This is a genomic window from Streptomyces sp. NBC_01750 (assembly GCF_035918095.1).
In the GTDB taxonomy this organism is placed as follows: domain Bacteria; phylum Actinomycetota; class Actinomycetes; order Streptomycetales; family Streptomycetaceae; genus Streptomyces.
Genome location: NZ_CP109137.1, coordinates 173,015 through 286,580, shown reverse-complemented (window position 1 = coordinate 286,580; position 113,566 = coordinate 173,015). Strand labels below are relative to the sequence as shown.

Sequence of the window (113,566 nt, the reverse complement as noted above, 5' to 3'; positions counted from 1 at the left end):
TCGCCGTGGGCGGCGCGGGCGGCGGCCCACCACTTGTCGTGGACCGGGGTGAAGCGGCCTGCTGAGCGGGCCTGTTCCAACGGCGTCGAGCCCGGGAAGGCCCCGGGCTTGCGGAGCAGGGCTTCGAGGTAGTGGTCCAGGACCAGGCGGGAGCCGCCGCGACCACTGAGACGTTCGTGGCGGGCCACTTCGGTGCGGCCGTCATAGACGACCAGGTCGTTGGCGTGCAGCAGGACCCGCAGCTGGCGGCCGATGAACCGCACCGGGACGGAGTAGGCGTTGCTGCGAACGGTGACCTGCCCGAAGCGGTTGACGCGAGGAGTGAACCACCGGCCGGTCTCGAACACCTCGCGCGGCAGCGGCCGCAGCAGCGGCTGTTCCTGAGCGAAGTACTCGCCGACCGTGCGGGTGCGCGAGCGCAGCCGACGGCCCTCGTCGGCCAGGTCCCACCCATCGACCAGCTCGTTCAGCTCGGCCAGCGAGGTGACCTCGGGAACGGGGACGAAGTGGTTTCGGCGGAAGTAGCCGATCTGCCCCTCGACCCCGCCCTTCTCGTGAGCGCCCTCGATACCCGGGCGGCTAGAACGCATCGATGCCCCAGTGGGAACGGAACGCCGTCCAGCGGTCCGTCTCCACCCGGGCCCGGGAGAAGCCCAGGACCCGCTCGACCGCGGCCCGCAGGTTGTCATAACGGATCCGGCCCCGCGGGATCCCGCCCAGCACACGGAAGGCGTGCACGTGCACCTCGAAGAAGGCTTCCTGACCGCAGGAGGCGAACACCCGGTGCACTGCCTTGCCCGAATACGACAGCCGCAGCGAGAACAGATAGACCCGGGTCGGCACCCCGGCCAGCACGATGTGCACGTCCCCGAAGTCGACTTCCGCTTCCGCCCCCGGCAGATGCGTCTGCGGGACGAACATCGCCTCCGGCCCCACCCCTGCCTGCCGGCGGATCTCCTTGCGACGCTCCTTCACATAGACACGGACCATCGGATACGAGATGTCATCCGCCTCGTGTCCCTCGACCAGCCGGTCGAAGATCCGCTGAGCGGTGTGCCGCTGTTTGGCTGGCGCATCCAGGTCGGCCCGCAGCATCCCGTCGACCAAGGGCTTGTACGGATCGAGCCTGGATTCCTTGCGCCGCTGCCTCTTGCGCGGCTCCGGCCATTGACCATCCAACGCCCGCCGAACCGTTCTCCACGTCACGTTGTGCCTGCGCTGCAGCGCCCGCAGCGACATACCCAGCCGGTGATCCTGACGGATCGCGGCGTACAGATCGACCTTCGACTGCGAGTTCCCCATGAGGCCCCCAGCGGGATGAGCACACTTCACCGTCCCACCGCAAGCCTCCAACTGACGTCAAAACAAACCGACATCGCAAACTCGGTCAGATGGTGACTCCCACAGTCACTTCGAAACGACTCCCCAAGCCACGTACATAGCCAATGTGGGTGTGTATGGCGGCCGCCTACGACAATCTCCCGGAGGACTTGAGGAAGCTCATCGGCGGTCTTGACGTCCGAGCTACTGGCCTACCTGCGGTACCAGGCGCGCACTCCCGAGTACCAGGTCCGCTTCCGTTGGGAGCCCGGATCGATGGCGATCTGGGACAACTGGGCCGTACAGCACTACGCGATCAACGACTACTACCCCAACCGCTGGGTGATGGAACGGGTCGCCATCGCCGGGAACGGCTGGTTCACGGCTGCTTGACAGGACCCTGGCCGGAATGGCCTCTCCCAGAACGGGGCTCGGGCCCCGAGGCCAGGAGGCATGGCGCCGGGGACGGAGGGTCCCCGGCGCCCTATGAGTGGATGTCCCGGTGTCGGCCTCGGCAGCACGGTCGAGGTGAGCTGTGCCAACGCGGTCAGCCGCTCTGCACCGAGGCACGCAGCTCGCGCTTGACGCCGGACCTCGGTTCTTTCTGTCCGCCGCGTCGTCTCAAGGGCGGTTGCGCAGGACGGGGAGCAGTGCGTCGAGCACGGAGGCGTCCTCGATGGTCGCGGGCACCGGCTCGTCCCGGCCGTCGGCGATGCCGCGCATTGTCTTGCGGAGGACCTTGCCGGAGCGGGTCTTCGGCAGTGCCGGGACTACCGCAACGTCGCGGAAGGCCGCGACGGGGCCGACGTCGCGCCGGACGGCCGCCACGAGTTCGGTGCGCAGCTGCTCTGGGTCCGGGTCCGCGCCGGACTTGAGAACGACGAGTCCGTAAGGCACCTGTCCCTTAAGGTTGTCGGGGATGCCGATCACGGCGCATTCGGCGACCGCTGGATGGGTGGCCAGGGCGGCCTCGATGGCACCGGTCGACAGGCGGTGTCCGGCGACATTGATCACGTCGTCGGTACGGCCCATGACGAAGAGGTAGCCGTCGTCGTCGAAGTAGCCGGAGTCGCCGGTGTGGTAGTAGCCGGGGAACCGGCTGAGGTAGGACTCCACGAACCGGTCGTCGTCGTCCCACAACGACTGGAGCGCGCCCGGGGGCAGCGGCAGCCGGATCGCGATCTCGCCCTCCCGGCCGGGCAGCAGCGGTCGTCCGTCGTCGTCCAGGATCTGCACGTCCCAGCCGGGGACGGGCACTGTGGCCGAGCCCGGCTTGACGGGCATCGCCTCCAGGCCACGCGGGTTCGCCGCGATCGCCCAGCCGGTCTCGGTCTGCCACCAGTGATCGGTGACCGGGACGCCGAGAGCCTGCGAGGCCCAGTGGTAGGTCTCCGGGTCGAGACGTTCGCCGGCGAGGAACAGCGAGGTCAGGGAGGTGGTGTCGTACTTGGCGAGCTCCGCGCCGGCCGGATCGGCCTTCTTGATCGCCCGGATCGCGGTCGGCGCGGTGAAAATCGCCTGCACGCCGTACTCCTGGACCACTCGCCAGAAGGCGCCCGCGTCAGGGGTACCGACGGGCTTGCCCTCGTAGACCACAATCGTGGCGCCGACCAGCAGCGGGCCATAGACGATGTAGCTGTGGCCGACGACCCAGCCGACATCCGAGACGGTCCAGAAGACGTCGCCGGCGTGGATGTCGTAGATAGCACCCATCGACCAGGCGAGCGCGACCGCGTGCCCGCCCGCGCTGCGCAGCACGCCCTTGGGGCGGCCGGTCGTGCCGGAGGTGTAGAGGATGTAGAGCGGATCGGTGGCCGCGACCGTGACCGGCTCCACGGGCTGCGCACCGGGCACGACGTCGGCCCAGTCCACATAGCCGGCGCCCAGATCGGCCCTGAGGGTCTCGCGCTGGAGCATAAGGGTGTGCTCGGGCCGGTGGGAACTGAGCGCAAGTGCCTCGTCCAGGATCGGCTGGTAGGCCACCACGCGGTTGGGCTCCAGCCCGCAGGAGGCGGCGACGACCAGCTTGGGACGGGCGTCCTCGATCCGGGTGGCGAGCTCCTTGGGCGCGAACCCGCCGAACACCACCGAGTGCACTGCGCCGATCCGGGCGCAGGCCAGCATCGCCATCACGGCCTCGGGGACCATCGGCATGTAGATGACGACCCGGTCGCCCCTGCCGACACCCAGTCCGGTCAGGGCACCGGCGAGACGTGCCACCTCGTCACGCAGCTCGCGGTAGCTGAACGACCGCTTCCCCGGGACCATCGCCGAGTCCCAGATCAGTGCCGTGCGCTCGCCGGCTCCGTTCGCAACATGCCGGTCCAGTGCGTTGGCGCAGGTGTTCAACTCGCCGTCCGGGAACCAGCGGTAGAACGGCGCGCCACTGTTGTCGAGGGCACGCGACGGCGGCACCGTCCAGTCGACCAGCCGCGCCGCCTCCAACCAGAAGCCTTCTGGATCGGTAAGGCTCCGGTGACGGCTCTCCCTGTAGGTTCCCACTGTCGTACTCCTCTGATCTCAGCCCCGCCGCTGCACGGGGAGCGCGGACGCAGTTCGCGTTCCATGATCCCGCCGGCGCCGGACATCGATGCCGGTTTCGGTCCTTGAAGCCGGTTCTAGCTGCCCGACGCCGTGACCGCACGGTCTTCGGTCCCGTGGCGCGTCCTGTGCAGCCGGGCGCGACCGGGGGCCGCTCCGCCGGGTGACACGCAGCGCCCCGCCACCACACGCGGCAACCCCGCATGGAGTTCCGGGCAGCCGGTCACAGGGCCGCCGCGCGCCATCGGTTCAGCCGTGGGGCAGGATGACAGCGCGTCCGTTGATCCGGCCCTTGTGCAGCCGCTCGTAGACCAGGGGTGCTTCATCGATCGGGTACGTCTCCACGTGCGCCTGGACCGCTCCGGCCCGCGCCAGGTTGAGTACCTCGATCAGCTCTGAGCGCGACCCCCAGTACGGCGCGCTGACGGACACCTCGTGCGGTAGCAGGCCGAAGCCGACCGGCAGGGCTCCGCCGCCGATGCCGACAAGGCTGATCTCGCCCTCGATCGCCACGCACGCGCCCGCGGTGGCAACGGGGGGCGGGGCGCCGACGAAGTCGAAGACGGCCTCGGCACCCAGCCCGGCGGTGAGTTCGCGGACCTTGGCGGCGGCCGAGGCGTCGGAGACCACGGCCTCGTGGGCCCCGACCTCGAGAGACCAGCTCGAGCTTGGCCGGTGCCACGTCCAGGGCGATCACCCGCGCGGGGGCGCCAACGCGGACAGCGGGGTACTCCAACACCCTTGGCCGTACGGGCCGCAGGCCAGCGAGAAGCGGCCGCTGATGCGGTGGGCCGCCGCCCTGGACGAGCAGCTCAAGGCCGACAGCGCGGCCGACTACCGCGTGCGCCTGGCCGTCGACCTGGTCCGCATCGGCCACAACACGCGGATCCACCCGCCGCCCGGTTCGGTCGATCTCCCGCTCGCCACCTGGGAGATAACCACCGAGCACCACACCGACCTCGCGAGCGGGAAGTGGCCGACCGGATACGCCAGCCACACCGTCCCACCCCCAGGGTGATGCTCATGCAGTTGAGGTACGGCTTTCGTGACCCGGCGGGCCGGGAAGCGTAGGCCATCTGTATCGGGCGACCTCGAGTGCCCGGGCGGCATGGGTGGGATCCATTGCGTCCAGTGCCTCGGTTACCCTCTCTTCGCCGATCCCTGCCAGCCAGTACCAATAACGGGGTTCCTCGGGCTCGATCAGTACGATGATTTCGCCGAGATGTTCCGGTTTGATCATGCAGAACAGTTCGTTACGCCGCTTTTCGGGCATACGTTCAAAGTGCACGAACGTCCGACCCGGCGCCATCGCGTCGAGTACGTCGACGGCCCATCGGGCATCGGCAGAGTTCAAAAGTCGTTGAAGTCGGTCCCCTCCTACCGGTACTCGGGCCGCTATCTCAACCTCCATGGCTTGCAGCAGCCGTAGCGTGAAATCGTCGCTGAGTTGGTCGGGCAGTCGAACCGCGCCCCCGCGCATGAACTGCACGATCGTGGCGGCCTTCTGGACGCCCATGCGGGTAAGGAGACGGGCGACGGTAGGTTGGGCCAGTCCGGCTATGCGAGCAGCCGCAGCATCCTCGGCCATGTCCGACAGCAGCAGCAGAACCCTGTCATCGTCCATGTGCTCCATGCACTCCGCAGCAACTGGCGGCGGCATCATCACCAGAATCATTCTGGTGCGCTCTTCCTGCATCAACGCCAGACGAGTAGAAGCCGGTCTTGCCCCCAGTCCAGTGAGGATCAGGGCAGCCTGGTGCGGATCCATTGCTGTTAGTCGCTGGACGGACTGGGCCAGGGGCAGGGCAGAAATCTGCGCGGCAAGGAGAGCATCAACTGCCCTGTCATCGCCCTCTGGCATGGCAGGTGGTGTGGCCACCGGCGAAGGGTCCACGTGTCGCATGTAACGCCTGGCGTACGCGCGTTGCCAGGCGGCTCGCCAGCGGCTCAACTCATCCGTAGGGCATCCGCATACCGATGCGAACGTCAGGACAGTGTCGAGGCTGGGCAGGTGTCGACCGGAAACGGCGTTGCCAATGGTGCTGCGGGGAAGGGAAACGCCACGTTGAGCGGCTGAGGTCGCCATCAGGCGCAAGGTGGGCGCGCCGGCCGAAAGGCGCAACAAGCGCAATTGGTAACCGAGCTCCGATACGCTGGTGACCGCATCCGGGTCCGGGTGCAGATCTACCTGACTGCTGCCGTCCTCTGGCGACAGTGGAGTCAACTCCCACACCTTCCCACCGTGTCCGACGCCGTATGCATCCTGTCCCACACTGTCCCACGGCGGGCGTCGTCAAACGGATGAGACCGGACCCGTCTTCATTCCGTTGAACACTCGGTGCCACCGCCCTTTCCTGGTAGCTCGCCCTGTAAGGCGATGTCGGTTCGAGGAAAGGACTGGGGAAATGCATGGGATCCGGCTCATCTGGCTTGCATTGATGCTGCAACTCGCCGTTGTCATCGGCGTGGTCGGCGGTGCGCTGTCATGGCTCGGTGGGGCAAACCCTGCTCACGCTGTGCTCACTGGTGCTGGCGTCTTCTCGGGCGCCGTCCTGTTGTTGCTGGCCGTCGCGGGCTTCCTGGAGCGACGATGAAGCACGGTTGGTTGCGGGTGACCAGCTCCATCCGGCCGAATGAACCGTAGCTGTCGCTCACCGTCGTGCCCGAGACCGCGGCTCGCTGCAAACGGCCCACTGTCCTGACGATTCCGCGTCTGCGGAGCACACGTCACTCCTGCTGACATCGGCCACGATGCAGCTGGTTGTCGTAGACAGCGGTCACCCTTCTTCCCTCGGAAGCTGTGTCACAACCCCGTTCCGCGGGCCAGGCTGTAGGAAGCGTGGTGTTGAGCCTCCTTGCGGTCCGGGTCGGCGTCGACACGTGGGCAGCCGAACAGCAGCAGAAGCCTCAGCCGGGGCACCCCGTCCGACCCGCCTCCGTGTTGGTGACCACGACGGCCCGCCATACGGCGCCTCGCACCCGCTCGATCTGGTTCAGCGGGCGGCCGAAGGCGGCTTGAGCACGCTGGCGCTCACCGACCGGGATACCGTCACCGGCGCCGTGCGCTTCGCCAAGGCCGCGATCGAGCACGGGGTGCGTCCGGTCTTCGGCGTAGCTCTGGCCGTCGCGCCGATCGCCCCCGTCCGTACCCGGAGTCGACGCACACCCGCCCGCGGCGGCGCCCACACCCCGCCCGGCCCGCACTGCATCCCTGAGCACCCTCCGACCGCCTGTCGCGTCTGCAGACCGTGGACAGGGCTCAAGATATAGACGCGCCGTGACGGCAGAACGGGCCGGACCTGAGCTTGATTGGCGGTGGCCAGGCCCGCTCAGCGAGGTCAACTCAACAGCTGGTTCTGCAGGACGACTGTCTGGTGGAAGGGGACAGTTGGGGCGACCTCGCCCTTTCTGGCGTGGATGATCAAGGCGAGCGTGTCACCTGCCTGGATGTACGCCTGCCGGGTGTGTTCGGGCCCGAAGGGCTTCGCCTCGGTGTAGAGGGACACCAATGACTGCCCGTCGGCCCGGGTGGCCATCTCCCACTCCTCGTCGATCCCGACCTCGCCCGGCGCGGTCTTCAGCGTCGCGTCGGGCGACAGCCCGACTCCGATCTCCATGTCCTTGAACGCTTGCGCCATGCCGGCCGAGTCGAACCGGAGGAGATAGACACGCGAGGCGGTGCCGTCGGGCATGGTCCAGCCACGGGCCGCGATCTGCCGAACCGCGCAGTCGTCCAGGGCCTGCTGGATGTCGGCGTGGCGGAGATCCCCGTACTCGGAGAGGTACTGGGCGCTGCTTACCCAGTCACCGGTCAGCTTTTTGTCGACGGTGGCGCCGGCCGGCGCGGGCAGCAGAAGTTTCCTCAGGTCGGCGTGGTGGATCTCATGCCGGTTGCCGAAGGTGAAAGGGCGCGGGCTCCCCTTGGGAAGGGCAGGCAGCGAGAGGCGCGGGTAGTCCCAGCGACCGTCGCTCTCGGTGGCGAGGCCGGGCACGTCCGACCGCTCCATGGAGGTGATCCCGAACGCCGTACCGGCGCCGAGCCCGGCGCAGACGATCACGGCTGCGGTCCAGGGCGCGACGACCCGCAGGACGCGACGGTTCAGCGGTGGCTTACCGGGGGCGGCGGGCTGTGCCGTCTCAGCCTCCACGGTCGGCTCGGGTTCGGCGTTCGGCTCGCACTCCGCAGGCTGCTCGGCCTCGACAGGCTGCGCCGTCTCTGGGAGCTCCTTGGCCTTCACCGGCTGGTCCGCCTGCGTGATCTGCTCGGTCATACGTACTCTCCCGGCGAGGCGATGTGGTCCAACTGCTCCTGCACGAGGTCAGCGACAGCACCCTCGTCGATCGGCGGCACACCCTCCGCGCCGATGCTCACCAGCAGTTCAGAGTCATACGCGAAGCACTGCATCCGGTCGATCTCCTTCTCGTCCTCGCCGGCTCGGTCGCCCTTCACCTCCGGGGCGAGGAAACAGGCCGAGTTCCTGTGGCCCTTGATCTTCGGCCCCTTCGGAAGGTCCAACAGACCCCCCAGCCCCGTCTGGAGTCCGAACGCCTTCCGTACCTGGGCCTTGTTCCTCATCCGGACGATTTGGATGGTGACGATGACGTCGTTCTCGTACACGCCGCCCTCCGTGGCGTAGGAGCGAATGGCGATGCCCTGGAGACCCAGCTTTTTCACCTGCCTCTCGTAGTCGCGGCGCTCCTTGCCGGACAGACCGCGGCCCCACCCCTTCATCAGGGCGGTTGCCTGCTTGGCGCTCAGCTCGGCGTCATTGCCGTACTCGTCCACGTCGGGTCCGAGACGGTAGCCGTCCGGGACCGGCAGCAGCAGCTTGCTGAGCGGGGTGGAGGCCCGCCCCCGCCAGGCCTCCACGGCCGGGTCCTTGGCCGGCTCCTTCGCAGGCTTGGCCCACAGGGTCGCGGGGACGGTGCGGTCGGCGCCGTCGACGGTGACCGCGGTGTACGCGGCGGCGCCGCCCACCGAGCCCAGGACGAGCAGGGCCGGCAGCACCACACCGGTCAGTACGGATCTCAAGACAGACGCTCCAGCTGTCGCTCGGCCAGCGAGCGGATCTCGTTCTTGCTGATCCGCTTGGTGTCGATGATGTTGATGTCGACCATGATGTCGCCGCGTTGGAAGATGGCCTGGGCCCGGTACCGGGGCATGAACCCGGCCTTCCGCTCGACGGGGTAGAGGTAGTAGCGGCCATTGCCGCTCCCCTTGAGCGGGTCGCCGTCATCCCCCGCGGAGCCGGCGTCCAGCATGTGTCCCTGCTGAGCCTTGGCATGGTCCATGGCGGCCTTGCCGGACCGGAACTGGACGAGGCCGATGTTCGTCTCTTTGTTTTCGCCCTGCATCCAGGCCACCGCGGCGATTCGGCGCAGGTCCTCTTCAGTGAAGTGCGCGAAAGCGCCGGCAGGGCGATCGAATTGCCGCGAGTACGCTGCGGTGTCCGGCCAGCCGTCCACCGCCCCCCAGGGCACGAGGGTGCGTGCGGCCTTCGGCGTGGCCAGCAGAAGCTTTCGCAGGTCACCGTCCGTCTTGACTCCGCGGTCCTCGGCGGCACTGAGCGGCTCCGGGACCTTGTCCCCGGGCAACGGCTCGGCCGGGTAGGCAAGTCCCGGTTGGTTCAGGGCGGGCAGCGGCGTAGGCGGCCGGTCGGCCTGGACCTGGTAGCCGACGGCCGTCCCAGCGCTGACGCCGATCACCGCGGCGACGGCAAGGAGCACCGCGGTCCGCCCACGGTGGCGCGCAGACGGCCGTATCGGCGCGGCTCCATCGGCGGCCGACGCGTCCTCAATTGCCGTCGACACGACGGGCTTCGCGGCCGCCGACTCCGGTGCCGCGGGCTCTGGAGCCGGCGGCGCCTCCGGCTCACGCTGTGCTTCGTGCAGTTCCAAAAAAGTTCCTCAAGAGACCTGGAGGTCACGGATCCGTTGTCCGCGCTCATACAACTGACGGACATCCCGGGATCTTGGTTGTAGCGGCAACCATTACAGTTCGGCATAGGGCGAAGAAGCTCGTGATCAAGGTGACCGCCAGGACCGACGCCCCCGAACGAGTCCAGCCGTGTCGCCCTGTGCGCCGGCTTCTTGCGTGGGTCCGGCCAAGCGGACTCCAGGGCTTTGGTGCCCGTCTCAGCGGCTGTGGTCACCGGGCGCGAGCAGGCTGGTCACCTCGGCCGATCGCCTCCGGCGACGGCTTGAAGTAGCGGCGGACGTTCTCCGGCTTCTTCTGCCGGGACTTGGCCATCAGCATCAGCAGGCTCGCCCCGGTCTCGCCGAGGTGCGTCAGCCCGGAGTGACGGTACTCATGCCGGTCCCACCCCGTGCCCGGCCCGCGCGCGGAGCGGTGTGCTGGTCCAGCAACGCGCGGGCCTGCCAGGAGAGACGGGCCGGCTCTGTGTCCGGGCAGATATCGCGTGGGGAGTCCGGGTCGGCCATCGTGTCGAGGGTGTCTCCGGTGCCCTCACGCGGACCGCATGGGGGGCACCGGAGACTGTCAGAGCGAACGACCAGGGCCGCGCTGCTGTTGCTGTGGCCCCTGGATTCGTGGAGCGGCAGGTCGTTGAGTCGCCGCTGAGCGGCCATGGCCTGCAGCCGCTGGCGACCCACTTGTTCACTTTCTGCTGCTGCGGAGTGAGCCGGCTGCGACGCTGGATCTCCCTGGCGACGCCTCCCTGCTGCGCCGACAGGGACGTCGCCTGACGTGGTCGGGGTCGGCGATGCCGGCCAGATGACCGGCGAACCAACGCTGGAAGGAGCAGATCTGCTTGTCGACCGCGGGGAGGACGCCAGTGGCCATCAGGAGTTCCTCCAGGTGAGCCGCCGCCCGCCACGGCTGGGAGTTCGTGGAATCCTCCATGACGGCATCGTCGACATGCTGCGCTCGATTGGATGTATGGCCGGGACCTTCCGCTGTTAAGTCTGAGACCTTCGCGCGTGGCCTCACTGCGCGAGATCTGCTGGAGCGGATGGACGCCGCCGACTGATGTGTCGTCAGCGGTGGGCCACTGACAATGACTACGCGTAGTAGCGGCCTCTCGCTGGGCTCTTTCCATCCCTTCTGAGGATGTGCTGCCCGTTCTCCGTGCCGTTCCAGCCATGGCCAACTTCAGGTGCGTGGCGGTTCCAAGGTCGCGGGGGTGGGACCGTCGGGGCGGACGGTGATGCCGTACGCCGCCTTCGTGGGGGTGGAGGAGAAGGCCAGGGTGTGGACTGGCAGCAGGTGTTCGAGCAGGACCGTCGATTCGCGGAGCGCGAATTGCAGACCGAGGCAGGCGCGGGGACCGATGCCGAAGGGGAAGTAGGCGCCCGGGTGGGCAGGTCGGCCGTCCGGGGCGGTGAAGCGCCGAGGGTCGAAGTGCTCTGGGTCCGGCCACAGCTCAGGATCGCGGTGCGTGAGGTACGGGCAGATAAGGATGTCGGTGCCCGCCTCGACGATGTAACCGGCGAGGGTGTCGTCCTCGGTGGCGTGGCGGGGCAGGATCCAGGCGGACGGGTAGAGCCGGAGCGTCTCGTGGACCAGAGCCTGGATGGCCTGGCGGCGTTGCGCCGAACCTTCGTCGCCGGCGGCGAGAGCTTGTTCGCGGGCGCCAGGGTCCCGGTCGAGGAGCAGGTAGAGCCAGGTCAGGGTGGTGGCGGTGGTCTCGTGCCCAGCCACGAGCAAGGTGACCAGCTCGTCGCGGATCAGCCGGTCGGTGTACTCGGGGCGCTCGTTGGCGGCGTCGATCAGGACGTGCAGCAGGCCTGGACCGTCGGGGCCGACCGCCCCGCCGCGGGCGGCCTCGATGGCATGCCGGGCGACCGCATCGATCCGGGCGAGATCGGCGGCAACGGCGTTCTGGGCGTCGGTGACATCAGCGGGCAGCGTCGGAAGGGCGGCCGTCACGGCTGCCACGGCGGCCAGATCGCGCTCGGTCCCGTCATCGAGGGGGTGCCCGGTAAGAGAGCGCCAGATGGCGTCCAATGCGAAGCGGCGCATCTCCCGCCCGACATCGAGGGTTTGCCCGGTACGGGCGTACCCGCCCCAGCGCCCGGCGGTGGTCCGGGCAGCCTCAGTGATCCGCTGTTCGTAGCGGCGCATCCCGGTACCGGTGAACTGTGACTGCAACAAGCGGCGTTGGCTCTTCCACGCCGCACCGGTGGCGGCGAGGACTCCGTCGCCGATCAGCAGACGGGCGCGGTGGGAGCGCTTGACGTACCGCTCCGGGTGGCGGGCGAGTATGTGCTGGACCGCCTGCGGGTCGGTGACGAGAACGGTGGGGGCCGGCCCGAGGCGGAACGCGGCGATGCTGCCGAACCGCTCGCGCACCTGGGACAGCAGCTCGACCAGTTCACCGCCCCCCGAACGCCACCGCTGCACGAGTCCAAGCTCGGCTTCGGGGACCGGCCGCCCCGTTACGGGAACGTGCGAAAGGGAGCCGAGACTGGCTTCGGGGTCCATGATTCTTCTCCTGGTCAACCTCTGTGCTTGGCCGTAACAGAGCACTGGCACCACGGACTGTACGGGAGCAGGCACACCCGGTGACAGCCCGCCTGGAGTCCTGGACTCGGGAACTTCAAGGGCACTGAACAGGGCAAGCCGCCCGGCGGGATGAAGTCCGGGCAGACGCAAGCGACACCCTGGAGAAGGTGTGCAGGGCCTGGTGGCGGGACCACCGCATGAAGCGAAGCGCTCGCGTGATCTTCAGATCCCGGGAGGTGGCTCGGTGCGACGGTTACTAGGCTCCCAGGATGAGGATTCCGACTGTGGAAGAAATCCGTGCCTTGCATGACAAGCATGCGCCGACCGTTGAGGCGTTCGACCTCGTCTACACGCACTGCGAGATCGTGTGGGGCATCGCTGAGCAACTCATTGCCAGATCGGGCTGCATTCTTGATCCTGAGTTGGTGCGCGCAGGCTGTCTTCTCCACGACATCGGCGTCTACCGCCTTTACGACGAGTACGGACGCCTCGACGAAAAGAACTATGTACGACACGGGCTGCTCGGTCACGAGATCCTCGAAGAAGAGGGGTTCCCAGAGACACTGCGCCGGTTCTGCTCCTGTCACACCGGAGTCGGGCTCACGGAACACGATGTCGTCCGCCAGGACCTCCCGCTGCCTCCGGCCGATTACCTGGCAGTGACAGACGAGGAGAAGCTGGTGATGTACGCGGACAAGTTCCACAGCAAGACCACACCGCCGAAGTTCGTCTCAGCCGCCGGCTACGCCGCCTTTGTCGGCCGCTTCGGCGACGACAAGGTCGCCGCCTTCAACGCGCTGCGCGCAACATACGGCGACCCCGACCTAACCCCACTGGCCGCCGCCCATCAGCACGCACTCGCCTAGGAACCCCCAAGCCCCACCAATGAATGCGAGGGCGCAGCAGCACCAACTGCGCGTGGCGGCAGGGCGCTCCGTGCCCGTGCTGCACGACGGTACGAGCCGCTCCGCGGTTGTGATGGAGCTGGCACCGGGCGCGAGGCTTTCGGTGGGTTCGTGGCGTGTGCTGTTCGGGGAGGGGCTGTCGGGTCCGGTGGCCCATCCTGTCCATGTAGCCCGCGTCGGGGCCCCTCTACAGGTGTGCTGCAATCAACCGGTTGCGAACGGGCAGGGCCTGGCAGGCGGCCATGGCTCGCTCGATGCGGCCAGTGGTGTCGGCGCTAGTGTCGCCGTGCTCGTGGGCGAACCAGGCGGGGCTGGTCCCGCACATGGTGGGGGAGTCGCTGCGGGGGAAGGGAATTTCGCGGATCGGCCTCGATGTGAGTGGTCATGCGGCACGCCCCAGGGAGTGAGTGCCCGGACGCCCTGCCCGGCGTCCGTTGATTGACGGCACCGCCTTGTGCCGGACCGCGGCGAGCACGGCATGGCCGAAGTGCTTGCCGTCGTACAGTGCTGCGTCGGCCGCCCTTTGGAGCAGCGACAGGTCGGTGGTGCCGAGGATATCGGGGGAGGCGGCGCCGACGGACGCGGCGACATTGACCGACTCGCCATCAGCGTTGACCGGTTCTGCAAGCATCCGGACCAGCTGCGCCAGACGCACCTGGCGGCGACTTCGGCCGATGCGGACCACGACGGCGAACTCGTCTTCTCCGAGCTTGTCGACCACGCCGAGGCTGCCCGCCCATGCGGTGAGCCGCTTTGCGGTCGCGGTCAGCACGGCGTCGCCGGCGGCGTCAGCGATGCGGCTGTTGCTGCTACGCGTGTGGTCCGTCACCATCCGAGATCGTGTGATGCCTCCTCAAGAGAGCGGACCCTCGGCGGTAGTGCGGGCCAGCAGTGCGCGGGCATCCTGGATGCGGGGGTGGGCCGGGTGCAGGAACTGCTCGCAGGCGGCCAACGCCTGACGGGCTGCGGCTTCCGCCTCGCCGCGGCGGCCCAGGCCGTGCAAAGCTGTGGCCGTGGCCATGCCCAGAGCCCCGCTTCCGGAGCGGACCCAAAGCGGCGTGAGCCGACGTGTTTCGGCCAAAGCCTCCTCGTGACGGCCCTGCCCGTTCAGGCTGCGCACCAGGACACAGTGCAGGGCGGCAGCCGTGTGCCCCTCCGCGCGGGGCAGATTCCCACGGGCGATGGCCTCCGCCTCTTCGTAACGGCCCTGCCCGCACAAAGCACTTGCCAGGCTTTTCAAGCAGGACAGCTCGACCCTCCACACCTCGGTGAGGTGCGCGAGACGGGCCGCGGCGCGCAGTATGTCCTGCGCCTCGGCCTCCGCCTCCGTATACCGCCCCTGGCCGACGAGGACCGCCACACGGTTCCCCCGGACCACCAGCAGCAGCGCCCGCTCGGCACCAACCGTCCGCTCCAGCACGGCGATCAAAGTCTCCAGCTCGGCCAGCACCTCCGTCCCGCGCCCGTGAGCGCCGGCCGCCGCCGTGGCTATGGCCTTGGCCAGCCACACCACTATCGGGCTCCGGCCCCAGACACGCCTTGGGGCGGCCGCAAGAGCTCTCGCCCCGGCCTCGGCCTCCTCGTACTCCCCCACCTCGAACAGGTCTAGGAGGCGGTCGAGGACCAGCTCCTGCGAACGGGGCACCCCGCCCCCGGCCCACCTGCGCCGCGAGCGGCCGGACGTCGATCGTATGAACATCACAAGCCGCGACGTTACGTGAACCAGGGCAGTCGGCGTCCCCGCGGTTCCAAGGTCCCGCAGGTTCCCCACCACGTACAGCTGCCAGTTGCCGGCCTTGATCGCGACGACGGCCACGGCAGCGTGACCGGTACGGCGGCCGCGTCAGCACGATGGTCCGGGCGCGGGCGGGAAGTGCCAGGGGTGGTGACTCTCCTTCGGGATGCGCGTTGATCAGGCGGCCAGCAGGTGCTTGGCCGGGGGCGCGATGTAGCTGCTCGGGTCCGCCGGGGTGCCGTCGTGGCACTCCAGGCAGCTCCCCGGGGTCTTGAGCGGCATTGGCGGAGAGCACTTGTTGTGCGGCTGTCGTATGCCCGGATCTCTGGAGGCGGCTCGCGGTCGTCCCCGCTGAAGGCGGAAACTTGCTGGTCGACTGGCGATGGCTTGGGGGATGCTGCACGGGTGATCGAGCGAGCTGTCGCACTCCGAACCGTCGAAGAACAGCTAGAACGCGACTATCGGCAGGGCCTGGCATCGGGCGCAGAACCGATGCGTCTCGCGGTGTCGCATGTCGAGAAACATGAGCTGGTCTGGATCGTCATCTGGGATTCTGAGGAGTACGTACGAACACGCGATCGCAGGTTCATGCTGGCCGGTAACGGGCCGTACCTGGTCGATCGGGTCGACGGAGGGCTCCATCAGATCGGAGTGGTATCCGCGGTGACCGATGCCTGGGAAACCGACTACCGCGTTCGCATCCGGGGACTGGCTGTACGTACCGCAGTGGACGATCTGCACGAAGAGATACGGGCAGTGGCGGCCGAGCGTGGACGTATCTATGCCATGCACATCCTCCGCCAGCGGGTACCAGCGCTGTCTCATGCTGAGGTCATCGACTACGTGGGCGCTCTGCAGAACGGCGCTGCGCCGGCTCACCTCGTGGCCATCTCCACCCGAGTTCTCGTGGAACCTCTCGACCCAATTCTCCGCGTGACGACCATCCGCAGGGGGAAAGGGCGCTCAAGACCGCTGCTGTTCCTCGACGTAGACGGGCCACTCAACCCCTATGCAGCGCAGCCGGAGAGGCGACCCGAGGGCTACACAACGCTCAGGGTGCCCCACGGGAGCGGGACGACTGGCGGACTCTTGAGCAGGAGACGGTCCTTGCGGGTCTGGCTCAACCCGGAGCATGGGCAAGCACTGCTCCGGCTTGACTACGAGCTGTGCTGGGCCACGACTTGGATGGACGATGCCAACCGGTGGATCGGCCCGGTACTCGGCCTTCCTGATCTCCCTTTCGTCGAATTCGGCGACGCTCTGTTCCAGGAGCGCCCTGACGGCGTGCACTGGAAGACCTGCCCGCTGGTGGACTACGCAGGCGGTCGTCCCTTCGCCTGGGTGGACGACGAGCAGAGCGATCTCGACCATGCGTACGTGACCGCCCACCACCACGGGCCTGGACTTCTGCACCACGTCAATCCGCGGATCGGGCTACGCGAGGCCGACTTTCTAGCCCTCGCCGACTTCGCCAGATCCCTTGAGACCTCACGTTCCACTGGCTGACGTCGTGACGAGAGATCTCAGATGACTGCCCTCCCGCGACGACCGGGGCGGCTGACGTACGTCGTGGCCCGGCGGCGGTCCAGAGTGCCCTGAAGTATCGGCAGAGACCAGGTTCTGCGGTTGCTGTGTCCTCTCAGGACAACTGTCGGCACGCAATCCCGGCCGCGCGCCGCTGTCTCGCCGCCCTGGACCCCGCTGACCTCAGCGAGTGATGAAGCAGCACTCCGGCCACGACGTCGGACGCCCCTGGCCGGAACCGCCGCCGCTGGGCGGTATCGGGAAGAACGTAGTCCCACAGTCAGTGCTCGAAGCACCCCACCGGCCGGAAGCACCCCCGGAAGCCGGTGAGATCCGAGCCGTCGACCATGGGCGTGAAGAGGTAGCTCGCCTCGTCGTAACTGTCGGCGACCTCGACCAGCTGAGGCGTGCCGCCCGGGACCGACACCTCGAGGGTGTCCCCGATGTGTGCGTGTCCTTGCCGGCGCAGCCCCGTCCGTGGCATCCGAGCACGGGCGGCGCGCCGGAAGAAGCCTCCTCCGCGGGCTCTTTGGCCCCCGACGCGGGCAGGGTGACCAGGCACACCGCCGCGACCGCGACCCCGGCCGCCACGTACGAGCTGGGCTTCCAGCGCCACAGCGGCACGATCTCCTGGCCGAAGAAGCGGTGGGGCAGGAGCAGGCCGCCCAGGCCGTTGCTGCCCGTCCAGGCCGAGGTCGGCGAGCCGGGCCTCGCTCAGGCGCCGCAGGTGCGGCTCCAGGCGGTAGAGGCTGTCGGCGAACACGACCTGGTTGAAGTCCTCCGTGGTCAGGCCCGGGTGGGAGTGGACCATCGCCTTGTGCTGGGCGCGGACCGTGTCTTCGGGCACCGTCCGGTTGGCCGGGCGGCTGTAGCCGGTAGGTCATACGCTGCTCGGCTTCGAAGTGTTGAGTCTGTTGATGAGCTGACGGTTGGCGGACCGTGCGGTCTGAAGTTCCTCGTCTCGTTCTTCGAGCTGGCCTACGTTCGTCGCGTCTGCGCGCGCCAGCGCCCCGAGGGCGCGGCATGATGGCAGCCATGCTGATCGCTCATGAGGGTTGTTCGCCGACGGTCCACCCCACGGCCTATGTTGCTCCGACCGCCACGCTGTGCGGGGACGTGCGAGTCGGGGCCGGGTGCCGGGTGCTGTTCGGTGCAGTGCTCACCGCCGAGGGCGGGCCAGTGGAGCTGGGCGAGGGCAGCATCGTGATGGAGAACGCGGTCCTGCGTGGTACCCGACGGGATCCGCTGATTCTGGGACGGCAGGTCCTCGTGGGCCCCACCTCCTACCTGACCGGCTGCCGGGTCGAGGACGAGGTCTTCCTGGCCACCGGCAGCCGCGTCTTCAACGGAGCACGGATCGGGACCCGCTCCGAGGTGCGGATCAACGGAATCGTGCATCTGCGCACCGTGCTGCCCGCCGACTCAATGGTGCCGATCGGCTGGGTCGCCGTCGGCGACCCGGTGCGCATCCTTCCGCCGGAGGACCACGACGGGATCTGGGCGGTGCAGAAGAACCTGGACTTCCCCGGCTACGTCTTCGGCCTGGACCGCCCAGCCGACGGCGAGAGCCTGATGCCGGCCATCTCCGAACGCTTCGGCCGCGGCCTCGGCCGCCACAGCAACGACCAACAGATCTGAGCCCCGCCGGAGGACCTCGGTCTTGCCATCCACCGCTCGGCTCCACCACTCGCGCCCGGCAGGCTACCCCAATCAAACCAGCCCTTTACTGCTCGCCGACCGGGGTTGACGGGCCAGGAACTCGGCGAACGCCTCCGACTGCTTCGGGTCCATACACCCCTGCCGCCCGCTGCGCGCCCAGTCCTCCAGCCACTCGAGCCACCCGGCACGGCGCAACTCGGCCACCACCACCCGGCCCTGGGTGAACGTCACACGCTCACCGTCCGCGTGCACGTACCGCGTGTACGGGCCGTGCTGCGCCGGTCCGGGCGGCCGTTCCTCGGCCGTGTCCGGCAGGTATCAGGGCGCCGTATGCCCGCTGCGCCCAGTGCTCCAGCTCGGCCAGCTCGGCCGCCGGAAGTAGCACGCTCGCCGGCTGGCCGTCCTCGGTCAGGGTCACGCGCTCGCCGGTCTCCTCCACAAGAGCGACCAGGCCGAAGTCCTCGACGGCGTCGCCTCGCCATGGTGACGCTCCTTCACCTGCTCGTACGGCCCGAAGCGCGCGACAGGCCCCTGACCAATTCGGTCATGTGCCTGTCGCGACTCGGAGGGTGGGGTGGCGACACCCTCTCCCCAGAGCAGGCGGACGCGCTGGTGGAGGACCTCCCTGACGACACCAATGCCGCCCTCCGCATGATCCGGAAACGGTCCATTCCCAGCCGTGTGACCAGCGCGTGGCGCCTCACCCAGGCCCAGCGTGACTTCGAGGAGGTCGCGGAAGTGCTGGCGATGGCGACCTGGGTGCCCTCGGACAAGAGGAAGCTGCTGTACCGGATCGCCGGGGAACTGGACGGGGCCAGGGCGGTGGAAACCATCCCCGAACCGGACCGTGGGCACGAGAGGCTTCTGGCCCTCGCGGTCGACGGCAACTACCGCGACTACTCCTACGAGCGGAACACCTTCCAGGTGCTGTTCGACCCGGAGACCTTCGCGTTCCGGGGCTTCCGGCTCGTGGCCGGGATGGGCTACTACGTCAACGGCAAGGCCTCCGGCGGCCCTTACGTGGCCAAGGGCACGGTGCTCGCCACCGCCATGCGGGTCACGACGAAGGTCGTCGACAAGGCCGGAGCGCGCACCTGAGACGTTCCCGCCCGCCCCGGCACGGGGGTCCGGGACGGGCGGGGCGATGAGGCGGGGCGAGCGACCGGGACCTGAGACCGGTTCGCCCGAATCGGCGGGGGCCGGTTAGTACTCCAGTGCGGGAGGATCTCGCCATCCCGCACGGGGTCGTGCATCAGCTCACCTTGAGATGACCACCGAGACCCGCACCCCCGGGCCGGCCCGCAGAGAGGCCGACCTGGGCCGTATTGCGAATCTGGCCTGGACGAACGGCGGTTTGACCACTGCGAAGTGGTTACCGGCCGGGTCGAGTAGGTGCGCAAAGGCTATCCCGACTGGGTTGACCTCATGGTGAAGACGGCATCCTCGGCAGCTTTCCCCCTGTCGCGAAAAGCCGCCGTGCAGCCATTCCGCGTCGCCTGTGGTGAGGATCTGGTGGCCGCACTGCTCCCCGCGCCCGCGGGGATGGTCCCCGGCTCGCATCCACCGGGACCCTCCGCTGGGCCTGCTCCCCGCACCCGCGAGGGTTGGTCCCTCGCCCTCGTGTTCACGTAATCCCATCAGCGACGCCAACTTCCCCGCCAAGACGTTCGAGCACGTGTGCCCGGTAGACGGACAAGCTTGGCCAGGATCGTGCGGGAACCTGGGCGCCACGGTGTCAGTCGCTCCTGCGAACATGCTGCCGTGACAGTGACACCTGATCAGCGCGCTGACGAAGCCACGCTCGACCTCCTGCGTTCCGCGTTCCCGCCTGAGTGGCGCGAGCCAGCACTCGGCTATGAGGCAGTCGAGGTGTGGGAGGCCGAGAACAAGGCGACGATCCCAGAGCCCTACCGGTCCTTCGTCGCCGAGATCAGCAACGGATGCAGCCTCGGCCCCGCCGAGGACGGCGGCCTGCAGCCAGTCGGCCGGCTCCCCGCGTCCTGGGCCGAGGACAATCCGAGACAACCAGGAGCACCATTCCCTCTAGAAGAGGCGTGGCCCTGGGAAGAAGACGACTCGGCCGACGACGAGGACCCCCGAATCGACGCTGTCTTCTCGCACGGATCGATCGTGCTCGGCGCGGAGGACAGCCAGTCGTTCTGGCTCCTGGTGACAACGGGACCGCAGCGCGGCAACGTGTGGATTGTCGCGGACGTCGGCGCCACCCCGGTCCCCGCGGACAAACCCTGGGGCTTCCTGGAATGGGTACAGCGGTGGCACGCCGGCGAAGGCTGGTGGGACTGAGCCCGGTCTGGCCGCCGAGACCCGAGACGCTTCAGAGCCCACCGCTCGAACGTTTGGGCGGGGAAGTTAGCGCTGCTGGTGGGGAATTACGTGGCGTTCCAGCTCGGTGAGCTGCCCGTTCACGACCCAATGCTCCCCGCACCCACGGCGATGGTCCCGTTGCCCTTGTAGGAGAAAGTCCAGCGAGTCTGCTCCCCGCATCCGCGGGGATGGTCCCCCCGGGGCCAGTTCGGTGTCCCCTACCAGTTGGGCGGCACCTGCATCAACCCGCACGGTAACGTCGCCCGCGACCGCTGCGACTGCTCCTCCCTGATGCAGCGCGCGTACGGAGTGGCTGGCGTCGAAGTCGCCCGCACGGCATACACGCAGATCAAGGACGGGCACGGGGTGCCGACCAACGCGCTCCAGCCGGGCGACCTGGTGTTCACCGGAGGCTCCGCGAGCCGGCCGGAGCATGTGGCGATGTTCATCGGGGACGGCCTGGTCGTGCATGCCCCGCGCCCGGGATGGGGGGTCGAGGTCGCCAAACTAGAGGGACACGGAAGGATCCTCGTCGCGCGCCGAGTTGCATAAGGAGCCTTTTGCGGCACTCCGAGTTCCCGAGCGGCTACTCGGGCTTGTCGGGAGTTCCATCGGCCCCGGGCTGCGGCCAGCGGTGGGGGCTGATCGCGGAGGCGAGGGCCGGCCAGTCGGCGATGCTTTGCCGCACGAGATAACGCAGTCGCGGGTGCGTCTGCAGTCTGCCGACAAGATCCTGCCCGGACGGCATCCCCGCCTGGACCAAGATGCGCAGTGTGACCACGACATCTGCGAACCGGAGGACACCGATCAGCGCCCCTGGGTCTTCGTGGACGCCGTGAGAGGCTTCGTAGCCGTGACTCAGTACGTTCCGGATTGCGGCTGCTGTGAAGGCCCATTGGGTGGCCTGACCGTTGAAGAGCCAGGTCGACACTTCTGTGCCGAGCTCCTCAACCAGCTGCAGGAGACGCTGTTCGAGAGTGAGCTCAGCAAACTTCAAGGCGTCACGAACGTCACGGCGCTCGCTGGAGGTGAAGCCGCCGACCTCCTTGAGAGTATCCCGGACCCGTTCGGCGAAAGGAAACTCCGTGGGCTCGTCATGGAGTGTGCGGTGCAGGGTCTCCGCTGCGTTGATCACTTCGAGTAGCTGTCCCTGCACTGATCCTGATCGTTGACGCGGCTCGATCGCGTCCAGCGAAACAGCGCACTGCCGCGCCACGTCCATCCACGCCGCGATGAAGGACTCCATGTCCTTGAGCGCTGGCGCCAGAGGCAGGGGATGGGCGGCGGCCTGGCTGATCTCTTGCGGTTCGTCGCCGTCCGCTGGATCGACCTGGACGGGCAGTTCGAGCCATGGGAGCTGCTCCCCGTCAGTCGGTTCGACGCCCTCAGGATGCAGACGAATGTCGTAGACCTGGACCGGTTCATTCAGTCCGATGGCCACCAGGATCCGGAGCGGGATGATCACATCTGTGTGGAGCTCGTCGAGCGTGAAGCCTGATTCGCGGCTGACGAAGATGCTTACGCGTTCGCGAAGTGACTTCGCACGACGGCCGTAGTGGCGATGTTCGCGAACCCCGATGGTGATAGTCAGCCCGTCCTGGCACTGGATGGTGACGTCCGGGGGCGGCTGATAGCGGCCGGGCCGGACTTGAGGCCCCCGCAGCCCGCTGGGAGGCCACCAGGCCGAGAGGCCCGTCAGGCGAAATGAGGCCCCGGTGTAGCGCGTATCGACGGAGAGTGCAGCCCCCTGCAGCAGGGACTCGACCCGCCAAAGCATCCAGTTCTGGTCATCGCTCCCGGTACCGGCGGGAGCAACCCGGCCTGATTGGGCTGCACCGCCCCAGTCGTCGAGATAGCACCCAAGCAGGGTGTACGAAGCTCCCTGGCATGATCCGAGGATCGTTCGGGGTGGCACGAGCGCAAGTCCGTCGCCACCTCCGATGTCGACCATCAGCGTGCCGATGAGGGACAGCTGCCATCCTGTGTCCGTCCGTATCAGCGATCCCGGGATGCGAACGGCCGGGGCATCGGGGGTCCACCAGACACCGCTGCGTGTCTCACTCACGGTTCCCCCAGCGCGGTGCGGACGATTCTACGAGTGTATGGCCGGGCCTCCTGGGGAGCGCGCCCCTCATAGGCGGTTTCGGAGCTCAGGCCCTGCGAGTGAAATCGGACTGACGTTTCTCACAATGCCAGTTGAGAGGAACCGAGTTGAGCGCAGGTGATGTCATGACCGATGTCGTCATCACCGCAAGGAGGCCACTCCGTTGGCTATAGCCATCACTCCTTCAACCCTCCGGGACCGCTTACGTGACAGACACCGAGATGCTGTGGAGCGGCGCATCGCCGCCGCCCAGACGGCTGCCGCGCGCCTCGGCCACGGCGAGGTGCCATGGGACGACATACGCTCCGCGCATCGCCGGCCTGACCGTGCGGTGGCAGGCTCCTACTGGTCGATCGTCTCCGAGGCGCTCGCTGTCATCTTCGTCCTCGGCTTCTTCCTGACTCTGATCGCTTCTGGAGTCGTGGCAACGATGGACGCTGGGGCCGAAGGCCACTTGACCCCAGCCCAGCAGGCGACGTTTTTGCACGCCGTTCCGATGGTGGCCGCCATGCTTGTCGTGATCGCTTTGCTGGGAACGGGGCTGGCGCACTTAACTCTGCTGAGGGTGGGCTCGACCGCGCGTCCACGCCCGGGGGGCGTGCTGGACACAACGCGGGGACCGGGCGCCGCCGCGTGGTCATCATGGTCCGCTCCTACGAAGAACCCCACCAGCACGATCAGGGTGGGGACGCCTATCCACCCCAGGACTTGCAGGATGTCTGCAGTCCTTCCGAGGCGGCTCCACCACTGCTCGGGATCCCGTTGATTGACCATGTCTGAGTCTGGCATTTTGCGGCCTACCCAAGAGGCAGGTAGCCGCGAAGTGCCTGGCATCAAGGGCGCGCTGCCAAGCGATCTTGCGCAGGTCTACCGGCTTTACGGAACCGGGAGCTGAGGGGACGGCAGATCTACGCAAGGCCGATCTAAGCGACGTCTTCCTTGGCCGCGCAGAGGTGTTCGGTTTTAATCGCATGGATATTCGAGCGATTCCCTCGTGTGCGTGAAACTCTCAAAGATCTTGTGACAACGGCAGGTCTGACGTCCCTTACCTAGCAGCAAGGGGCCCCGAGGTCCGCCGCCCAGAAGAGTTGGGTGCCCGTGTCAAGAATCTCTTTGGAGAGTCCGAGCCGATGACGCCGGAGCATCAGGACCCGCCGAGCAAGGTTCCGTGCCTGCCAAGCGAGTCAATGGAGCTGAATAGGCCGACGACGGCCGATGAATTTTTCACCATCCACCTCAAGTCCTTGGAGGGGTACGCGTTCAGGTTGTGCCGGTCACCGGAGTCAGCTCGCGAGGTAGTGCAGGATACCTACCTCGCAACTGCCAAGTACTGGCCCGAGATTGAGCATCCTGAGGCGTGGGTCCGGCGGGCGATCAGGAACAAGCTGATCAAGATGGGAACTCGGGATCGGCGGGAGATAAGCAGTGCTGAGTTTCGCGATGGCACACAGCCCGCACCGGTGACCGCCATCGTGCAGCCAAATCGGCGCTTCGGGCCGGGCGGGCGGGCGACGTACGGGCCACGCTCCGGTGACGCGAGGCGCTGGGACCGGCGGGGCGGCATCCGCTGGCCGGTGTCCGGCCCGGCGGTGGCATCGGCTTCAACCGGTGGGCACCGCCGGGCTTGGAAAGGCTCGCATACGCCACCGCTTACCCGGTTCGCGGGCTACGGGGGGCAGGGGCTTGGGGCAGTGTGGGGTCCCGGGTCCTGGCGGGACGGCCGCGGCGCCGGTGGGCGGGGATTGGTGGAGCGGTCTGCGATCCCCTGCAGGAGCTGTTGGGCGCGGTCCCGGATTTCTGCGGCGCGGCGTCCCTCCTGGCGGGTGGCGTGTCAGGAGGCTTGGGCGGTGGGGGTCTGGCCGTGTTGTGCCTGTCGGACGCGTTCGATCTGCATGCGGGCGACGGAGTTGAGGATTCGCGGGTCGGGGGCGCGGTAGTCGTGGGTTTTGGTGTTGATGTTGACCGACAGGACGACCGGTCCGGCCTGGGCGATGATGGTGGCGCTGCAGAAGTTTTCCATGACGCAGCCCTGGGCGGCGAAGGCTTGATCGGCGCCGGTCATCGTGAGGGCGTCAACGCTGCCCTTGTACTGGGTCTTGCTGAAAGCGAAGCGGTCGATCGCGTCGGCGGCGCTGGTGTAGGAGGTGATGCTGAAGCCGACGGCTCCGTCGAGGTCGGGCGCCTGGTATCCGGAGGTCCCGTATGCGATTCGTCCGTCGTCCTGGGCTGTGCCGTCTCGCCTGGGGGTTCCTGCCGCCACCCACCCAGCCGGAACGTCCTCGGGACCGGGGAGCGCTCCGGCGACTTGCTTGAGCCGCAAGACGACCGTCGTGGCTGTTGGCGAAGACGACACCGGGCCAGCGGCCGCGCCGGCGGCCGGGGCATCGCCCTGGCCCGTGCTGCACCCGCAGGCGAAGAAGCCGCCAACGGCCACCGTAACGGCAGCCCGTAGCCACGACCCGTTCCTCACGCTGTTCCCCCGTCTGAGCATTGGCCCCAGTCCATGCGCCCCCCAGTATCGTTTGCTGCGCGCCCACTCCTGTGCGCGGGCCGCCCACGACGGGGGCGGCCAAGGATCGGCTCGGTGGCCGCGCCGTGGTGTACTTCGTGAACTTCGCGGGGACCCATGAGGTCCGGGTCCATCAGCAGGCCGAACGCGTTCCGGTTAAGGGAGTCGCGGGTGCGGCCGACCACGACGAGTTCCCCGCCGCGGGGTGCCACCGCCACATAGATCAGCCACCGCAGCAGGGACACCACGGTCTTCCCGGACCGGATAGAGCCCTCGGCCAGGTTCACGAACGCCCTGATGCTGACGACGTAGTCCAGTTGTTTCAGCGACAGCAGGACAGGGAGATCACGAAGCATCGCCCCCCTGGTCTCCGGTGGAGGCCTGCTGCTTCTGCCAGACCTGCAGGAGCCCGGTCATGACCTTGCCGAGCATGCTCCTGGCGTCGTCCTCGCCGCTCTCGGTGACGGGCGGCACGCTTCAGCGACTTCTCGATCGCGATGCTGGCCGCGGTCATGAGCGACTTCTTGTCGAGGGCGGGCGGCTCGGGCACGTCCCGCTTTTCCTACGCCTTGTCCTTGTCACCGAAGTTGAAGATCGTGGCGGGCTGCCACAGTTGCTCGGTGAGCTGCTCGACGTCGCCCTGGAGCGCTTCAGCGAGGATGGCGCGGCGCTCTGCGAGGCCCGCGACTCGTGCGCGGGTGGCTTCCTCGGTCGCAGTGCCGTCGAAGGTGAGCCCCATCTTCGCGGGCCTCGACGCTGAATCGGGTGACTGCGTAGTCCTTGGAAATGGGTGAGCCCCTGTCCCGTCGGCGCGTGGGCAGGGTCTCCGTGCTGCGCGGTCAGGGCGTGTAGTGTGCGGCGCGGACACGGTGCAGCCACGCCTCAACTGGGGCCTCGTCCGGCTGGTCCGGTAGGACGCTCTTCGCCTGGTCGAACCGCTCCTCGAAGCGCTGCAGGAGGGGCAACGCCGTCATTGTGTCCGCGGCGACCTCCTCGCCGAACTCGTGGAAGGTCCCGGGGTTTTCGACGCGGACGTTCAGCCGGCCGGTGGTGTACAGCTCGAAGCCCTGATGGCACAGGCGCATGAGGTGCCGGGCGTGTTTCTCGGTCCGTTTGCGCGTGTCTGCCGAGAACGATCCGTCGCCGCGGTCGTAGAGCCGCTTGAACTGCTGGGTGGCGTAGCCGAGGTAGGCGTCCCGGACTCGCTTGGCGGACAGGAGCGAGCTGCGGATCTCGATCAGTTCGTCGCCCAGGGGGGTGCGTACTTCGTACAGGTCGTCGGGGAGCCAGACGAGTTCCATGACGGTAGGGTTGCCGCCGAGTGCGAGCCTGCACCATTTCGCTGCTTCGTGCAGGGTGCGGTCTGGGTTCGTGGTGACGTGCGATTCAGCGGGGCCGTGTAGGCCGTGGAATGCGGTGGTGTCTGCGGCGAAGAGGCCGAGGCGGTCGATGTCGGATCCCGGCTTGGCGAGTCCGTAGGCGGTGGAGCCTACTATCCCTGATAGCAGCACGTTCATGGCTCGCGTCTCCTCCGCGGGTGTGGGTCGGCTGAACGGTACGGCAGGTGACCCACACGTCGTCCGGATTTTCGGGCGGCGCAGCCGCCAGTGTGTGGGACAGGGGCCTTGTGACGCTCGGCGGCCCACTGCGTGGTCGGGGGACGGCACGGCGTTCGTCTGACGCCGCATCCATGCCGAATCAGAGTCACAAGGTCAGCCAGCTGCACGAATCTGGGAAGTCGCTGGGCGGAGCGTCGTGCGGCAAGCCATGTGCTGCCAGCTCAGGGCCGCGGTGCTTTCTCGCCGTGCACGGCTGTGTACTCGGCCGAGAGCCAGGGACCCAGGTGGTCGATGAGCATGCTCAGTAGTGCCGGATCTGCCGAGGGCGTGCGGCCTGTGGCCGCGGCCACGCGCATCTGCTCGACGCGCTCGGGGTAGTAGCGGCCGAAGAGTTCGGCCGACTCGCTGAGGTCGCTGGTCCAGCCGCCCCAGCGAGGCATGATCAGGGTGAAGCCGGTGCGCACGATCTTGCGGGCGGCGAGGCGGCTGAGGGTCCTGCGGTCGGCGTCCGTAGCGGCTTCGGCCGCTCGGGTACGCCAGCGCGGGAGCGCGAGTGAGAGGTCACCGTTCGTCTCGCGGGCGAGCAAGGGGGTGGGGCGGTAGCGGGGAAGCTGTTCGGCGAGGTCGCTGCCCAGCAGCGGGGTGCACAGGCAGGCGACGAAGAAGCCGCCGTCATGACGCTCAAGTTCGCTGAGCAGAGTGCGTGTGCTGGACAGGAGGATCCCGACGTCGTCGATCTCGGCGAAGGAGCGGTCGAGAGCGGCCTCGATCGTATTGGCGGCAGCCCGGTCAGCCTCGGTGGGTTTGTGGCGGAGGGCGAGAAACAGGTCGAGGTCGGAGACGCCGGGGATCGCGTCTCCGCGGGGGATGCTGCCGTAGAGGTAGGCGCTGTGCAGCCGGGTGCTGTCGAACATCTCAGCGATCTGAGCACGGGCGGCATCGACGACAGGGGCGAAGGCTTCTTGCACGCGGTTCAGCACGCCTTCACGCGCGATCGTCCCATCCTTCTCCAGTCCTCTTTCGCTCATGGGATCACTGTGCCTCGTGCCTTCGTTCGCTGCCGAGCGGCTATCCGTGGCGCCTGGCCACACTCTGACGTCCACCCACAGCATCCCGCGCTGGCCCCGTGACCAGAACCTTTCACTAAGATTCGTCTGATGCTGCCCTCGTAAGGACCGTGGCTCGTGTGGCGGGCGGACCTCAACTCTTGACGGCCTCTGCGATCTGCAGGGCGGCCTGGGCGGGCGTGAGGTGCGTGGTGTCGACGACCTCGGCCTCGCCGTGCAGCCACGTGCGGGCCGCCTCGGCGTAGGGCTCAAGGTATTTGAGACGGAATGGGGAGGGGCCAAGAAGAGTGTCCCCCTCGATGCGCCCGCGGAGGGTGTCTTGGTCAGCGTGGAGAACGAAGTGCCGTACCGGAATGGCATGTTGGTCGAGGCCCGTGCTGATCTCGCGCCAGTACTGCTCGACCAGGACAGTCATGGGCATCACCAGAGTGCCGCCGGTGTAGTCGAGTACGCGGCGGGCGGTCTCGACGACGAGCGGCCGCCACGGCGGCCAGTGCTGGAAGTTGTCCGTCCCGGGCAGCCCCGGCGTGATGTCCATGAGTGTCTCGCCGACCTTCTCGGCGTCGAACACCCGTGAATCCGGGATCAGCTGCTGCACGAGTGCACTGGTCGTCGTCTTGCCTGCGCCGTGGGTGCCGTTGAGCCATACGATCATGGGGCCCAACGCTAGCGCTGTGCGGGCCGAGGGTACGAGCACAGCAGAAATCCGGTACGGCTTCGGCGTCTCTCAGGCTGGTGTCAACCACCAAGATCAGGTGTCACCTATCTCGAACAGTCGCAAGTCTGCGCGCCAACTCTGGCGCTCATGGTGCCAACTCAGACGCTCAAGTGCCAACTGAAGCGCTCCTTACCTTGGTGGCGGGTTGCGTGCAACGCTGCGTACAGCGCCGGATAGACGCCGTACACATTGACGGCAGCCGGGGCGGAGCCCGCAGCCAGTCTCTGCTGCAACGGAGCGATGTTCCATGACACATCACCGCGGCCGCCGACGTCGCTGCCCTGCCTCCGGCACGGAGCGGCTACGTAACGTTTCCTTGTCTTCGGTGGGGCTGGGCCTGGTGGAGGTACGAAGCGCGTGGATGGCGGCGATCACAGGGATGAAGGAGCGGATCAAAGAGGCCAACGCGGCTGGAATGTGGGTGGCGGCCGTGAGGATGACGGTGAGCGCACCGATGGACGCCAGAATCGATGTGGTCATGGGTCGAGGATTGGGCGACGGGCGTTCGGTTGCATTCGGTTCTGACTAAGTTGCACGATCCAGCAGGTACGGGACGTGTGCATCCCTACGCTCGGAGGCCATACCGAATGGAGGGCCACCGGGTGGGGGAAAGGATCGCGCCGGAGCGCATCGGAAACCGGGCGGAGCTGAGCGAGGCGATCGGGAAGCTCTTCCAGCGAACCGGCCGTAGCTATCTTGACGTCGCCACGGCGGCGGGCGTGTCGGACTCGACGGTGCACGACATGACGTCGGGGAACCGGTTTCCGCGATGGGGGACGCTCGAGGCGGTGCTCGTCGCGTGCGGGATCACGGAGGCGTCCGCGCTGTCAGCCTGGCGGGAAGCGCATCGCAGGGCGCAAGGGGACGGGAGTGATCCCCGGCTGAGGGATGCACAGCGTCGAAAGCTCATCCCGCTGCCCTGGGCGAGCGGGGATGAGGCCGATGCTCCCGCCCCGGAGCGGGTGGCGCTTGGACGGCCGGTGCTGCGGTTCGCGCGCACCTCGATGTCCCTTGCGGCACGTCCGTGGAAGAACCTGCGGACCCGGCACCGCGATCGTCAGCGGGAGCTGATGCTCAAGGCGGTTGGCCGGCAGATGCAAGAGCTCATCGCGCCTTCCCAGGCTCACCACTACCTCACGCCGCGCTTCCATGCTGTTGGCTCCAAGGACAAAGCCCGCGAGATCGACATCAGGGAGCTGTACGAGGAGGCCGGCGAGGAGCTGGTTGTGCTCAGCGCACCCGGGATGGGCAAGACCACACAGCTGGCCCGGCTCGCTGACCGGCTCGCGGCCGAGGCGCTTGAGGATCTCCACCGGCTGGGCGGGACGTCTATCCGGCCGATTCCGGTCCTGGTCAGCTTGTCGGCCTACCGCGGCCAGCCGCTGGCCGATTGGCTGCCGACAGCGGTCAAACGGCAGTACGACTTTCCCGAGGAGTTGGTTCGCGGCTGGCTCACCAGAGGTCTTCTGCTTCCGCTGTTCGACGGCCTTGACCAAGTCCCGGATGCCAGGCGGGGAGAGTGCGCGGAGCAGCTTCGCCGATTCCGCTTGCGTCGCACGGGGATCGTGGTCGGTTGCCGCTACGACGACCTTTCGATGGCCAAGCGCATCGGGGCCGCCCGCTATGTGCAGTTGTCCACCCCCACCAAGAGCGACGTGGAGGGTTATCTGCTCGAGAACTTCGATGCTTTGGCGGACGTGCATGCCGCCTTGAAGGCAAATCCGAGGCTGGGACGGCTGCTTCGTTCCCCGCTGATGCTCAACATCATCTACGGCGCATATCAGGGGAGAGCCGCGCCAGCGTTGCATGCATCAGGGAAGACCGACAAGCAGCGACAACAGATGATCTTCGATGCATATGTGCATCGCATGTTGCGGGATGAGGAGCACACGCTCCAGCAGACCCTCCAGAGATCCGACTCGCCCGAGCAGACGGTGAAGTGGGTCACCTGGCTGGCACGAAACCTCAACGAACGGCACGAGGACGTCTTCTACCTGGATCGGCTCGATCTCGAGTGGCTGCGCACCAAAGCCCAGCAGGTGCTGCCACGCGCACTGCCCACATTTATGGCGACCACGACGGGGGAATTGCTCGCCCTGCTCTGGCTGACGGTTGCCGTCACGACCGGAGCGCTCGACACCAGCCTGTCCGACGCAATCGACGTCACCCGCGCCGCTGTGGTCACGTCGGCAAGCCAGGCGCTGATCACGCAGATCGTGCTGATCCGGTATCCCACCCGGCCATTTCCCAGCGTTGTGTGGAACGTTCCAGTGATCCTGGTCATGTGGGCCGGCCTCACCAAGATTCACTGGCTGGCCCCGGGGATGATCATCCTGCTCTTCGCCTGGCTATGGCTGCAGCTCACCACCTTGGAGGGCTGGTACTTTCCGGTGCTTGTACCGGTGGAGCAGATCCGGTGGTGCTGGACACCCCGGGAAGCAGGCCCCTCCCTGCGGGGACGGCTCCCCGCCAGAGGAGTCTTCACCGTCGCGGCCACCATCGTGATGACCGGACTGCTGGTCTACCTGTCGAGTGTTCTTCTCCCCGGGCAGAGGTGGGCCGTGTTCATGGCCTGCTTCATGCTCATGGCCGCCTACCTCCTCGGCAACAACTTCGAGACCTCGCTGGAAGAGAAGCGCCCGACTCCCAATGAAGGAATCCGCAGATCACTACGCTTCGCGCTCGTCCACGGCGCCGCCAGCGCCACCCTGGTCGGGGCCACCCTGCTCGCCCTCTTCCTCCTGGCGCGCTCGCACGTCAACTCGGTCAAGGCGCTCCTCATCGCCGGCTTCGTAGCGACGCTGTTCGGCGTAGCCCGCGCCTACCGATACGGCGGCCTCGCCATCGTCCGCCACTGGGCAATCCGCGCTGCTCTAGCGGCCAGCGGCGACACCCCACTGCGCTACAAACAATTCCTCCACGACGCCGAACAACGAATCCTCCTCCGCCGCCTCGGCAGCGGCTACGCCTTCCCTCATCAACTCCTCCGAGAACACCTTGCCGTCGACCCAGAAACCCTCCTCTCCCGCCTGGCAAACCACGACGCCGCAAAACAACCCGCATGAGCCCGCCGACACAGGCGAGATCGGCCCGACCACCCTGCACGCGAGACCGAGCGGTGTTCAGGGTGGCGGCGAGGAACTCGGCGCCGAGGCGAGGTCCCATGCCGGGCAGGCTCTCGATCACCTTGGCGTGCGGGTGCTCGTGAAAGCGGCATCCGGCGCCCGCTCGTTAGCATCCAGGTGACCGCGCACGCTGAGTACTTCGACAAGCCGCGCCGGACCATCGAGCCTGTGGCCGACACCCCCGAGGAGCTGATCAACTGGGGCAACCGGATGGCGCGGCTGTCCGGCCACGGAGCGCGCCCTGAACCAGGCCGCTCCCAGGGCCGATTTTCGAATGCCCGACGGGACGACGGCCCGTTCTGGTCCCTGCGGGCGGGCAGTCAACCGTGCGCAAGACACTGGCTCAAGGCTGGTGGAGCCCGCTCTCATTGACCATTTTCACGCCGTTCGCACTCCTCTGGAATCTGATCGCCCACGTCAAGATCAACAGAATTCCCCGCCGTCAACCGCCCCGCAGCGGGCACCGCTCGACGAAGGAAAACCACTCGTCCTGCGTCCTGTTGCCTACGTCGCGCTCATCCACGCGCTGTTGGCCGTGTGGGCCCTGGCCACTCTGCTCACCCATTCCACCTGAATCTCGTGCGATGCACGGCTCCGGGGGAGCGCAGCCAGCCGTCCACGGCCCGAAAGAAGTCGATCTGCCGTGATGCCCTGCAGCAGGTAGCGTGGGCCGACGATCAAAGGGGAGGGGCATCAACATGCAGGTCGATCGCACAAAACACAGACGCATCGCCGTCGTCATGGCGGCCGCGGTGGGGCTGGCACTCATGGTCGCGGGGTGCGGCACCAGGGCAGCACAGGCGGACCGGTCCGACACCGAACGCCCGATAGCCAAGCAGACTTACCTCTCCGAGCTGCCGGAGCGGCTCGAGGCCGACGGAACGACGATCACGGTCGGGAACCCCGACGCCCCCGTCGCCATAGGGCTGTACGAGGATCCCCGCTGCCCCTACTGCAAGGAATTCGAACTCACAGGCGGGGCCCCGGAAGTCGACGCCCGGGCCAAGCAAGGGAAGCTGAAGATCCAGTACACGCTGGCGTCGTTCCTGGACGACCGCCTGGGAGGTCACGGCTCCCGCAAGGCCGTCAACGCGCTGCGCGCGGCCCTCGAAGAGGGAAAGTTCGAGGAGTACCACGCTGTTCTCTACGCGAATCAGCCGGCCGAGGAGGTCGACGGATACACCGATGCCTACCTTCTGCAGCTCGCCTCCAAAGTGCCGGGCCTGCGTGGCGAGCGATTCGAATCGGCCGTCAAAGGCATGCGTTACACGGACTTCGTGACCGCCTCGCAGGCCGCCTACGAGCGGGGTGGCGGCCCGGGAACGCCGACGATGCTGATCAATGGGAAACCGCTGCCCCAAAACGCCGCCGGCGCCATCTACGAGGAAGCGACGACCCAGGCCCTCCTCGACATCGCGGAGATCGCAGGCCAGTACGCACAAAATGGCGGCTAAGGAGTGCGCATCGAGGACGGCGTCGCCCGCTACATCCACTGGTTGCAGCGCCATCCGGCCGCCGTACCCACCTGGCTGCATCAGCAACTGGGCGCGCCGAGCGTCTAGATGACGGGCGGCCGGCCCAGGCGCGCCATGCGGTAGACGGTGCGCCACCGCATCGGCCGCCTGCCGCCCGCAGGCTGGCGGATCCCCTCGAGGAATCCGCCTGACCAGGCGCGCAGCCCGTCCAGGGATCGGGTCCGGGCGAGCGTGAGCAGTGTCCAGGTGCCGAGGTAGGCCGGGATCAGCGGCCAGGGCAGGTGGCGGCGGGCGAGCCAGACTCGGTTGCGGGCGGTCATCCGGTAGTAGACGGCGTGGCGGGCGGGGGAGGTTTTGGGGTGCTGCAGCAGCAGCGACGGCTCATAAAGGATCTTCCAGCCCGCGTCCAGCGCCCGCCACGCCAGGTCCGTCTCCTCATGGGTGAAGAAAAAGTCGGCGGGCCAGTCACCAGTCTCATCGAGCATCCGCATCGACAGGGCGTGCCCGCCGCCGAGGAAGCTGGTCACCAGCCCCCGGCGCATCGGATCGGTGGCCCGCAGTCGCGGCACGTGCCGCCGCTGGGTCTCGCCCCGCTCGACGGCGATACGGAAACCAATGATGCCCATGGCCGGATCGGCGGCATACAAATCCCGCACCTGCCCAAAGACACCGGCATCCACCAGCAGACCGTCGTCATCGAGCTCGATCACGACATCGACTTCGCCCAGCTGCCGCAGCCGGGAGATCGCCACGTTCCGCCCGCCGGGACAGCCCAGGTTCTCCTCCAGCTCCACCCGGACGATCCCGTCGCCGAAATCAGGCAGCCCGGTGCCGTTGCCCACTACCACAATCCGCTCCGGCGCAACCTCCTGCTTGGCCACCGAAGCCAACAGTGCCTCCAACTCACGGGGCCTGTTGCCCATGGTCACGATGGCAACGCCCAAGCGCGGCTGCTGCGGCACGACACAACTCCCGTTTCTCCGTGGGTGGGTATCGGTGAGCGTATCCGTTCACTTCACCAACCCCCCAAAGACAGTCACCCGTAAAGGCGCTCAGAGATGGCTGCCATCCGTCTGGCCGACTACCTCAGCGCGCCGGCCGAAGACACGCTCGCCGCGACCCGATACGCAGAGCTGGAGCATCTCGAGCTCGCCGAGTTTCTCGGCGCATGGGGCCACATCCATGAAGAGGCTCGCCTCCGCATCCGGTACCGCATCCACCCGACGGCCTTCATTCACCCGACCGCGCAGATCGGCGACGACGTAATCATCGGCCCGCATGCGAAGGTCCACGAGTTCAGCAGCGTCCGCAAGAACACGGTCATCGCCGCACGCGCCTCGATCGGCTTCAACTGCGAAGTCACCCACAGCTATGTAGGAGAAGGAGCCGTCCTCGGGCACCGCATCGGCATCAACCGCAGTCTCATCGGAGGCGACGCCCACCTGTCGGCAGCCGTCACGATCGCTGCTATCCATCCCAGCCCCGACATGCGCACGCCCGTAAGAGAGGTCCTCCTGCGCACCGCAGACGGGCTCTACCGCTGCGGCACCGCCCAGTTCGGCGCACTCATCGGCGACCGAGTACAGACCGGGAACAGCATCACCCTCGGCCCCGGCGTCGCCATCGGACCCGACAGCCTGATCAACACCGGTGTCATCGTCCCTGCCACTCGCGTCCTGCCCGCACACAGCACCGTCAGCACCCCCCACGCAACTGTTCTTCACGTACGACAGCGCCGGGCTTTGTAGCTCCTCAGCCCCAACTCGGACAGCCATGAGGCGCAACCTGCCTTCGTCAACGGCCCTGCAGGGGGAGCAGCATGGCGTGGAAGAGCGGTGCGCCGTCGAGGCGGGGCTGGAGGTCGCCGAGAGTGTGCCAGCCCCACGACTCGTACAATGCCCACACCTTGGGGTGTTCCTGGTCGACCAGGAGCGTGGCCCGTTCCTCGGGGCGTGGCCCAAGAAGTGCGTCGTGCAGCTGGCGGCTGATGCCGGTCTTACGCCATGGGCGGCGGACCATGAGCTCGCTGAGGGCGTAGGTTCTGCTGCCAGTCTCTTCGATGACATCCGCGGATATCTCGGCACGCAGCCCGCCCCACCATCGGGCATCTACGGGGAGCGGGGCGCGATAGGCGTATCCGACGGCCTGGTCGCCGTCGTAGCCGACCACACACGTCCAGCCGGGCTTGCTGCTCCAGCCGTCGAGGCCCTGGGCGAACCGCTCGGCTTTGCAGCGGGTCGCCGCATGCGGCATCACGGCGCGGGAGCTGACGGTGCTGGGCCTGCTGGCAGATGGCCTCACCGCCGTGTCCATGGCACACCGACTGGCGATCTCCCCCATACGGTCAACAGGCATCTGGAAAGCATCTACCGAAAACTCGCTACGCATGACCGACTGACCACCGTCTCCTTGGCTCGCCAACTCGGCTTGGCTCCACCCCCACAACACGCAATCGGTAAGTAGGACGGCAGACCCCGGACAGCCGGGAGGATTCGCTGGAAGGGTTCTGCCCCGTGGAAGGTTGTCGAAAGCCGGTCGTCTTCAGGCAGATCCGATGGCCCTGCTGTGAGCCACCGCCCACCTCTTCTGGCCTTTTCCTGTGAACGGCCCGGGGCCGCAGGGCTTCGGCGTAGTCGGGTGGCGTTCGATTTGTGTTCAAGTGAGGCCGACTTCGACAAGATCAAGACGGTTCGGGCAACCGCCATGCCATGGGAGGCGGCGGCGTCCTGCCACGGTGCAAACCGCCGCCCACCCTCCGTCCCAGCCCTCGCTTCACCTATCGCATGTCGATAGATTCCCATCGCAACTCGATGGAAGGATGGGTCATGGGAAAGCTGACAGTGCGTGCGCTGCGCGCCCTGCTCGTGGTGGTGCTCGCCGGCACCGTGTTCGTACAGGCATTGATGGTGTGGGCGTTGGCCACCGACCCGGAGGACGGGGCGCTCCCGCTGACCCCGCTGCGCGTGATCACGATCCTGGGCATGGCGTCGGTCCAGGCCGCCGTGGTCTGCGTATGGCGGCTGGTGACGATGGTGCGACGCGGAACCGTGTTCTCCCACACCGCCTTCCGGTACGTGGACGGCGTGATCGGCGCGATCGTGGCGGCTGCCCTCGTGTGGTTCGCGGTCACGGTCATCAATGCGCCGGGCCAGCAGGACGACCCGGGCGTCACCGTCATCATGGGCGGGGTTGGCGTGGCCATCCTGGGGGTCGCGCTCATCGTGCTCGTGCTGCGGATGCTGCTCGCCCAGGCCGTCGCCCGCGACGTCGAAGCGGCGCAGATGCAGGCCGAGTTGGACGAGGTGATCTGATGCCGATCGCCGTCGACATCGACGTGATGCTGGCCAGGCGGAAGATGTCCGTGGGCGAGCTCGCGGACCGCGTAGGGATCACGCCCGCCAACCTCGCGGTACTCAAGAACGGCCGCGCCAAGGCGGTGCGCTTCGCGACGCTCGCCGCGCTCTGCGAGGTGCTCAAGTGCCAGCCGGGCGACCTGCTGCGCTGGGAGGCCGAGGACGCCGCAGGCGGATGACGTGCCGTTCCAGGATCATGGAGTTCTCGACGCCACGTGATCCGGGTGGAAGACCGTGCCTGCCGACGCATCAACGCCGATCCCGCCTGCCTTTGACCAACTCCGCGAGCATCCCGGGGCCGTGCCCGAGGAGATCCCGGGCCTGCTGGAGCGACTGGCCGAGGTGCCCGACCCTCGCGATCCGCGCGGCGTACGGCACGCTCTGGTCGTCGTGCTCGCGCTGAGAGTGCCTGTTTCACATTTCCGTGATCAGGCACGCGGTCTGGGCTGGCTGTGTACGCGAGTAGCGGTTCTGGCTCACTTTCCGTGGACCATGCACGCTGAGTGACGGTTGTTGGGTGAGTGGGCCGTGGGGAAGTTGCCCGGAATTGGCCCGTACCGGGTGCGGTGTGGCCGACAGTGCGCCCTGTGGAAGAAGTGGTGCTCCGGCTGGAGGAGTTGCTGTTCCCGTCGATTGCCGACGTGGCGGTGCTGTCGGTCGCCGTGAACGACGAGGCGGTACGCATAGAGGCTCGAAGCACGGTGGCTGGGGCCATCTGTCCCGGATGCGGGAACTGGTCACGGCGGATTCACAGCTCCTACCTGCGATTCCCCGCTGATGTGCCCAGCGGTGGCAGACGGGTCGCTCTCTGTTTACGCGTCCGCAGGTTCCTCTGCCCAGTCATCTCGTGTGGGCGGCGGACCTTTGCCGAGCAGCTGCCAGGGTTGACCCGTCGGTACGGTCGGCGGACCGAGCGCCTGCGGTCGACGCTGGCCGCGGTCGGCCTCGCGCTCGCCGGTCGGGCCGGTGCCCGCATGGCGAGAGTGTTCGGCGTGGCCGTGAGCCGCAGCACGGTACTGCGGCTGGTCGAAGCGTTACCCGACCCCGAAGTTCCAGCCCCGCGGGTGGTCGGCGTCGATGAGTACGCGACCCGCAAAGGGCGTCACTACGGAACTGTCCTGGTCGACGTCGAAAGCCGGCGTCCAGTCGACCTTCTGCCCGACCGGGAGGCCTCCAGCCTGGCCGCTTGGCTCGCGAGGCGGCCCGGGGTGGAGGTGGTCTGCCGCGATCGTGCACCGTTCTTCGCCGAAGGTGCCAAGGCCGGGGCACCGCAGGCGGTGCAGGTCGCGGACAGGTGGCATCTTTGGCACAACCTGAGCGAGGCTGCAGAGCGGTGCGTCGCAGACCACCGTGGATGCCTGAAGGTCCTGGCGTCAGATCCAGCCCAGCCTGCCCCCGAGCCGGAGAAGTTCGAAGGCCCCTCTGGCTCGCCTTGGCCGAGGGGACATCGCTTCGCTGACCGCACCCGCGACAAGCACGCGACCGCCCACGAATTGCTGGCAGCCGGGCTCAGCCGGAGGGCGATCGGCCGCCAACTCCATATGACCTCCCGAACCGTCAAGCTCCTCGCCGACGCAACCACTCCGGAAGAACTGTTCCACGGGCAGTGGCAAGACCGGCCAACTAAACTCGACGCCTTCAAGCCCTACCTGGATGACCGCTGGAACCAAGGCTGCACCAACGCATGGATGGTGTGGGAGGAGATCGTGCCGCTCGGCTATCAGGGCAGCTACCAGCGGGTTCGCGCCTACTTCCGGGAGAATCGACTCTCGTCGTGCCCCGTCACAGCTCGGCCACCGTCACCCCGCCTCGTCGCTGGGTGGATCCTCCGCCGGCCAGAGAGCCTCACCGAGACGGAGCACCTCCGACTCAAAGCCGTTCTCGTCCACTGCCCTGAACTGGACGCCCTCACCGGCCACGTCCGCTCCTTCTGCCAGATGCTCACCGAGCGCCAGGGCGAACGGCTGCCGCAGTGGCTCAACGCCGTCCGGCGAGACGATCTCCCCAGCCTCCACACCCTTGCCGCAGGCATCGACCGCGACCGCGACGCCGTCATCGCCGGCCTCACCCTGCCCTGGAGCTCCGGCGTTGTCGAAGGACACGTCAACCGAATCAAGATGCTCAAACGCCAGATGTTCGGGCGGGCCGGCTTTCATCTCCTCCGCAAGCGCGTCCTGCTCTACTCGTGAAGCGCAGGTCAGACCACTGTGGGTTGCCAGTTGGATTTCCCCGTCCGCGGCCGTCTGATGGGGAGCCAACTGACCACGAGATCGCTGACGGTCAGTGATTTGGTTCGCGCTCGTCATCCATCTTGTTCGGCGGTTCCCGCTTCCGCCGGACCGAGATCGGTGGGGAGGTGGCGCACCGCCAGGGCGACGGCTTCCTCGGCCGTGGCGGCCTCGCCAAGAGCGTCGTCGGAGAGAGGATGTTTCTTCAGGCGGAATGGGCTGCCATTGTGCGACGGGACGATGGCCACCTCGTTGCGGAACGGGTATCCGGTGCAGGAGCTGAAGCCGAGCGTCCAGTGGCTGGAGAATACATAGAGCTGTCGCAGCCGCGGGTCGGCATGAGCCACTTCCACGAGTTCGCCGAACCCTGTGAAATTCGGTTCCTCGGCCGCCTGCTCCCGCATTGTGCGCCACTGCAGCTCCACCACCGCGGTCGGCCCGCGTTCGTGAGCTTCGGCGCGCTTGCTGGAGCGCAGAAACGACAGCTCCGCCCGCAGCTCCCACAGGCTCCTGCCCCGTCCCCATGCCGCTCCGGCCCTGACGATATCCGTCAGGTCGGGCGTGGCTCCGGTAATGAGTTCGACTCCGCGACTCCAGCCGGAGACACCGAACCAGCGGCTCTCAGCCCCGATGTGAACGGATAGCGGCTTGCGCTCAGGGACCGACGAGGCGATGCCGGCCGAAACCAGTGGGCCCCAATCGCCGGGTACCACTGTGAGTTCGACACCGAGTTCGGCCGCCAGCTGTTCCAACGCTGCGGCCAGGCTGCCAGCAGCAGCCAGATCAGGGTAAAGGTCAGAGTCCACCTCCATAGTCTGCCGTCGCGACGCCACCAAGAGAACGGCGATCAGGCGTCGCAGCGAGGGCCGTGGGCACGTGACTCCGAGTGTCCGTTGCTCACGGCCTGGGGAGCCATTGACATCACGCTCAGTCAGCCCTCCACGGAAAGTGAGCCAGAACCCGACTTCGGGAGGCGCCAGAGCACACCGAGGATTCGAACGCTGCGTGAGTTTCGAGCCGAGAGGCGGCCGCCGAGGTCTGGCAGGCGGTGTGCGGCCGCCTACCGGCCGACACCCATCCGAACGTCGCCGCGACGTTCCCGCCGCGTGGAGCCGGCCACGTCAGAGTCGCACAGGCGGCCTGGACGTGCTCAGTGGTCGCCCGTGTGCGAGCGCACGGGGCGTGGCAGTGGCTGACGCCAGTCGCCCAGCGTCGTGAGGAGGAACTGGCGGGCGAGAGGGCGTATTTCGTCCCACGCCGGATCTGTGGCCAGGGCGTTGGCCCAGAGGCCGGCGCGGCAGGCGGCATCGATCTCGCCGAGGAGACGGCCGATGGCCTGAAGATCGCGCAGATTCTTGGGTTCGAAGGCTCCGCGCTCGGCGAGTCCTTCGGAGATGCGGCAGAGGAGCTCCACCTCTTCAACGACGGACTCCGTCTCCAGCTCACGCTCGCCCAGCCAGGCAAGCTGATCCTGGGTGTCGGCTGCGAGGAGGGTCATAAACCGCAGCGTCCAGGTGCGCAGGTTCGCGTCGCCGAGATGGTTCATACATGCAGGATCGCACCTAGCTCCCGCCAGACCGTGTTCGATGGCACGGAAGGGCGGCAATGGCCGGCACGGCGCCTGCGGAGGTTGAAGCTCGAGTGCTGCTGCCGCAATCGAACAGTGCCAGACGGCGGTGCCTCCCGAAGTGGTGAACATCTGCTGTCCGTTCTCATGGACATAACCACCTGGCGACGTACGGCGCATCCAGCCCTTCGACTTCATTCGATTCCGGATGAAGTCGCCGACGTCCAACTTGCCCTCGCGTGCTGAGGGAAGTGAGGTCGCAAATCAAGGCGGAAGGTGCCCGGTGCAGACAGGAACGCGGCAGCACCGCCCACCCAGCACCGCTGTTGCTGCCGGGTTCTCGCGGCCGGATCCGGGGCGATGTCTGAGGCCGCTGATAGCGTGCCGCGTCCGGCCGGGAAGATCACGAGAGGACAGCAGCCGTGCAGGAAGTGACGCGCCATGAGGTCAGTGGACAGCACATAGGCCAGGCACTCGACGACATCAGCCGACGGACCTGGCGGCGGTGGCACTGGATGCGCTACGACGACCCGTCCCCGGAGAAGTTGCAGGAGATGCGTGACGAGCTCCTCGACCACATCGCGGCCCGCACTGTGGAGGATCCCGCGCTCGACGAGTCATCGCGCACGGTTCTGCGGACCGCGGCGGAGTGCTCCTTGGGGGCGCTGGGCGTTGGCTGCTTCCCCGACGGCGACCAGGAGATGGTCTTCCCGCTCATCGACGAGAGACTCAGCAGCGATGACATCGCCTTCGGTGACGTCATCGAGGAGGCCCCCACAGCTGGAACGTGGGTCGACACGTTTGCGATGTGCCTGGTCAGCGGCTTGGTGTGGGAATGGCAGCGGGTGATCGGTCTGCTGCTGCGGAACGACTACGCGCCCGCGATCCGCGACGGCGTGCCGTACTCAAAACTGAGCTCGACGTCGGATCCGGCGGACCTTGCTGAGATGGACGCACTGTGCGGCTACCTGACCCAGGCGCGCGGGCACCTGCCCCGAGACTGGCCCACCGTGACCCTGTGCAAGCCGGACGCCGACGAGCGCGCCGAGGCGGCCCGGCACCTGGACGCCGCCGGCCCCCTGACACCGGACCAGCGCCTCCTTCGCATACTCCTCGACGACGACCAGCACGCCTTTGAACAGGCTCTCGTAGCCCGGCTCATCGAGCACCGGGAGAGCGTGGGATCCGATCCCGCCCCCAGTACTCTGCTGCCGCTCGGCGCCCTTACCCTGGCCGCCCTTGCGGTCCAAGTGCACGGGTGGGAGTTGGGCGTCCGGTCCGGCTATCTGCCGCACGGCATGCTGGGTTCCCCGGAGGCGCTGCGGCGAGCGGCGGACGCCGGCGGAAATGACCTGGGATATTGGACCGCCAAGTAGTCAGTTACAGGACGCAGTCCTCGAGCAACTCGACAGTGGCCGCGGCCTCCCGCCGCAGCTCTCCTCCGTGCCGGAGCCGCCTTCGTGGGCGCGGCCATGTCGTCCATGGCGGTCTCGGCTTCCTGGCCTCCGTCCTGTAAGCCGTCATGGACCGCACCCGGGTGCCGCGAACCAAAGGGCGGTAAAACACGCCTTGAACTGCGGAAACGTTCCTTGCGAGGTGCTGGAGTGTCAACTCCGGCTCATCGGACCGAATCCGCTGCTCGCGAGTTCCGTTCCGGAGCGGCCTGTGGTGGTTGGCACTCCGCTGACCTGCGCGGATGCGCCCGCCCATGGTCGGCGCGGGCCGCGACAGGTGGCCTGTCCGACGGACGGAACTGCGGTGTCGGGACGCTGGCAGGACACCGGTAACGGGAAGGTCCACGAGAGGTCCTAGCACGCAGACCGCTGCGGGTGCGGTCCACGGCGTGGTCGAAGTGGTTGATGAGGCGGACGCCTGGGATTGCGGTGGCATGCCCCGACACGGGTAGCCCCTGGTGATTGGCTGAGGCGCACAGGAACGGCCTGGTGCTGCACTCCCGCCAAGCACCAGTCGGCATCGTCGACTTGAGCCACACTCGGGTCAGCGTCCTGCGGGACGATCCCGCCACGGCCCGTTCCCTGCTACTGGAAGGCGTCTTCTACGACAGCACCCACCCCACGCTTCCCGGCCACCAGCGGCTGCCCTGGCTCGACCGGGTTCCGACGGGTTTCGCGCCGCAGCCCTACGAGCAACTGGCCGCCACTACCAGCGTCACGGTCGCGCCCCAGGGCGCCTACGACCTGGACACCATCGTCGCCGTGGGTGACCGCGACCGCGGGGTGGTGCCCCCATGCGGCCGCTGCCGTCAGGTCCTTCTTGACTACTTCCCAACCCTCAAGGTCATCATCGGCGCAAGCGACAGCCTCCGAACCGTCTCCATCACCGACCTGCTGCCCGAAAGCTACATCTGGGCGGACCACCAGCTCGACGCCGAGCAAAGCGCACCAATCAGCACGAGCTGACACCCCAGACGGCTACAGGGCAAAGGTTCCCTGATGCGGCACTAGTGTGATGCGCCAGAAATCCTGAGGGTTAGTTCTGCTCCGTATTCTGGCTGCCGGATCCGACCTTGGTGAGGTAGTCGGCGAGGGAGTTGAGGATCTCGTCGGCGGTCTTGGTCCAGGTGAAGGGCCGTGGGTTCTCGTTCCAGGTGTCGATCCACGCGGTGATGTCGTCCTCCAGGGCCTTCACGGACGTGTGGACGCCCCGGCGGATGAGCTTGTCGGTCAACAGGCCGAACCACCGCTCGACTTGATTCATCCAGGAGGAGCCGGTCGGGGTGAAGTGGACGTGGAAGCGGGGGTGTTTGCCCAACCACGTCTTGATCTCGGCGGTGTTGTGGGTGGCGTAGTTGTCACAGACCAGGTGGACGTCGAGCCCGGCGGGCACCGCCTTGTCGATCGTGACCAGGAACTTCTTGAACTCAATCGTCCGGTGGCGGCGGTGCAGTTCCGATATGACCGTGCCGTCGGCGATGTTGAAGGCCGCGAACAGGCTGGTGATGCCGTGCCGGTAGTAGTCATGGGTACGCCGCTCGGGCATGCCCGGCATTATCGGCAGCACCAGCTGGGACCGGTCCAGCGCCTGGATCTGGGACTTCTCGTCCACGCATAACACCACCGCCTTCTCGGGCGGGTGGTGGTACAGGCCGACGACGTCGACGACCTTGGCGACGAACTGCGGGTCGGTGGAGAGCTTGAAGGAATCCTGGAGGTGCGGCTTAAGGTCAAACCGCTTCCAGATCCGCCCGATGGTCGATTTCGACAGGCCCGTGCGCTCGGCCATCGAAGCCCGCGACCAGTGCGTGTCCTTACCCGGAGTGCACTCCAAGGTCGCCACGATGACGTCCTCGACCTGATCCAGCAGGATCGAGGGCGGCCGGCCCACCCGGGGCTCGTCGGCCAGGCCGTCGAGGCGTTTGGCGATGAACCGGGCCCGCCAGCGTTCCACGGTCGACTCGTCAATACCGAGGTCGGTCGCGGCCTGTCTGTTCGTCCCGCCCTCCGCACAGCGCAGCACGACCTTTGCCCGCATCACCAGGTACTGAGCGGTCTTCGCCCGCCTCGCCCAACGGGTGAGCTGATCCCGCTCAGCCTCACTCAGGACCAGGTCGGCCTTCGGCCGACCGATGTGCCCGGTGTCCTCGAGACCGGTCATCCGCTCCGCGGCGAAGGCCCGGCGCCACTTCCTCACCGTCTTGACCGCCACACCAACGGCCCGCGCGGCGCCCGCATTCGACGTGCCGTCGGCGCACGCCAGGATGATCCGGGCCCGCTCGGCCGGACGCCGGTCCGGCAATCCCGCCCGCCGCAGCAGCTCAACACGCTCGTCCTCGGACAGCGTGATCTCCACAGCGGAAGGACCCGGATGCAACATACCAACAGGCTACTTACTAACCCTCAGGATTTCTGGCGCATCACACTAGGGCCTGTTGCGAAAGTGCTGGTCAAAGCCATTCGTTGATGGCTGCGACCAGCACGGTGGCTTCGTAGCGGACGGCGAGTTTGTCGTACCTCGTTGCCACTGCGCGATGTCTCTTGAGGCGGTTGATGCCGCACTCGACCGCGTGGCGTTGTTTGTAGTCTTCCCTGTCGAACTTCGGTGGTCTGCCTCCGCGGGAGCCGAGGTTCTTGCGGTTGCGGATCTGGTCCGCCTTCTCCGGGATGGTGCAGGCGATCCGGCGTCCGTGCAGGTAGGCGCGGTTGGCGCGGGATCCGTAGGCCTTGTCGCCCCGGACCTTGTCAGGTCTGGTTCGCGGCCGTCCGGGGCCTGGACGGCGTACTCGGATCTTCTCCAGGACCGGGCGGAAGTAGGGACTGTCGTGCCGGTGGCCGGCGGTGATGAGCAGTGACAGTGGTTTCTGTCCCTGCTCGGTGGCGAGGTGGATTTTCGTAGTCAGACCGCCGCGGGAACGTCCGAGGGCGTGGTCGTCGGGCTCGGTGACGAAGCCGCCGGGCGGTTCCTTTTGAAGGTCCCCTTTTACCTGCCCCGGCGGCGTGCTGATGAGCACGGCAGACCGTGGAGTCCACGCTGACGTCCCACGTGATCAGGCCCTTCGCATCGGCATCGGCCTGCAGTTGCTCCAGAATCCGGTGCCAGGTGCCGTTACGCTGCCACCGGCGGAACAGGTCGTAGACCCGGTCCCACGGCCCGTACCGCTCGGGCACATCCCGCCACGGCGTTCCCGCCCGCGTCCGCCACCGTATGCCGTCTATAAGCTGCCGCCTGGTCCAAACCGGCGGCCTCCCGGCCTTCTTGCCCATCGGCAGCAGCGGCTCCAGCCGCGACCACTGTGCATCTGTCAGATCTCCACGCGCCACAACGCATGATCATCACCGATCAAGATCCACTTTCGCAACAGACCCTAGTCGCCCCAGGAACGGCGGGTGTAGTTCCGTCGGGAGGTGCCCGCGAGCCCGGTGAAGACGATGGGCGGCACCTGGATCGTGGAGCCGCTGCCCGACCAGTCCAGGCCGGGCTTCACGTCGGCTGCGGCTCGAAATCCCAGAACGGCCGCTCTCCCCGCCGAACGGCTGCCGTCTGCGGGCTGTGTTCGCCCAGAGTGCCGGTCAGGCGGGTCAGAGCGTCCTGCTGAAGCTGGTCGGCTTCGGCCCCTCGGCGCAGCGCGCGGAGGTCCTGCGCGAGTGCCGCCTCGCAGGCCAAGGCGAGGGGGTGGCTCCGGCCGACGGCGTTCGTGGCCCGTTCAAGGGCTTGCCCGCTGAGGTCGGCTGCCCCCTCTGCATCCCCACTGTGGCTGCGCGCCGAGGCCGCGTTGAGGGCGCACCCGATGGTCCACGGGTGGTCGGCGCCCATCGAAGCCGTCATTCCCCGCAAGGCGCGTTCGGCGACGCGTCGTGCTTCGCCGCGGTCGCGGTCGCCCGAGTTCTGCAGGATGAGGCCGATGTTGCCGGCCGTGCCGATCGAGTAGGGATGGGTGTCGCCGAGCAGGTCGGCGTATCCGCGGGCGGCGGTGGTGGCCAGGTCCCAGGACTGGTCCAGGCTTCGGTCTTCGCGGAGCAAGGACGCGTAGTCGGCGGCGATGAAGAGCGCTTCGGGGTGCTGCGGGCCCTGGACCTGGCGGGCGCGTTCCACGAGCTCGCGCATCAGGTCGCGGGCCGGTGTGAGGTCGCCGACCCGGCGCAGGCACTGGGCGAGGTTGTGCTCGGCGACCATGGTCGTCACGGTGTACCGGCCGATGAGGCGGCGGTAGTCGTGGACGTTGGACTCCTGGCGGCCGAGCGCGTACGCGTAGCGGCCGAGCAGACGCAGAGTCAGTGCCTGCCGGTGTGCGGCGTAGAGAGTGAAGGCGTGGTGCGGGCCGAGTTGCCGCGAGCGGACGGCGAGGACTGCCGCAGACAGATCCAGGGCTTCCTGGTAGCGGCCGAGCAGTGTCAGCACGATGGAAAGGTTGGTGCGAGCCTGTTGAGTGGCCACTCCTTCTTCGCCAAGTGTTGTCGCGTTGATGTGCGCGGTCCGGTCGTAGAGTTCGTAGGCTTCCTGGTAGGCGCCGAGCGAGACCAGGGTTCCGCCGAGGGTGTTTCTGGCGCGCTGCAGGTCGGGGTGGTCGGCCGGTCTGGCTGCAGAGATTCGGTCGACGATTGCCCGTCCGACGGCTTCGGCCTCCCGGTAGCGGCCGGCTCTGCGCAGCATGTTGGCGTGCTGGTAGGTGACGATGAGCATGTCGGGGTCGTCGAAGGGCCGGTGTCTGCGCCAGCGTGCCCTCGCCTGTTCGCACAACCGCAGCCCAGCATGGGCTTCGCCGCGGGTGCGAAGGTACTCGATGCAGTTCAGGACGAGGCGGGCGCCGATGCCGCCCCGGTCCAGCGAGCCGGAGATCTCCAAGTGCGGGATCAGTTCGGCATAACGTGTCCACAGGGCGGCGTCCAGGGGCCGTTGGGGGTCCGCTCCCGCGAGGATTTCGCAAGCGGCACGGGACAACTGATCGCGCCGTTCGTCGGAGAGCTGCTCACGCAGCAGTGCGTGATACAGACGGGGCATGGTGGCCCGCTCCACCCCGTCCGCGCCGAACTCGAGCCGAACGGCCGAGGTTTCCGACAGCTGTCGCATCATCGCGTCCCAGGCGGCGGGGTCGGCGGCAGCCGCGGCGATGCGCGGCGGGAGGACGCTGGCGTCGGCGGACTGCAGCAGCCGAACGGGGATGGCCTCCGGCGAGAAGTGGGTGAAAAGGTCGAGGAGTTCGACGACCGTGGGACTGCGCTCCCGCAGCGACGCCAGAGTGATCGTCCAACTGCTCTCCAAGGCGCGGGGATACTGCGTCGCATGGCCGTTCGGCGGCCGCCCAGGAGGGTGGGAGCGGACGAGGTCGATGTACTGGGGGACGGGCATCGGATTGGTGTCGAGCCAGGCCGCGGTATGGGAGAGCAGGAGCGGGAAGTCCTGCACCGCCTCGGCGAGCCGGTCGGCCTCGGCGGCCGTGAGCCGGGGGGCCCTGGCGCGGATGTAGTCGATCGACTCGTTCCTCGGGAAGGGCGGCACATCGATGCGCAGGACACGTTCGTCGTCCGCCCATGCGGGGTTACGAGAAGTGATGAGGAGGTGTCCCGAGCCCTCGGGTAAAAGGTCCTCGATCTCCCGCACGTCGTCGGCACTGTCGAATACGACCAGCCAGCGGTGAAAAGGCAGGCCCACGCGCAGGGAGTCCTGCACGGCGCGGATGCGGTTGCCGATTCCCTGTCCTGCGGCGAGGTTGAGTCGGGGCGCGAGCTCGGCGAGCTGTTCCCGGGCTGTTCCCTGGGATGCGGCGCTGATCCACCAGACGATGTCGTATTCGTTGCCGAACCGTTGGGCGTACTCGGTGACCAGCTGACTCTTGCCGATTCCGGAGGCACCGAGGAGCACGCAGCGGTGTTGTCCGGCGCGGCCGGTTCCCGGTTCAGGAGCCGCGAGGAGAGTGTGGCGGATGTGGTCCAAAAACGCCTCGCGGCCGCTGAAACGGGGGTTCCGGCGGGGGGCGTTCGACACAGCGGGCGGGGTGTCCGGGAACCTCATGGTCAGTCCGGGCGCCTCGTCGGCTTGCCGGGACAGGGACATGCCGAGCAGGCCGAACAGGCGGTGCCTGGCTTCCTGTTCGGCGGTGCCCCGGAGATCTGCCATGGGCAGTGCCGTTGCCGCCGCGGGCGGTTCCCCGGCGTCGATGATCACGATGCCCAGGCGTCCGGAGTGGTCCGCGGCGCACGCGGTGAGCGCCGAGTCCCACTCCTGCGCGGTGCGCCCGCCGAGCCACCAGTACGTTGCGCCGACCAGGAGCAGCGCCCGGTCCGCGGTGTCGAGCAGGTCGTCCAGTAGTTCGGTCAGTGGTCGGGAGGGGTCCGGGTTCCACAGCCGGGATGTGACACGGTGTCCGGCCGACTGAAACTGGTCGGTGATCCACGCCGCCCATGACCGGTCGAAGCCAGCATGACTGAGCACGATATGCTGGCCCGGTGCTGTGCCGTGCCGCGGAGCGGTCCCTGTGCGGCTGAGGTCGAGAGCAGGAGGAGGGAGTTCGTAGACCGCGCCGTCGGCGGCGAGGAGCCGCACCGGCCCCCAGCCGACGGTCTCCGCAACCGTCTCGGCCCTTCGTACCTGAAGCGTCCGTGGCACAGGCTGGTCTAGCAGGTCCAGGACCTGTGGATCGGTGTCGGGGACTTGCAGGACGAAGCTACCGGGGTCGTCGGCGCCTTCGCCGAGGACCAGCAGCGGTCCCACGCGCCGGCCGTGCAGCTCGGCGTGTGGCAGCAGCGCGGCGATGAGTCCGACGTCGGTGACGCTGAGCCGTTCGGGCGGTTCGGACTGCAGTACTGCGTCGGCGAGCCGGGCCCTGGCGACCGTGGCGAGCTGCCAGGCGGTGGTGGTCCGACGGACGGGCTCGGGGAGCCGCTGCCAGGCGCCCGAGAACCAGCGGGCTACTCCGTCGCGGGCCTCTTCGACCAGCGCCCGCAGCGCCGGGCGCAGCGCGTGCTCGATATCCGCTTCGGCTTCGGTGCCGCCGCTGACGGCATGCCAGGTCGCGCGCTCCTCGGCGGACAGTGCGGGAGAACCATTGCGGTGCATGCGCTCGATGACCGACCACAGGCGGTGCAGGGGCGCTCCGTTTGGACAGTTCTTGAGCCGTTCGGTGAGTTCGCCGCGCAGCTGCGGCAGCAGATCGCTGCGCAGGACGATGTAGCCGAAGCCCCGTCGTTCCACGAGGTCGCCGAACCACAGGTCCGTCTCGGCCGAGACGTCCAGCAAAGGCGCCACCGTGACCCGTACCGCCCGCATCAGTTCGGGTTCGATGCGGGCGGCCACACTGAGGAGGATGGCGAGCTCGTGGCCCTGCCGAGGGCGAGGCTCGGCCGCGGAGGTCATCGCAGTTCCCCGACGACCCGGCCCACGGTGGTGCCTCGGTCCCAGACGACCGCGTGGAGTTGGGAGCGCCACCAGGTGGGCCACAGGCGCTCCGGCTGCGGTACGAGGGCGACGGCTTCGCAGCCGTGCTGCCGGATGCGCAGCAGTATCTCCCGCCACTCGCGTTCGGTTGCGCGGTGCGGGTCGAAGGGCGGTCCGATGATGCCGAGCGCCGACAGCAGCAGAATGCGGGTGCCTGGCTGAGGGGGGCGGTACGGTCCCCAGGTGCCGCGGGGGCCGGTGCCCACTCCACGCGACGGGCAGTCGGCGAAACGCAGCACGGTGGTTCTCGCCACGCCGACGAGGCTGCGTACCTGGTCAATGACGCCTTCTACGTCCTGCGCGAAGGGTTCCATGGAGGCGGAGATGTCGGCGAGGATCTGTACCCCGTAGCGCAGGGTGGGCAGCGGTCGCCGCGGTATCTCCTGCAGGGGCAGCCCGCGGGCGAGGTGGTCGGCAGCCCGCTCCACGTCCAGGTCACCATCGTGGGCGACCCGGGCCAGGGCCGCGTGCAGGACCGCGGCGGTGGAGCGTGGCGCGAGGAGTGGTACGTGGAGTCTGACGCGGCCGGTGGTGGTCCTGGGGGAGGGAAGGGATTCGACGGTCCAGCCGGTCCTGCGCGGCGTGCGGTGCTCGGTGGGGGTCAGCGGAGTGTTCGCGGTGGTGGAGGGCGGATGCCGCGGCGTGCCATTCGGTGAAGGCTTCGGTACGGGCCTGCCGGTGCCTTGCGGCGCGTCCGGTCGGGGCAGCGGGGCGGGACTGTGGACAGCGACGGCGTCGAGGGAGGGTTCGGAGGCGGGTGCAGGCACGTTTCCCGGACCCAGGCCGAGCAGCGCCGCGATCCGTTTCCACGCCGAGGGATCCGAGGCGCCGAGGGCCGTGGCGGCGCGCGCCACGTCTCCCAGCCAGATCTCGCGGTGCCGCATCTGGTCACCACCCGTCTCCGTAGATCTGCTGACGCTTGACCAGCACGCAGTTCTTCAGCCACTCCCAGCGTTCCGAGCCCAGACCGATCCCGAGGGTGATGCAGGCACGCAGCGCGTCGAGATACTCCGCGGTGCTGGGCCCTCGCATGCCCTGTGCGGCTGCCTGTTCGGTCACCCGGCCGAGCTCGACGGCCATTGCCTCGGCCATTCGAAGATGCCCGGCGCCGCCGGCTCCGTGCCAGCTGCGCATGTGCTCCTCGGCGATGCGGACCAGGCTGCGCACGTCGTGATCGGGGAGGGTGACGACGACGCAGCGGCGCAGGAAGGCCTGGGGCAGTTCCCGCTCGTCGTTGGTGGTGATGACCACCAGATGGCGGGAGAAGAGCGGGTCTGTGGGGCCCGTCGGCGGCTCGGTCCACACCTCGGTGTCGGTCTCGACGACGGTGAACCGCTGCGATCCGAGCGGCACGAGCAGGCTGTTGGGTACGTCCGGGTCGGCCTTGTCGATCTCGTCGATGAGGACGACGGCATGATCGATGCTTCGGTCGCCGTTGACGCCGGCGAACGGGTCCTCGATTCCCTCCATGGGGAATTCGTCCTCAGCGGCTGCTCGGCCTCGGCGCCGGGCCGAGCGCGGGGCGAGGGCCCACCACAGCACGCCGGGCTGCAGGTAGGAGAAGTCGTCCAGAGGGGGCGACTCCTGGCGGTACACCTGGGCGTCGGCGAGGCGTCGGACGCTGTCGAAGCGCCACAGCAGGTCTCGCGACCGGGTGCCGTAGGTGATGACGTGTTCGTAGTAGCGCCAGCCTTTGAGCCGTGCGACGTAGGGGGCGAGCGAGGACTTGCCGGATCCGGGGCTGCCGCGCAGCAGCAGCGGTCTGCCGGTTGCCAGGGCCACGCTCACCGCTTCGTCGATCTTCCGGGACATGACGTAGATCTCGCCGTCGCCGCGGTCCGGATTGCGGAACCACTCGTTGGGCGTGGTGTTTCCACCCTCGGTGATCGCCATCGGGTCGTTCACCCCCTCGGGTTGGTGCCGTTGATCCGGCTCATCCAGGCGTCGTCGCCGATGCGGGGGATGCCCCAGTCGTTGAGCATCCCGTACGCGACCCTGATCGCCACCCGTTCGTCGTCGGCGCCGAACGGCGGAGTGAGGAGGGCGGCCTGGGAGAGCCGGCCGGGCAGTGCGGAGTCGTCGGGGAGTTGCTCGCCCGGGATCAGGAGGATGTGCACCCAGGGGATGTGCTCGTGCAGCCAGTCGACGACCCGTTCGGCCTGGGGGAGGGTGCAGTGTTCGGAATGGATGACGACGTACGTGTCGCATTCCCGGAGGCGTGGGGCGCCGGCCAAGGGCTCGCGGGAGCTCATCCCGAACCGGGACCTGATGTGCTGCTCGCAGGCGAGCCGCAGCTCGTCCTCCGGGTCTTCCTCTCCCGGCGGCGGGGCACTCACGGATATGCAGCAGTACCGGCTGACGTCCATGCAGAAGGCGCGGCCCAGGTAGTACTGCCCCGTCTCGGGTCTGCGGACGTTCAGGACGACTGCCTGGCGCTCCAGGCCCTCTTCGGGCAGTACGCGCCGGGCTGAGGCCGCGTCGATCCACACCGGCAGGACCAGGCGGACGAGCTCGTTCAGTGCGGTGCTGTCCATGTGCCGGGCGATTTCCCCGACGGCGCTGCGCAGCCGCGGCGCGTCGTGGGTGTGGAGCATCTGAGCGGCCAGGAAACCGCAGCTGACATCGGTGACGGGAGAGCCTGCGAGATGGCGGTCGTGGAGTCCGAGGGCGCGTCCCATGCGGGCGAGCCGGCTCATGGTGCGGACCTGGCTGAGCTGTGCGGTGATGTCCTCGGCCCAGCGCTGTACCGGATCGTCGTCGTCCGTGGGGGCCGGAAGCGGCGGAAACGCACGCACGATCGCCTCCGCCGCCTCGGCCGCGTCCGGGGCGGCGTCTTTGCAGAGGGTGGCGATGCGGCGCACCAGCTGCAACGACATCAGGTCCTCGAAGCCGGCGGCGGCCATGTCCTCGGGGGTCACGTCGCCAACCGGGGCAGGGAGCACGAGGAAGGAGTGGTTGAAGTGGTGGCGCCACATGAGGATGTCGACTTCCCTGTGGACCCACATCGATGTGAGGGCCGCACGGTTCACGAGCACCACCGCGGCCCGGCACTCCAGGAGCCACTCGTACAGCCGGGGGTGCCACTTTTCACCGGGTAAGAGTCCTTCGGCGTCGACGAGGACGTCGTACCCGCGTTCCCGCAGTCCCTGGATGACATGGCTGCGCACCTCGCCGCCGTACGGGTCCTCGCGCGTGCTGTGACTGATGAACACCTTGTTCAAGCCCCCGCCCCCCAAGTGCCGGTCCCTAGGAGAGTTTGACGGCACCTCAGTCACGGGGCAATCGGGCCTTGGGGCAGGAATGGCCGCAGACGGTCCGCGATGTGTCTGATCAGCCGCTCAAGGTCCGCGCAGTGGACGGACGGATTTCTGAAGCCGTCGCGCGCGTCGAACCGGTGGGCGTAGTTCCCGCCGCCGCAGATCCTGACGACCGGGCAGGACAGGCACTGATCGGAGAGGGCGGCGGTGCCGATCTGGCGAGCGGCGATCCCCGGATGGTCGAGAGCCTCGTCGAAGGAGTGGTGGAAGACATCGAGTCCGGTCTCGGGGGCTCCCGAGTACGCGGTCTTGAGCGAGTCGACCTGTTCGATGGCACCGTCGGTGTCCACGACGACGGCGACGACGGGGGAGGACCCCACTGATTCGGTACCGCTTTCCTGACCGGTCAGCAGGCCGATGATTTCCGTGAACAGCCGGATGGTGGTCTGGGACGACTGCGCGTGGAACCAGTGGTCGAAGACGTCGGCGAGCCAGTCGCCGTACGGGGTGGCAAGGCCGGTTCTCCGTCCGAGGGAGGACCAGTTGGTGTGCGGCAGGAGCAGATCCATGCTCGGGGGTGTGAATGCGAGGAGCGATTTGTAGACCTCGATGGGATCCGATGACGGGTCGATGGTGCACAGGATGCCGCCGTAGGCTTCCGGGTGACGGGCCAGCACCCGTAGCCCTCGCGAAGCGACCGGCCAGCCAGGGCGCCCGCGACGATCCACCCTGTGCCGGTTGTGCCGGGCCAGACCGCCGTCGAGGCTCACACCGATCCTCAGCCCGGCGTCGGCCAGTTCGGTGACGACGCCCTCCGTTAGCCCGCTTCCATTGGTCTGCACAGTGGCCTGCACCCGGCAGAATCCGGGACCCACGGCAGCATCGATGGCCTCCCGGACCGCCGTGACGTAGCCGATGGGCGCGGCTGCTCCGGTCAGCAGCGGCTCACCGCCGTGCACGTTCAGATGGACCTCCGACAGCGTGTGCGTTTTCACATGCTCGGCGATCCGGGCGGCGGTCGCCGCCACAACTTCCGCGGACGCTGTGCGAGGCCGCCGACGCCAGCTCTGGTCCGGCCCTGAATAGACGTAGCAATACGTACAGGCGAAGTTGCAGCGACTGTGCATCTTCAGCACGAACTGCTGGAATGGCACTGCCTGATGACCCGCCGCCCGCGCGGCGACGACATCGAGTCCCTGCAGAGGCCAGAGGGCCGACGTACTGTGTCGGTGGCCCGCCTCAGTAGGTGACGAAGGGGCTGTCGTCATAGAAGGCCACTGCACTGCTGCGAGAGCCGGCTCGGGCCAGCAGGCCGGTCACCACGGCGGCGAGTACAGGGTTGCTCGCGTCACCGGCCAATGACGAAAGATCGAGGCCGGTGCAGTCCGGCAGCGGGTCAATGGCCTGATATCCGTCCCTCCGGGACAGAGCAGTGCCCGGGGGAAGAGACAACCCAACTCCAGGAAGAAATGCGCGTGCGTCGCTCGCTGCTGTGGAGACGGACGATATCGCAGAGCGTGGGTGCTTCGTGACACGACTCGTAGGAAATATTGACGATTCTCGCAGAGTTTCGATCACGGCCTACTCCAGGCGGCCGCAGCGATCGGGGAGCGTCCACTATCGCTCTGTATCGCTCGGGTGAGTGGGGAGCATGGAGTGCCGGTGACGGCAAGCGGCTGGCGTTGTCCGGTTCTTCACCAGGTCACGGGCAGTCGGTGTAGTCCTCGCAGGAGTCTGGGCATCGGCGCGAGTACTTCCGCGCCATTGCCCCGGACCCTAGCGCGTTCGGCCTCTGACACCACTCCACCGGGCAGCTGTCGCGGCCCGGTGGAGATCCGGTGGTGAAGCGGCCGGTCAGGCCCGCGCCCGTTCTCGCCACTCCGGCGCTCAGGGGTGCATTCGCGCGCTCTTGAGGACCTTGTCCACTGTGTTGCGCGGTCCGTATACGGCCATCCCTACCAGATCGAGCTGGTCTTTGCGCACGGCCCGTACAGCCGCCCGGTTGTCCCGGTCGTTGCCCGTGCTGAACAGATCTGACGTGAACACGGCCCTCGGCAACGAGCGGGACAGCGCACGGCCGTGCGCGGCGGTCAGTGTCTCCTTCGTCTCCTCGAAGACCAGCACGGGCTGGCGGAACATCGGCAGGTACGCGGTGTCGTCGGCGTCCGTGTACGGCTCGCCGATCACCTCGGGTGACGCTGTGCCGAGCCCGCTGACCAGGAAGGCGGTCACATTCAGCCGCTGCCAGGACTCAAGGTCGTCGCGCAGCAGGACGGCGATCTTGGTGTCGAAGCGCACAGGCACGTTCTCATCCCCGGCCCCAGTCCCAACCCCGGACCCCGCGTCGGTCTCATCCTCGGTTCTCATGCTTCGAGACTCCAGGGTGCACGCCTTCCCCGTCTTGTACGTTCTTTGCGTGACGCCCCGGCAGGAGATCTCCGCCTGGCGCCCGCCGGTCGCGGGCGTCGTTGAGGTCTTCCACGCCCACTTCACCGAGCACGCGTACCCCATGCACGTCCACGACGCCTGGACTTTGCTGATCGTCGACGACGGCGCGGTCCGCTACGACCTGGACCGCTACGAGCGCGGCACCCCGAGCGACACCGTGAGCCTGCTCCCACCGCAGGTCCCGCACAACGGCTCACCTGCCACCCCTCAGGGCTTTCGCAAGCGCGTGCTCTACCTCGACATGACACAGCTGGACGAGAGCTTCATCGGGCCGGCGGTGGACGGCCCGGACCTCACAGAGCCCGTCCTGCGCAGACGCGTCGGACAGCTCCACACAGCCCTCACGAACCGGGGCGACGAATTCGAGGCGGAGAGCCGTCTTGCCCTCATCATCGAACGACTGCGCCGGCACCTGCGCCCCAGGCTGGCCCTCGGCAGCGCGGGGACCGACGGCGGCATCGCCCAGAGCCTTCGTGACCTCCTCGACGAACGACTGCTCGAAGGCATCGCCCTGGAAGAGGCCGCGCGCCTGGTCCACGCCCATCCCACACACCTCGTACGTGCCTTCAGCGGCGCCTTCGGCATCGCCCCGCACCAGTACATGACGTCCCGCCGCGTCGATCTGGCCCGCCGTCTGCTCCTCGACGGACAGCCGCCGGGCGAGGTGGCGACAGCCGCCGGCTTCTACGACCAGTCACACCTCACCCGGCACTTCAAGCGGGTCGTGGGCATCACCCCGGGCCGGTACGCCCGTACCGGAGCCGTCAGCTCCTAGAGGTACAGCGCGATCGGCTCGACCGGTCTCCCGAACTGATCCAGCACCCTGTACGGCTCCCAAGGGTGGTCTCCCGTCTCCAGTAACTGGTCTACTGACCTCTTCGGGGTGTTGTCGGGTGGCGGGTGAGGCTGAAGCCGGTGCCGGCGAGACACCCGTCGATGAGTTCGGGATGACGCTGGATGCGACGCAGTCCGCGGCGTAAGACGCGTTCGAGATGCGCGTCGTCCGTGAAGGCGACGTTGGCCAACGGACCGCGTCGCAGCAGTGACCACACGCCTTCCACCGGGTTCAGATCCGGTGCATAGGAGGGAAGTTGCACGATGGTGAGCCAGTCGTGTTCGGCAGCGTACTGCCGCATTCCGGCGGCCCGGTGGGTGTTGAGATTGTCCCAGATCAAGACGATCGGGGCGCCGAGTTGCAGGTGAGCACGCACGACCAGGTCGCGGTAATCGCTCCAGGCGAAGCTCTTGCGCCCTGAACCGGGATGCTTGCGGTGACGATAGGGCCGGAAGATCAGCCGCGATGTCTCGCCGGGCTTATAGCAGCACAGGGCCGCGATCGAGAAGCGGCGCCAAGAGCGTCCTCGCACCCGCACCACCGGCGTGTGCCCCCGCCGGCTCCAGGTGCGGGCGAGGGACGGTGTCATCGAGAACCCTGCCTCGTCCTCGAACACCACGTACGCCCCGAGCGCCGCCGCAGTCATTCCACGTGCGGCCACACGTCCTTCTTCCACAACCCCACCGCGTCGTCGTCCCGTTCCACAGCCCGCCGGGCAGGCGACTGCCAGGACCAGCCGTGACGGTGCAGCAGCCGCCACACCGCCGCTGACGAGCAGTCCACCCCGAACTTCCACCAGATCAAGGCCCGGATCCGTCCCAGCGTCCAATGCTGGTCCTCCCAGCCATGCACGGCCGGCCCCCGCGCCAACTCCCGCTCCAGTTCGGCGAACCGCTCATCAGATACCTTCGGCACCTTCGCAGGCCCCGACGTCGCCAGAGCCTCCATACCGCCCGCCCGCCAGACGCGCCGCCACCGCTCCACCGACCGCGCACTGACCCGCAGATCCTTCGCGATCACCGCGTTCTTCTCGCCCCGCACGAACCGCTCACCAGCCTCGAAACGGACCCGCTCCCGAGCCTGCTGCCCCTCGGCGGTCAACCCGCCACCCTGCGCATACCGCATATCACCGGCCTACCGCAGGGATCACCACCCGTCACCCCCTCCGACAACACCTCGAAGAGGTCAGTAACTCGGAGGACGAAGTGCCTCAGATCCCGTCCGGGACGTTCTTCATCATGCACGGCAGGAAGCCAGCAGATTCCTCAACTGACCTGCGCAGACTCATGAGTTGGTTCTGTCAACAGGCCACAGCTGCCTTTGTGGCACCTATTCAGCCGAGGTCACATATGCCGGGACACGGCAGTTGGAGCCTGCGCGACCTTCGACCCGGCGTGATCAGCTCACTGGACGGGCACGCTCCGGAGACGGTGGAGAAGAAGCGCTCGATCATCACCGGGTCGTCCGCTATGGCGCGCATCAGTGCCAGACGGCGATTCGGCCGGAGCTCTGCCACGGCCAGGGTGTCCGGTGGCCGTCCATGACCAGCTTGTCGCGGTCGAGGTCGTATTGGCGCAGCGCGGCGTCCAGCCGGGGCCGGTCCTGCAGGCCGTCCGCGACACTGTCCGTCAGGATCGTCGCCTGCCGCAAGGCGTCGGTGATGCCTTGCCGATGATCGAGTCCTTGTGGACACAGGTTTGTTGTTCAACGCTGGGGTCAGTGACCTTCGCCAGGAAGTTCCCGGCACTCCCTAATTAAAGGTTGTCCCGTAGGTGGTTGGTGGGGCTATCGCTGGATACTGGACGCTGTCTTTCTTGCTGGTTGCGAAGGGGGTCCTGGTGGTTGTTCTGCAAGCTGAAGCAGTCCGGTGGCCGGCCGATGAGTTCCCGGGCCGGGTGGAGGTTCAGTTCACCGATGCGGCGGGCAGGCGCTGGTCCCTGGTCGACAAGGGCCCGATCTTCGATGCGCCGGATGACCTCGGCCCGGAGTCGGCCTATCCGCTGGAGGTGGGTGTCGTCTGTGTGATCCGCGAGACCATGACAGCAGCGGAAGACGAGATTGTCACCGTCTCCACCTCGGTGCATGGCGTCACTGCCCTCAGCGAGGAAGAAGATGCCAACCTTGACGCCGTCGCCGCTGGCCTGACCCTGCCCTGGAACTCCGGTGTCGTGGAAGGCCATGTCAACCGCATCAAGATGCTCAAGCGCCAGATGTTCGGCCGCGCAGGCTTCGAACTCCTCCGCAAACGTGTCCTGTTGGCGTGACCGAGCGTCACCACACCATACGAACCGGACCAGAGCCCGGAGATCAAATACAAAGCCACGAAGCAGGAGTCGGCGCGTCACTGATCATCGAGGGATGCCTGCCGGGCAAGGAACTCCTCGAACGCCGCCTTCTGCTTCGGATCCATGAAGCCTTGGTGGACATTGCGGGCCTTCTCCTGGAGCCAGTGCGCCTCGTCGGGGTCCAGTAGCTCGGCGACCACCACTCCTTCGCGAGCAACCGCCGTGCGCCCTCCTACGCGACGACGAAAGAGCGTGAACGCGCCGAATTCCGCTGGGTGAGCCAGTTCCGGCTCCTGCGCCACAGCCCGGTACTCTTCCCCAGCGCCACTCGTCGGGTAGGCGGTGGGGGCCCAATGCTCCCAGAGCGCCAGCGTGGCCGCAGGCACTAGCACCGCGCGTTCCGCCTCTTCACGCCCCTCCCACATGAACGTGACAGTGACGGGCTCGCCGACCGCCTCGGCCAACCCGAGCACCCTCTCCACCTGATCGTTGATCGGGTAACCCACCACTACATCGATCTGAATGCCCATGGTGCCTGAGGCTACTGGCCGCTTCCGACATGCCAGCCCAAAGCTCCTGCGCCTCGTCGACCACGGCGCACCAGGTGGACCGTCCGAAACCGGAGATCTCACCGACTGAGCGCCTGTCCGAGGCAATACTGCGACGGAGAGCAACCGCTCAACACAATTTGGGCCAGAGCCCTCGCAAAGTGACACAGCCAAGCCGTGCTGCGTCTGCGGGCGGGTCGCAAGAGTCGGAGAACGACGGAACGGGAAGCCGGTCTGCCGCCGCTGCCGGCAGCGCGAACGCCGTGGCCCGCAGCCGGGTCACGTCTGCGGCCGCACTCTGAAGGCCACCAAGAACACCCCCACGGGAGCGGAAGTGCTACACCTGCCACCGCAAGACCTTGCCCAAGGAACCCTGCTGGGTCTGCGGTCGCGTGGTCGTGCCCTCGGCCCGCACCGACGAGGGCGCCTGGTGCGACACCTGCCGCAAGTGGGCACTCGCCGAGCCGTGTTCCCGCTGCGGCATCACCCGCCAGATCACCGTCCGTGAAGAGGACGGCAGTCCGGTCTGCAGCGTCTGCTACCAGCGGGAGCACCGCGGTGTCCGGCCTCGGCGCAAGTGCGTTGACTGTGGCGAGATATGAGCCGTCGACCGGATCGCGGAGGACGGGCCGCTCTGGGAGAAGTGCAACAAGCGGAGGGCGCCGGTGGTGCTCTGCCCGCGTTGCGGCAAGCGCCGCAAGATCGGCGTCCTGAGCACCGGGGTCTGCCGGCCTGCGCCCAGCAGACGCGGCCTCCTGAACGATGTCGCATCTGCCGCAGGAGCATGCCAGTCTCTTTCCGCGATGCAGAGGGCCGGCATTGGTGCGACGGATGCCGTCGCCGCGACCGCGCACAGCCGTGCTCCGGCTGCGGCATCACGAAGGTGGTCACCGCTCGTGACGCCCGCGGACCATGGTGCTCGGCCTGCTGGCAGCACGCTCGCCCTGGCCCCACCTGCGGCGACTGCGGGCAGAACCGGTCCATGCCGATGCCGAGCTGGGACGGCGTACCACGTTGCGTCTCGTACTACGGGGCCGTGAGTGTCCCCTGCAGCCGCTGCGGGACGCTCGCCAGGGCGAGCTCCTGCAGGGCCCGGCAGCGGGGACACTGACCGTGCAGAAGCCTTCCCATCGCGCTGCAGGTCGGACAGCGGTAGGCGAGAGTGACCCTGGCGCACTCCGGGCAGATCGGACCGGCTTCGTCCTGGCGGAAGACGGCGGCCAGCGGACCGCATCGGTGACAGTCTGCGTGGTGAAGCGGACCTCATCGACGCAAGTCAGGCAGACCGGGCCCTCCGGCCAGCGGCGCTCGGCCGGCTCAGAGCCTCCAAAGCACCCACCGCACCCGAGTAGGGTCCAGGACCTCGCGCTTGACGGCCCAGCTAGAGCTTCACGATCACAGAGCCGAGCACCTTTCCGGGACGGGGGACGTCCTCCCCGGGGAGCACGATGCTCGATGAGGTCGCCTCCCCGGGTGGAAGGATGCCCAGGATCTTCAGATCGAGCGTGCTGTCCGGCGACAGCTTGTTGCCGTTCAGCCGCAGATCGATCTGGAGCTCCGCGGTGTATTCCGCGGGCAGTTCGACTTTCTGGCTGACCAGGAAGTCGATTGGATCGTCGATCTGCCTGGGCCTGATGCCGATCGGCACCGAGCCGGACAGGCTGCGGAACCAGATGTCACAGCCCACCGGCACGTTGTTCGCCTGCAGGATGACGTAGGCCTCCCCGCCGAAGGTGCCGGTCTCCAGCACCGTGTCCACCGCGACGTCGGAGTCCGACCCGGCGTCGGTCTCGGTCAGGGTAACGGTCTCGGTCTGTCCGTCGGGGTCGGCCTGCTCCCGCGTGACCGCGATGTCGACGGTCGAACTGCGTGAGCCGAAGACCGACCCGGTCGTGCGGGTCCACTGGGTGCCGGTGAAAAGCAGCGAGGACGTCGCGGCCGGCTCGGCATCGTCACGCGACATGCCGTAATAGCGTCGGTCCGGGCTGTTCAGCGCCACCGGGGGGGTCTGCATGGTGACGCTGCCCAACCGGATGCCCAGCCGCGGGCCGCCCTGGGGAATGTCCTCCGGCGAAATGCCGAACTCCTCCAGGGGCCGGGCGAACGCACCGAGCACGGGATCGTCGGCACTCGTCGGCAGAATGGGGTCGAGCCAGATCCGCATCCCGGGCAGCGGGACCTTCCCGTTGCTTTTCCATGTCATGGTGATGTTCGAGGACCAGTTCGCCGGAACGAGCGACAGCAGCGTCACCGTGAACGTCCCTCCATCCGGCGGGTTGTCGACCGTACCCCGCTTGTTCAGCATGGGAGACGGCCCGGGGGTTCCGCAGCTCATCATGATCTCGGAGCCGTCGGGGGCGTTGTCGGCGTTCAGGTGGAAGTAGATCTGGTGTTCCAGGCTGCCCTGTGAGTAGTCGTACAGTTCCGTCGATATGGGGGCTGACGGGTTGATCATGGTCACGTTGCGCCAGGCGATGTCCGGGTGCTGTGAGACGTACGCGGCGAAGTCGGTGATCTCACCCAGCTCGGGGATCGGGTTGGGGTCCTTCTCCGTGACGATCCGGCCCACGAGGCAGTAGTGGTCGTTCTCTATCGGCGCCGGGATCCACTGGAACGCCTCGTGCGTGACGAACCGCGCCCCGGCTTCCGCCTTGACGGTCAGGAACTTGGCGCCCGCGCTCGTGGTCAGCGGATTGCGGGCCCAGCCTTTCTTCGGATCCAGGGGATCCGTCGGCCACAGCAGCATGCTGGCCGGGGAGTAGTAGAGGTACAGGTCGCCCTCGGTGTCGCTGGCCGAGAGGTTCTGTCCGCGCAGGTAGATGAAGTTGGGTTCGGACGCCCTGGTGGAACTGCCGAAGTCCTTCCCCCAGTTGAGGTCGGAGATCAGCTCCCCGGGGTCGCTGACCGGATCCGCGCCGAGCGGGATCACATCGGGTGATTCACAGAGCCAGCCCGTCGTGGGGTACTGGCCGGTGTCCTGGAAGTTGTGACGGAAGTAGAGGTCGTCCCACTGGGGCATGACAGTTCCTCTCGCTACGAGCGGTGATCACCGCGGGGTGTGGAGCTGCGCGATCGCCGCGCCGTCCGCTCGGGCCGACTCCGCCGCGTACTTCTGGATCATGTAGCCGAGCAGGTCGGCGCGCAGTGCCGCGAGCTCGCGATGAGCGTCGCTGCGCTGGTTCGCGGCGCGGTTGAGAAAGTCCGGCCACCAGCCGAGCACGTGGGCCAGGAGGCCCGGGTCGGTCGGCGACAGGCCGAGTACGGCGGTGACCGCGGCGCCGATCTGCCCGGGGGAGGGGGCCTGAACACTGATGTGGTCTTCGACCAGCCGGGTGAGCACGGTGTTCTCCGCGAGGTTCGCCGGTGCGACCAGCGGTGGTGCGGTGGTGTCGGCCGAGACCGGTTGCAGGTGCGGCGGGACGCGGCTGACATAGGTCGTGCGATGCAGGATCCGCCAGGCCGCGTTCGACTGGGCGGTCGCCGTGCGCAGCGCCGCCGCGTCGGGATGCGCGCTGTTGTTCAGCCAGTTCTGGTCGATCACCAGCGAGTTGAACGCCTCAAAGTTGTGCTCGGCCGGGGGGAGGAAGAACGACATGAACCGGTATCCGGTCACCTTGCCCGGGGCATCGGCCTCGGTGTAGCCGGTCGGCTGCCCGTCGACGTCCACCAGAGGCCGTCTGAGGAAGCGGTCCGGTGCGAACTCGACCTCCAGACCGAGGCCCGACTCGCTGTCCTTGTCCCGGACCGAGAGAACCTCGACCGAGTTGCCGAACAGCGCGTCGAACTCCCCGAACAGGCCGACGACCATCGCCGCCGCGAAATCGGACGTGACGCCGTTGGTGGCGTCCCAGCTCGAAAGGCCGGAGAAGGACTCGCTGTAGGTGTCGACCAGTTCGGTCTCCTCGGTGTGCAGCCCTCCCGCCGCAGTCCACACGTACGTGTTTACCACGCTGCGCTTCGCCAGCCCCTTGGGCCAGTCGTAGGACGGGTCGCCGGGCAGCGTCTGGTCACGGAATCTGGTGAATCCGGTACCCCCCGGGGCGGCGCCGCCCCTCGGCCCCGGGCGGATGCCCCCGCTCAGGCCCTCGGTGTCGAACTGCCGGTAATAGGCTTCGAGCTGCTGGTCCTGCCGCTCGACGGCCCGTTTGAGGCTGTACGCCTCGATCGGTCGGAAGTAGCTGGCCGGCTGGAGCTGTGCGTACGGAAAACTCGGATCCGGCGTGAACCCGACCAGCCCGTCGAGGGTGCCGTTCTTGATGTAGCCCGCGTCGATCGGGAAGTTCACGACGTTGACGTCCTCGACGCCGGAGTCGGGCACCAGCGTCATCTTCACGACGGTGTTCGAGCCCTTCAGCGTCACCAGGTACAGGTCGGCGGTCAACGACTTCACCACCGCATAGCCGTTGTTCTCCGGCACGTACCGGCGGCCGACCTCGGGGTTCAGAATGTGGTCCGCGCTCTCCCACTCTCCCGCCGCGCTCAGCTCGTCGACCGTCGTCGTCCTCTTCGCGAAACCGAAGCCGAGTTCGCGCTCGGACGAGATCTCGGCACGGCTGTCGCCCGCGGAGGCCAGATGGCCCTCGGCCACGGCGACCGTCCAGCTGGTCTCCGCGCCGATACCGAGCGAGGTACCGACGTCAGTGCTGAGATAGAGGCCGGCATTGCCCTCGACATAGGCGGAGTCGCCGGTGTTCTCCCTGCCCCGGAACGCGAGCGTCGTGGTGTGACCTTGTGTCAGGCGCACGGTGGTGTCGTCCGCGTAGGCATTGAGGTAGTTGATGTCGCTCCACCACGGTTTGGTCTGGTTCTCGCTGGGGATCGGCGGCGCGCCCTCGATGAAGCCCACCAGTGAGGGCGCGGTCTGCACCTGCCCGGCGTACGAGGTGTCGAGGTCACCGACGGTGAACCCGGTGTCCAGGTGTACGGCGCCCGCCGACTCGGCCGCGTAGCAGCGCTTCATCACGCTGTAGAGATCTCCGTACGCGTCACGGCGGGTGTCGGCGTACTCGACCGCTGACGGAACGCCGGTGACCCGGGCGACGTACTCGGTGCGCAGGCCGCTGAGGACGTTGTGGACCTCCTTGCCCTCGTCCGAGATCGGCGCGCGTGCGGTGATCCAGAGCGGCGGCCTCGCCGCCGGACGCAACTCGCCCTCGTTGCGATGCCCGGTCGCGTCGTCGGCGACCAGCCCCGAGCCGGCGTCGAACGGCCAGTACCCGGCCAGGCCGGTCTCCGTGCCGGTCAGCTCGCGGTACATCTCCTCGCGTATCTGCTCGACGGTCCGCTCGCGGTTCCAGATCCGCAGTTCGCTCAGCATGCCGCTGAACGCGTCGGCCTGAGCGGTGGACGAGGTGCGTACGGCAGCGACGGTGAACTGCTCGATGCCGTAACCGCCCAGCGAGGAGGGATCGAGCACGTCGACGTCGCTCTGTTCCACGCCGTCGACGATGAGGGTGAGGACCGAGGCGGCGGAGTACAGCCGCCACAGATCGTTGCCGGTGAGCACCGCGTTGTTGAGGTTGTTGTCGTCGTACCCGAATTTGCCGCGGGACTGCGCCCATCGCCACGAGGACACCAGCCCGTCGGACGAGGAGGTCCGATGAGTGGCGGCCGACTGCCTGATCGCTTCGCCGGCCAGCACCTTGTTCCACAGCCGTACGTCGGAGAGCAGCCCGGTGAAGTAGGCCGCGCCGACCGTGTTCCGGCCCAGGTTGAGCCGCTCGACGCTCGTGGCGATGCCGACCGGGTCCGGGTAGTCGTCCTTGGCGAACGTGTTCACGAGGACGCCGTCGACGTACAGATCGATGTGCAGGTAGTAGGTCTGCGTCACGGCCTGGCCGCTCGTGGACCCGGTCGTCGTCGTGGCGCCCGACGTGACGGTCGCGGCGACGTAGTACGGCGTGCCCTGCTCGATGTGCACGCTCCCGCTCGTGAGCGTGACCTTGCCGGCCGCTTCCGATGTGGTCGGCACGCTTAGCGTCACCGTGTTGTCGAAGTTGAGCCCGAGTTCGTAGTTGCCGGGTTTGGAGACCAGGGTCTGCACCGCGTCCACCCGCGCGGGAGTGAAGCAGGCCTCGATCGTGAACGCGCTGCCGAAGTCCAGCGACGGGTCGTTGCCGCAGTCGGCGTAGTCCGTGCCCGCCAGCCGCACCGCATGAGCGGTGCGGTAGGTCGAGGCGACCTGGTGCCAGCCGCCGAGCAGCGGCGTGTGCGGGGCGGCCAGCGCATAGCCGCGGTTGGCCGCCCACGGTACTGCGTAGACACCGCGCTTGGCCCAGGCCGGTCTGGACGGGTTGATGATCGACGAGATGAACGGGTAGCCGTTGAGCGCTCTGTTGCGCACCTCGGCCCCGGTGCCTTCCGTGAGGTACCAGCAGATCATCAGGTCCGGGGCCGCGGGTTCGGGTGCGGCGTCGTGGAACAGTGCCACCTCGTCCGGGGGCAGGGCGCGCGTCCACAAGAACGCCCCGTTGGCCTGCATCGGGAACGCGCCGTTGGTCGCTCCGGCCCGGAATGCGCCGGGCACCCTGTCGAAGGGGACCGCGGCGCCGGTGGCTTCGCCTTCGAGCTCACCGTCCAGGTAGAGCCGGAGGCTGACGGTGGAGGCGTCCGTCGCGGCCAGTGTCGCGGTGACCTGTTTCCATGCGCCGGACTTGAGCGGGGTACGGGCGGTGACCTTGACCTTGCCGTCGGCGTAGGCCGCGACCACCTTCTGGCTGCCGTCGACGGACAGGGTGACGTACGGTTTGGACACCCCTGTCGTGGCGAGCCGCAGAAGCTGCCCTGTACCGCTGGCGCCCGCCGGCCTGACGGTGATCTGCAGCGTGCAGTCCGCGTCGTCGAGGTCGTACGAGCCGTCGATCTGAGTGCTGTCGTTGAAGTACAGCGACGGGGCCGGCCGCAGACCCAGCGCCCAGCTGATCTCCTCGTCGGGGAAGTCGACGCTGCCGATCCGCCGGTAGGCGGCCAGCCGGGGATTCGCGTCGTCGGCGGCAATGAGCCCAGGCCGGCACCAGGCCTCGACCGTCAGGTCGCCCGGGACCGCCAGGACGTCCGCGGTCGGTGCGGCCTGGTCCCAGACCACGCTCTTCGTACCGTCGAATCCGAGTGCCTTGTCCGGGGAGACACGGATCCAGCCACCGTTGATCGCGGCGGTGACCAGATTCGCGGTGCCGTCGGTGTACCCGCCCGTGTCGGAGACGAGTCCGATGCCACCATTGGTGGGCAGGGTCGTCGCGAGGCAGCGGAACATCGTCGACGCGCCGTCGATGATCTCTTCCTTGCCGTCGACGGTCACAGCGGAGCGTTGCCGGACTGCCGCCGGTACGGCCGGCTGCGCGACCACCGTCGCGTCGGGTGCCAACGTCCCTTCGGGGAGGGCGACCAGAATGCCCGACCAGGCGCGCAGGTCGCGAAGCGGCAAAGTCGCCGGCGCGCGGTCGCGCAGCGACGCGGTCATGCCGTCGGTGACGACCAGGAGGCAGGCGGCGACGGGACTGTCGCCCACCGCGTCCGCGAACGCGTTCTGGTCCCGGGCGACGTCGGTCAGTTCGAAGTGCTGTGGCCCCGAGGCCTCCAGGTCGATCGAGATGTCGCACAGTCCGGGCAGGGTGCCCGCGGTGACGGCGATCGTCAGGTCTTCCACTCCCGGCCGGGCGAGCACCAGTACGTCGTGGGAGCGGTCCGCGCCGTCGTACGCGGTCAGGCCGTAGACGGTGGCGTCGGAGGAATCCGTGGGCTTGTAGTCGTAGTCGGTCGACACCCCGGCCAGGACGGGCAGCAGCGTGCGTGTGAAGACGGGCAGGCCGGTCCACGTCTGGCTGATGGTGGCGTCGTCCGTCCACTGGGGGACCGTGAAGGTGAGGCTGAGCGTGCAGGTCGAGGTGGTCACGTCGCCGACGCCTGCGCCGGCGAGTTGAATACCGGCCGGGCGGCGCGAGAGCAGGGTGAGGGCTGTTTCGGTGTCGTGCGAGCGGACGGTCAGGCGGCTGGTCGCGTACGAGCCGTCGTTGTCGTAAAAGGTGCGCTCGCCGACCCGGAGCGCCGGATCGGCGAGATCGTGCGTCGAGGAGCCGTTGAGTACCGCGACGAAGGCATCGAGCGCTCGCGGGACGCCGAGCCAGGCCTCCTGCCGGTCACGGTGGTTGTCGAACTCGACGTCGCACAGGCCGGGTGCGTCCGAGGGCTTCACCGTGATCGCGGCCGTGTTCATGAACGTACCGGAGCGTGCGGCGGTGAACGTCAGCGTCCCGGTCTGCGCCTTGCCGTCCACGGTCGAGGTCCAGCCCGCCTCGTAACCGGCGCGGGCGCATTCGGCGTCGTACTGGGCGACGCAGTAGAGCCCGTCCTGCCCGTTTTCCTCGGGGCCGGCGAAGTAGAGGTGGACCAAGCCGTCGGCTCCTGTCATCAGGGAGCCCGATCCGCCGGTTTCGGCGAAGGTGAGCAGACCGGCGTAGGTGGACAGGCCTGCGGTGTCCACGTACAGGTTGCCCTGGGTGTCCGCGGAGACGGGCGCCGACGATGCGACGAGGACGGCGCCGTGCACCGCGGCGGTGTTGCGGCAGAGTGAGCGGTCCGGGGTGGTCGGCGGATCCGCCTCGTAGTCGATGGTGTCCATCGGCCAGTCGCCGATGAGGTCCGGCGTCGCGCCGCTGGTGTCCCACAGTCTCAGCGCGTCGAGGACGCCGACGAGCCCGTCGTCCTGTCCGCTGATGGTGGTGATCGGCTTCCCGCTCGGTACCGCTGTGGCATCGGCGCCGGTGACCGGCACGGCGTTGCCGTTGATCAGCACGGAGAAGTTTCCGTGTTCCGCCGTGCTGTCGTACGCGACGACGATGTGCGCCCACTGGTTCGGGGACACGACGGCGTCGGTGGTGTGCGCGGTGACGGCCTTGGTACCGGTGCCGAAACCGACCGCGACGCCCAGGCCACGGGTGATTTTGACGTACGGTGCGGCCTCTTCGGGCGCGTCGAACGGGTCACCGCGGAAGAGGAACTGGTCATCGACGACGTCGCTGTCCGGGTAGAGCCAGAATTCGGTCTTGAAGGAGCCGGTGAGCCGCAGCGAGGGATGCTCGGGCAGCGCAAGGTATGCGCTGTCGCTGAACCGGAGAGCATAGTTGGCCGGGTCGACCGGTGTCACCGTGGTGTCCGGTGGGATCTGCGCGAGCCGGCCGTCCTTGCCCAGCGCGAAGTCGAGCGTCACGAACCGGAGCGCATCGCCGGACCGGCTGACCGGTTGCGCGAGCATCACCCGCGCGGTGCGCTTGAGCAGCAGGTCGTCACCCGAGGCCGCACGGACGCGTTCACGCAGCGTGAACAGGGTCGCACTCGGCGATCCGGCAGGAGTCAGCGGTAGGTCCGTGTCGAATCCCTCTCCCAGGTTCAAGGTCACTGACACGTCGGGCGCCACGTTCCCCTGCGCGTCCAGTGCCGCAGCGGTCAGGTCGAACAGCCCGTTGTCGTCCATCGGGAAGGAGAACAGGTCGAGTTTCCCCGTGCGGGAGTTGACTGCGAAGAACTGCCAACGGCGTGCGGTGCCCGACTCGTTCGGCAGGATCACCGCCTCGAAGCAGCCGCCGTCGAGATCGCGGATCATCTCCAACTCGATGCCGGGCTCGATGAACGGCGTCCCGTCGGGCGCGGTGTAACTCTGCGAGTCTCGCGGTCCGTCGGGTATGTCCTTCTTGCCGGATCGCTGGAAACGCACCTCCCAGACCGGCTCGAGCACCGGGATCGGGGCGCCGCTGCCTGGCTCCGCGACGCTCTTGAGCAGGAAGCGGTTCATCAGCAGCGTGCCGCGCGAGGACTGTTGGAAGACGTGTACGTACTTCTCGTCGGAGACGGCCTTGAGCGGCACGTGGGCCGCGGCGAGCACCCCTCCTGCCGGGTCGCCCACGGTGACGACGGCCAGTCCGGCCGGCCGGAGTTCGGCCGGGAACGCGAGCTTGGTGAATCCCGTCCATTCCTCGTTGTCGACGGCTGTCGAGACCTTGAGATCGAGAATGTCGTAGTAGACGTCGGTTCCGCCGACGGCACGGGCGAAGGCGATGACGGTGCCCTGATGATCGATGGTGGTGACCTGGTGGAGTGCGCCGGGTGGCGGCGATCCCGTGGCTGCGTCGGGGTGCTCCGGGCGCACGAGGAGGGTGCTCGGGGCGCGGAAGGCGTGCGGCGATCGGGTTATCGGCATCGGAACTCCACGGGCCGAGGGATCACGCTCTACGGTGCACGACGATTTCGAACGTAAGCGCGCCATTTGGCGGCGGCAACGCCATTAGGCCTTATGAGTGACATGCATCAGCCCGCGTTCGACATGGATCAGAGGGGGGTTGTCGACAACCCGGAAAAGCCATCTCTGCAGTGACCGATTCGACGAGGACCTGTCCGGGCGATCATGTGACTGGCTCGTGTCCGGGTCGTTGTTGTGGGCATCGGGCGGGGTGCTCTGAGTGATGCCGAGTGGGAACGGCTGCAGTCGTTCCTGCCGGTCAGTAACGGCCGTTGTGGACGGTGGCGGGACCACCGGCAGGTGATCGACGGGATTCTGCATCGGGTGCGGACCGGGGTGCAGTGGCGGGATCTGCCGGAACGGTTCGGTTCGTGGAGGACGGTCTACGAACGCCACCGACTGTGGTCGGCCGACGGCACATGGGAGCGTCTGCCCCAGCAGGTCCAGGCCGCGGCGGATGCCGCGGGTGATATCGACTGGGACATCTCGGTGGACTCCACCAGCGTGCACGCGCACCAGCACGCGGCCGGGGCCCGGATGGATCCGCCGTCGGCCCCCGCGTCAAGGGGGGCCGGATCGCCAGAACACCAGGACGAGACGCCGTGGCAGAGCCTTCGCGCCCGCCTGGTGGAGGTGGTGCGGGAGGTGTGAGGGCCTGGGCGTTCGCGTGGCGGGTTCACCACCAAGCTCCACCTGAGCGCGGACGGCCGCTGCCGCCCGCTGTCCCTGATCGTCACGGGTGGGCAGCGGGCGGACTGCACTCAGTTCAAGGTGGTGCTGGAGAAGATCCGCGTCCCCCGGGTCGGCTCGGGTAGGCCCCGCAAGAAGCCTGTGAGCACGGACCGCCGCCGTATCCCGCCCGGGGCGGGCCGTCGCCCAACTTCCGTGGCCTCCGGCCCGGGCTTTGTCCGTCACGGATGTAGGTGACCACTCCGGCGCGGTTCCAGGCACCTCCTCCTCCGAGGGCGTGCTGCCCCGCCTGATGAAAAGACACGAAGGACTCGGCGCCCAGGCCACCCGCGCCGGCGGCCCGGGCGTGTTCGCCGCAGAGCGTGCGCACCGGTGGCGCAACCACACCGTCAATCAAGTCGAGAGCCTCAAGGAACTCGACTGGCTTGACGTCATGCTGCACGCCGGGCCTTGTCCAGACCCTGTGCCAAGGATCCAGGGCGGGCAGATCTTCAACTCGCCCTTTGACCTTGGTCGGCTGGGATTGGAAGCGAGGAAGGCACAACGTCGGCCGGTGCGGGAGAGAGCGGTAGGAGTCGTGACGCGCAGCAACAAGGAGCCGGCAGGTGGGCACATCCAGGTACAACCGGCCGGTCCGCGGCCTGCCCGAGGTCGAACTTCTCCGGCAGGCTGTGCCGGCACAACAGCTTCGCCTTTGGGCTGCGGCGGACGAAGATCCGGCCCCCAAATCGCGTACGCGTTGAACATCCGCGGTCGGTCCCGCCGTACAACTGAGAAAGGCGAGAGACCGGCGCGCAGCAAGGGATGACAGTGACCGAAGGGCAAGCCACCACGCAGGAGTTGATCGCCGGACGCTATTGGCCCCAGGAGGTCGTACACCGTGAGGAAGGCCGCACCGGCTGGCACGGTCAGGACGTCCGGTTCGGACGGCCGGTTTCCTTGATGGAGGCGCGGCCAGGTCAGGCCACCGGTGCACGCCGCGCCGCTCGGATTCTGCGTGAGTCCGAAGCCATGGAGCTGACCTGTCCCGGCCGGGCGGCCACTGTCCTCGACGTCCTGGAGGAGAACGGCGCCGTGTGGACGGTCATGGATCGGATTGAGGGCGCTCCCCTCAGCGACCTCCTGTCGCGAGGCCCGGTCAACTACGTCCGCGCTGCCCGCATAGGCCTGGAGATCCTCGACGTTCTCGCGGCGGCCCATCGTGAAGGCATCACGCACGGCGATCTCAGCCCCGGGCAAGTTTTTGTGCGCAAGGACGGCGGAACGCTGGTTGCCGGCTTCGGGCTGCTGGGGAACGCGTCGGCCCCACGCGTTACCGCGCCGTCGTACGCCTCTCCCGAGCAAGCCCGCGGCGAGGGCACGGAACCCGCGTCAGATCTGTGGGCACTTGGGGCAATCTTGTACATGATGGTAGAGGGGCGTCCGCCTGTCCCGGACCGTGGACCGGTCGAGGCGACGCTGCGAGCGGTTGACCTGCGGCCCTTCCGGCCCCCGCGGAGCGCGGGGTTGCTCGGCCCTGCCATCCAGGGGCTGCTCCGCAGGGACCCGCAGGAGCGCCTGCCCGCGCCGGTGGTCCGCGCGGCGTTCACCCGCATCCTGCGCGAGGATCCCGAGGAACCAAAACAGGCGGCGCCGCTCCCCTGCCTACGCGACGCGTACGCTGCCGTCCGGCGGACCGGGCGGGTGTGGAGCAGACGAACAGTCGGTCGGCCCGCCCTCCTCAAGGTCCTGGCGCTGGCCATGGTCGGGGTCTCGCTCACCACCCTCGCCCTGACCGGAGGATCGGACGACGGCCCCTCCGCGTCGGATCCCACGCCGTCCCGACCGGCCCCCAGCGGAACCGCCGACCCTAGCTCTTTCTACAACTACGAGGCTCCGGAGGGGTTCTCCATCAACCTGCCCACCGGGTGGAAGCCGCTCGACCGCAGCGGTTCAGCCGATGCGTCCTACCGCGTCACGTTCGGCGCGTCCGGCGACCCTCGCACGCTGGCGATCACCTACAGCGAGCGGCTCGGACCGGACCCCGTCGCAGTGTGGCGGGCACTGGAGCCGTCCCTGAAGCGGGTGTTCGTCGACTACGAGCGGCTGGGCGACATCCGCGCCGCCGACTACCGTGGCCTCGACGCAGCGGACATGGAGTGGTTCTCCGAGGACACCGGTGTCCGCGAGCGCACGCTCGGCCGCGGTTTCCTCATCGGCTCCGGCCGTGGCTTCTCCTTGCGCTGGACGACCCCGGCCGACAACTGGAACGACGCCGCAAACCGGGGCGCGCTGGGCGTCTTCCTGCGCTCCTTCCGGAGCTCCGCCAACTGACCGTGCTCCGATGGCCCCGGAGCCGCAACTGCCGTCCCGTCGCATGAGCCATCCGCCCGCAGGCAGTTGTCCCGCTCGAGCGCGGGCTGCTCCGTCGCTTCGAACGTTTGGCGTGCAGCGGGTATTAGACGCGCTCGTCGGCCCAGCAGGTGGTCACCGTGACGACGCCACGGTCGAACTTCCCGACCGAGTCCAGGTACTCCTTGCCCACGTGGGCGGTGGGATTGCCGTCCTAGCGGTCTCCGGAATCGTCGATCACCAGCACCCGCCTGCGTGCGGGCCGTGGCAGGATCCGCCAGGAGCAATTCCACGCGCCGGGCGTTGACCTTCTCCACGTCCCACGTCGACTCGGACAGGAACAACTGCAGCCGCTGTACAGCCGCATGCTGGGCACCGACCACAGGCTCCGTCCCGGCCAGGCAGGTCAGCGTCTTGTTGCGGTCCCGCGGCAGCAGTAACCCGGCGAGACACTCGCGGAACCCCGTCCGGCCGCTGACGGTGGCGATCCAGTCACCATTCGGTGCAATCGCCGCATCGCTCACGTACATGGTGTGTTCCAAGGAGGCGGTCATATCGCCGGTTAGCCGATCCCAGACCCGCAGCGCGCTTCCGCTCGAAGAGAGGAGCCGGTGGCCGTTCGGCGCGATCGCCACCGTGCCCACCTCCGCGACGTGCCTCGATAGCGTCGCGGTGATCTCCCCGGTGGCCCGATCCCAGAGTTGCACGGTAAAGCCGCTCGTGGCGGCGATCCATCGGCCGTCCGGCGCGATCGCCACGGATCTGACGTCCTGTGAGTGGGGCAGGGCGGCGGTGGACTGGCCCATTGCCCGGTCCCAGAGGCGGACCGTCCGCCCGCTGACGGTGGCGAACCAGCTGCCGTCCGATGCGATCGCGAGTCCGTCGCAGACATCGACGGACCCAGCTGGGCTCTTCCCACCACACCGTGACGCACTGCGGTGCCCGCAGCCATACGCACACAAGCAGCCGCGCCAGGCCAACCAGGGGGCGGACCGGAGCCGTTCCTGGCGGTCAAGCGACTTGTATCGGCCATTGGCCCGATCGGCGCCCTTATCGATGCCTGCGGGAATTCCCGAGACTGCTGCTCTGAAACGGGGGAGGACCATGTCAGCGGCACGGAAGCGACGAGGGACAACTGCACGGAAGCGTCGCCGGCAACAGCTCAAGGTCGGCGCCATTGGTGGGGGAGTGACCGTCGTCCTGCTGGTGGTGTTCTGGGCAGCGATCTGGCCGTACCTCGTCGGTGCGTTCGTTCTTGGCGGGGTCGCCGCTGGCGGGTGGTGGCTGTGGCGGACGGACCGCCTCATCAAGCGGGGGGACCGGGGGTGGCGCCACGACGAGGCGGTGAGGGCCGGGCATCGCAGCCTCTCCCTCGCAGAGGTCGACGCGATGACGGGGACGGAGTTCGAGGACTTCGTCGTGGACCTGTGCCGGCGGGACGGATGCTCCGAGGTACGGCGGGTCGGTGGCTCTCACGACAACGGCGCCGACGTCCGGGGGCGCCTGCCCGACGGCCGGAGCATGGTGATCCAGTGCAAGCGCTACACGCCCAAGAACAAGATTCCCAGCCGCGAGGTCCGTGACCTGCTCGGGGCGAAGATGCATTTCAAGGCTGATGTGGCGATCTTCGTGGCCACCACCTACTTCAGCGCACCGGCCGAGCGGTTCGCGTCGGACAACGAGATCATCGCCGTCCATCGTGACCACCTCGGCCTGTGGAACAGCGGGGCATCTCTGCTGTCCTTGAGCGCGGTGAACGGATTGGGACAGGGTGACCGTCGGCACTGGGAGCGTTGGAAGAAGACATACGGGTAGGCAACACGGCGGCCGGGATCCTCGGAGTGGGTGCTCGCGGGCCGTCGGCCACGACCGAGTGCGGTGAGGTCGTGGGCGGAGACCGCGCGGGCGCCGGCGTGCTCGGCGCCGTTGAAGTACGCGACCCATTCGGGGACGTGGTCGCCGAGCCCGTCCGCCAGGAGCTCGTCGGCGTCGCCGAGGTGTGTCTGCGCCTGGCACTCGTCGCCGAAGGGCCGCATGCACCCGTCCGCGGTCATGAACCCGGCTGAGCAGGAGCAGGGCCAAGACGCTCGGACCGGCCTTGGCGGGTCGGGATGCGAACCGCAAACGATCAAGCAGGGCTCGCGCTCGTGGATGGTGGCATGGTTCGCCGCACGGGCCGAGCTCGGCCTGGCCCTCCACTTAACGGCGGAAGAGGCCACCAGGTCCGCGACCTGATTCACGGGACGACGTCACCGAGGCGACGCTGAGGGCGCTCGTCTCGCCGCAGACCCACACCGAGACTCTCAGCATTGGCACCAGTCAGTCAGGGCAGGAGTCGGCGGGTCTCGTTCCACCGGAAAAGTTGATCTCGTGTTGGGCCGGGCTCCAAGTGGTTGACGAGGCTGCCCCAGATGCGCCGTCACGTATTGGTGCCGGTCATTGAGACTTCGTCGTGAGGATTACGGCCGTTCCGGACCAGGGGCCTGGAACGGGTGATCCAGCCGCTTGTCCCTGCGAAGGAGCTTGTTGCAGGGAAGGGGTGTGAGGTGGCCTCGGGCGGTGATCTCAGCCTGCCTGGAGGCGTTGAGCAGGCTGAGACCACCGCCCGAGGCCACCTCACACCTACCGAGAACCCGATAGATGTGTAGAACGGCCGGCCGGGGTTAGGCGACCGCCGCCTGGTCGGAGAGCAGCAGTTCGGCCAACTGCTCCTGAGTACTGGCGTATGCCGGGTCGTTGGTGATCGTCGCACGGTCCCGAGGACGGGGGATCGGCACCGGGATGATCGTCCGTACCGACGGCTGCGGCGGGTTGGACATGACCACGATCCGGTCGGCGAGCAGGATCGCCTCATCGAGCCCGTGCGTGACCATGAGTACCTTCTCGGTCTCCGACTCGTTGCCCCACAGCTCGACGAGCTGCTGCTGCAGTCGCGAGCGGGTGAGCGCGTCCAGCGCACCGAAAGGCTCATCCAGCAACAGGGTCCGGGGCCCCACGGCGAAGGCCCTGGCGACCGCCGCGCGCTGAGCCATGCCGCCCGACACCTGGCCCGGGCGCTTCTCGCGGTGCTCCCACAGCCCGACGGCGGTCAGATAACGCTCCACCATCTCGTCTGCCTTGGCCCGTGACCAGTCCGGGCGTGCCGCCCGGACGGCCTCGCGCACATTGGCGAGCAGACTCAGCCGGGGCAGCAGCGAGTAGTTCTGGAAGACCATCGCCCGCTCGGGCCCCGGCCCGGTCACCCGCTTGCCGTCCACGACGATCTCGCCCTCGTCGGGACGGACCAGGCCGCCGACCAAATTGAGCAGCGTCGACTTGCCGCAGCCGGAGTGGCCGATGAAGGAGACGAACTCCCCTTCCTCGACGGTCAGGTCCACACCCCTCAGCACATGCTGCGCGGGCGCTCCCCTCCGCTGGAACGTTTTGTGCAGTCCGCGGATCTCGACGGTCACGACTGAACCTCCTCGATGGCGGCCTTGCGCGAGAGCCGTACGAGGATCGCGTCAAGGATCAGACCGACAAGCCCGATGAGGACGATCGCGGCGACGACCGAGCTGAGGTTGCCGGCGTTGTACGAGTCCCAGACGAAGAACCCGATGCCCGAGTTGCCGGAGAGCATCTCCACCGCCACGATGACCATCCAGGCGATGCCCATCGACAGCCGCAGACCGGTGATGATCGACGGCAGGGCGTTGGGTATGAGCACATGCCTCATATAGGCGATGCGGCCGAAGCGGAAGACCCGCGCGACGTTGCGGTGATCCTGCGGGATCTGTGCGGCGCCGGCCGCGGTGTTGATCAGGGTGGGCCACAGTGCCGTGATGAAGATGACGAACACCGAGGCCTGGGGCGCGTCCTTGAACACGGCGATTCCAGATCGGGAACCACGCCAGCGGCGACACCGGCCGCAGGACCTGGATCACCGGGTTGAACGCAAGCCAGGCCCGGCGGTTCGCGCCGATCAGCAGGCCCGCCAGGACGCCGAACACGGCGGCCAGGGCGAAGCCGGTGAACACGCGCTGCAGCGATGTGCCCAGGTGGAGGCCTACGCCCTTGTCGTTCGGGCCGTTGTCGTAGAACGGGTCCGACAGCAGGTCGATCAGCGTCCGGGCCCCGTCGAGCGGGGCCGGGACGTCGGCCGAGCGGGTTGCGGCCAGCTGCCAGAGCAGCACGACCACGGCGGTACCGAGCACGGCCCATCCGAAGCCGCGGGCCAGCTCTGCGAGTCGGCCGCCCCGGGCGCCCGTGGTGGGCGCCCGGGAGGCGGCGGGGGGGGCCAGGCGGCCCCGGCTGGGCGTCGGTCGCCACAGCCGGTTCCGTCTGGTCCGTCTGGTCCGTAGGTGTCAGCGAACTGGTCATGCCCGCTTCGCCTCCTCCTGTGCCTTTGCAGGGTCGAAGGTGGTGCCGTCGAGCTTCACGTGGAACGGGCTCATGTCGTCGTTCGGGACGTCGATGCCCTCCTTCTGCGCGACCTCCTCGTACAGGTCGCGCAGGATGATCTCGTCAGCGATCTTGGTGTAGGGCAGGTCGCCCTTCACCAGTCCGAAGCGCTGGTACTGGCTCAGGAACCAGATCGCGTGCGCGCGCCGTGGCGCGGAGGTCTTGCCGTCGCGGAAGAACATCATCTGGTCGCCGCTGAACTTCTTCTCGCCCAGGTCGGCCCCCAGTTCGTAGGTGCCGAGCAGCCGGCCCTCGATGTCCTTCGGCGCCGCCTTGACGTACTTCGGGGAGCCGATCGTCTGGGCGGCCTTGGCGCGGTTGTCCAGGTTGTCGAGCCACTTGGCGGCCTTGAGGACCGCCGCCATGACGTCGGCCAGCACGTCCTTCTTCTCCGTGGCGAACTTGGCGTTCGTCACCAGGGCCTTCTCGGGGTGGTGCTGCCAGATGTCCTGAGTGGTCAGGTGGGTGAAGCCGATGCCCTGCTGGACGGCGACGGCGTTCCAGGGCTCGCCGACGCAGTAGCCGTCCATGTTGCCGACCTTCATGTTGGCAACCATCTGCGGCGGCGGGATCGGAACGATCTTCACCTTTGACTGGTCGGCCTTGGTGGCTTTCAGCCAGTAGCGCAGCCAGGTGTCGTGCGTGCCGCCGGGGAAGGTCATGGCCAGCGTCGGCGCCTTTCTCTCCAGCAGGGCACGGGCGGCACCGAGGTCCCCGTAGCCAGCGTCCGCGAAGTCCTTCTTGAGGGTGATGGCCTGGCCGTTGTTGCTGAGCACCATAGCGATCTTGAGGTCGGTGGAGCCCTTGCCGGCGATCTTTGACGCAACGGACAGGGGGAGGCTGAAAAGGGCATGAGCGGCATCGATCTGCCCGTTGAGCAGGTTGTCCCGGGTAGCCGGCCACGAGGCCTGCTTGATCAACTCAACGTTGAGGTCGCGCTCGGCGAAGTACCCGAGTTCCTGCGCCATGACCAGCGGCGCACAGTCAGTCAACGCGATGAACCCAAGTCTCACGGTACGGCCGGGCTTTGCCGATGTGGACTTCTTGTCGGCCATTCCGCACGCGGTGAGGGCACCGCCAAGCGAGGCAGTGACGGCTGCTGTTCCGGTAAGACGCAGGAATCCTCTGCGTCCGAGGTTGTTATCCATGGCCAGAAAGTAGGGGCCCACAGAGACGAAGGAATTGTGCATGTGTCAAGGATGTAAATCACACTTCTCGCAGCCGCGCAGGAACGCAGTGTGAGGCGGAAGAAACGAGCCGTGACTTGCCGGAGGCTTGCAGAACGGCTATGGGCACCTGTGCTGGGCCTGGCTGCCAGGCGGCCCGCGAGACCCGCTCCGGGGTCGGCTGCGCTACCCCCATGCCGCCGTCGACGACCGCTGCGAGTTCCCGGAACGGCCCCGTTGGGCCAAGGGCGTCTGAGCTGAGATCTCTACGATTGAGTGGGAAACAGCCCAGATCGTCGTCTCGGGTCATTGAGCTGGTGTCATCGCGATGCGTTACGGCGTCGATGACCACCTGGTGGTTGGTGGAGTACCGGTAATTCTTCGACTGTGCCGCCACAGCATGGTCGCGGGTGGGGACCAGGGTGCCGTCGACGATCAGGACGGTGTCCCCGCGAAACCGCTTGCGGAGCTGGAGTGCGAGTGCTGGCCCGAGATGGTCGATGATGCGGTCGGCCGCGGACTTCGAGAGGCGAACAGAGGGGCGAGCTGCCGCAGCGTCAGGTTTGTGCGCCAGTACGCAGTGACCGGCAGGACCCGGTCTTCCAACGGCAGGCTCCACGGTCGTCCCCCGCGGACCGCATCCGCGTCTTCGCGCCGCAGTGCGGTCAGCAACTTGCCGAAGCAGCGCGGACTCAGCCCGGTGAACGGGGCTGTCCAAGACGGCGCCGACGCCGTGATCACACCAGCCACGCCAAGATCATCCCCTGTGGTGGGGTAGCTCTGGGCGACGTCTCGCGGAATCCGCTGGTTCGACGCAGCTTCGGCGTCAAGAATCGGCGGATGCATGAAGTGAAGCTGTCCGACGGGATCATCACTCTGTCGCCGCTGTGCCTGGACGATGTGAAGGCGCATCTCACAGGGGAGGATGAGCTGCTGGTTCGCTGGCTCAACGGTGGTCCCGGCACGCGCGAGGGCGTTGAAGCGTACTTCCAGCACTGCTGGGAACAGTGGGACACTGCCGGGCCGCTCCGCGCTTTTGGCATCCGGGTAGGCGCCGACGAGGCGCTCGCGGGGACCATCGACTTGCGGTTCACAGGGGAGGGCTTGGCTCCCGGCCAGGTGAATGTCGCCTACGGCCTCTATCCGTCCTGGAGGGGGCGTGGCCTGGCTACCCGCGCGGTCCTCCTGGCGTCCCAGTACGCAGCCAGTGAGGGTGGGGAGGAGGCGGTGATCCAGGTGGAGCCGGAGAATCCCGCATCCGCCGCCGTCGCGCGGCGGGCAGGATTCACCCCCGGCAAGCAGCTGCACAGCAAAGACGGCACACGGTTCCACTGGTACATCCGGGACCTGCGCGTCGCTCTCCAGTGATGATGGAAACCTGTGAAATCCGGCCAGTGTCGCTCTTCGTTCCCCAACTGCTCAGGGTTTCGAGACGGACGTCGGAGGCCGCTCGTCTTGGCGGCTCCTGAACGGAGGGGTCCCACCTAGGTTGCTTGGACTCAAGGGGAGGCGAGGCTCGCGCGTGCTGCGGCCATGAAGGCGATCTTGTGTTCCTCGAGGTGCTCGTTGACCTCGACGTCGCCGATCTCTCGCCACACCGCCTGGTTGAGTGCCCGACCGTATGTGTGCACAGGGGCGTGCAGGTCCGCGTCGCTGAGCAGCACGAGGTGACGTTCAGCGATCCAGAGCCTGGTCATGGCACCGGAAGCGGCACTGTTCCAGTCTTCGTCATCGCCCCAAGCCTCGGGACGGCTGTAGGCCGCCCGTTCGGCATCCTGGGCGCAGGCGATGAAGTCCTTGATCGCCTGCATCTGCTCTGCTCGGCGCGCCTCGCTGGTGGCCGCTGCCTGGCGGCGTTCCTCCAGCCGTTCGGCGGAGCGCTGAGTGGCGCGCTGGGAGAGCGCCGTCAGGCCGCCGCCGAGGGCGACGCCTGCGAGTGAAAAGATCGGTGCCCACACTTCCATCACCACGCGGCGCCCCCTACGACAAGTCCTTGTGCATCAGCGTGCACATGGTCTCGTACCGGAGCAGTGAGCCGTCCGGCGCCTGGACGTCCCAGGCGTCCGGTCGGCGACCGTGGGCCAGGTAGCCCAGTCGCTCGTACAGGGCCCGGGCCCGTGGATTGATCTCCTCCACCGCGAGCTCGGCCCTGTGCAGGCCGCGTGACCTGATGCGGTCCTCCGCGGCCCGGATGAGCATGGTGCCCAGACCACACGACTGCAGGGCCGGGAGTACCCCGAGCTGCCAGAGTGTGCCTACGCCGGCCGTGACCTGGTAGTCGATGCCTCCGATCGCCACCGGAACATCGGCCGGGGTGCACACCGCCAGATAGTCCACATCCCCCGCTGCCGCGCGCACCAACTCCCGTTCCACCTGCGTCAGATGGGCGGTCGAACCGGACCACGTACAGGCCGGCAGATCAGTGGGCGTCAGGTCACGGACGAGGACTGGCACGACAACCTCGGACATTCCGTTACGAGGATGACTCATGCGCCTATCCGATCACCCCAAGGAGCCTACGGACCAGAGGATTTCGCGTGCAGGCCCCCGCCACGTGGTGAAATCCGCGGCCGCCGCAACGTCTCACAGCCCTCGTCCATGTGGGGCATCAGGGCGAGCAACTCTGAAGGCCAGCCCAAGCAGGGGGTGGCCGTTTTCATGAAGCGCCATCAGTGACGACCAGCAGTTACGGGACAACCCTTACGACCTCGTGCATGGTTGGCGGTGGCGCGTCGAGGGCCGCGGTTTGCCGTCAGGGCTCACGATTGCGGATGGGTGCGGATCCTTTGAAGGGATGATCCGCTCGGTCTTGCGGTGGCCGAGTGGGGTGGCGGGTTATGAGGCGTCGGCGTAGGCGAGGTGGGTGCCGCAGACGGTGCAGCGGAAGAGCATGGCGGTCGCTCCTTCACCGAGGTGCGTCAGGAAGTGCTCAAGGCGGGCTGAGTCGTGCCAGCCGCCCATCCGCAGGTCGAGCCGGAGCTCGTCGAGGGCCTCGGGGTGCGCGGCCAGCTCGGTGTAGCCGACCTCGCCGAGGAAGGCGGCCGCGTCGTGGCAGTGGACGAGCCAGTGCGGATCCTGCCAGGCGTGGAAGCCAGGGGTGTGGCGGGTGACCTCGTGCAGGGTCTCCTCGCTGACGTCGTCAAGCCCGTAGCTGTCCATGAATTCGCCTGCGAAGCGTTCGGCGGCGCTGCCGTCGGCGATGCGCCAGGGGCAGAAGTGTCCCGTTTGTCGCTTGGGCGGTGTAGAAGGTCGCGGTGTAGATCCAGCCCGTGCTGCGGTTGCAGCAGGCACATACCTCGGTGCTCGCGCGGATGGATCCGCTGGCCAGAGGGTCGGGGTGGTAGCGGAAGAAGGGCAGGCTGGCGCTCACAGCTGCGGAGGCTTCCCCGGCGGCGTCAACCAGGTCACCAACGGGGACCAGTGTGCCCAGCTCTTCACCGACAAGATGGGCGACGGCTCGGCCAACTTGGGCCTTCTCGCCGACACACGAAAGGCTGTGGACGGGCCCAAGGGCACGGAGGCGGCCGCGCTGATCGTCCCAAGCCTTGCAAGCTCACTGACGGCCGTGCTTGACCAGCGGAAACTGTTGGCCGGGCGGATCGAGGAACTCCTGGAGGCCCACCCTACGGCCAGCAACACGCCGTCGGTGCATGCGTCGGTTGCCGGCGGCAGGTCCCGGTCGATGACAAGTACGGCTACTGCCGACTCTGTCGGGCTCAGGCGACCTGGGCGATCAAGGCCAGCGGCAAGGCTTCGGTGATCGAGCCGTACCTACGGCAGGTGACCTGCCAACAGCTGTTCTTCGCGAACCTCCAGTGGCCCAAGAACGGCGGGTCGCGGGTCGGCAAGGCCGGGCGACGGCCGCTGAAGCCGACGCCGCTTCCCGAACCGCATCGCGTGACGACGACATCGACGCAGCTGACGTTGTTCACCGTTTCTCGGGATTTCCACCGGTTCGACCGGGAACTCCATGCTGACCTGGCCAACCCCTGGCTGATCCGGGCCCGGCAGGCCGCTCGGGCGCTGGGAGAGGCCCGCGGCTGGAGCCGCTGGATCACCAGCGACGTGAACCGAGCCCTGGTCATCGTGCTGTCCGGCTTCCGCGAAGGTGAGTCGATCCGATACTCCGAGCTCTTCCCGGCCCTGCGCGTCTGTGGGCTTCCCGTCGTGCGGATTGCCGAAGTTCTCGACCGTCTCGGCCTGTTCGTCGACGACCGTGCTCCTGCCGTCGACCGATGGTTGGAGCGAAAACTCGACGGGATGCCCCCGGGCATTCATCGCGCCGTCGAAGCCTGGGTTCGCACCACCCGGGCCACCCGCAACCTCACCGCCACTCTCGAACGGCTCCGTGTCGACCGTCAGCTCGAAGAGGCCCTCACCCACGGCGCCGACCCGCTCCACCTCGCGCTCGTCTTCGGAATCGACGAGAAGACCGCCATCCGCTACGCGGACTCCGCCCGCCAGCTTCTCCAAGCCGACGTCGAAGCCGATCCCGCGTGTTCACCACGAACCCACCGGTCCACCCCTGACAATGGCAGCCCCGGACCCTCCGGTTCCCGCTGAAGAACCTTCAGCTTCCACGAACTCGCGGGGATCTCGGCCCGGTAGTCCCAGCTCGGACGCCACGGGCCAAGTAACCCGCCAGTACGTTCCGAGGGTTTGGCCGCTGCAGGCTTCCTGATGCTGGGGCGTCTCGTTGGGTTGACCGGGTGAGCGCCCGAAGGCCGACGACAAGGGGCGGGCGTGCGACAGAAGTGGGCGCCGGAAGACGTGGTGGCGTGCTGGACGGTCGTGGATGGCGACTGGGACCTGGTGGCGAGTATGCGGGCATCCCTCGGGGTCTCGCAGCGGGTTGCCGTTGGTCACTACTAGGTAATGCCAAGTACTGGGTTTAGTCTGATGATGTGACAACGCCCCATGATCCGCAACTACTCAAGGGTGTCCTGTCCTTGTTGTTGCTGCGTTTGCTTGCCGAGCGCGAGTCCTACGGTTACGAGCTGGTGCAACGCCTGCGCGAGGTCGGCCTGGGCGGAATCGCCGACGGCACCGTCTACCCCGCGCTGGCCCGGCTGGAGCGGGAGGCGCGGGTCAGCGCCCGGCTGGTCTCCTCCCGGTCAGGCCCCGCGCGCAAGTACTACCGCCCCACCCAGGCCGGTTACGCCGCCCTGACGGAGGGAATCGCCAGCTGGCTGTCGCTGGCAGCCGTGGTCAATCCGGTGCTCACTGCCCCCGTGCCAACCCAACCCGCCCCTCCTTCCGAGGAAGTCCAGAAATGACCAACTCCCTACTGTGGACCGACCAGTTGCGCATCGAACGGGTCATATGGACGTTCGACCATCACCTCCAGGACCTGCCATGGCGCTCCAGGACGGCCAGGCGCCGCGAACTGCGCGGCAATCTCTACGACGCCGCAGCGGACGTCGGTACCGCCACGGCCCTGCGTCGGCTGGGCAGCGTACGCAGGCTCGCCGCCGAATACCTGGCCGCCGAATACGGCGAGTCGCAGCCGCGTCCCGCATGGTCCGCCGGGGCGGTATTCCTGCTGGCGGCGGTGGTCTTTCTGACCTGGTTCCACGACGCCGGCGCGGCCGGATACCGGGCCGGCGTCCTGGCGGCCGACCCGCACGCGACCGGCACATTCCACTGGTCCGCGGTGGGCTATGTGTTCGACGGGATGACCTTCACCTTCGCCGACGGCAAGAGCACCAGCACGCTGGGCGGCGCGTTCACTCCGGTCGACTACCTCGGCCTGGCCGTCGGGACGGTGCTCTTCGGCCGGCTCTGGCGAGCCCTACCGGAGCGGCGCCGACGCTCTCGCGCCGCAGACCAGGAGTGAGCCCGCGGCACCACCCGTACCACCCGCCCACCCGTACCACCCGAACCACCCGATACGGCGTCCGCGCCGGTCCTTCCGCACCGCACACCTGGAGTCGCCATGCCACCGCGCCGCCCCCACCTCCACCGCCGTATCCACCTCCACCTCAAGGGCGCCGACATGTCCAACCTGCGCCGACGCCCCGCCGGCCCCCCAGCGGTACTGGGCCGCGAGCGGCTGCTCCGTGGGGGAGTTCACCGCGGTGCGGCGGTAGCCCTGCTAAGCGCCGGCGCCCTGGTGCTCGGCACAATTCCCGCGCTGGGGACGGCCGGACAGCCGGGCACCACCCGAGGGGCCGACGGAGCCTACGCCGAGCTGCGAGGCATGCTGGCGGACGTGGTCGCCGCCGGAGCCCCAGGAGTGATCGCCCGGACGGACGACGGGCGTGCCGTGCACCAGGCCGCAGCGAGTGTCGCCGACACCGCCACCGCCGCGAAGCTGCGCCCGGACGCCCGCTTCCGGGCCGGCAGTCTCACCAAAACCTTCGTGGCCACGGTGATACTCCAACTCGTCCAGGCCGGACGTCTCGCCCTCGACGAGCCGGTGGGACGTCGGCTGTCCGGTCTGCTGGCCGACGGCGACCGCATCACGGTGCGCCAACTGCTCAACCACACCAGCGGACTGTTCGACTACACCGACGACCCGAGCGTGCCGGCGGGCCAGGCGCGCAACCAGGTCTTCACCCCCCGGGAACTCGTCGCCGTCGCCGAATCCCACCCCGCCTCGTTCCCGCCCGGCACCGGCCGGCAGTACTCCAACACCAACTACATCGTTGCCGGGCTGCTCGTCGAAGCCGTCACCCACCACCCGCTGGCCCGGGAACTGCGGGCAAGGATCATCGGGCCCCTGGGACTTCGGGCCACCTCATTCCCCATCGGCACAGGGCGGATATCCGGCTACCACGCCCACGGCTACATCTCGACGGACCTCGTCCCGACGCCGGACGGCACGCCTTACGACGTGACGGGGTTCAATCCGTCCGCCGCCTGTGCGGCGGGTGCACTGGTCTCCAACGCCGCCGATCTCAGCCGGTTCTACCGGGCCCTGATGCACGGCGCACTGCTGAGCCCGCACATGCTGAAGGAGATGAAGACGACGGTCGCGGAAGACCCGGCCGACCCGAACGGCACCCGGCACGGCCTAGGCATCGAACGCGTCCAGGGCCCCTGCGGCGCCGACTGGGACACGGAGGCGAGATCCTCGGCTACCAGGACATGGCCTACTGGAACGAACGGACCGGACGGACCGCCGTCCTCGCCAGCACGATGTTCCCCGCCCCCGCGGCCCTCGCGGCGCCATTGGAGAGAGCAGCCGCTTACGTCCTGTGCGGGAGCCCGCGGGAGCACACCACCGGCTGACCCGGGCGGGACCCCGGGCGGCCACTGCGCCCCCGCCGCCAGGCGGATGGCGGAAACGGCTGACGGCCCCGCAACCAGGAGGCCTGGTTGGTCAGCTCCATCGTCTGGATGATGGCCCCGTCCTCGCTGCCGCGTACCTCGTATGTGATCGAGTAGGTCTTGTCGGGGTCGAGCGGCAGCGGACCGAGGTAGGACAGGTTGGGCTCCAGCGTGACGTTGCACCCGGCGGAGCCGAAGCACTGCCTCGACTTGGTCTTCAGGTCCAGCGAGCACTCCTCGCGGGCGGGGGCCTTGTTGTAGATCTCCTCCAACGTGGGCTCCTCGGTGGGCTTGTCCGCCACCCCGACGGCCGTCGCTGTGGCCCCGGAGGCGGCCTTCGCCGGGCTCTTGGAGCCCTCCTCGTCGTCCTTGGCGGCGGACGTCAGGACCCCGACCGTCAGCCCTTCAGAAACGCGTGGCGGCCCGAGGGCTTCGGAGCCTTCGGCGAGGAGTCAGGCATCGGGGGCAGGTCGGCACTGATCTGTTCGCTCATGCGTGTTCCGTCTCTTGTTTCCGTACATGCGGTCGGATTCCAGTAATGAGCCGGGTTCGACCGCATTTCATATATCTCCGCAGTAGTTGCGAGGTGTCCTATTCGCTCCCCGTAGCAGCCGACTGCGACGCGGACGAGACGCCACAGGCGATCGACACCCCCTCCGAAGGTGTCGTGAGAGCGTCCGCTCGTCGCCTCCGAGGCCGCGCAGCTCGACGACCTGTACATGTTCCGCCCTCGAAGTCCTCGAACACGGCCACGTGATGGCGTCCGACAGCAGGATCATCGCCAGCGAGGACGGGCAGCCGCTCCTCGACGACGGGCCGAAACTCGCGGCGATCCGCGAGACAACGCTGCTGGAGGCATTCGCGGATGACGCTGCCGCAGCGGCCCACGTACAGTCCGACCATTTCACGGCTGGGCTGGCCACGATGGCTGCCGCCATCGCCGAGACGCCCGAGATCATCAATGTGACCGTTCCCGACCAGCACGGTTGAGGCCCATGGCCGAGCTTGCCCCCCAGGCGTAGCCCTGGTCCTGGCCACGGTGGAGCGCGGCAGCCGAAGCGGACGAACGTGACGTCGGTACATCGACGAGGCCACGGCCCGGCACGGACGGCTGGCCTGAGCTGCGACTCGGCCGCCTCGGTGCTGCTACGGGTGGCCGTTCATGGGGAGAAGTTGTTCGGCCCAGATGGTCTTGCCGTCCGTCGTGTAGCGGGTTCCCCAGCGTTGGGCGAACTGGGCTACCAGGAAGAGTCCTCGTCCGCCTTCGTCGTTGGTGTGGGCGCGGCGCAGGTGGGGTGAGGTGTGGCTGCCGTCGGAGACTTCGAAGATCAGGTTGATGTCCCGGATGAGGCGAAGGCTGACGGGGCCGGAGGCGTGGCGGATGGCGTTGGTCACCAGCTCGCTGACGATCAGTTCGGCAGTGAAGGCGAGATCTTCCAGATGCCAGGCGTCGAGTTGCCGGGTGGTGAGGGAGCGCGCTTGGCGGACGGCGGTGAGTTCGCGGGGCAGGTGCCAGGTCGCGACGTTCTCTTCGCTGAGGGAGCGTGGGCGTGCGACGAGGAAGGCGACGTCGTCGCGGGGACGGTCGGGTAGCAGCAGGTGCTCCATGTCGTCGCAGATTTCTTCCAGCGGGTGGTCGGGATGTGCCAGCGCGAAGGCCAGCCGTGTGAAGCCAAGATCGATGTCACGGTCGGAGGAGGCGGTGATGAGGCCGTCGGTGTAGAAGGCGAGGACGCTTCCGTCCGGGATCGGTACCTGCGTGCATTCGAAGGGCAGGCCGCCGAGTCCGAGTGGCGGCCCTGCTGGAATCTCCAGGAATTCGACGGCTTTGTCGGGGTGGGCGATGGCAGGTGGGGGATGTCCCGCGCGGGCGATGTCGGCGGTGCGGGAGATGGGGTCGTACACGCAGTACAGACAGGTGGCCCCGATCACCCCGGGGACGTCGCGGCCTGCGGTCTCCGCTTCGTCCAGGTGGGCGACCAAGTCGTCGAGGTGGGCGAGAAGCTCATCGGGCGGCAGGTCGAGATCGGCCAGGGTTTGGACGGCGGTGCGCAGCCGTCCCATGGTGGCGGCCGCGTTCATTCCGTGGCCGACGACATCGCCGACGACCAGTCCGACGCGCGTGCCGGACAGGGGCAGCACATCGAACCAGTCTCCGCCGACGCCGGCGTGGGTGTCGGCCGGCAGATAGCGGTAGGCGACTTCTACGGCGGTCGGGGTCGGCAGGTCCTGCGGGAGCAGGTTGCGCTGGAGGGACAGGGCGGCGCGGTGTTCGCGTGCGAAGCGCCGGGCGTTGTCGATGCAGACGGCCGCGCGGGCGGCGAGTTCTTCTACAAGGAGCAGGTCGTCGGCGTCGAAGGCTTCGGGATTCTTCCAGCGCACCAAGGTGGCCACACCCATGGTGATGCCGCGGGCGCGCAGCGGTACCACCAGGTGGGAGTGGATGCCGACTTCCCTCAGCTTGGCCGAGCGCGCCGCATCCTTCGACAGCCAGGAGGTGGACAGATCCACGACGGGGTCCAGCACGGGACGGCCCGTGGCAACGCAACGGTGCTGAGGCGATGTCTCTGAGTAGGTGACCGGTGCCCCCAGCGGCACCACAGATTCCGGGAGGTCCTCTCGGATGGACTGCTGAGCGCCCCGTAGCAGTTCGGCGGAGCCGGCGATGAAGACCGGATCGGGCTCTTGGCCATGGATGACGGCAGTTGACAGGTCGACGGCGACGAAGTCGGCGACCTGCGGGACCAGCACCTCGGCGAGTTCCTGGACCGTGCGGTCGAGATCCAGCGTGCTGCCGATACGGACACCGGCCTCGTTGATCAAGGCGAGGTGCCGTCGCGCACGGTAGTAGCTGGTGACATCGAGTACCGCTTGGCCCATGCCCAGGGTGTGGCCGGCGGGGTCCTGAAGCCTGAAGGAGGAGCGGGAGCGGACGTGCGGTAGGTGGGAAGAAGAAGCGCCTGGGGGATCGACGTGGGAGACGACGACCTGGGGCTCACCGGTCTCCAGCACCTCCCGGGCGCGGGCTTCTGTCATCGGACCAGCCCCTTCGGGAACGGTGTCGCCCAGTGCGCGGCCCAGCCGTAGCCGTGCAGGGACACCGTCCATGCGTTCCAGGGCGGGGTTGATCATGACGAGCCTGAATTGCGGGTCCACGACAGCCAGACCGACCGGAGACTGGGTGAACAGTCCGCGCAGGATCGCATGCTCGCGCTCCCGCGCCTGCGTGGCGGCGAGGTCGGTGGCCACGATGAGCCAGCTGGCCTGGTGATCGGGGCCCAGCGGGCAGACCTGCGCCCTGATCTGAAGGCGGTTGCCGTCGCGGTGGTGCGCCGTGAGCGAGCTCGTCCATCCTCTTCCGGCCAGGTGCCGTTCAGCTATCTCCCAGCGCTCGTCCCACGGAATCGCCAGTATTTCCGTGACAGGGCGTGCGGCCGCTTCCGTCACGGTGTAGCCGAACAGCTCCTCGGCACCACCGCTCCAGTGCTGGACCAGGCCGTGCGAGTCCACCACCACGACTGCGGCATCCGTGATGTCGAATGGAGAGCCTTCCGTCTCGGCGACAGGCGCTTCCGGCTTGTCGATTGTTGGTCCCACACCTCAATGGTGCATCCGTTTGGCTGAGTGCACCGTCGGAGGCGGCGGCGCGTTCGGTGCGGGGGCGGCGGGGTTATTCGGCCGTGGCGAGGATGTCGGCCAGTGCCGCGACGGCCTGTTCGGCGTCGGGCCCTTCGGCACGCACGGTCACGGTGCTTTGGGCGGTGGCGCCCAGGCCCATGACGGACAGGACGCCTGTCGGGTTGACGGTCCGGCCGTCGTATTCGAGCTGCACGGTACTGGTGAATCCGGCTGCGGCACGGGCGAGTTGGCCTGCGGGGCGGGCGTGCAGATTGGCGGGCAGGACGACGGCGATTTCGTGACTGGCCGTGGTCGTGGCGGTGGAGTCAGAGCTTGTGGACATTGCGGGCCTCCTTGGCGGCGTCGGCGACGGTCTTGAGATCGGCGCCGGATGCGGCGGTGACGACGGCTGCGACGGCTCCTTCGACGAAGGGCGCGTCGACGAGGACGACGTCGGGGCGGGGATGGTCTTCCAGGACGGTGCGGGCGGTCAGGACGGAGCTGCCCAGGTCGGGAAGGACGATGACGCCGCCCCCACGGTCGGCGTCCTTGATCGCGTTGAGAAGGAGGTTGTAGCTGGTGCCGATCCGGCCGTCGTCGGTTCCTCCGGCGGTGGCGAGGGGGACGTCCTCCGAGCCGATCTGCTCGACCAGCAGGCGCAGGCCCGAGGCGAGCTCGGCACTGTGGGACACAAGCACGATGCCAACAGGTGTGTTCATGAACGACTACGTTAAATCTCGTAACGTTGTTCATCAATACGGAACTCATGGGAAATTTCTCGATGCGGCAGGCGGCGCTCGTCGGCACCGCCCCCCGGTGGCGCGTTTCGCCTCTCCTGCCTTCGGCTGCCCCGCGCGGTGGTCGGCGCCATCGCAACCGTCGGCCCCGTTGAGCGCCTGTCGGCCGAACCGGGACGTCAGGGGCCTGCAGTGGCCGTGCGGGAGGCCGTTCGCAATCCGCCAGGCGGTCGGGGACCGCTTGGGGCGCTGCCCGATCTGCGGCTCGGCGCCCTCCGCACGGGGACGGCGACCACTGCACCTCTCATGCACGACCCCGGCGCCGCCGTGACCTTTCGCTGTCCGCCGCTGGAGCGGGTTGCCGAACCTCTTGACAGGCGCGAAACGCGGACTTAATTTCTCGGAACACCGTTCATCCATGATGAACCGTTTGCCCGGATGCCGCTGGCTTTCCGGTTTCCCCTGAGCCGGCCGCCAGGTTGCCCGACCCTGACCACCTGGCGGCCCCCTCCCTTCACAGCCCGCTCATGCGGAGGAGGTGAGCGCCCCATGCAATGTGGCATGGGCGCCCAACTATGGAAGAGAACACCTACCCACAGAAACTTCTCGCCGAGATGCTGGGCACCGCGGTGCTGGTGTTCATCGGTGTCGGTTCGGTCCCCGCGACGCTCATCGTCGGCGGCGATGCCCCGTTCACCATGGCGCAGCTGGGAATGATCTCGCTCGCGTTCGCCACCGCGGTCATCGCGATGGTCTATGCGATCGGCCATATCTCCGGCTGCCAGATCAACCCGGCCATCACCCTGGCGCTGGCGGCCACGAAGAAGATGCCCTGGCGGGACGTCCCCGGCTACATCGCGGCCCAGGTGGCCGGTGCGGTGCTGGGGGCGCTTGCGATCGTGGGGGTGCTGGGGAAGAAGGCGGTCGATGTCGGCCTCGGTATCGCCGCCTACGGCACCGGTGTCGGCGCGGGGCAGGCCTTCTTCGCCGAAGCCATCGGCACGTTCATCCTCGCGTTCATCGTCTTCGGGGCCATCGACCGGCGCGCGGCCGGCGGCTTCGCGGGCCTGGCCATCGGCCTCGGCGTGTTCGCGATCATCATTCCGGTGGCGCCCGCCACCGCGGCGTCCATCAACCCGGCCAGGACGCTCGGCCCGATGATCACCGGCGAGCTCTTCAACGGCACGGTCCACTGGGACCAGCTGCCCGTCTACCTGGCCGCCGAGGTGATCGGCGCCCTCGCCGCCGGCGTCCTCTACACCGCCCTCAACACCCACCGCAAGGCCGCCGCCGCACACGCAGCCGGGAACCGGGCCGTCGAGCCCGCCGATGCCCAAGGAGCCCTGTCGTGAAGAAGCTCATCAACGCCCCCGAGGCGGTGCTGGATGAGGCCCTGGCCGGTATCGCCGCCGCTCACCCGGAGCTGAAGGTCGACGCGGAGAACAAGGTGATCACCCGCGCGGGCGGCACCAGAGCGGGCAAGGTGGCCCTGCTGTCCGGTGGGGGTTCCGGGCACGAGCCGCTGCACGGCGGCTTCGTGGGACTCGGCATGCTGGACGCCGCCTGCCCCGGGGAGGTGTTCACCTCGCCCGTGCCCGGCCAGATGCTCATCGCGGCCCAGTCCGTCAACGGCGGCTCCGGCGTGCTGTTCATCGTGAAGAACTACACCGGTGACGTCCTCAACTTCCAGATGGCCGCCGAACTGGCGACCGAGGAAGGCATCACGGTGGAGACCGTGCTGGTCGACGACGACGTCGCCGTCCAGGACTCCACCTGGACCGCCGGGCGCCGGGGCACCGGCGCCACCGTCTTCGTCGAGAAGATCGCCGGGGCCCTTGCCGAGAGGGGCGCCGACCTCGCCGCCGTCGCCGAGATGGCCAAGCGGGTCAACGCCGCCTCCCGGTCCTTCGCCGTCGCCCTGACCGCCTGCACCACCCCGGCCTCCGGCAAGCCGGGCTTCGACCTGCCCGAGGACGAGATGGAGGTCGGCGTCGGCATCCACGGCGAGCCCGGCCGCCGCAGGGAGAAGCTCCGGTCGGCCAAGGAGATCGTGGCCACCGCCCTGGACGCCATCCTCGCCGACCAGCCCCTGGCCGCCGGCGAGGAGACCATCGTCATGGTCAACGGGCTGGGCGGCACCCCGCTCATCGAGTTGTACGTGGTGTTCAACGAGGCGGCAGAGGTGCTCGCCGCGAAGAACGTGACCATCGCCCGCAGACTGGTCGGCAACTACGTGACCAGCCTGGACATGGCGGGCGTCTCCATCACGGTGTGCAAGGCCGATGCCGACATGCTCGCCCTGTGGGACGCGCCCGTGAACACCCCCGCTCTGCGCTGGGGCGCCTGAAGCGAGCCGGGGGCGGGCTCCGCGATACGCGAGGGCCCGGGCCAGAGCCTCCCCGCTGCCGCTCTCCCCGGACCGCACCCCTTCCGCATCAGCGGTCCCGCCCCCGGCTCATCCCCTCGTGAACCTGCCATGCCAGCTATGAACGGAGACTCCGTGGACATCGACCTCGCCCGCGCGTGGGTGCAGGCCATCGCCACCGCCGTGGACCAGCACAAGGACCACCTCACCCGGCTCGACTCGGCCATCGGCGACGCCGACCACGGCGTCAACATGCACCGCGGCTTCTCCGCCGCCACCACGGCCCTGGACGGCATCGAGCCGGACACCGTCGGCGCCCTGCTGGTCAAGACCGGCACCACCCTCATCTCCAGCGTCGGGGGCGCCTCCGGTCCGCTGTACGGGGGTGCCTTCCGTGCCATCGGCAAGACTCTGGATGCCCCCACAGTCACGACCCAGGAATTCGCTGCCGCACTCGCCGCCGGCCTGGAAAGCATCAAGAAGCTCGGAGCGGCCGCACCGGGCGACAAGACCATGATCGACGCCTACACGCCCGCGCTGGCCGCGTTCCAGCAGCAGGCCGACGCCGGAGCCGGCCTCGCCGCGGCCGCCCTCGCCGCAGCCAACGCCGCCGAAGAAGGCATGCGCGCCACCACCCCGATGCAGGCCCGCAAGGGCCGCGCCTCCTACCTCGGCGCCCGCAGTATCGGCCACCCCGACCCCGGGACCGCCTCCACCGCCCTGGTCTTCCGCGCCCTCGCGGAGACGGCGGCAGCCCGATGACCGACCGCCGCACCTATGAAGGGCGTACCGCCGCAGCCGGTACAGCCCTGGGCTTCCTGCGCCGCACCGACCGCCCCGCCATCCGCAGCTCGCTGCCCCAGCGCACCAGCGGCGACGGCGCGCAGCAGATCACCGACGCGTTCGACGCCGTCGCCGCCCGCCTGCTCGACCTGTCCACCTCCCTGCGCGAACAGGACAAGGACGAACAGGCCGACATCATGGAGGTCAACTGCTACATCGCACAGGATCCGGACCTGCGCGATCAGGCAGTCAAGCGAGCGGCCGAAGGCCAGCCGGTGGCCGTCGCCGTGAGGCAGGCCATCGACGCCTACGCCGGAATCATCGCCGCCCTGGATGACCAGACCCTCGCCGACCGTGCGGCCGACGTCCGGCAGGTCGGCCGTCGTGTCCTGGCCCACCTGTACGGCGACTCCGGTCCGGCACCCGATAAGCCCCTCGTTCTGGTGGCCCAGGAGATCGGCGCGGCAGACCTGCTGGAACCCGGCCAGACAGTGACCGGCGCCATTTCCGTCACCGGCGGCCCGAACTCCCACGCTGCGATCGTCGCCCGCTCGCAGGGCATTCCTCTCCTGCTCGCTGTCGACCCGCAGCTGCTTGAGTTGCCCGACGGGCAGGAAATCCTCCTCGACACCGACCGGGCCACCGCAGTCGTCCATCCCGACGACGGCGAACGTGCCACCGCTCTTGACGCGATCGACGCTGCCCGGATTCGCAGGCTCGCGCTCGCGGAGGAGCGCCACCTGCCGGCGAAGACACTGGACGAGCACGACGTCGTTCTTCGGGCCAACGTGGCCTCGCCGGCCGAGGCCCGGGCAGTCCTGACCGCCGGTGCCGACGGGGTCGGTCTGCTCCGCACCGAGCTGCCCTTCCTCAACCACGCCGCCTGGCCCACCCGCAGTCAGCATGCGGCCGCGCTCGTCCCCGTCCTGCGCGCCCTGCAAGGACAGACCGTCACCGCCCGAACCCTGGACTTCGCCGACGACAAACTGCCGCCGTTCCTCGCCCAGGGCCGCGAGGGCGAGCGGATCGGCCGCGGCCTGCCTCTGATGCTCGCCCAACCCGACGCCTTCGCCGACCAGTTCCGCAGTCTGCTCAGCGCCGGAGCCGACACCGACCTGCGCATCATGATCCCCATGGTCGCGAGCATCGATGAACTGCGCGCCTGCCGCGCCCTTCTCGATACCGCGGCCACCGAACTCGGCGTCAGCGCACCCCCGCTGGGCATCATGGTCGAACTTCCCGAAGCCGTCGCCGCGGCGGATGAACTCGCCCGCGAATCGGCCTTCATCTCCATCGGCAGCAACGACCTCACCAGCCAGATCCTGGGCATCGACCGACGCGACCCCGCCGCCACCCCGGCCATGGCCGCACACCCCGCCGTCCTGCACGCCATCGCCCAGGTCGTCACCGCCGCACACCGCCACCACCGTCAGGTCTCCGTCTGCGGTGACGCCGCCGCACACCCCCTCGTCACCCCCCTGCTCATCGGCCTCGGCTGCGACATCCTCTCCGTTGCCCCCGCCGCGCTCGACGAAGTCCGCGCCCGCATCCGCCGCCTCAGCCTCGGCACCTGCACCTCCCTGGCAGCCGCCGCCCTCACCCGCGAGAGTCCCGAAGAGGTCTGGGACCTCGTTCGGCAGTCCTGCCTACCGTCGCTGCCGTGACGCCTGCCGCATCGTCGGCCCAGCACTCCGCCCCGGCTCCGACCTCCGTTAGGGCCGGTTGCGGCCGCGCTGCGCGTGTCCGCACGAGAGACGCACGTCTCCTGCGATGCCGTGGCGCTCGCGGCAGTCCTCGCGCAGCCCTGGGCGGACGGGGTGCTCTCATCAGCCGCCACAGTCGAGCAACTCACCGGCCATCTCACGGCGGCAGACCTGCGCCTCAATCTCGACCAACTCAACCGGCTGGCCGAGCTGACCGAGCCTGCCGAGGCCTACTGGGCGCATCGGTCGCGGCTGGCCTGGGCGTGAGAGGTCCGCGGAAAGACGCCCCACGGCTGCAGATCACCCCCGCCAACACACCCCCCCGGTTCGCCCTTGCCCACGACCGCAGCGCCCCTTCCAACACCCCCCTACCCCCACCTTGCTCGGACACCCGGACCCCAGGCATCTGCGTGCACCGGCCGCCGGGGTCCCTACCCTCGAGCACACAGAGAGAGGTCATCGATGGCTGCCCAGAACTCCGAACTGCCCGCCACCCCGGAGGCAGGTCCCGAGAAACCGGACCGCAACCTTGCGCTCGAACTCGTCCGGGTCACCGAGGCCGCCGCGATGGCAGCGGGCCGATGGGTGGGCCGCAGCGACAAGAACGGCGTCGACGGCGCAGCCGTCAAGGCCATGCGCACCTTCCTGCGTACGGTGTCGATGAACGGCGTCGTCGTCATCGGTGAAGGGGAGAAGGACCAGGCCCCGATGCTCTTCAACGGCGAGCGGATCGGCGACGGGACCGGTGCCGAGTGCGATGTTGCCGTGGACCCGGTCGACGGGACAACGCTCACGGCCAAGGGCATGAACAACGCGGTGTCGGTACTGGCGGTGGCCGAACGCGGCACGATGTTCGACCCCAGCGCGGTCTTCTACATGGACAAGCTGGTGGCCGGCCCGCAGGCCGCCGCGTATGTCGACATCACCGCCCCGCCCGCGGTGAACATCCGCCGCGTGGCCAAAGCCAAGGGCAGCGCGGTCGAGGACATCACCGTGGTCATCCTGGACCGTCCCCGCCACGAGACCCTGGTCGAGGAAGTCCGGGAGGCCGGCGCCCGGATCAAGCTCATCTCGGACGGCGACGTGGCCGGTGCCATCATGGCCGCCCGCGAGGACACCGGCATGGACCTGATGCTCGGTGTCGGCGGCACACCCGAGGGCATCATCGCGGCCTGCGCCATGAAATGCCTGGGCGGCGTCATCCAGGCTCGGCTGTGGCCGAAGGACGACCAGGAGCGCAACAAGGCGCTGGAGGCCGGCCGTGATCTGGACCGGGTGCTCACCACCAACGACCTCGTCAGCGGGGAGAACGTGTTCTTCGCCGCCACCGGCATCACCGACGGCGAGTTGCTGCGCGGAGTGCGTTACGAAGCCGAAAGGGCCACCACCTGCTCGCTGGTCATGCGCTCCAAGAGCGGCACCATCCGCCAGATGGAGTCCATCTATCAGCTCTCGAGACTGCCCGCCTGAGCTACCCGCGCCCCCTCAGCTCTGCGTTGGGTAGGGCGGTCGAGCCGGGGCGGAGCGCGGTGCCTCGTTCCACACGGCTCTTGGAGCCTGAGCTCAACAACGCTCGCCTCGTGTCGGCGTACTTGTGAACGTCCGCGCCAACGGCCTCAGCACGCTGGCTCTGCTGGCCGCCGCCGTGGGACGCCTGAACGCGAAACCTTGTCCGACAGCCTCATCGCCTACGCAATACACCGCGAAGACGCAGCCTTCAACGCCGAGACGCCCTGCACGCCCTAGCTGTATTGATCACGACACACGCGCCCGCCACTTCACTACGGCCATGGACTTCGCCTGCGGTCACCCCGACGGCAGCGCAGATGGCGATCTTCCCAACGAGCCCTTCGACCGCATTCGCTCCGGTGTCGTCTGCCCGGTCCGCGCAGTGGGCGTATCGAAGCCACGCCCCGCGCGTAGCCTCTTTCCCGTGCCAGCCTCCCCCTTGCATCGCGTTGCCGTCCTTGTGCTCGAGGGTGCGAAGCCGCTGGATGTCGGCATTCCCGCGCAGGTGTTCACGACCCGCGCGAGCATGCCGTACGAGGTGCGGCTGTGCGGGGCGACCCCCGGTCTCGTGACCGGCGGCGACGGCCTGTCGTACTCCGTCGCTCACGGCGTCGACGCGCTTGCGTGGGCCGACATCGTCTTCGTCCCCGGCTACCGGCACCCGGACCGCGACGACCCGCCGCAGCGCGTCGTCGACGCACTGATCGCCGCCCACGACCGGGGCGCGCGGCTCGCCGCCATCTCGACGGGCGCCTTCGCGCTCGCCGCCACGGGCCTGCTCGACGGCAGGCGCGCCACGACGCACTGGCACTACACGCGGGCGCTCATGGCCAGGCATCCGCTCGTCCAGGTCGACGAGAACGTGCTGTTCGTCGACGAGGGCAGCGTGCTCACCTCGGCCGGCGCCGCCTCCGGCATCGACCTGTGCCTGCACATCCTGCGCGGCGACCTCGGAGTGGCTGCCTCGAATCACGCGGCCCGCCGCCTGGTCGCGGCCCCCTACCGCAGCGGCGGCCAGGCCCAGTACGTGCCGGGCAGCGTGCCCGAGCCGCTCGGCGAGCGCTTCGGCACCACCCGTGAGTGGGTGCTGCACCACCTCGGCGAGCCCCTCACTCTCGACGTACTGGCGCGGCAGGCCGGGGTCTCGCCGCGCACGTTCTCCCGGCGCTTCGTCGAGGAGACCGGCTACACGCCGATGCAGTGGGTGACGCGCGCCCGCATCGACCTGGCCCGCGAACTGCTCGAACGTTCCGAGCTCGGCGTCGAACAGATCGCCGCCGACGTCGGGCTCGGCACCGGCGCGAACCTGCGCCTGCACTTCCAGCGCATCCTGGGCACCACACCGAGCGAGTACCGGCGCACCTTCACCCGAGGCGAGTAAGCCCCCCGGCATCGTTTGGCGGGATCCTTTCGAACCGTGGCGATCACGCCACTGGCAGTGGCGTGAGCCGGGGGCGAGCCTGGTGGCGAAGGGAAGGGACCTCATTCATGACTCGCATCGCCATCAACGGATTCGGCCGCATCGGACGCAACGTGCTGCGCGCACTCCTGGAGCGCGACAGCCCCCTGGAGATCGTCGCCGTCAACGACCTCACCGAGCCCGCCACCCTCGCGAGGCTGCTCGCCTACGACAGCACGGCTGGTCGGCTCGGCCGTCCGGTGACCGTCGACGGGAACGCCCTCGTCGTCGACGGCCGTCGCATCACGGTGCTGGCCGAGCGCGAACCGGCGCAGCTGCCGTGGGCCGAACTCGGCGTCGACATCGTGCTCGAAGCCACCGGCCGCTTCACCTCGGCCAAGGCCGCCCGTGCCCACCTCGACGCGGGCGCGCGCAAGGTCCTCGTCAGCGCGCCGTCCGACGGTGCCGACGTCACGCTCGCGTTCGGGGTCAACACGGACGCCTACGACCCGGGCCTGCACACGGTCGTCTCGAATGCCTCCTGCACCACCAACGCGCTCGCGCCGCTGGCTGCGGTCCTCGACGAACTCGCCGGTATCGAGCACGGCTTCATGACGACGGTGCACGCCTACACGCAGGAGCAGAACCTGCAGGACGGTCCGCACCGCGACCCGCGCCGTGCCCGGGCCGCCGGCGTCAACATCGTGCCGACCACGACCGGCGCCGCCAAGGCGATCGGCCTGGTGCTGCCGAACCTGGACGGCAAGCTGTCCGGCGACTCGATCCGCGTACCGGTCCCGGTGGGCTCGATCGTCGAACTCAACACCACCGTCGCCCGCGACGTGACGCGCGACGACGTGCTGGCGGCCTACCGTTCCGCGGCCGAGGGGCCGCTCGCCGGCGTCCTCGAATACTCCGACGCCCCGCTCGTCTCCTCCGACATCACCGGCAACCCGGCCTCGTCGATCTTCGACTCGGCCCTCACCCGCGTCGAGGGCCGTCACGTCAAGGTGGTCGCCTGGTACGACAACGAGTGGGGCTTCTCCAACCGCGTGATCGACACGCTCGAACTCCTCGCCACCCACTGACCGGACGCCGTGGCGCGGTCAAGGGCGCTCTTCGAGCGTCGCGGTGCTGGCAAATCCGTTGCCTGGGCGGCTTGCTGACTTGGACGCAGAGAACGGGCCTGAGGGCGCTATCGCACACTCAGGCCCGTTCAGGGCGCGGGTCTTGTGGCCGGGGAATGCCGTGCCGAGCCAGTGCAGTGGTCGGCGTGACACGCGCCGGTCCGGGTCAGCGCGAGGTGATGCGCTGTGGGTCGGGCAGGCGCGTGGCGGTGGCCGGCTCGTAGACTCCGGCGAGCGCGGTGAACAGCAGTGCCACGCCGAAGGAGCCGGGGTCGGGGACGCCGATGGCGTGCTGGCCCACGTAGCTGGCGCGGCCGCGCCGGGGGGTGAGGGACGCGGTGCCCAGGGCTCCCTGGATGGCGGCCTCGGCGGCGGCGGTGAAGGGGCTGTCGGCGCCGTCGCGGGCGGCCGTGGCCAAGGCGTCGATGGCGGGAGCGAGTGCGTCCACGAGGGTGCAGTCGCCGACCTCGGCTCCGCCGACCCGGTGGATCGCGGCGAGGCTGGATTGCGCTGCGTCGGCGACGGCCCCTGCGTCAGGCACCCGGTCGTCGGACCAGAACACGGTGGCCAATTGCTGGAAGAGGAGTCCGAAGAGCGGGCCGCTGGTGCCGCCGACGTCGTTGAGGAAGGCCTCGGCCAGGGCGGCCACGCCGTCGGTCCCCGATTCGTTCAGCTTGACCGCCCGGCGTACGCCGCCGACGAGGTTGTCGCCGAAGTCGCCGTCTCCGACGAGCTGGTCGAGGGCGGTGAGATTGTCATGGGCCTGGGAGACGATCGCCGAGTAGCGGTCGAGAACGGCTCGGCTGGCCGGGGCCTCGCTCACGCGTACCTGGGTGGCGGCCGGTTCGGTAACGACGGTGGCTGCAGTGTCCGGGGCCAGGGTGAGGGAAGGCAGGACAAGCGGCGTGTCGGTGGGTGCCGTCCACAAGTTGGCCCACTCCGCCTTCATGTGGGTGAAGGTGATGGAGAAGCCGGCCATATCCAGGGCCGCGGTGAACGTGCCGGGCACGATGGCCAGGGGCTGGATGTCGCGGGCCGTCAGCAGGTCGTGCAGGATCGAGCCGATGGCGTGCAGTTCCAGGCTGGTCGTGGCACCCAGGCCGTTGACGACGGCTAGGACCTTGTCCTGCCCTGCGGGCAGGGCCTGGAGGAGATCGTCGGTCATCTGCGCGACGAGTTCCTCGACGGGGCGGTGGTCGATGGTGCGCGTACCGCGCTCGCCGTGGATTCCGACGCCGTAGTCGAGCGTGCCGGGGCTCAGGTCGAAGGCCGGTGCCGCGGTCGAGGGTGAGGTCTGGGCCCGGGCCGCGACGGCGAGGCTGCGGGAGCGCGCGACGATGTCCGCGCCGAGTGTGGCGAGTTCGTCCAGTTTGGCGCCCTGGTCGGCGAAGGCTCCGAGCAGCTTCTCCAGGACGACGGTTGCGGCGGTGCCCCGGCGGCCGGTCGCGGTGTCGGTCTTATCGGTGGCCAGGTCGTCGTCGACCAGGACCGTGGCTACGGGAATGCCGTCGTGGCGAAGGCGTTCCGCGGCGATCTGAAAGTTGATCACATCGCCGGTGTAGTTCTTGATGATGAGCAGGACGCCGTTGCTCTTCGCGGCGGCCGCGCCGGCCTCGTAGATCTGCCGGTTGTGCGGGGAGGCGAAAATCTCTCCGGGGCAGACGGCGTCAAGGCCGCCGGGGCCGAGGAGTCCGGTGTGCAGCGGTTCGTGGCCGGAGCCGCCTCCCGAGACCAGCGCGACCGTGCGGTTGGGGTTGCTGGTGCGGGCCCGCAGGTACAGGGGGCTGCTGTTCACTTCGATCAGGCCGGGGTTGGCCAGGGCGAGACCGCGTGCGGCGCTGAGAACCGTGTCGGCTTGCGGGAGGAAGTACGTCATGGGGGAAGGCTCCGTCGAAAAAGGCGAGGTTGGATGGATCAGTGACCGTCAGGCGCTGGGGCGTTGAGGTCAGGTGAACGGGCTGGCTGTGCGGCTCACGCCCAGGCCAGCTGTGATCGGTGCGCCCAGTAGGCATCGGCGGACTGGGCCAGTTCGGTGAGCCGCTCCCGATGGGTGGGACTCAGCTGAACACGTGCTGCCGCGAGGTTGCTGGTGAGCTGATCGACCGTGGCGGCTCCGGAGAGCACGACGTCGGCCCAGGGCTGCGCAGTAACGGCCGCGAGAGCGAGGGCATCGCACGAGGTGCCTGTCTGCTGGGCGATCTCGCGCAGCGCGCTCATCTCGGGTGCGACGACGTGAGGGCTGGCAAGGCGGCCGTTGGCCAGGGCCTCCTTGACGATCACCGCGCAGCCGGCGTCGTGTGCTTCAGCGAGCGCGTCGCCCGCGGAGCGCTCCAGCAGGTTGTAGGTGGTCTGGACACTGCCGAACAGCGGCCTTCCGCTCACCGTGACGGACAGCGCTGCGCGGATGGTGTCTGCCTGGCGGGGGCCACTGGTGGACAGGCCGACGGTCACTCCTTCTTCCGCCAGTTGTGCCAGCCGCTCGTGCAGGGCGGTGTCGCTGAGTGCAGGGCTGTCCGGGGTGACGGAGTGAATCTGGTACAGGCTGAGCCAGCCTCCGAGCAGGGCGCGGGTCTCGGCGACCTGGCGGTCATACGCGTCCGTGCTGTGGTCCTTGACCTCGTGGACATCTGCCTGGGTGCGCCAGTCGGCGGTGTAGGTGTAGCCCCACTTGCTGCCCACCACGATGTTCTTGATATTGGGACGGGCCTGAAGCCACTGGGCGAGGTAGGTTTCCGCCAGTCCGTAGGAGCGGGCGGCATCGAAGTAGCGCACCCCCTGGGCGTAGGCCGCGTCCATCAGGGCGAAGGCCCGCTCCTTGAGCGCTTCGGCCGAGCGTACGGCGGGCAGATCCGTGTGCCGGCCCAGCGTGATGTATCCGGGCCGGCCGACGGCAGCCAGCCCCAGACCGATCCGCAGGGGCGAGGCCGCCCGGAGTGTCAGACTCATACGAGAAAACCTTCTTGGCAGTTCTGGTGGCAGTGGGCCGCAGAAGCCGGGCAAGGGACGGTCATCCCAGGCCGACACCGGGAGTCGGTTGATGTCCTGTGCAGTGGCGGTCGGTCACGCATGCGCCGCCGTGTCGGCGAGGGCACGGAAGATCAGAGCAGTCGACGTGGCCCCCGGGTCCTGGTGGCCGACGCTGCGCGCCCCCAGGTAGGAAGCGCGGCCCTTGCGCGCCTGCAAGGGAGTGGTGGCGCGCATGCCCTTTTCGGCGGCGTCGGCGGCAGCCGCTGCCGCAGTAGCGAAACCGGTTCCCTGACGCGCCTGCTCCTCGAATACAGCCACGGCGGGCGCATACGCGTCGATCATCGTCTTGTCGCCGGGGACGGCCGTCCCCAGCTTCTGAACGCTTTCCAGGCCAGCGGCAAGCGCCTCGGCGAACACGAGCGGGTCGGCGAGAGGGGTGTCCAGGGCCTTGCCCAGTGCGCGGAATGCGCCCCCGTACAGCGGTCCCGAGGCGCCCCCGATGGTGGAGATGAGGGTGGTGCCGGTCTTGGTGAGGACGACTCCGACCGTGTCGGAGGTGAGGTCCGCTACGGCAGCGGCAGCGGCGGTGAATCCGCGGTCCAGGTTGGTCCCGTGGTCGGCATCACCGATCGCCGAGTCGAGCTGGGTGAGGTGATCCTTGTGCTGGCCCACGGCAACGGCGATGGCCTGCACCCACGCACGGGCTAGGTCGACATCCATGGGGGTCTCCGTTCAGTGATCGGTGAGTACTGGGTCGGTGGTTGGAAGGGCCGGGGGCGGGGCGCAGTTCGCGCGGCTGCGTCGCCCGGGCCGCGCCTCAGGCACAGCCCCGCCCCCGACCCGGTTCAGGCGCCCCAAGCAGGGCGGGGTGTTCACGGGCGCGTCCCACAGAGACAGCGTGTCGGCATCCGCCCTGCACACCGTGGTGGAGACACCCGCATGTCCGGACTGGTCACGTAGTGCCGACCAGGCTGCGGGCGGTGGTCACGTTCTTCGCGGCGCGTACGCCTGCCGCCTCGTAGGCCATCGCGATGACCGCAGTGGCGTAGGTGAGAGAGCATTCCCTGCTGCGCCATGGTGAACGGGCGTGGCCGCCGATGATCGCGGCCGCGAGGACAGACCCGGAACGCCAGCACGGCAGTCCCCAGCGTCTCGTCGAGGAGCCTGTGTGGGCAGGAGTTCTCTTCCATCTGACGGCGCCCGGTGCCGACGCTGGCACGGACGCTTCACCTCCTCCGCGTGATGCGGGCTGTGAAGGGGAGGGGCCGCCGGGTCCTGGTGTTCGGGCATAACCCGGTGGCCATGTGGGAACCGGACGATCCACCCTCCGGCATTGTTCATCATTGATGAACGTTGTTCCGGAAATTAAACCCACGTTTCACGCCTGTCAAGGGGTCGGTGCGCCGGTCGGCCGTGCGCCGCAGTGCGGCGGGCCTGCTGCACGAGACCTCAAGCGCGCTCAGATACCCGTGGCGAAGGCGCCCCGACGCGGGGCGCCCAGGTCGCGGGAGAGGTTGCGGGCGGTCTCGCGGACCGCGACGGCGAGTTCCTGGCGCACCGGTTCGCCCAGCATGCGCTCGACCGGGCCGACGATGCCGATGGCGCCCACCACCTCGCCGGAGCGGTCGAAGACCGGCGAGGCGATTCCCGCGTCCCCGATGGCCGACTCCTGGTCCTCGACCGCGTAGCCCGCTTTGAGCGCGTCCTCCAGGTGCCGGTCCAGTTCCTCCCGGCCGGTCATGCTGGCGCCGGTGAGCACCGCCAAATCTCCGGCGAGCAGGCGGTCGCGCTCATCCGCCGGCAGCGACGCTGCGATGGCCTTGCCCAGGGCGCAGGTGTTCCACGGGATGCTCGCGCCCACCTCGAGGATCTGCACGGCACCCTCGGGTCGGAAGGCATGGTGGACGATCAGCACGTGATCGCCCGTGAGGACTCCCACCCACACGGCTTCCTTCGTCCGGGTCGCCAGAGCGTCCGCCCAGGTCAACGACCGCGTCCGCAGTTCCTGGGTGTCGAGATAGGCGTTGCCCAGCTGCACCAGGTTCGGCCCCAGCTGGTACTTCGAGCTGTCCCGGTCCTGCGAGACCAGCCCCTCGATCTCCAGCGTGCGCAGCAGTGCGTGCACTGTGGGCTTGGCGACGCCCAGCCGGTCGGCGAGCTCGGTCACGCCCAGCCGGGGACCGCCGGAAGCGAGTTCACGCAAGATCTGCACTGCCCGATGCACGGACTGGACCATAGAGATCTCCGATTCAGTATTGCTGAACAGTGTTCCGAGATTTAATGTGACTGTTCATGAGCACACCCGTCGGCATCGTACTCGTGTCCCACAGCGCCGAGCTTGCCGCACGTCTGCGCCTGCTGGTGGAGCAGATCGGCTCCGACGCCGTTCCCGTCGTCACCGCGGCCGGAACCGACGACGGCAGGATCGCCACCAGCTACGACCTCGTTCTCGACGCGATCAAGGACGCCGACCGGAGCCCCGGGCAGTCCGGGCGCCGACGGCAAGACGGTCGTCGGTCCGCAGGGTCCGGCCGGCGACACCGGGCCAGCCGGCCCGCAAGGCGAGCAGGGCCCCAAGGGTGAGGACGGCGCTGACGGCCAGGACGGCCAGGCGTGCCCGACCGGCTACAGCCGGCAGGCGCCGAAGGACGAACCCGACGCCCTGTCGGCACATCGGTCAGCATCGCGGCGAACAACTCGTTCAACCGCGCCGCCGCCTGCGGGTCCTCCGCATCCGAGGTCAGCTGTGCCCGGCGCAGCCGCTCGAGCCGATCGCGGGGAACGAGTCCTGCCTCGGCCGGCATCGTTGGCAACGGACCGGCCAGCGTGCCGGCGATCAGGGTCCCGTCCACATCCAGCACCGCGATATGCATGCTCCGAGCCTCGCGGGCACGTCACCGCACCACGCCGATTCCCCCGCCCTGTCACCCGATCGAAGACACCAGCGCCCCGCCGTCCCGGGGCAGCGGCCGTGCACGTTCGTCATCACGAACGGCTCGAAGCTGCACGCCGTATGCGAAGGGGCGGCGTCAACTGCGGGCGAACGCGCTACAAGTTGGTCGAGCCCCCGTCTTTTGTGATCGCGGGAGCGCCGAAGCTTTTGTCGAGGATGACGTTGCGGGTCTTTTTCGCGATAGGAACTTGGGCGGTGTAGACCGCGACGGTGTGGCCCGATGCATCGACTGCGATGATCCGGGCCGGGATGGCAGTGCCGTCCGTCACCCGGATCACGGGGAGTGTCTCCAGGGCGATTGTGGCGTTGGGGTCCGACTTGTGTCCGTCGTATGGGTCGCCGTGCAGGGGGCCAGGGATCGCCGACGAATCCGGGCCGGGGCCACAACTGTGCTTCTTCCTGGTCGTTGCTCACCGTGCGGTGGCGCACAGGGCGCGAGCCGTCTGTGGATCCTGGGGGAGTGAGGCAGGGGTGGCGGTGGATGGCTCGGTGGGGCGTCAGGTACAGCGCAGTGTGGTGGTCACAGGGGCGACCGGAGGCATCGGTGCGGCGACGGCGCTGCGGCTGGCCGGTAGTGGTTTTGATGTGATCGCCACGGCGCGCAGTCAGGAGAAGGCGGATGTACTGATCGCTGCTGCGGCGGCGCGCGGGCAGTCGCTGAGGACTGTGGTGCTGGATGTCGCCGAGCCGTCTTCCTGCGTCGAGGCGATGGGGCGCATCGTGGACATGACGGGTGGTGGTGCGTGGGCGGTGGTGAACAACGCCGGTGTGCCGCAGGCGGGGTCGTTGGAGGACGTGACCGATGAGCAGGCGCGTCATCTGCTGGAGGTGAACCTGCTGGGGGCCATGCGGATCTGTCGCCTCGCCCTGCCGGGGATGCGCCTTCGGGGCGAGGGCCGGATCGTGAATGTGTCGTCCGGTCTGGGGCGGGTGCCCTGGCCGTTGGGCGGCTGGTACAGCGCGAGCAAGCACGCGTTGAGCGCGCTCACCCACTGCCTGCGCATGGAGATGGCGCATGCGGGTGTCCGGGTGTCTTTGGTGGAGCCCGGGGCGTTCGCCACCGCGATGCTGGACCGGGCGGTCGACGATCTCGCCGGGGCGGATCGCGGCGGGGCCGGCTACGAACGGTCGCGGGCTCTGTTCACGGCTGTCAACCAACGCGTTCCCGGCCCGCAGCCGGTCGCCCGGACCATCGAGAGGGCCCTGTCCTCCCGCCGCCCCAAAGCCCGTTACTCCGTCGGTCTCGACGCCCGCCTCCTCGTACCGCTGCACGAGGTGTCACCGCTGTGGCTGTCGGACAGGGTCAAACACACGATCACCGGTCTGCCCCTCAGGGCCCCACAGCGCGCCGGCGCTGGGAAGAGGGCGGCATGAGCCTCTACAGCCGTATCACGCAGGTCGCCGTCCACCTGCCCGCCGGCCGCGAGAGCTCGCAAGCCATCGAGGACCGGCTGCGCGAGCACAGCCCCGGCATGCGGATTCCGCCCGGCTTGCTGCGGAGGCTGTACGGGCTGGACGAGCGCATCGTCGCGGTCGAAGGCGACCTGCCGTCCGACCTCGCCTCCCGCGCCGTCCACCGCGCACTGGAGCAGGCGGCCCTCGCCCCGGGCGAGATCGACCTGCTGCTGTTCGCCGCCGTCAGCGCCGATGTCCAGGAACCCGCCAACAGCCACATCGTCGCTGCCCGGACCGGACTGAGCTGCCCGGTCTTCGACATCTCCAACGCCTGCAACAGCGTCCTGAACGCCCTGGAGGTTGCCGACGCCTTCATCCGCGGCGGCCGCTACCGGCGCATCCTCGTCGCATGCGGAGAAACGCTCAGCCGGCTCAGCCGTTGGACACTGCCCAGCCCCACCGCACTACGCACCGGACTCGCCTCCCTGACCGGCGGAGACATGGGCGCCGCCCTGCTTCTCGAAGCCTCCGCCCAACCCGGGATCACCGGCAGCACCTTCATGGCGAACTCTGCGGGCTGGCCCGCCGCCACCCTGTTCAACCCCCACCAGGCCCCCGGCAAGCCGGCAGGACTGCACATCGACTCCGACCAGCTGCTCGCCTCCTTCCTCGGCCTGGACACCCGCGCCGCACAGTGGATGAAGGAACAGCACACCGATCCGGAACAACTTGGCCTCGCCTGCGTCCACCAGCCGTCCGTCCCCTTCGTCCGCACATTCTGCGAACGCCTCGGTGTCCATCCCGACGCCATCGTGCCCACCTTCCACCGCACCGGGAACATGGGCGCCGCCACCCTCCCCCTCCAGCTGGCCCTCGCCATCGAGGAGGGCCGGCTGCGTCCAGGGATGCAGGTGGCTTTGTTCGGCATGGCCAGCGGCGCCAGTGGCGGCGTGATGCTGATCGACTGGTAGGCCATCAGCAGCGTCCTGGGCAACCACGTCAAGACCTGATGAGGCCTGCGACACCGCCACCGGCCCCTTCAGCACAACGTCTCAGCGACCTGGACGCCGCTGACTTCTGCCGAACATGGCGCGCCAGCTCCGGGGCCCAGCAGGGCGGTCGACAGCGCAGCAGCGGACGGGTGGGCGCCGACCAGGTCGCAGTCGCCGATCCGCTGGTCCACTCGCCGGAAACACGGGTGTACGGCGGCCTCGAAGAGTGGGGCCTCCACGGCGGCTGACCGCTCGTCGGCGCCGCCGGATCTGAGCACCTAGTTGGCCAGACGGGCCAACTGCCGCAGCCGGGTCCGGCCCGCGACCAGCATCAGGCGGCGGCACAGCCGCGCGGCCGGACGGCCGCCGAGCTCGATCGCGATCGACCGCAGCCAACCGGTCAGCCCGATGCTGGAGCGGGGGTGCCGCTCGGACAGCCCCGGCACCTGCTCGACGAACGTCTTGCGGCAACAGCTCTTCCGATCACAGAAGTACCGGCGGACCCGCAGCCGGACAAGGACCCGACGAGACCCCACCGGCCTTTCTTCTAGGACGCGTTGGTACGTGCTGTGTATACGCCTCGCCTGTTTCCGGCAGTCCGGGCACCGGCCTGGGCGAGCCGTGGACACAGCCTCCGCCACAAGGACATCGGAGGAGTCACTGACGCGCTTCACTCGCACATCGATCCCGGGAAACAGCACAGCCTCGACCGTCTTGGTCGCCATGCCGGGACATACTCTGGCGAAACGATCCCTCGCTCACTTCGCTGACCTGGGGATTCACGAAACTGCGGACAGAGCCTTGGATTTCCCCACTTGCCGCTCTGGGGTGGGGCAAACCTGTTCTCTTGAGCTCCCCATCGATTGTGTGATCCTCCCGGCGTGTCGAACTGGTGTCGGCGTGTCGTGGAGAGCCTGCGTGAGCTAGGAGTTCGGCCTGTTCGCGGGCCTTGGCCCGAGTAACTCGGTTCGAGGACTTCAGCCACGCCTCGACGCCTGCGGAGGCCGCCACGCGGTTGCTCGACTTCATTCTGGCCGAGCCTGTCGACCCGGCGAATAGGGGAGCTGGTTCGGGACAGCAAGGTGCTGCCTTGGCACGGCAGGGGCATGGCCGCTCCGCGTGCGAGCTGAGCCGGGTTCGCGGGTGCCGCGCTCCTGAGAGCGCGGCCCTTTAGCGGCCCTTCGGGCGAGTGCGAGTTCCGTCCGTCCATCGACGGACGGAACTCGCTTCTCAGGCGGCGCCGACCTTCGCGGCCTCTGCGACGTCGGCCGTCTTGGCGGCGGCCGGTCGCGGCTTGCGGACGAGCGGGACCGTCGCGCACGCGGCGAGCAGGGACGCCACGGCGACCGCGTACCAGCCGTGCTGGAACGCGGCGACAGCGTGTCCGGGGGCCGGGGTGCCGAGGATGCCGACCAGGATCGCGACGCCGAGGACCGCGCCGATCTGGCGGCCCATCGAGGTGATGGCCGAGCCGGTGGCGAAGCGGGCCGGCGGCAGGGCGGCCGCCGACGCCCCGGTCAGGACCGGGATCGTCATGCCGACGCCGAGGCCGGTCAGCATCATGCCGGGCAGGAGCGAGGCAGCGTAGGCCGAGCCGGTGTCGAGCGTCGCGGCCCACCACAGGATGCCGGCCGCGAACAGGACAGTTCCCGCCAGCGCGATGCGGCCCGCACCGAATCTGGCGACGGCGGGCCCGATCCGCAACGCGACCGGCGGCACCAGCAATGGTCCCGGCGCGATGGCGAAGCCGGTGCGCAGAGCCGAGTAGCCCCACACGCCCTGGCACCACAGCACCGCGCCGAGCAGCATTCCGGCGAACGCGACGGTGAACAGCGTCAGGGCGGCCGCGGCGGATGCGAACGCCGGAACCCGGAGCAGCGGCAGCTCGACGATCGGCACGGGGTGGCGGGCCGAGCGCAGGACGAACCAGACGCCGAGCAGCACCGCAGCAGCCAGGCCGCCGAGGGTGCCGGCGCTCGTCCAACCCCAGTCAGGAGCCTTGACCAGGCCGAGCGCGAGCGTTGCGATCGATCCGGTGAGAAGGGCGGCGCCGAACAGGTCGGGCAGCGGACTCTTCTCCGCCCCAGCGCGTCCGGGCGACGGCAGCACCTTGACACCGAGCGCGAACGCCGCGATCCCCACTGGCACGTTGACGATGAACACCCAGCGCCATCCGGCCTCGACCAGCAGCCCGCCGGCCACCGGCCCGAGTCCGGCGGCGATCCCGCCGATCGACGCCCAGGCCCGCACCGCCCCGGCGCGCTTCTCGGGCGCCGTCGTGTCGAGCAGCAGCGCGAGCGACGTCGGCATCAGCAGCGCAGCGCCGGCGGCCTGCACGAGCCGTGCCGCGACCAGCGTCCCGACGTTGGGAGCGAGTGCGCAGCCGACCGAGGCGAGGGTGAACACCGCCAATCCGGTCAGGAAGACCGGCTTGTGGCCGGAGCGGTCGGCGACGCGGCCGGCGACTACGAGGAGCGCCGCGAAGGCGATCGCGTAGCCGTTGAGGACCCAGGAGAGGGAGCCGAGGCCGCTGCCGCCGAACGAGCGGCCGATCGCCGGGAGGGCCGCGTTGACGATGAAGAGGTCGAGGTTCGACATGAAGACCGCGGCCGCGACCGTCGCGAACACGGCTCGGGACGCCCTTTGTGGGTTTGAAATTCCAACTGTCATGGATCGGAGGCTAGCTGTGTGGGTTTGAAAACGCAACGGACTCGGGAGAGGATGATGGGCGTGACCTCGAACGCGAAGCAGGGCGAGAACTCGGTTCCGCACCCCGAAGTGCCCGGTCGGCCGTGCTCCGTGGCCGCCGCGCTGCAACTCGTCGGCGAACGCTGGGCCCTCCTGGCGATCCGCGAGATCTTCTACGGCAATCAGCGCTTCGACCAGATCGTCCGCAACACCGGCGCCCCCCGCGACCGCCTCGCCGCCAGACTGCGCGCACTGGAAGAGGCGGGCGTGGTCGAGCGCCGCGCCTACAGCGAGCGCCCATTGCGCTTCGAATACCACCTCACGGAGGCCGGCCGCGATCTCGCACCGGTGATGCGCGCGCTGCTGGCCTGGGGCGATCGCTGGGCGGTGGACACTCCGCCGGTCGCCTTCCGGCATCGCGGCGGGCCCGGCTCCGAGCACGACGCCGAGCACGACCTCGATCTGACGTCGACGTGCCGGACCTGCGGTGAGGAGGTCGGGTCGGGAGGTCTCACGATCGACGTGCGGGTGCCTGGATGGGATCGGGCCGGGCCGATCGAAGGCTCCTGAGCTCAGCAGCGACCAGGAGTGAAGGGGTGTCGGCGTACGCGCCTATGTGGCTCTGGCACGATTTTCGTAGCCGGAGATCATCCCGGAGCGACGGTCGGCCGGTCCGCGTAGCGGGCAGGCTCTGGCTGTGCTCTGTTGAACTGCCGTATCTGTTACCGCCCTTGGCGTCTGTGCTGGTGGTCTCAGTTGATGCTTCTGGCCCTGTGGTGGTGATCCGGGCCCAGACGCGAGCCCGTGTTCCAGCGGGTTGTACGGGGTGCGGAACGCTGAGTGAGTGGGTCCACAGCCGATACGAGCGGCACGTCGCTGATGCTGCAATCGGCCTCTCGGCGCCTTCGCGCTCGCAGGTATCCCGGACGACGTAGAGGGCGGCATCGACGCCCTCCTCACCTACGCCCAACAGGGCGCAGGTCTGCTCGAAGTCGGCGCACCGACGTCTAACCCGTGGCTGGACGGTCCTGATATCAGAGCTGCGCATCACCATGCACTGCTCCAGGGGCACGGCATGGGGACTGTGCTGGCAACGGTCCGGCAGGTTGCCGCCGGAACTCGCAGCCCGATCGTCGTCATGAGCTACTTGTCCAGCGTCCGGGCCTACGGCCCGCAGCGCCTCGCCGACGCTCTCGCCGAGGCGGGTGCCGCGGGATGCATGGTCCCTGACCTGCCCGCGGGGCATGCCGCACACGACCACCTCACCGCCGCTGACGGCCTCGGCCGTCTGGCGCAAGCCGCCTTTCGCCTGTATCGCCTTTCCTGGGCATTCCACCTTACGATGCGGGCTTCCGGTCCCTATAACGAGAGCGGGTGGGTGCTGGAGCGGCTCGTTCGGCATCGGCAAATCGCTCGCGACTGGGAGGGAGCTGCAGCCATAATCCCGCGGGCCGCAGACGCCGGTGACGTGTACGCCCTTCTAACGCTCGCCTCGCGTTACGAGGAAGATGGGGACAGAGCCGAAGCATTCATCCTCCGGGCCGTCAGAACCGGCGACGATCACGCGCTGCTCGCTCTCGCAAGGCTTTGGGGCGATCAACGCGCAGCTGAGGCATGGGCCCAGGAGACAGGCACTGACGCCGCCACCACCCTCGCACGACTACCCCGAATGCGGTGGGAGCTCGATCCATTGAACGGGCCCGATTCATTCAAGCCTCGCACCCCGCCCGAAGGCAGCGCCCTCATAGCGGCCGCTGTCAGACGGCTTAGGGACGGAGATCCGGGAGCAGCCAAAGGCCTCGCTCGGCAGGCCGCTGATGCAGGAGCCGTCTCCATTTACGATTTTCTCTCTGATCACGATGTGGATTTCACAGCGCGCTTGAAGGCATGGTGGCCGTACGGACTCGACCCGGACGGCACACCATCCGAACCCTGGTGACCCGGCCGCAGCTGCCATACCAAATCCACAGCAAGAAGCCCTCCGTGGGGGTATAGAGACTTTGCTCGAGCCGACGTTGGCAGGCGCCGCCGGGGCGCGCATCGCCGCCAGGGGTGGTGCCGCACCAACGGGTCCCGGCCGCACTCTGTCTCCCGGCCCCGTCAAGGGCCCGGCCCTCACCATCCCGCTGCCCCCTGTCAGGGGGCAGCCCCCAGCCGGCCAACGGCCGGCCCGCGTCTGCTGCCTGTTTCTGTGTCAGGACTGCCGCCGTGTCCGGAGCGCTCCAGCTGATGTTCGCGCAGCGCGGCACCGGCTGGCTGCAGGAAGGACGGACTTACCGCCAGGCTTGTGCTGCTCACGGAGGGGCCCGACATGGCCGGCATCGGCTACCGGCACCTGTTGATGCCCGTACGTCTCGACGTCGCGGCGAAGTAGCCGAACACGAAGCCACCGCGAGCTGAGAAGCTGTTCTACCTTCTGGGCATGGGGCTGAGCAGCCTGAAGCTCCGCGCTTGCGAGGTGTCCGAGAGTGCCCCGCGGGTTGGGGAACGGCCGAGGCGGGTTCCTGGCGGGTCTGACCTGCACCCCCGCTGGGGGATACGCGGGCGGTATTTCCTTTACCGCCGTTACTGACCTCTTCGAGGTGTTGTCGGAGGGGGTGACGGGTGGTGATCCCTGCGGTAGGCCGGTGATATGCGGTATGCGCAGGGTGGCGGGTTGACCGCCGAGGGGCAGCAGGCTCGGGAGCGGGTCCGTTTCGAGGCTGGTGAGCGGTTCGTGCGGGGCGAGAAGAACGCGGTGATCGCGAAGGATCTGCGGGTCAGTGCGCGGTCGGTGGAGCGGTGGCGGCGCGTCTGGCGGGCGGGCGGTATGGAGGCTCTGGCGACGTCGGGGCCTGCGAAGGTGCCGAAGGTATCTGATGAGCGGTTCGCCGAACTGGAGCGGGAGTTGGCGCGGGGGCCGGCCGTGCATGGCTGGGAGGACCAGCATTGGACGCTGGGACGGATCCGGGCCTTGATCTGGTGGAAGTTCGGGGTGGACTGCTCGTCAGCGGCGGTGTGGCGGCTGCTGCACCGTCACGGCTGGTCCTGGCAGTCGCCTGCCCGGCGGGCTGTGGAACGGGACGACGACGCGGTGGGGTTGTGGAAGAAGGACGTGTGGCCGCACGTGGAATGACTGCGGCGGCGCTCGGGGCGTACGTGGTGTTCGAGGACGAGGCAGGGTTCTCGATGACACCGTCCCTCGCCCGCACCTGGAGCCGGCGGGGGCACACGCCGGTGGTGCGGGTGCGAGGACGCTCTTGGCGCCGCTTCTCGATCGCGGCCCTGTGCTGCTATAAGCCCGGCGAGACATCGCGGCTGATCTTCCGGCCCTATCGTCACCGCAAGCATCCCGGTTCAGGGCGCAAGAGCTTCGCCTGGAGCGATTACCGCGACCTGGTCGTGCGTGCTCACCTGCAACTCGGCGCCCCGATCGTCTTGATCTGGGACAATCTCAACACCCACCGGGCCGCCGGAATGCGGCAGTACGCTGCCGAACACGACTGGCTCACCATCGTGCAACTTCCCTCCTATGCACCGGATCTGAACCCGGTGGAAGGCGTGTGGTCACTGCTGCGACGCGGTCCGTTGGCCAACGTCGCCTTCACGGACGACGCGCATCTCGAACGCGTCTTACGCCGCGGACTGCGTCGCATCCAGCGTCATCCCGAACTCATCGACGGGTGTCTCGCCGGCACCGGCTTCAGCCTCACCCGCCACCCGACAACACCCCGAAGAGGTCAGTAGGCCGCTCCGAGGCCGACATGCTCGACCGGGTACTGGTCGCCAACCCCCGCCTCTAGGTCCACAAAGACCCGAACGCCCTCGCGGGTCCTGCAGGACCGGTACCAGGTCGCCAACATGTGCGCACGGTCCGCGGTGCGGATCCTGCGGAACGGGGGACTCGTCTGCACGATGCACGGGCGGGGGTCGTTCGTCGCGGATCCCCTCCCGGTCCAGCTCGTTGCCGACGGCGCCCGCCTGAACGACTCTGATCGGGCACCGCGCAGGAGCGCTGCCGAGGAGACGGGGGTGGACAGCGGGTTCCGGCACTGGGAGCGGCCGGAGGTCGCCGGCCGGGGCGAAGGCGGAGCGGGGGATTGAAGTTTCCCCGTGTCCAGGATCACGGGGAAACTTCAGAACCGCCAAGCCCCGAAATCGGTACAACAGCGGGTTCCACGATTGTCTGGAAGTGATGCTCGCGGATGGGCGCGCCAGGGCCGGCCAGGCGGTCGATCTCCGATTCGCTCAGCTCCGGACCAGGATGATGAAACAGCTCACGATCAGGATCAGGAACCCGCCGACTACCAGGAGAGCCAGCATCGTACGGAAGCCTTCGGTGAGCCGTTCAGCGGTTGTAGGTGGCGGAATTCGAACGGTTCCCACCTCGACCTTCTGCGCCAGCGCGTAAATGGTGTCGGTGGGGTAGCGTTCCTCGCCGCTGAGCAGCTCGCGTTCCGGGCGGATACCGAATCGCTTCAGCAGGTGATCGAACTGAACCGTGGACATCGGGGGGAACAACCTACGGGCGTCGTGGTAGCCGACCGTGCGCCTAGCAGGCCTGTTGATCATGCTATGCCCCCATCCCGGTTTCACCGCGCACCGCAACTCTCGGCGCTGGCAGCCCCGTTGCCAAGGCCTCGGTCGACGGTGTACGAGCACCTCGACAAGACCAAGGCCCTCCCCCGCCAGCCCAAGAAGACCACGGCGGCCACGAAGCCCTGACCGAGATTCGATCAGGAACCCTGCTCGAACCACCAGTGCGAAATCGCACCCTCTGC

The 113,566-nt window shown here is 68.2% G+C and carries 103 protein-coding genes and 10 pseudogenes (1 of these 113 only partly in view); 49 read left to right on the top strand and 64 right to left on the bottom strand.

Annotated elements, in window-relative coordinates:
* Positions 1 to 1,302 (bottom strand): annotated as a pseudogene (gene istA, locus OG966_RS01200) (IS21 family transposase); it reaches 346 nt to the left of the window's first position.
* Positions 1,303 to 1,512: 210 nt separating this feature from the next.
* On the opposite strand from istA, the gene OG966_RS01195 reads away from it, so the two are divergent.
* Positions 1,513 to 1,713 (top strand): TauD/TfdA dioxygenase family protein, encoded by a 201-nt coding sequence (locus tag OG966_RS01195; RefSeq protein WP_442806649.1) that lies wholly within the window; start codon positions 1,513 to 1,515, stop codon positions 1,711 to 1,713.
* A 228-nt stretch (positions 1,714 to 1,941) separates the two neighbouring features.
* Here the strand turns inward: OG966_RS01195 and OG966_RS01190 are convergent, their stop codons facing one another.
* Positions 1,942 to 3,822, bottom strand: coding sequence for a propionyl-CoA synthetase (locus OG966_RS01190; protein ID WP_326647425.1), 1,881 nt, complete (start codon positions 3,820 to 3,822; stop codon positions 1,942 to 1,944).
* 288 nt (positions 3,823 to 4,110) lie between these two features.
* A pseudogene (locus OG966_RS01185) lies at positions 4,111 to 4,570 on the bottom strand (zinc-binding dehydrogenase); the annotation flags it as partial.
* Between the two features lie 72 nt (positions 4,571 to 4,642).
* Here OG966_RS01185 and OG966_RS01180 point away from each other — a divergent pair.
* Positions 4,643 to 4,879: a hypothetical protein gene (locus tag OG966_RS01180; protein WP_326647424.1), complete on the top strand. Its 237-nt coding sequence runs from the start codon at positions 4,643 to 4,645 to the stop codon at positions 4,877 to 4,879.
* Positions 4,880 to 4,882: 3 nt separating this feature from the next.
* Here the strand turns inward: OG966_RS01180 and OG966_RS01175 are convergent, their stop codons facing one another.
* Positions 4,883 to 6,094: a helix-turn-helix transcriptional regulator gene (locus OG966_RS01175; RefSeq protein WP_326647422.1), complete on the bottom strand. Its 1,212-nt coding sequence runs from the start codon at positions 6,092 to 6,094 to the stop codon at positions 4,883 to 4,885.
* Positions 6,095 to 6,266: 172 nt separating this feature from the next.
* On the opposite strand from OG966_RS01175, the gene OG966_RS01170 reads away from it, so the two are divergent.
* Positions 6,267 to 6,455: a hypothetical protein gene (locus tag OG966_RS01170; protein WP_326647421.1), complete on the top strand. Its 189-nt coding sequence runs from the start codon at positions 6,267 to 6,269 to the stop codon at positions 6,453 to 6,455.
* A 157-nt stretch (positions 6,456 to 6,612) separates the two neighbouring features.
* The gene (locus OG966_RS40640) at positions 6,613 to 7,131 is read left to right on the top strand and encodes a PHP domain-containing protein (RefSeq protein ID WP_442806648.1); all 519 of its coding nucleotides are present in this window, start codon (positions 6,613 to 6,615) and stop codon (positions 7,129 to 7,131) included.
* Positions 7,132 to 7,199: 68 nt separating this feature from the next.
* Here the strand turns inward: OG966_RS40640 and OG966_RS01160 are convergent, their stop codons facing one another.
* The 6 genes and pseudogenes from OG966_RS01160 to OG966_RS01135 form a co-directional block, all read right to left on the bottom strand.
* Positions 7,200 to 8,132, bottom strand: coding sequence for a hypothetical protein (locus tag OG966_RS01160; protein WP_326647420.1), 933 nt, complete (start codon positions 8,130 to 8,132; stop codon positions 7,200 to 7,202).
* Positions 8,129 to 8,893, bottom strand: a complete 765-nt coding sequence (locus OG966_RS01155) for a hypothetical protein (protein ID WP_326647419.1) — start codon at positions 8,891 to 8,893, stop codon at positions 8,129 to 8,131. The genes OG966_RS01160 and OG966_RS01155 overlap by 4 nt, the downstream gene beginning before the upstream one ends.
* Positions 8,890 to 9,759: a hypothetical protein gene (locus OG966_RS01150; RefSeq protein WP_326647418.1), complete on the bottom strand. Its 870-nt coding sequence runs from the start codon at positions 9,757 to 9,759 to the stop codon at positions 8,890 to 8,892. The genes OG966_RS01155 and OG966_RS01150 overlap by 4 nt, the downstream gene beginning before the upstream one ends.
* 237 nt (positions 9,760 to 9,996) lie before the next feature.
* Positions 9,997 to 10,287, bottom strand: a pseudogene (locus OG966_RS01145) (site-specific integrase); the annotation flags it as partial.
* A gap of 190 nt (positions 10,288 to 10,477) precedes the next feature.
* Entirely contained in the window at positions 10,478 to 10,723 is a 246-nt protein-coding gene (locus OG966_RS01140) for a hypothetical protein (protein ID WP_326647417.1), read from the bottom strand.
* Positions 10,724 to 10,972: 249 nt separating this feature from the next.
* Complete coding sequence (locus OG966_RS01135; RefSeq protein WP_326647416.1) at positions 10,973 to 12,304, bottom strand: cytochrome P450; 1,332 nt, start codon at positions 12,302 to 12,304, stop codon at positions 10,973 to 10,975.
* 290 nt (positions 12,305 to 12,594) lie between these two features.
* On the opposite strand from OG966_RS01135, the gene OG966_RS01130 reads away from it, so the two are divergent.
* Complete coding sequence (locus tag OG966_RS01130) at positions 12,595 to 13,191, top strand: HD domain-containing protein (protein ID WP_326647415.1); 597 nt, start codon at positions 12,595 to 12,597, stop codon at positions 13,189 to 13,191.
* Positions 13,192 to 13,612: 421 nt separating this feature from the next.
* On the opposite strand, the gene OG966_RS01125 is transcribed toward OG966_RS01130, so the two are convergent.
* Together OG966_RS01125 and OG966_RS01120 are read right to left on the bottom strand one after the other, a co-directional pair.
* A complete protein-coding gene (locus OG966_RS01125; protein ID WP_326647413.1) occupies positions 13,613 to 14,059 on the bottom strand; it encodes a GGDEF domain-containing protein in 447 nt (148 codons plus the stop codon).
* Between the two features lie 24 nt (positions 14,060 to 14,083).
* Positions 14,084 to 14,875 (bottom strand): tetratricopeptide repeat protein, encoded by a 792-nt coding sequence (locus OG966_RS01120; protein WP_326647411.1) that lies wholly within the window; start codon positions 14,873 to 14,875, stop codon positions 14,084 to 14,086.
* A 333-nt stretch (positions 14,876 to 15,208) separates the two neighbouring features.
* Here OG966_RS01120 and OG966_RS01115 point away from each other — a divergent pair.
* Both OG966_RS01115 and OG966_RS01110 read left to right on the top strand, forming a co-directional pair.
* A pseudogene (locus tag OG966_RS01115) lies at positions 15,209 to 15,634 on the top strand (YrhB domain-containing protein); the annotation flags it as partial.
* A 273-nt stretch (positions 15,635 to 15,907) separates the two neighbouring features.
* Positions 15,908 to 16,471: a hypothetical protein gene (locus OG966_RS01110; protein ID WP_326655034.1), complete on the top strand. Its 564-nt coding sequence runs from the start codon at positions 15,908 to 15,910 to the stop codon at positions 16,469 to 16,471.
* 298 nt (positions 16,472 to 16,769) lie between these two features.
* On the opposite strand, the gene OG966_RS01105 is transcribed toward OG966_RS01110, so the two are convergent.
* On the bottom strand, positions 16,770 to 16,973 hold the full coding sequence (locus OG966_RS01105; protein WP_326647410.1) for a hypothetical protein: 204 nt from the start codon (positions 16,971 to 16,973) through the stop codon (positions 16,770 to 16,772).
* Between the two features lie 66 nt (positions 16,974 to 17,039).
* On the opposite strand from OG966_RS01105, the gene OG966_RS01100 reads away from it, so the two are divergent.
* Together OG966_RS01100 and OG966_RS01095 are read left to right on the top strand one after the other, a co-directional pair.
* The gene (locus tag OG966_RS01100; RefSeq protein ID WP_326647409.1) at positions 17,040 to 17,516 is read left to right on the top strand and encodes a hypothetical protein; all 477 of its coding nucleotides are present in this window, start codon (positions 17,040 to 17,042) and stop codon (positions 17,514 to 17,516) included.
* 8 nt (positions 17,517 to 17,524) lie between these two features.
* The gene (locus tag OG966_RS01095) at positions 17,525 to 18,127 is read left to right on the top strand and encodes a gamma carbonic anhydrase family protein (protein ID WP_326647408.1); all 603 of its coding nucleotides are present in this window, start codon (positions 17,525 to 17,527) and stop codon (positions 18,125 to 18,127) included.
* A gap of 72 nt (positions 18,128 to 18,199) precedes the next feature.
* Here OG966_RS01095 and OG966_RS01090 read toward each other — a convergent pair whose 3' ends face one another.
* Together OG966_RS01090 and OG966_RS01085 are read right to left on the bottom strand one after the other, a co-directional pair.
* Positions 18,200 to 18,379 (bottom strand): hypothetical protein, encoded by a 180-nt coding sequence (locus OG966_RS01090; protein WP_326647407.1) that lies wholly within the window; start codon positions 18,377 to 18,379, stop codon positions 18,200 to 18,202.
* 4 nt (positions 18,380 to 18,383) lie between these two features.
* Positions 18,384 to 18,566 (bottom strand): hypothetical protein, encoded by a 183-nt coding sequence (locus OG966_RS01085; RefSeq protein WP_326647406.1) that lies wholly within the window; start codon positions 18,564 to 18,566, stop codon positions 18,384 to 18,386.
* Between the two features lie 62 nt (positions 18,567 to 18,628).
* Between OG966_RS01085 and OG966_RS01080 the strand changes: the two genes are divergently transcribed.
* The 3 genes and pseudogenes from OG966_RS01080 to OG966_RS01070 form a co-directional block, all read left to right on the top strand.
* Entirely contained in the window at positions 18,629 to 19,246 is a 618-nt protein-coding gene (locus OG966_RS01080) for a hypothetical protein (protein ID WP_326647405.1), read from the top strand.
* Positions 19,247 to 19,909: 663 nt separating this feature from the next.
* Positions 19,910 to 20,452 carry an SMI1/KNR4 family protein gene (locus tag OG966_RS01075; RefSeq protein WP_326647404.1) on the top strand — a complete coding sequence of 181 codons (543 nt, stop codon included), beginning with the start codon at positions 19,910 to 19,912 and terminating at the stop codon, positions 20,450 to 20,452.
* Positions 20,453 to 20,695: 243 nt separating this feature from the next.
* Positions 20,696 to 21,025 (top strand): annotated as a pseudogene (locus OG966_RS01070) (C40 family peptidase); the annotation flags it as partial.
* A 34-nt stretch (positions 21,026 to 21,059) separates the two neighbouring features.
* Here the strand turns inward: OG966_RS01070 and OG966_RS01065 are convergent.
* On the bottom strand, positions 21,060 to 22,538 hold the full coding sequence (locus OG966_RS01065; RefSeq protein WP_326647403.1) for a HEPN domain-containing protein: 1,479 nt from the start codon (positions 22,536 to 22,538) through the stop codon (positions 21,060 to 21,062).
* Between the two features lie 1,169 nt (positions 22,539 to 23,707).
* Here OG966_RS01065 and OG966_RS40635 point away from each other — a divergent pair.
* Positions 23,708 to 24,514, top strand: a complete 807-nt coding sequence (locus tag OG966_RS40635; protein WP_442806647.1) for an RNA polymerase sigma factor — start codon at positions 23,708 to 23,710, stop codon at positions 24,512 to 24,514.
* On the opposite strand, the gene OG966_RS01060 is transcribed toward OG966_RS40635, so the two are convergent.
* The 8 genes from OG966_RS01060 to OG966_RS01025 form a co-directional block, all read right to left on the bottom strand.
* A complete protein-coding gene (locus OG966_RS01060) occupies positions 24,409 to 24,897 on the bottom strand; it encodes a hypothetical protein (RefSeq protein WP_326647401.1) in 489 nt (162 codons plus the stop codon). The genes OG966_RS40635 and OG966_RS01060 overlap by 106 nt on opposite strands.
* A 146-nt stretch (positions 24,898 to 25,043) precedes the next feature.
* Positions 25,044 to 25,442, bottom strand: coding sequence for a hypothetical protein (locus OG966_RS01055; protein WP_326647400.1), 399 nt, complete (start codon positions 25,440 to 25,442; stop codon positions 25,044 to 25,046).
* The gene (locus OG966_RS01050; protein ID WP_326647399.1) at positions 25,432 to 25,560 is read right to left on the bottom strand and encodes a hypothetical protein; all 129 of its coding nucleotides are present in this window, start codon (positions 25,558 to 25,560) and stop codon (positions 25,432 to 25,434) included. Before OG966_RS01050 ends, OG966_RS01055 begins: the two co-directional genes overlap by 11 nt.
* A gap of 88 nt (positions 25,561 to 25,648) precedes the next feature.
* Positions 25,649 to 25,825 carry a hypothetical protein gene (locus tag OG966_RS01045; RefSeq protein WP_326647398.1) on the bottom strand — a complete coding sequence of 59 codons (177 nt, stop codon included), beginning with the start codon at positions 25,823 to 25,825 and terminating at the stop codon, positions 25,649 to 25,651.
* A gap of 100 nt (positions 25,826 to 25,925) precedes the next feature.
* A complete protein-coding gene (locus tag OG966_RS01040) occupies positions 25,926 to 26,603 on the bottom strand; it encodes a nucleotidyltransferase domain-containing protein (protein ID WP_442806646.1) in 678 nt (225 codons plus the stop codon).
* Positions 26,604 to 26,866: 263 nt separating this feature from the next.
* Positions 26,867 to 27,673: a nucleotidyltransferase domain-containing protein gene (locus tag OG966_RS01035; protein WP_326647396.1), complete on the bottom strand. Its 807-nt coding sequence runs from the start codon at positions 27,671 to 27,673 to the stop codon at positions 26,867 to 26,869.
* A gap of 172 nt (positions 27,674 to 27,845) precedes the next feature.
* A complete protein-coding gene (locus OG966_RS01030; protein WP_326647395.1) occupies positions 27,846 to 28,367 on the bottom strand; it encodes an ATP-binding protein in 522 nt (173 codons plus the stop codon).
* Positions 28,368 to 28,685: 318 nt separating this feature from the next.
* A complete protein-coding gene (locus OG966_RS01025) occupies positions 28,686 to 28,910 on the bottom strand; it encodes a hypothetical protein (protein ID WP_326647394.1) in 225 nt (74 codons plus the stop codon).
* Between the two features lie 122 nt (positions 28,911 to 29,032).
* Between OG966_RS01025 and OG966_RS01020 the strand changes: the two genes are divergently transcribed.
* Both OG966_RS01020 and OG966_RS01015 read left to right on the top strand, forming a co-directional pair.
* A complete protein-coding gene (locus OG966_RS01020; protein ID WP_326647393.1) occupies positions 29,033 to 31,495 on the top strand; it encodes an NACHT domain-containing protein in 2,463 nt (820 codons plus the stop codon).
* Positions 31,496 to 32,253: 758 nt separating this feature from the next.
* The gene (locus tag OG966_RS01015) at positions 32,254 to 33,009 is read left to right on the top strand and encodes a DsbA family protein (RefSeq protein WP_326647392.1); all 756 of its coding nucleotides are present in this window, start codon (positions 32,254 to 32,256) and stop codon (positions 33,007 to 33,009) included.
* Between the two features lie 104 nt (positions 33,010 to 33,113).
* Here the strand turns inward: OG966_RS01015 and OG966_RS01010 are convergent, their stop codons facing one another.
* Positions 33,114 to 33,953, bottom strand: a complete 840-nt coding sequence (locus tag OG966_RS01010) for a glycosyltransferase family 2 protein (protein ID WP_442806798.1) — start codon at positions 33,951 to 33,953, stop codon at positions 33,114 to 33,116.
* A gap of 135 nt (positions 33,954 to 34,088) precedes the next feature.
* Here OG966_RS01010 and OG966_RS01005 point away from each other — a divergent pair, with 135 nt between their 5' ends.
* Positions 34,089 to 34,778 (top strand): transferase, encoded by a 690-nt coding sequence (locus OG966_RS01005; RefSeq protein WP_326647389.1) that lies wholly within the window; start codon positions 34,089 to 34,091, stop codon positions 34,776 to 34,778.
* Between the two features lie 46 nt (positions 34,779 to 34,824).
* Here OG966_RS01005 and OG966_RS01000 read toward each other — a convergent pair whose 3' ends face one another.
* A complete protein-coding gene (locus OG966_RS01000) occupies positions 34,825 to 35,331 on the bottom strand; it encodes a GNAT family N-acetyltransferase (protein WP_326647388.1) in 507 nt (168 codons plus the stop codon).
* A gap of 524 nt (positions 35,332 to 35,855) precedes the next feature.
* On the opposite strand from OG966_RS01000, the gene OG966_RS00995 reads away from it, so the two are divergent.
* From OG966_RS00995 to OG966_RS00985, 3 genes are all read left to right on the top strand, one after another.
* Positions 35,856 to 36,341, top strand: a complete 486-nt coding sequence (locus tag OG966_RS00995; protein ID WP_326647387.1) for a DUF2975 domain-containing protein — start codon at positions 35,856 to 35,858, stop codon at positions 36,339 to 36,341.
* Positions 36,341 to 36,562, top strand: a complete 222-nt coding sequence (locus OG966_RS00990) for a helix-turn-helix domain-containing protein (RefSeq protein WP_010981499.1) — start codon at positions 36,341 to 36,343, stop codon at positions 36,560 to 36,562. Before OG966_RS00995 ends, OG966_RS00990 begins: the two co-directional genes overlap by 1 nt.
* A gap of 408 nt (positions 36,563 to 36,970) precedes the next feature.
* Positions 36,971 to 38,572, top strand: a complete 1,602-nt coding sequence (locus tag OG966_RS00985) for an ISL3 family transposase (RefSeq protein ID WP_442806645.1) — start codon at positions 36,971 to 36,973, stop codon at positions 38,570 to 38,572.
* A 113-nt stretch (positions 38,573 to 38,685) separates the two neighbouring features.
* Here OG966_RS00985 and OG966_RS00980 read toward each other — a convergent pair whose 3' ends face one another.
* The gene (locus tag OG966_RS00980; protein ID WP_326647384.1) at positions 38,686 to 39,417 is read right to left on the bottom strand and encodes a DUF6193 family natural product biosynthesis protein; all 732 of its coding nucleotides are present in this window, start codon (positions 39,415 to 39,417) and stop codon (positions 38,686 to 38,688) included.
* 344 nt (positions 39,418 to 39,761) lie between these two features.
* Positions 39,762 to 40,157, bottom strand: a complete 396-nt coding sequence (locus tag OG966_RS00975) for a hypothetical protein (protein WP_326647383.1) — start codon at positions 40,155 to 40,157, stop codon at positions 39,762 to 39,764.
* Between the two features lie 443 nt (positions 40,158 to 40,600).
* On the opposite strand from OG966_RS00975, the gene OG966_RS00970 reads away from it, so the two are divergent.
* Both OG966_RS00970 and OG966_RS00965 read left to right on the top strand, forming a co-directional pair.
* A complete protein-coding gene (locus OG966_RS00970; RefSeq protein ID WP_326647382.1) occupies positions 40,601 to 41,554 on the top strand; it encodes an immunity 49 family protein in 954 nt (317 codons plus the stop codon).
* A gap of 606 nt (positions 41,555 to 42,160) precedes the next feature.
* Positions 42,161 to 42,598 (top strand): hypothetical protein, encoded by a 438-nt coding sequence (locus OG966_RS00965; RefSeq protein ID WP_326647381.1) that lies wholly within the window; start codon positions 42,161 to 42,163, stop codon positions 42,596 to 42,598.
* Between the two features lie 70 nt (positions 42,599 to 42,668).
* Here OG966_RS00965 and OG966_RS00960 read toward each other — a convergent pair whose 3' ends face one another.
* From OG966_RS00960 to OG966_RS00925, 9 genes are all read right to left on the bottom strand, one after another.
* Entirely contained in the window at positions 42,669 to 44,012 is a 1,344-nt protein-coding gene (locus OG966_RS00960) for an IS630 family transposase (RefSeq protein WP_326647380.1), read from the bottom strand.
* 70 nt (positions 44,013 to 44,082) lie between these two features.
* Positions 44,083 to 44,956 (bottom strand): IS5 family transposase gene (locus OG966_RS00955; protein WP_326647379.1). Its coding sequence is split into 2 segments (ribosomal slippage): positions 44,083 to 44,566 and positions 44,565 to 44,956, totalling 876 coding nucleotides; the frame shifts between segments, so codons are not numbered across the junction.
* Between the two features lie 160 nt (positions 44,957 to 45,116).
* Positions 45,117 to 48,986 carry an FxSxx-COOH system tetratricopeptide repeat protein gene (gene fxsT, locus OG966_RS00950; protein WP_326647378.1) on the bottom strand — a complete coding sequence of 1,290 codons (3,870 nt, stop codon included), beginning with the start codon at positions 48,984 to 48,986 and terminating at the stop codon, positions 45,117 to 45,119.
* Complete coding sequence (locus tag OG966_RS00945; RefSeq protein WP_326647377.1) at positions 48,983 to 49,951, bottom strand: hypothetical protein; 969 nt, start codon at positions 49,949 to 49,951, stop codon at positions 48,983 to 48,985. The genes fxsT and OG966_RS00945 overlap by 4 nt, the downstream gene beginning before the upstream one ends.
* Positions 49,952 to 49,955: 4 nt before the next feature.
* Complete coding sequence (locus OG966_RS00940) at positions 49,956 to 50,960, bottom strand: MoxR family ATPase (protein ID WP_326647375.1); 1,005 nt, start codon at positions 50,958 to 50,960, stop codon at positions 49,956 to 49,958.
* A gap of 8 nt (positions 50,961 to 50,968) precedes the next feature.
* The gene (locus tag OG966_RS00935) at positions 50,969 to 52,279 is read right to left on the bottom strand and encodes a toll/interleukin-1 receptor domain-containing protein (RefSeq protein WP_326655033.1); all 1,311 of its coding nucleotides are present in this window, start codon (positions 52,277 to 52,279) and stop codon (positions 50,969 to 50,971) included.
* Positions 52,280 to 52,338: 59 nt separating this feature from the next.
* A complete protein-coding gene (locus OG966_RS00930) occupies positions 52,339 to 53,592 on the bottom strand; it encodes an FxsB family cyclophane-forming radical SAM/SPASM peptide maturase (RefSeq protein WP_326647374.1) in 1,254 nt (417 codons plus the stop codon).
* Positions 53,564 to 53,902, bottom strand: coding sequence for a YxD-tail cyclophane-containing RiPP peptide (locus OG966_RS40630; protein ID WP_442806644.1), 339 nt, complete (start codon positions 53,900 to 53,902; stop codon positions 53,564 to 53,566). Before OG966_RS40630 ends, OG966_RS00930 begins: the two co-directional genes overlap by 29 nt.
* 309 nt (positions 53,903 to 54,211) lie before the next feature.
* On the bottom strand, positions 54,212 to 54,691 hold the full coding sequence (locus OG966_RS00925) for a DUF2000 domain-containing protein (RefSeq protein WP_326647373.1): 480 nt from the start codon (positions 54,689 to 54,691) through the stop codon (positions 54,212 to 54,214).
* Between OG966_RS00925 and OG966_RS00920 the strand changes: the two genes are divergently transcribed.
* Positions 54,690 to 55,547: an AraC family transcriptional regulator gene (locus tag OG966_RS00920; protein WP_326647372.1), complete on the top strand. Its 858-nt coding sequence runs from the start codon at positions 54,690 to 54,692 to the stop codon at positions 55,545 to 55,547. The two genes, OG966_RS00925 and OG966_RS00920, sit on opposite strands and share 2 nt — an antisense overlap.
* 91 nt (positions 55,548 to 55,638) lie before the next feature.
* On the opposite strand, the gene OG966_RS40625 is transcribed toward OG966_RS00920, so the two are convergent.
* Both OG966_RS40625 and OG966_RS00905 read right to left on the bottom strand, forming a co-directional pair.
* A protein-coding gene (locus OG966_RS40625; protein ID WP_442806643.1) for an IS630 family transposase occupies positions 55,639 to 56,732 on the bottom strand; the annotation gives its coding sequence in 2 pieces (ribosomal slippage) (positions 55,639 to 56,268 and positions 56,271 to 56,732; 1,092 coding nt in all).
* Between the two features lie 354 nt (positions 56,733 to 57,086).
* A complete protein-coding gene (locus OG966_RS00905; RefSeq protein WP_326647371.1) occupies positions 57,087 to 57,257 on the bottom strand; it encodes a hypothetical protein in 171 nt (56 codons plus the stop codon).
* Between the two features lie 164 nt (positions 57,258 to 57,421).
* Here OG966_RS00905 and OG966_RS00900 point away from each other — a divergent pair, with 164 nt between their 5' ends.
* Positions 57,422 to 57,871: a hypothetical protein gene (locus tag OG966_RS00900; RefSeq protein WP_326655554.1), complete on the top strand. Its 450-nt coding sequence runs from the start codon at positions 57,422 to 57,424 to the stop codon at positions 57,869 to 57,871.
* Positions 57,872 to 57,948: 77 nt separating this feature from the next.
* On the opposite strand, the gene OG966_RS00895 is transcribed toward OG966_RS00900, so the two are convergent.
* On the bottom strand, positions 57,949 to 58,422 hold the full coding sequence (locus tag OG966_RS00895) for a hypothetical protein (protein WP_326647370.1): 474 nt from the start codon (positions 58,420 to 58,422) through the stop codon (positions 57,949 to 57,951).
* 377 nt (positions 58,423 to 58,799) lie between these two features.
* On the opposite strand from OG966_RS00895, the gene OG966_RS00890 reads away from it, so the two are divergent.
* Positions 58,800 to 59,042, top strand: a complete 243-nt coding sequence (locus OG966_RS00890; RefSeq protein WP_326647369.1) for a hypothetical protein — start codon at positions 58,800 to 58,802, stop codon at positions 59,040 to 59,042.
* A 779-nt stretch (positions 59,043 to 59,821) separates the two neighbouring features.
* Here OG966_RS00890 and OG966_RS00885 read toward each other — a convergent pair.
* Both OG966_RS00885 and OG966_RS00880 read right to left on the bottom strand, forming a co-directional pair.
* Positions 59,822 to 61,459, bottom strand: coding sequence for a hypothetical protein (locus OG966_RS00885; protein ID WP_326647368.1), 1,638 nt, complete (start codon positions 61,457 to 61,459; stop codon positions 59,822 to 59,824).
* A 27-nt stretch (positions 61,460 to 61,486) separates the two neighbouring features.
* Positions 61,487 to 68,632 (bottom strand): LamG domain-containing protein, encoded by a 7,146-nt coding sequence (locus tag OG966_RS00880; protein WP_326647367.1) that lies wholly within the window; start codon positions 68,630 to 68,632, stop codon positions 61,487 to 61,489.
* Positions 68,633 to 68,872: 240 nt separating this feature from the next.
* On the opposite strand from OG966_RS00880, the pseudogene OG966_RS00875 reads away from it, so the two are divergent.
* Positions 68,873 to 69,212 (top strand): annotated as a pseudogene (locus tag OG966_RS00875) (IS5 family transposase); the annotation flags it as partial.
* 953 nt (positions 69,213 to 70,165) lie between these two features.
* Positions 70,166 to 71,674 carry a serine/threonine-protein kinase gene (locus OG966_RS00865; protein WP_326647365.1) on the top strand — a complete coding sequence of 503 codons (1,509 nt, stop codon included), beginning with the start codon at positions 70,166 to 70,168 and terminating at the stop codon, positions 71,672 to 71,674.
* A gap of 127 nt (positions 71,675 to 71,801) precedes the next feature.
* Here OG966_RS00865 and OG966_RS40620 read toward each other — a convergent pair.
* Positions 71,802 to 72,165: pseudogene (locus tag OG966_RS40620) on the bottom strand (transposase); the annotation flags it as partial.
* Between the two features lie 108 nt (positions 72,166 to 72,273).
* Positions 72,274 to 72,798: pseudogene (locus OG966_RS40615) on the bottom strand (WD40 repeat domain-containing protein); the annotation flags it as partial.
* 82 nt (positions 72,799 to 72,880) lie between these two features.
* Here OG966_RS40615 and OG966_RS00860 point away from each other — a divergent pair.
* Complete coding sequence (locus tag OG966_RS00860) at positions 72,881 to 73,507, top strand: restriction endonuclease (RefSeq protein WP_326647364.1); 627 nt, start codon at positions 72,881 to 72,883, stop codon at positions 73,505 to 73,507.
* A gap of 71 nt (positions 73,508 to 73,578) precedes the next feature.
* A complete protein-coding gene (locus tag OG966_RS00855; protein WP_326647363.1) occupies positions 73,579 to 73,758 on the top strand; it encodes a hypothetical protein in 180 nt (59 codons plus the stop codon).
* Between the two features lie 597 nt (positions 73,759 to 74,355).
* Here OG966_RS00855 and OG966_RS00850 read toward each other — a convergent pair.
* The 4 genes and pseudogenes from OG966_RS00850 to OG966_RS00835 all read right to left on the bottom strand — a co-directional run.
* Positions 74,356 to 75,144: an ABC transporter ATP-binding protein gene (locus tag OG966_RS00850; protein WP_326647362.1), complete on the bottom strand. Its 789-nt coding sequence runs from the start codon at positions 75,142 to 75,144 to the stop codon at positions 74,356 to 74,358.
* Entirely contained in the window at positions 75,141 to 75,557 is a 417-nt protein-coding gene (locus OG966_RS00845) for an ABC transporter permease subunit (protein ID WP_326647361.1), read from the bottom strand. Before OG966_RS00845 ends, OG966_RS00850 begins: the two co-directional genes overlap by 4 nt.
* 490 nt (positions 75,558 to 76,047) lie before the next feature.
* Positions 76,048 to 77,322: a CmpA/NrtA family ABC transporter substrate-binding protein gene (locus OG966_RS00840; RefSeq protein ID WP_326647360.1), complete on the bottom strand. Its 1,275-nt coding sequence runs from the start codon at positions 77,320 to 77,322 to the stop codon at positions 76,048 to 76,050.
* Between the two features lie 307 nt (positions 77,323 to 77,629).
* Positions 77,630 to 78,048 (bottom strand): annotated as a pseudogene (locus tag OG966_RS00835) (transposase family protein); the annotation flags it as partial.
* A gap of 90 nt (positions 78,049 to 78,138) precedes the next feature.
* Between OG966_RS00835 and OG966_RS00830 the strand changes: the two are divergent.
* Positions 78,139 to 78,666 (top strand): GNAT family N-acetyltransferase, encoded by a 528-nt coding sequence (locus OG966_RS00830; RefSeq protein WP_326647359.1) that lies wholly within the window; start codon positions 78,139 to 78,141, stop codon positions 78,664 to 78,666.
* Between the two features lie 131 nt (positions 78,667 to 78,797).
* Here OG966_RS00830 and OG966_RS00825 read toward each other — a convergent pair whose 3' ends face one another.
* From OG966_RS00825 to OG966_RS00810, 4 genes are all read right to left on the bottom strand, one after another.
* Positions 78,798 to 79,268, bottom strand: a complete 471-nt coding sequence (locus OG966_RS00825; RefSeq protein ID WP_326647357.1) for a hypothetical protein — start codon at positions 79,266 to 79,268, stop codon at positions 78,798 to 78,800.
* Positions 79,269 to 79,278: 10 nt separating this feature from the next.
* Positions 79,279 to 79,788, bottom strand: a complete 510-nt coding sequence (locus tag OG966_RS00820; RefSeq protein ID WP_326647356.1) for a GNAT family N-acetyltransferase — start codon at positions 79,786 to 79,788, stop codon at positions 79,279 to 79,281.
* A gap of 345 nt (positions 79,789 to 80,133) precedes the next feature.
* Positions 80,134 to 80,499 carry a CbrC family protein gene (locus OG966_RS00815; protein WP_326655032.1) on the bottom strand — a complete coding sequence of 122 codons (366 nt, stop codon included), beginning with the start codon at positions 80,497 to 80,499 and terminating at the stop codon, positions 80,134 to 80,136.
* Positions 80,438 to 80,668 carry a CbrC family protein gene (locus OG966_RS00810; RefSeq protein ID WP_326647355.1) on the bottom strand — a complete coding sequence of 77 codons (231 nt, stop codon included), beginning with the start codon at positions 80,666 to 80,668 and terminating at the stop codon, positions 80,438 to 80,440. The genes OG966_RS00815 and OG966_RS00810 overlap by 62 nt, the downstream gene beginning before the upstream one ends.
* Before the next feature lie 410 nt (positions 80,669 to 81,078).
* On the opposite strand from OG966_RS00810, the gene OG966_RS00805 reads away from it, so the two are divergent.
* The 6 genes from OG966_RS00805 (at position 81,079) to OG966_RS40610 (ending at position 85,560) form a co-directional block, all read left to right on the top strand.
* A complete protein-coding gene (locus OG966_RS00805) occupies positions 81,079 to 81,861 on the top strand; it encodes a hypothetical protein (protein WP_326647353.1) in 783 nt (260 codons plus the stop codon).
* A gap of 180 nt (positions 81,862 to 82,041) precedes the next feature.
* Entirely contained in the window at positions 82,042 to 82,170 is a 129-nt protein-coding gene (locus OG966_RS00800) for a hypothetical protein (protein WP_326647352.1), read from the top strand.
* A 32-nt stretch (positions 82,171 to 82,202) separates the two neighbouring features.
* A complete protein-coding gene (locus OG966_RS00795; RefSeq protein WP_326647351.1) occupies positions 82,203 to 82,574 on the top strand; it encodes a PadR family transcriptional regulator in 372 nt (123 codons plus the stop codon).
* Entirely contained in the window at positions 82,571 to 83,134 is a 564-nt protein-coding gene (locus tag OG966_RS00790) for a hypothetical protein (RefSeq protein ID WP_326647350.1), read from the top strand. The genes OG966_RS00795 and OG966_RS00790 overlap by 4 nt, the downstream gene beginning before the upstream one ends.
* A gap of 99 nt (positions 83,135 to 83,233) precedes the next feature.
* Entirely contained in the window at positions 83,234 to 84,643 is a 1,410-nt protein-coding gene (locus OG966_RS00785) for a serine hydrolase domain-containing protein (RefSeq protein WP_326647348.1), read from the top strand.
* A gap of 683 nt (positions 84,644 to 85,326) precedes the next feature.
* Positions 85,327 to 85,560 carry a hypothetical protein gene (locus OG966_RS40610; protein ID WP_406733540.1) on the top strand — a complete coding sequence of 78 codons (234 nt, stop codon included), beginning with the start codon at positions 85,327 to 85,329 and terminating at the stop codon, positions 85,558 to 85,560.
* A gap of 156 nt (positions 85,561 to 85,716) precedes the next feature.
* Here OG966_RS40610 and OG966_RS00775 read toward each other — a convergent pair whose 3' ends face one another.
* The 3 genes from OG966_RS00775 to dhaM all read right to left on the bottom strand — a co-directional run bounded on the left by OG966_RS00775 (position 85,717) and on the right by dhaM (position 88,907).
* Positions 85,717 to 88,167: a SpoIIE family protein phosphatase gene (locus OG966_RS00775; protein WP_326647347.1), complete on the bottom strand. Its 2,451-nt coding sequence runs from the start codon at positions 88,165 to 88,167 to the stop codon at positions 85,717 to 85,719.
* 73 nt (positions 88,168 to 88,240) lie between these two features.
* Positions 88,241 to 88,531, bottom strand: a complete 291-nt coding sequence (locus OG966_RS00770; RefSeq protein WP_326647345.1) for an HPr family phosphocarrier protein — start codon at positions 88,529 to 88,531, stop codon at positions 88,241 to 88,243.
* Entirely contained in the window at positions 88,515 to 88,907 is a 393-nt protein-coding gene (gene dhaM / locus OG966_RS00765; RefSeq protein ID WP_326647343.1) for a dihydroxyacetone kinase phosphoryl donor subunit DhaM, read from the bottom strand. Before dhaM ends, OG966_RS00770 begins: the two co-directional genes overlap by 17 nt.
* Positions 88,908 to 89,500: 593 nt before the next feature.
* On the opposite strand from dhaM, the gene OG966_RS00760 reads away from it, so the two are divergent.
* The 8 genes from OG966_RS00760 to gap all read left to right on the top strand — a co-directional run bounded on the left by OG966_RS00760 (position 89,501) and on the right by gap (position 97,772).
* Positions 89,501 to 90,277 (top strand): MIP/aquaporin family protein, encoded by a 777-nt coding sequence (locus OG966_RS00760; protein ID WP_326647342.1) that lies wholly within the window; start codon positions 89,501 to 89,503, stop codon positions 90,275 to 90,277.
* Complete coding sequence (gene dhaK, locus OG966_RS00755) at positions 90,274 to 91,272, top strand: dihydroxyacetone kinase subunit DhaK (protein WP_326647341.1); 999 nt, start codon at positions 90,274 to 90,276, stop codon at positions 91,270 to 91,272. The genes OG966_RS00760 and dhaK overlap by 4 nt, the downstream gene beginning before the upstream one ends.
* A gap of 138 nt (positions 91,273 to 91,410) precedes the next feature.
* Positions 91,411 to 92,052, top strand: coding sequence for a dihydroxyacetone kinase subunit DhaL (gene dhaL / locus OG966_RS00750; protein WP_326647340.1), 642 nt, complete (start codon positions 91,411 to 91,413; stop codon positions 92,050 to 92,052).
* Positions 92,049 to 93,737, top strand: coding sequence for a phosphoenolpyruvate--protein phosphotransferase (locus OG966_RS00745; RefSeq protein WP_326647339.1), 1,689 nt, complete (start codon positions 92,049 to 92,051; stop codon positions 93,735 to 93,737). The genes dhaL (OG966_RS00750) and OG966_RS00745 overlap by 4 nt, the downstream gene beginning before the upstream one ends.
* A gap of 75 nt (positions 93,738 to 93,812) precedes the next feature.
* Positions 93,813 to 94,043 carry a hypothetical protein gene (locus tag OG966_RS00740; protein ID WP_326647337.1) on the top strand — a complete coding sequence of 77 codons (231 nt, stop codon included), beginning with the start codon at positions 93,813 to 93,815 and terminating at the stop codon, positions 94,041 to 94,043.
* Between the two features lie 195 nt (positions 94,044 to 94,238).
* Positions 94,239 to 95,246 (top strand): class II fructose-bisphosphatase, encoded by a 1,008-nt coding sequence (glpX, locus tag OG966_RS00735; RefSeq protein ID WP_326647336.1) that lies wholly within the window; start codon positions 94,239 to 94,241, stop codon positions 95,244 to 95,246.
* 463 nt (positions 95,247 to 95,709) lie between these two features.
* Positions 95,710 to 96,666 (top strand): GlxA family transcriptional regulator, encoded by a 957-nt coding sequence (locus OG966_RS00730; protein ID WP_326647335.1) that lies wholly within the window; start codon positions 95,710 to 95,712, stop codon positions 96,664 to 96,666.
* A 107-nt stretch (positions 96,667 to 96,773) separates the two neighbouring features.
* On the top strand, positions 96,774 to 97,772 hold the full coding sequence (gap, locus tag OG966_RS00725) for a type I glyceraldehyde-3-phosphate dehydrogenase (RefSeq protein WP_326647334.1): 999 nt from the start codon (positions 96,774 to 96,776) through the stop codon (positions 97,770 to 97,772).
* A gap of 205 nt (positions 97,773 to 97,977) precedes the next feature.
* On the opposite strand, the gene OG966_RS00720 is transcribed toward gap, so the two are convergent.
* The 5 genes from OG966_RS00720 to OG966_RS00700 all read right to left on the bottom strand — a co-directional run bounded on the left by OG966_RS00720 (position 97,978) and on the right by OG966_RS00700 (position 103,002).
* On the bottom strand, positions 97,978 to 99,687 hold the full coding sequence (locus OG966_RS00720; RefSeq protein ID WP_326647333.1) for a dihydroxyacetone kinase family protein: 1,710 nt from the start codon (positions 99,685 to 99,687) through the stop codon (positions 97,978 to 97,980).
* Between the two features lie 95 nt (positions 99,688 to 99,782).
* The gene (locus OG966_RS00715) at positions 99,783 to 100,757 is read right to left on the bottom strand and encodes an aldo/keto reductase (protein ID WP_326647332.1); all 975 of its coding nucleotides are present in this window, start codon (positions 100,755 to 100,757) and stop codon (positions 99,783 to 99,785) included.
* Between the two features lie 114 nt (positions 100,758 to 100,871).
* The gene (gene dhaL / locus OG966_RS00710) at positions 100,872 to 101,498 is read right to left on the bottom strand and encodes a dihydroxyacetone kinase subunit DhaL (RefSeq protein ID WP_326647331.1); all 627 of its coding nucleotides are present in this window, start codon (positions 101,496 to 101,498) and stop codon (positions 100,872 to 100,874) included.
* Positions 101,499 to 101,730: 232 nt separating this feature from the next.
* Positions 101,731 to 101,997 (bottom strand): hypothetical protein, encoded by a 267-nt coding sequence (locus OG966_RS00705; RefSeq protein ID WP_326647330.1) that lies wholly within the window; start codon positions 101,995 to 101,997, stop codon positions 101,731 to 101,733.
* A gap of 240 nt (positions 101,998 to 102,237) precedes the next feature.
* The gene (locus OG966_RS00700; protein WP_326647329.1) at positions 102,238 to 103,002 is read right to left on the bottom strand and encodes an IclR family transcriptional regulator; all 765 of its coding nucleotides are present in this window, start codon (positions 103,000 to 103,002) and stop codon (positions 102,238 to 102,240) included.
* 68 nt (positions 103,003 to 103,070) lie between these two features.
* Between OG966_RS00700 and OG966_RS00695 the strand changes: the two genes are divergently transcribed.
* Complete coding sequence (locus tag OG966_RS00695; RefSeq protein ID WP_326647328.1) at positions 103,071 to 103,361, top strand: PTS-dependent dihydroxyacetone kinase phosphotransferase subunit DhaM; 291 nt, start codon at positions 103,071 to 103,073, stop codon at positions 103,359 to 103,361.
* 465 nt (positions 103,362 to 103,826) lie between these two features.
* Here the strand turns inward: OG966_RS00695 and OG966_RS00690 are convergent, their stop codons facing one another.
* Positions 103,827 to 104,009: a hypothetical protein gene (locus tag OG966_RS00690; protein WP_326647327.1), complete on the bottom strand. Its 183-nt coding sequence runs from the start codon at positions 104,007 to 104,009 to the stop codon at positions 103,827 to 103,829.
* 211 nt (positions 104,010 to 104,220) lie between these two features.
* Here OG966_RS00690 and OG966_RS00685 point away from each other — a divergent pair, with 211 nt between their 5' ends.
* A complete protein-coding gene (locus tag OG966_RS00685) occupies positions 104,221 to 105,105 on the top strand; it encodes an SDR family oxidoreductase (RefSeq protein ID WP_326647325.1) in 885 nt (294 codons plus the stop codon).
* Positions 105,102 to 106,097, top strand: coding sequence for a 3-oxoacyl-ACP synthase III family protein (locus tag OG966_RS00680; RefSeq protein WP_326647324.1), 996 nt, complete (start codon positions 105,102 to 105,104; stop codon positions 106,095 to 106,097). Before OG966_RS00685 ends, OG966_RS00680 begins: the two co-directional genes overlap by 4 nt.
* A 299-nt stretch (positions 106,098 to 106,396) precedes the next feature.
* Here OG966_RS00680 and OG966_RS00675 read toward each other — a convergent pair whose 3' ends face one another.
* Together OG966_RS00675 and OG966_RS00670 are read right to left on the bottom strand one after the other, a co-directional pair.
* Positions 106,397 to 106,843 (bottom strand): transposase family protein, encoded by a 447-nt coding sequence (locus OG966_RS00675; protein WP_326647323.1) that lies wholly within the window; start codon positions 106,841 to 106,843, stop codon positions 106,397 to 106,399.
* A 505-nt stretch (positions 106,844 to 107,348) separates the two neighbouring features.
* Entirely contained in the window at positions 107,349 to 108,746 is a 1,398-nt protein-coding gene (locus OG966_RS00670) for an MFS transporter (RefSeq protein ID WP_326647322.1), read from the bottom strand.
* A gap of 102 nt (positions 108,747 to 108,848) precedes the next feature.
* Between OG966_RS00670 and OG966_RS00665 the strand changes: the two genes are divergently transcribed.
* The 3 genes and pseudogenes from OG966_RS00665 (at position 108,849) to OG966_RS40605 (ending at position 112,532) form a co-directional block, all read left to right on the top strand.
* The gene (locus OG966_RS00665) at positions 108,849 to 109,376 is read left to right on the top strand and encodes a winged helix-turn-helix transcriptional regulator (RefSeq protein ID WP_326647321.1); all 528 of its coding nucleotides are present in this window, start codon (positions 108,849 to 108,851) and stop codon (positions 109,374 to 109,376) included.
* Positions 109,377 to 109,722: 346 nt separating this feature from the next.
* A pseudogene (locus tag OG966_RS00660) lies at positions 109,723 to 110,745 on the top strand (tryptophan synthase subunit alpha); the annotation flags it as partial.
* 693 nt (positions 110,746 to 111,438) lie between these two features.
* Positions 111,439 to 112,532, top strand: a protein-coding gene (locus OG966_RS40605; RefSeq protein WP_442806643.1) for an IS630 family transposase whose coding sequence is annotated in 2 segments (ribosomal slippage) — positions 111,439 to 111,900 and positions 111,903 to 112,532 — 1,092 coding nt in all. Because the reading frame shifts where the segments join, the coding sequence is not laid out codon by codon here.
* A gap of 501 nt (positions 112,533 to 113,033) precedes the next feature.
* Here the strand turns inward: OG966_RS40605 and OG966_RS00645 are convergent.
* A complete protein-coding gene (locus OG966_RS00645; protein ID WP_326647319.1) occupies positions 113,034 to 113,357 on the bottom strand; it encodes a hypothetical protein in 324 nt (107 codons plus the stop codon).
* Positions 113,358 to 113,566 lie beyond the last annotated feature (209 nt).

Excerpts from the sequence above, each read along its gene's own strand:
- OG966_RS01180 (WP_326647424.1), top strand. The coding sequence starts at position 4,643 with ATGCGGTGGGCCGCCGCCCTGGACGAGCAGCTCAAGGCCGACAGCGCG.
- OG966_RS01170 (WP_326647421.1), top strand. The coding sequence starts at position 6,267 with ATGCATGGGATCCGGCTCATCTGGCTTGCATTGATGCTGCAACTCGCC.
- OG966_RS40640 (WP_442806648.1), top strand. The coding sequence starts at position 6,613 with ATGCAGCTGGTTGTCGTAGACAGCGGTCACCCTTCTTCCCTCGGAAGC.
- OG966_RS01160 (WP_326647420.1), bottom strand. The coding sequence starts at position 8,132 with ATGACCGAGCAGATCACGCAGGCGGACCAGCCGGTGAAGGCCAAGGAG.
- OG966_RS01140 (WP_326647417.1), bottom strand. The coding sequence starts at position 10,723 with ATGGAGGATTCCACGAACTCCCAGCCGTGGCGGGCGGCGGCTCACCTG.
- OG966_RS01135 (WP_326647416.1), bottom strand. The coding sequence starts at position 12,304 with ATGGACCCCGAAGCCAGTCTCGGCTCCCTTTCGCACGTTCCCGTAACG.
- OG966_RS01130 (WP_326647415.1), top strand. The coding sequence starts at position 12,595 with ATGAGGATTCCGACTGTGGAAGAAATCCGTGCCTTGCATGACAAGCAT.
- OG966_RS01105 (WP_326647410.1), bottom strand. The coding sequence starts at position 16,973 with ATGCCACGGACGGGGCTGCGCCGGCAAGGACACGCACACATCGGGGAC.
- OG966_RS01095 (WP_326647408.1), top strand. The coding sequence starts at position 17,525 with ATGCTGATCGCTCATGAGGGTTGTTCGCCGACGGTCCACCCCACGGCC.
- OG966_RS01080 (WP_326647405.1), top strand. The coding sequence starts at position 18,629 with ATGGTGACGCTCCTTCACCTGCTCGTACGGCCCGAAGCGCGCGACAGG.
- OG966_RS40635 (WP_442806647.1), top strand. The coding sequence starts at position 23,708 with ATGACGCCGGAGCATCAGGACCCGCCGAGCAAGGTTCCGTGCCTGCCA.
- OG966_RS01055 (WP_326647400.1), bottom strand. The coding sequence starts at position 25,442 with ATGCTTCGTGATCTCCCTGTCCTGCTGTCGCTGAAACAACTGGACTAC.
- OG966_RS01045 (WP_326647398.1), bottom strand. The coding sequence starts at position 25,825 with ATGGGGCTCACCTTCGACGGCACTGCGACCGAGGAAGCCACCCGCGCA.
- OG966_RS01040 (WP_442806646.1), bottom strand. The coding sequence starts at position 26,603 with ATGAACGTGCTGCTATCAGGGATAGTAGGCTCCACCGCCTACGGACTC.
- OG966_RS01035 (WP_326647396.1), bottom strand. The coding sequence starts at position 27,673 with ATGAGCGAAAGAGGACTGGAGAAGGATGGGACGATCGCGCGTGAAGGC.
- OG966_RS01030 (WP_326647395.1), bottom strand. The coding sequence starts at position 28,367 with ATGATCGTATGGCTCAACGGCACCCACGGCGCAGGCAAGACGACGACC.
- OG966_RS01025 (WP_326647394.1), bottom strand. The coding sequence starts at position 28,910 with ATGACCACATCGATTCTGGCGTCCATCGGTGCGCTCACCGTCATCCTC.
- OG966_RS01015 (WP_326647392.1), top strand. The coding sequence starts at position 32,254 with ATGCAGGTCGATCGCACAAAACACAGACGCATCGCCGTCGTCATGGCG.
- OG966_RS01010 (WP_442806798.1), bottom strand. The coding sequence starts at position 33,953 with ATGGGCAACAGGCCCCGTGAGTTGGAGGCACTGTTGGCTTCGGTGGCC.
- OG966_RS01005 (WP_326647389.1), top strand. The coding sequence starts at position 34,089 with ATGGCTGCCATCCGTCTGGCCGACTACCTCAGCGCGCCGGCCGAAGAC.
- OG966_RS00995 (WP_326647387.1), top strand. The coding sequence starts at position 35,856 with ATGGGAAAGCTGACAGTGCGTGCGCTGCGCGCCCTGCTCGTGGTGGTG.
- OG966_RS00990 (WP_010981499.1), top strand. The coding sequence starts at position 36,341 with ATGCCGATCGCCGTCGACATCGACGTGATGCTGGCCAGGCGGAAGATG.
- OG966_RS00975 (WP_326647383.1), bottom strand. The coding sequence starts at position 40,157 with ATGAACCATCTCGGCGACGCGAACCTGCGCACCTGGACGCTGCGGTTT.
- OG966_RS00960 (WP_326647380.1), bottom strand. The coding sequence starts at position 44,012 with ATGTTGCATCCGGGTCCTTCCGCTGTGGAGATCACGCTGTCCGAGGAC.
- fxsT (WP_326647378.1), bottom strand. The coding sequence starts at position 48,986 with ATGACCTCCGCGGCCGAGCCTCGCCCTCGGCAGGGCCACGAGCTCGCC.
- OG966_RS00945 (WP_326647377.1), bottom strand. The coding sequence starts at position 49,951 with ATGCGGCACCGCGAGATCTGGCTGGGAGACGTGGCGCGCGCCGCCACG.
- OG966_RS00940 (WP_326647375.1), bottom strand. The coding sequence starts at position 50,960 with ATGGCGATCACCGAGGGTGGAAACACCACGCCCAACGAGTGGTTCCGC.
- OG966_RS00930 (WP_326647374.1), bottom strand. The coding sequence starts at position 53,592 with ATGACGACAGCCCCTTCGTCACCTACTGAGGCGGGCCACCGACACAGT.
- OG966_RS00920 (WP_326647372.1), top strand. The coding sequence starts at position 54,690 with ATGCTTCGAGACTCCAGGGTGCACGCCTTCCCCGTCTTGTACGTTCTT.
- OG966_RS00925 (WP_326647373.1), bottom strand. The coding sequence starts at position 54,691 with ATGAGAACCGAGGATGAGACCGACGCGGGGTCCGGGGTTGGGACTGGG.
- OG966_RS00895 (WP_326647370.1), bottom strand. The coding sequence starts at position 58,422 with ATGGGCATTCAGATCGATGTAGTGGTGGGTTACCCGATCAACGATCAG.
- OG966_RS00885 (WP_326647368.1), bottom strand. The coding sequence starts at position 61,459 with ATGCCCCAGTGGGACGACCTCTACTTCCGTCACAACTTCCAGGACACC.
- OG966_RS00880 (WP_326647367.1), bottom strand. The coding sequence starts at position 68,632 with ATGCCGATAACCCGATCGCCGCACGCCTTCCGCGCCCCGAGCACCCTC.
- OG966_RS00865 (WP_326647365.1), top strand. The coding sequence starts at position 70,166 with ATGACAGTGACCGAAGGGCAAGCCACCACGCAGGAGTTGATCGCCGGA.
- OG966_RS00840 (WP_326647360.1), bottom strand. The coding sequence starts at position 77,322 with ATGCACAATTCCTTCGTCTCTGTGGGCCCCTACTTTCTGGCCATGGAT.
- OG966_RS00830 (WP_326647359.1), top strand. The coding sequence starts at position 78,139 with ATGCATGAAGTGAAGCTGTCCGACGGGATCATCACTCTGTCGCCGCTG.
- OG966_RS00820 (WP_326647356.1), bottom strand. The coding sequence starts at position 79,788 with ATGAGTCATCCTCGTAACGGAATGTCCGAGGTTGTCGTGCCAGTCCTC.
- OG966_RS00790 (WP_326647350.1), top strand. The coding sequence starts at position 82,571 with ATGACCAACTCCCTACTGTGGACCGACCAGTTGCGCATCGAACGGGTC.
- OG966_RS00785 (WP_326647348.1), top strand. The coding sequence starts at position 83,234 with ATGCCACCGCGCCGCCCCCACCTCCACCGCCGTATCCACCTCCACCTC.
- OG966_RS40610 (WP_406733540.1), top strand. The coding sequence starts at position 85,327 with ATGGCGTCCGACAGCAGGATCATCGCCAGCGAGGACGGGCAGCCGCTC.
- OG966_RS00770 (WP_326647345.1), bottom strand. The coding sequence starts at position 88,531 with ATGTCCACAAGCTCTGACTCCACCGCCACGACCACGGCCAGTCACGAA.
- dhaM (WP_326647343.1), bottom strand. The coding sequence starts at position 88,907 with ATGAACACACCTGTTGGCATCGTGCTTGTGTCCCACAGTGCCGAGCTC.
- OG966_RS00760 (WP_326647342.1), top strand. The coding sequence starts at position 89,501 with ATGGAAGAGAACACCTACCCACAGAAACTTCTCGCCGAGATGCTGGGC.
- dhaL (WP_326647340.1), top strand. The coding sequence starts at position 91,411 with ATGAACGGAGACTCCGTGGACATCGACCTCGCCCGCGCGTGGGTGCAG.
- OG966_RS00745 (WP_326647339.1), top strand. The coding sequence starts at position 92,049 with ATGACCGACCGCCGCACCTATGAAGGGCGTACCGCCGCAGCCGGTACA.
- glpX (WP_326647336.1), top strand. The coding sequence starts at position 94,239 with ATGGCTGCCCAGAACTCCGAACTGCCCGCCACCCCGGAGGCAGGTCCC.
- gap (WP_326647334.1), top strand. The coding sequence starts at position 96,774 with ATGACTCGCATCGCCATCAACGGATTCGGCCGCATCGGACGCAACGTG.
- OG966_RS00720 (WP_326647333.1), bottom strand. The coding sequence starts at position 99,687 with ATGACGTACTTCCTCCCGCAAGCCGACACGGTTCTCAGCGCCGCACGC.
- OG966_RS00715 (WP_326647332.1), bottom strand. The coding sequence starts at position 100,757 with ATGAGTCTGACACTCCGGGCGGCCTCGCCCCTGCGGATCGGTCTGGGG.
- dhaL (WP_326647331.1), bottom strand. The coding sequence starts at position 101,498 with ATGGATGTCGACCTAGCCCGTGCGTGGGTGCAGGCCATCGCCGTTGCC.
- OG966_RS00695 (WP_326647328.1), top strand. The coding sequence starts at position 103,071 with ATGAGCACACCCGTCGGCATCGTACTCGTGTCCCACAGCGCCGAGCTT.
- OG966_RS00680 (WP_326647324.1), top strand. The coding sequence starts at position 105,102 with ATGAGCCTCTACAGCCGTATCACGCAGGTCGCCGTCCACCTGCCCGCC.
- OG966_RS00675 (WP_326647323.1), bottom strand. The coding sequence starts at position 106,843 with ATGGCGACCAAGACGGTCGAGGCTGTGCTGTTTCCCGGGATCGATGTG.
- OG966_RS00645 (WP_326647319.1), bottom strand. The coding sequence starts at position 113,357 with ATGATCAACAGGCCTGCTAGGCGCACGGTCGGCTACCACGACGCCCGT.